Below are 114300 nucleotides of genomic sequence, written 5' to 3' on the forward strand. Positions count from 1 at the left end.
TCTTACTCGCGGCAATCCCTTGAAACTCATTTTCTTCTTCACCATTCCGCTGCTGATTGGCAATCTTTTTCAGCAGTTTTACAGCATGGCAGACACCCTGATTGTCGGCCGGACACTGGGCGTAAACGCACTGGCGGCAGTCGGCTGCACCGGCGGCATCACGTTCCTGATTCTCGGCTTCGCACAGGGCGTTACTGCCGGACTGTCCATCATCACTGCACAGCGTTTTGGTGCGGAGGATGCCGCCGGTGTGAGGCGAAGCTTCACGACCAGTATCCTGATTTCCGCTGTGACAACCGTTGTTTTAACAGCAGTCAGCGTGCCGCTGGCGCGCACCATTCTGCATTTGCTAAATACCCCCGCCGAAATTGAGGAACAGGCTTACGAATACATTATAGTGATTCTCGCCGGCATTGTAGCTTCTATGCTGTTTAATCTGCTCTCCAACATTATTCGCGCACTGGGCGACAGCCGCACCCCACTTTTCTTCCTGATTATTGCGAGCATCATCAATATTGTGCTGGACTTTGTGTTTATTCTGAATTTTCACATGGGTGTCGCCGGTGCCGGTTACGCAACGGTGCTGGCCCAACTGATTTCCTGTGCCTGCTGCTTTGCGTTTATTGCAAAAAAATTGCCGATTCTCCATTTGCACCGGCAGGACTGGAAAATTACCCGACAGGACCTTACTGCACACGCTCGTGTAGCCTTTCCAATGGGCTTCCAGAGCAGCATCATTGCCATTGGCACACTAATTCTGCAAACCGCCCTAAACGGCCTTGGTGCCACCTCTGTAGCCGCCTACACCGCTGCAAGCAAAGTGGACCAGCTGGCGATTATGGCCATGATGTCCTTTGGCATGACTATGGCAACCTATGCCGCGCAAAACTACGGTGCGGGAAAAATGGACCGCATCCGCAAGGGTGTGCGGCAGTGCCTGATGATTTCTGTCGGTCTGAGTGTTGTCATGGCATTTGTCAACATTGTGTTCGGCAAGTATTTGGTACGCCTGTTTGTGGAAGATGCCGCCGGCGTAATCGACCTTGCGCAGGTGTACCTGATAATCAACAGCAGCTGCTACTTCATTCTCGCTGTTTTGTTTGTGATTCGCTATACCCTGCAAGGGCTTGGCAAAAGTTTTGTGCCGACTTTCGCGGGCATTATGGAGCTGGTCATGCGCACCGTAGCGGCACTTGCGCTGGTGGGGCCATTTGGTTTTGCCGGTGCGTCCGCTTCCAACCCACTGGCATGGCTCGGCAGTGCTATTCCGCTGTGCATTTCGTACATTTTAACGATGAGAAGAGCAGCAGCGGCAGAAAAGCCCTAAAAGTTCTGCTGACCGACGATTTGGACTTCCACGTGGCTTTGACCAAACGGAATCCTATTCGCATTGAGAAGACAACGTGGAAATACAGTGAGAAGGACACACAGGAATTAAAAGACGCTTACCAAACCTCTGACCCTGCAAAGGCAAAAAAGATAAAAGCATATGATATTTCCGTTACCTATCGCCTAACCAAACCCGCCAGTCTGCTGGTTTCGCCCCGTATCTCTGCAGTATTGAATCAAAAGACGGTATACTGCCTGCCCACCGTCCCGCTTTTTTTGATTGTGGGCTAAAACATTTACTCCACAAAAAACAGCGAACCCATTTTTAAAAAATTGGGTTCGCTGTTTTTTGTGCAAAGTGTATTTTTATACTTTCTGCTTTAAATAATTTTCTGCTTCCACAATCTCCGCCTGCATCGCCGCATGGCCGGGCGCGCCGATGGTGTTGCGCTTTTCCACGCAGGTGTTCAGGCTGATGGCTTCGTAAATATCCTGCTCAAACACGGGGCTTACCGCCTTGAATTCTTCCAGTGTAAAATCATCCAGCGCTTTGTTGTGTTCAATGCCGTACAACACCAGCTGCCCAACAATGCCGTGTGCGTCGCGGAACGGCACGCCGTGGTTCACTAGGTAGTCTGCCGCGTCTGTTGCGTTGGTAAAACCGTGCTTGGCACTTTCCTCCATGCGTGGCTTGTTAAAACGCATGGTTTTGAGCATGCCGCTGAACAGCCTCACACAGCCCTTGACCGTATCAATTGCATCAAACGTGAATTCCTTGTCTTCCTGCATATCCTTGTCATACGCAAGCGGGATACCCTTCATGGTGGTCAGCATGGAAGTCAAAGCGCCGTATACACGGCCGGTTTTGCCGCGCACCAGCTCCGCAATGTCCGGATTTTTCTTCTGCGGCATAATGCTGCTGCCTGTGCTGTAGCCGTCATCAATCTCCACAAAGCGGTACTCGTTGGAATTCCACAAAATGACTTCTTCGCAGAAGCGGCTCAGGTGCATCATCACGAGCGACAGCGCAGAGAGCAGCTCAATGACATAATCGCGGTCGGAAACAGAATCCATGCTGTTGCGGGTCGGGCCATCAAAACCCAGCTGCTGTGCCGTATAGGCGCGGTCAAGCGGGTAAGTGGTTCCGGCAAGCGCACCGCTGCCCAGCGGGCAGAGATTCAGCCGCTTTTTCACATCTGCCAGTCTGCCGCGGTCGCGGCGGAACATTTCAAAATACGCGCCAAGGTGGTGCGCCAGTGTCGTCGGCTGTGCCTTCTGCAAATGGGTAAATCCGGGCATAAATGTGTCAATATTTGCTTTCATCTGCTGCAGCAGGTTACCCAGCAGTTCGGCAAGTTCCTCGTCAATATTTGCAATTTCGTCCCGCACGTAAAGTTTCATGTCCAGCGCAACCTGGTCATTGCGGCTGCGGCCGGTGTGCAGCTTTTTGCCGGGGTCGCCGATCCGGTCAATCAAATTGGCTTCCACGAAGCTGTGCACGTCCTCATATTTGTCGGTAATTTCGAGTTTTCCGGCTTCCACGTCAGCCAAAATGCTTTCTAGGCCCGCAAGAACCGCGTCCCGTTCTTTTTCTGTTAAAACACCCTGTTTGGCAAGCATTTTCACGTGCGCCCGACTGCCCGCAATATCCTGCGGCAGCAGCCGCTGGTCAAAAGAAATGGATGCATTAAATGCATACGCCAGCTTGTCTGTTTCCTTTGTAAATCTTCCGCCCCATAACTGTGCCATTTTTCCACCCTGCTTTCCTCAGTTTCTGCCGCTGCTGCTTTTTGCACAGCCGCCGGTCTGTTCCTGCATTTTTCTTTTTTGAGTGTATCATATTTTGGCGGTGATTGCAATTTTCCGGAATTGACCTTTGCAAAATTTGATGCTATTCTGTTTTTGATAAAGAAAATTTGTCACATTTCCTGAAAAAATTGCTCCGCTTGGCTGAAATAGAAAGGACGTGCTTTTATGCACATTCAGGAGCTTCTCAGTCCCGATGCATTTGACTCAAACGCCTGTCCCAAAACAAAGGGGGAAGCGCTGGAACAGCTAATTCAGCTCATCTGCCGCACCGGATGTATTTCAGATGCTGATCGAATAGGAAACTTCCTCCTGCAACGGGGTCGTTGCCGCCGGATTTTTAAGTGGCATTTTCCTGCTTGCTGTGGCAATCGGCAGCTTTGTGGGAATGTTCCTGCTGGTTTTCCTGAAAAAGTACAGTAAATCCTCTTTTCTTCAAAAATCAAAGATTACTGATACATAAAAAGGACGCTTTGGAAAATTTCCAAAGCGTCCTTTTTCATTTTACACGTACAGCGCTTATTTTACTGCTTTTGCAGCAGTCAGCAGTGCATCTACATCTGTACTGTTTACCAGTCCGCAGGCAACACCGTTGGCCGTAACCAGATAGCGGCGTTCACTCGCTTTATAGAACTGATATATCTGGCGGGCTTCTCCGTCAAAGCCGTTGAGGGTCAATGTGTAAGCTGGACTGCCGGAGGGCGCGTCTGTGCTGTCCTCCAGTATCTTCATACTGGTGACCTTGCTGTAAAACACCGCAAAGGTCTTTTCGTCAGAAAGCTTCTTGCCGTTAAGCTGTGTTGTGTAAGTGTAGGACGGCACATCCTCTGTGGAAGAGCTTTCGTTTTTGGTACGCGATACGACCATCTGGTAATCTGCTCCGCTGCCCTGCAGGGAAACGCCGGAAATCTGCGTCTGCGCACTGGTTACCAGAGTCATACGCTGCAGGTCAAAGGTTTTTTCTGTCAGCCAAGGCATGCCGTTGCTGCTGACCGAATAAACCATCCGGCCGCCCTTCAGCATCACATAATAGTAAGTACCGTTGTCACTTTCGCTGCTGGCAGTGCTGCTGGTATCGGCAGCTTTCAGGGAACCGACCAAAATGGTTCCCGTGCCGCTTGCCGATGTATAGGTCAGTTCAGAAGCCGGGCTGCTGAGCCCGTACTTTTTCAGCTGGTCTGCCGTCGGATCCAGTGCCTCCACACTGGAAGCGCTGATTGAGGAAAGCGCACTGGTCAGAGTTTCCACTTTGGTACTGTCGGCAGGGCGGCTGTTCACCAGCCAGTTGCTGCCGGAACGCGCCAGCCCGAAACTACCGCCTGCATTCCTAATATCGATCTTTGTAAAGGATGCTGCAGTCGCAGCAGTGCCGGACGCAGTGGACGGAGCAGAGGAAACCGTCGGAATACTGGTTACCTGCGTGGAAATATAAGAACTGATACCCTTCGTCAGGTTTTCTGCAATCGTAGCGGCGTAAATGGTTTCCTTACCCTCCAGCTTTACATAGCGTGCGGAAGTATCCAGCGGTGTTTCGTTGCCAATCAGCACGGTTACCTTGCTGCCGTCGGAAAATGTGCTGGTAAAGGTAGCCGCCGGGTCTTTCAAGCCATAGTCCGCCAGTGACTCGGCAGAGCCGATCGTTTTCAGTGCAGAAAGGCTGTAGCCGTCCTGCGCAGCAGTACCAATAGTCTCGGAATTGGTGATCAAACCGGAAAGTTCATTGATCTTAAAAACAGTTTTTGTCTGTGCAGCGGAAGAAGCAGAGCTGCTGCCGGCAGAGGAAGTCGAAGCGGCCGCTGCACTTGCGGAAGCCGCCGCCTCGGAGGCCGCCTTTGCAGTCGCCTCCTTATCCGGAACAATGGTGTAAGTTCCAGCTGCATTTTTTACAGTCATGCTGATAAGGTTGCTGTCCTTATGGCTGTAAAGAGAAGTGGTCTGCAGGTCGGATTCTGACGAACTGCTGCTTCCCCCCGTTGGGGCAAAGTGCAGACCCAGCAGGACGGCCACCAAGCCGACTACACAAATCAGCAGAGCAATGAGCGTCCGTTTTGGGTGCTTCATCAGAGCTTCCTCCTTTTTCTGTAAACCACAATTCCGATTGCAAAGCAGCAAAGCGGCAGCACAATCGTAAAGATGAGCAGGCCCACCATACTGCTGGCAGCGCTGGAAAGGGAAATATCCGCTGTGTTGGTCTGTACTGGAGTAATCGTAACCGCGCCGGTGCTGGTGGTGCCGGTCATGTACTTTGCAAGGTCGGCAGTCCACGTGCCGTTGCTGTAGGTGTTCGTGTTAATAATGCCGTCTGTAAAGAAAACAGAACTGCCGCAGACTGCCACGCTTGCTTTCGCCTTGCCGACTGTCTTTTCGCCTATTGCCGCAATAACGGAAGCTGCCTTTGTCTTGTTTGCTGCGGAAGAATCTGTATTCTCTGTTGGACTGACGGTATAGCAGGTATCGTTGGACTTCAGCAATGCGCTGGCGGTAACACCGCTGACGGAACTGGAAAGCGTCATTGCCTGTGCCAGCGGTGTCAGCAGATTGCTGTAGGAGGAACTCTTATTCAGCGTTACATCCGTGCCTGCCTGCGCCAGCAGATAACTCGGCTGCTGCATCACGTACTTGCTTGCGTCAGATTCCATGACCACCTGATTTGCCAGTGTAATGCCCCACTCTTTCAGAAAAGCGGCAAGCTTCGGCATTTTTTCGGGGTCAATGATGTGGGTCGTCAGCACCAGACCGCGGTCCTTTGTGCTGCTGGTAGAAGCAAGGAACTCATCCAGTTTCTTGATTTCAGCATCGGTGTAATCCGTTTTTGGTGCGCCAATGAACACCAACTGTGCGTTGTCCGGAATCTTATCAGTCAGCAGGCTGAAATCCTTATTTGTAAACTGGTTGCTGGTGTAAAGTTTTTTCAGTGCGGTTACCGCATCGGAAGAAAGCTGCTCACTGTGGCCGGTTTCAAACGCAATGACCGGGGTATTTTCACTGTTTGCGTTGCTGATGCCGGAAGCCAGTGCGTCACCAACCTGTGTGTAAATCTGCTGCGTACCGGTCTGGCTGTCACTTGAAACATTAAATAAATCGGTGGACTTTACCACATAGGAATTCTTTGGCGCAGTAACCACAACGTCGCCCTTTGCAAGGTTATCTTCGGAATATTTGCTGGCAAAGGTGGGGTTTTTGTCAAGGTCCATGTAAGCAACAGAGATCTTATTGTTGCGCTCCGACATCTTGCCGGCGATGATGCCCACCTGGCTGTACTTAACGCTGGAAGAAAGCAGCTGGTTGTTTTTCACCTGCTCTTCCGTACCGATAATGGTCAGTGTGGTGTTCTGCTTCACACCGTCCACAACCGCTTTAACGCTGTCGCTCAGGGAATTGACGTTGCCGGTCGTCATATCAATGTTCATGCTCGGGAACTTGCTGCCCAATGCGGAAACCACCACATTCACCAGCACAAGGATCACCAGCCCCAGCGCTGTAATGGCACTGGCAGTGGTTCCGTGGCGGAATTTCTGGGATTTCAGCTTTTCTTTCAGCGGCTTCCTGCTGTTTTTCTTTGCTTCTTTTTGGGTACGGCGGCGCTCCATTTCGGCTTCTTGTGCCGCCTTTTCCTCTTTATCCTTCACATATTCTGATTTTTTCAGTTCTGTTGTTTTCTCGGAACGCTTGTTCATTGTTTATCTTCCCTCCTCAGTGCCAGCGGCGGCTTTCCAGCCGCCGACCGGTCAGAAACAGCAGTGCCGCCGTAATGGACACAAAGAACACCACCGCAGCAATATCAAACGTGCCGGAAGTAAACTGCTGGTACCGGCTGGAGAAAGAAATCCATGTAACGACTTTGGAAAGCACAGCATTGTTCACTGCCGTTGCGATGGAATCGATCACCATCAGGAAAATGGCAATGCCAAGGCTGCCGATAGCCGCAACAATCGGGTTTTCTGTCAGGGAAGAAATAAAAATGCCGATTGCCGTCATTGCCGCGCCAAAGAACAGTGCGCCTAAGTAATCACCGAAAATCATGCCCATGTTTGGCTGTGCAACAAACATCAGCACCACCGCCGGAATTAAAGAAAGCGTCATGGCGATTGCATAAATCACGAAAGAACCAATAAATTTACCCACTACAATGGAAATCGTGCTCACCGGCGCGGTCAGCAGCGCCTGGTCAGTCTTGCTGCGGCGCTCCTCACTCAGGGTGCGCATGGTCAAGATCGGGATGATGAGCATGCACCACATAAACATATTGCTGTAAACATATGAGACATTGGAGGAACTGCCGGACATAAACACCTGTGTATAGAAATATCCGAACAGCGCCATCATCACACCAATGCAGACATATGCCACTGGCGAGTGAAAGTACTGCCTCAGTTCTTTTTTTGCAACAGCACCCATTTCAGTTCTCCTCCTTCTTCTCTGTTTCCGGCTCTGCAGCTTCTGCTGCAGGCTTTTCTGCCTTTTCGCTTTCGCGGGCAAGTTCCACATCGGTCTTCGGCACATTGTAGCCTACCGCGTTTGCCACAACACTGCGTGTTTTTTTGCCTTTGTTCTTTTTGCTGTGGTCCGCCATGCGGTCATCCACAGTACCGCTGGTCAGGCGCAGGAAGATATCTTCCAGCGTGTTCCGGCGGGCGGACATAGACAGAAGCGTCCAGTTCCGGTCGCAGCAAAGGTGAAAGACTTCGCGGCGGGCGTCATCATGCTCCTTGAGAGAGAAGCGCCAGATGCCGTCCTCAGCGCCTGCGGCTTCCTGCTCAATGCCTTCTACATGCGGCAGCGCACGCAGTGCCTGCTGTGCTTCGTCTTTGGGTGCCTCGATTTCCACAATCAGGCGCTGCGGCTCAACCTGTTTTGCCAATTCTGCCTGCGTGCCGTCGGCCACCACACGGCCGTTGTTAATAATGATGATGCGCCCGCAGGTTGCCTCGATTTCCTGCAGGATATGGGAGGAAAGAATAACGGTGTGGCTCTTTCCCAGTGTTTTAATCAAATTGCGGATTTCAATAATCTGCTTCGGGTCCAAACCAACTGTCGGTTCGTCCAGAATCAGCACCGGCGGGTCGCCCAGCAGCGCCTGCGCCAACCCAACGCGCTGGCGGTAGCCTTTGGAAAGGTTGCCGATCAGGCGTGTGTACACCTTCTCAATGCCCGTGCGGCGGCAGATCTGGCCGATATGCTCTTTTTTGGACTTCTTCACTTTTTTCAGGTCAAAAATGAAGCCGAGGTACTCCTCAACCGTCATATCCATGTACAGCGGCGGCAGCTCCGGCAGGTAGCCGATGTTGCTTTTTGCCTCATCGGCATCCTCCAGCACATCGTGTCCTTCAACTACAACCGTGCCGCTCGTTGCAGAAAGATACCCTGTAACAATGTTCATGGTTGTGGATTTACCCGCGCCGTTCGGGCCCAAAAAGCCCACAACGCCGCTTCCCTCTACAGCAAAGCTCACATCCTGCAGGGCCGTGTTCGGGCCGTATCGTTTTGTGAGGTGGCTGACTTCAATCATCCGTTTCCAACTCCTTTATTTTTCTCCCCACCTGCTTTGGTAAGGCTTATCAGGAACATTTTCTGTCCGCCGACACACCAAAAACACTTTGAGTCGGCAGTATCTGCGCAGAAATTAATTCAGTGGTTTTTATAGTATATCTTTCTAATCTGAACGTTGTGTGAAGTTCGCGTGATATCCAGTTAAAAGGTTTTATTTTTCTGCTTTAAATTTCTGTGCTTTACTTGACGGAATCTTCTCTTGCGTATACAATGATAGCATACAAAAATGAATATTTACAGCTGTCGCGCGTCATTTTCGCCGTGTGGGAACGCTGTTAAGAATTTGTCTGGAGGGGAATTTTATGGCCGTTATCAAACCGTTTCGTGCACTGCGCTATTCCGACAAAGCCGGTGACATCCAAAAGCTCACCTGCCCGCCTTATGATATCATAAGTGAGGACGAGCGTACAGCATATCTTGCCGAAAATCCATACAATGTCATTCGTCTGGAGCTGCCCCGCGGTACAGAACCCTACGCAGAAGCCGGAAAAGCACTGAAAGAATGGGAAAAATCCGGCATCCTGCAGCAGGACACCCAGCCCGGCCTGTATATTTATGAGGAAGAATTCACCGCTTACGGCCAGACAAAGCGTGTAAAAGGCTTTATCTGCCGCGTAAAGCTGGAGCCCTTTGAAAACGGCGTAATTCTGCCGCATGAAGAAACACTGAGCAAGGCAAAGCAGGATCGCTTCAACCTGATGCAGACAACTTTCTGCAATTTCAGCCAGATTTATTCCCTTTATATGGACAAGAAACACGTTACCCGCTCCCGCATTGACGCTTTGAGCAAGGACACCCCGCGCTATGAATTTTCTGACGGCGCTGTCACCCACCGCCTGTGGATTGTCAACGATCCGGTTGCCATTGAAGCAATCTGCGACGACTTTGCAAAGCGCAAGCTGTATATAGCCGACGGCCACCACCGCTACGAAACCGCTCTGAATTTCCGCAACCACTGCCGCGATGAGGGCATCATTTCCGCGGAACCGGACTACTGCATGATGATGCTGGTCGACATGGAAGACCCTGGCTTGGTGGTGTTCCCCACCCACCGTCTGGTACACGGTCTTGCCGGATTTGACCACGAAAAACTGCTTGCCGGCTGCAAAGACCACTTCACCGTTACCCGCGAGGAAAGCACCCAGACCATTCAGGAAAAACTGGATGCCTGCTATGCTGCCAGTCAGAAAGCCTTTGCCTGCTACTGCGGCGGAAATGACTGGGACCTGCTGGTGCTCAAAGACCTTTCCGTCATGGAATCCGTCCTGCCCGGAAAGTCCGCCGCAAGTCAGGGGCTGGACGTTTCCGTTCTGCACTCTCTGGTGCTGGAAAAAGTGCTGGGCATTGACAAAGAAAACATGGCACAGCAGATTAACCTTTCCTACACACGCGATTTTGCGGAAGCCATTGCCAGCGTACAGGATGGCAAGAGCCAGTGTGCGTTCCTGATGAATCCTACCCGCGTGCAGGAAATCCGCAACGTTGCCGCCGCCGGTGAAAAAATGCCGCAGAAGTCCACTTATTTCTACCCGAAACTGATTACCGGTCTTGCGATGAACCAGATGAACGTCGAAAAGTAACCGTTCTTGACCTGCGGGCGCACACAAGCAGAAAACCGGTGCTGAGCACCGGTTTCGGTGTTTTCTTCCCGCGCGGCCTGTAAAGCCAATTCGGCAAACTTTACCCAGCGGGTCAAGGGCTGCAAGCCCTTGTCTGTCTTTGGTAACTTTCTGCTGATACAGAAAGTTACTCAGGGCGTGGGGCAGAATGCCCCGCAAGATAGTGCCGCAGGGAACGCTGCATTTCGCGTATTGACGCGTTTTGTTTTTGCGCTTATAATCAATACAAATTTTAAATCTTAGAAAAGAGGGGGCGTCCATTTTGGCAAGCGGCGCTGAAATTATGGTCAAGTGTCTGGAAAACGAGGATGTTCACCTCGTTTTTGGCTATCCGGGTGCTGCCATCTGTCCGTTTTATGATTGTCTGATCCCGTCCGCAATCCAGCACATCTTGGTGCGTGAGGAGCAAAACGCTGCACACATGGCAAACGGTTATGCCCGTTCCTGCGGCAAGGTCGGTGTGTGCGTGGTGACCTCCGGCCCCGGCGCAACCAATCTGATTACCGGCATTGCCACCGCATACATGGATTCGATTCCTCTGGTGATTATTTCCGGCCAGGTAAATTCGTGGCTGCTGGGCCGCGATGTATTTCAGGAAGCGGACATTACCGGTGCGTGCGAAAGCTTTACCAAGCACAGCTATCTGGTGAAAGATGCCGCAGACCTCCCGCGTATTTTTAAGGAAGCGTTTCACATTGCCGCTACCGGCCGACCCGGACCGGTTCTGATTGACGTTCCCTGCGATGTGCAAAACCAAAAGGTAAAAAGCTGGTCTTACCCTGAAGAAGCTGACATCCGCGGCTACAAGCCCCGCACGCAGGGGCACGCGCTGCAGGTAAGAAAGGCACTGAAAGCCATTGAGGAAGCCGAGCGGCCCATTATCTGCTGCGGCGGCGGTGTGGTGCTGGCAAACGCCCGTGAGGAAATGACGGCGTTCGCCAAAAAAAGCGGGATTCCGGTCTGTGCAACGATGATGGGCATCGGCGTTACACCAATGAACAGCGATTATTATATGGGCATGATTGGCATGCACGGGCGCACCAGCGCAAACCTGACCATGCAGCAGGCTGACCTTGTGATTTTGTGCGGTGCGCGCGTGGGTGACCGCGCGGTTTCCGCACCGCAGCAAATTGCGGAAAAGGCAAAAATCATTCATATTGATGTTGACCCGGCGGAAATCGGTAAAAATATGCCGGTGGATATCCCCATCGTCGGCGATGTGCGTCAAGTACTGCAGAGCATGACCGAACAGGTGACCGACACGGTTCCAGAAGCCTGGAAGCAAAAAGTGCTGGACTACAAAAATCAGTTCCCGCCGCGCGGCGAACCGCGGGAGGATTCTGTGGAACCGCGTGTGTTCATCCGTGACCTTTCCGCCATGATGGAGGAAAACGCCATTTTGGTGGCAGACGTCGGACAAAATCAGATTTGGGCAGCACGCAACTTTAACGTAAAAGAGGGCCGCTTCCTGACCAGCGGCGGCCTTGGCACCATGGGTTACGCCATTCCCGCCGCACTCGGCGCGAAAATGGCAAAGCCGAACCGTCAGGTGGTTGCCGTGTGCGGCGACGGTTCCTTCCAGATGGCCATGTGTGAACTTGGCACGCTGATTCAAAACGATACGGATATTAAAATCATTATCATGCAGAACGGTGTACTCGGCATGGTAAAAGAGGTGCAGGATAAGCAGTACGGCAGCCGTCACATCGGCACTTCGCTGAAAGACGGCGCCCCCGACTTTGTCAAGCTGGCGGAAAGCTACGGCATCCGCGCTTCCTTGGCCTGCAGCAATGCACAGGCAAAAGAGCAGGCAAAGGAAATGCTGCAGTGCAGCGAACCATACATTCTGGTGTGCCGGGTAGACCCCGCCACACCGACCATTTAAGGGAGGCGGCAGCATGAAATATACGCTTTCCGTTCTAGTGGAAAACCAACCAGGTATTCTTTCCAAGGTGGCGGGGCTTTTCTCCCGCCGTGGCTTCAACATTGACTCCCTCGCAGTCGGTGTAACCGATGATTCCACGGTTTCCCGCATTACGATTGTGGTCAACGGCGATGAACACATGGTGGAACAGGTGGAAAAACAGCTGAACAAGCTGATTCAGGTCATCAAAGTTAAGGTACTGGAACCGGACAAATTCATTTCGCGTGAGCTTTCGCTCATTAAGGTGAACTGCCGCACGCAGGAGCGCGGCGATGTCATGAAGATTGCGGAACTGATGCAGGCCCGCATTGTGGATGTTACCACCACCAGCCTGACACTGGAGTTTTGCGACACCGACGACCGCACAGAAACCATCATTGACCTGCTGCGGCCGTTCGGCTTTAAAGAAATTGTTCGTGCCGGAACCATTGCCATTGAAAAAGGCAGCCGTTCCACCGCCGTTTTGAAACACTCCGGGAAAAATGCAGGGATTTGAAAAAATAATTTAATTTTTCGCTTTAAACTGTAAACTGGTTTACAGTTTATTTTTTTAATAGCGGCTATAATGTCTTTAATCAATGAAAGCAACCTAACTCTTTCCAGAGCTTCTTTTACGAAGAGGAGCGCCCGGCGCTGGCGGGGGCGAGTCTTGGTTGGATTGCTCCAAGAGTTCCGTATACATTAACATCTCTTGCAGTAAAGCAAGTCAAGGAGGAACACAACAATGCCAAAGATTTATTACGACGCAGACTGCGACATCAACGTACTTAAAGGAAAGACCGTAGCTGTCATTGGCTTCGGCAGCCAGGGTCATGCACACGCACTGAACCTGCGTGACAGCGGTGTCAACGTCATCGTTGGCCTGTACAAGGGCAGCAAACGTTGGGAGCATGTAGAAAAAGACATGGGCTTCAAGGTCATGACCACCGCAGAGGCAACAAAAGCAGCTGATATTATCATGGTGCTTACCCCTGATGAGAAGCAGGCCGATATTTACAAAAAGGACATTGAACCCAACCTGACCGCCGGCAAAGCACTTGCTTTCGCACATGGCTTCAACATTCATTTCGGCCAGATCAAGCCGCCGAAAGATGTTGACGTATTCATGATTGCTCCGAAGGCTCCGGGCCACACAGTCCGCAGCGAATTTGTCGAAGGCAAGGGCACCCCGGCTCTGGTCGCTGTGCAGCAGGATGCTTCCGGCCATTGCTTGGAAATTGCTCTGGCTTACGGCGCAGGCCTAGGCGCTGCCCGTGCAGCTCTGATGGAAACAACCTTCCAGATTGAAACAGAAACTGACCTGTTCGGCGAGCAGGCTGTCCTTTGCGGCGGTGTAACTGCCCTGATGAAGGCCGGCTTTGAAACACTGGTTGAGGCTGGTTATCCGCCGGAGAACGCATACTTCGAGTGCATCCATGAGATGAAGCTCATTGTTGACCTGATTTACACAGGCGGCTTCAGCTTCATGCGTTACTCCATTTCCGACACCGCTGAGTACGGCGACTACGAAACCGGCAAGCGCCTGATCACTCCGGAAACAAAGGCAGAAATGAAGCAGGTCCTGACCGAGATTCAGGACGGCACTTTTGCTTCCAAGTGGATTGCAGAAAACAAGAACGGCCGCAGCCACTTCAACGCATGCCGCCGCATGGGCGCAGAGCATCAACTGGAGAAAGTCGGTGCAGAACTGCGTAAAATGTACGCTTGGAACGAAGACAAGTACGCTGACTAATTTTTGTATAATTAAAGGGTCTGCCGCAGGAATCTGCGCAGGCCCTTTTTTCTATGTTTTTTGTTGCACTCCCAGTTTCTCCTTGCATCTTTCGCCAACTTCGTATAAAATAGAAATATCGGCAAATTTATTTCCATAAGGGAGAGATTCATTATGTATTGGCAGCGTTCTATTCTAAAAGAAAACGCAAAAGTATCCCTGCGCAACAAATATTGGCTCAGTTTTGCGGTATCCCTGGTGGCTTCTCTGCTGGCAGGCGCGATTATTTCCGTCATCACCTACGCATACTCCTATTCACTGTACCGCAGCATGTTCCTGAACTTCACCCAGCTGATGCAATATTCGGATTACCTGCCGTACTACGGTTATGACTCCTCTGCCTATGACCTCGTCTGGACTTACATGGGCCAAATGATTCTCCGCATGGCTGCTCAGCTTTCCGGGCTTTCCCTGCTGGCAATTTTGCTGCGCATTTTTGTCGGTGCGGCCATGCGTGTTGGTTCCAGCCGCTATTATGTCCACAAACGCTTTGATGACACCAATTTTTCCACTTTGTTCTCCGGCTTTCAGAACAACTGGCTCAACACCGTTGGCGCACTGTTTGTGACTGATCTTTTCTGCTCACTGTGGGCGCTCCTGTTCATTATTCCGGGCATTGTAAAGCGTTATCAATATTATTATGTCGAATTTCTGCTTTCTGACAATCCGAATCTCACCGGCACCCGCGCACGTGAAATCAGCCGCATGCTCACCAATGGTGAAAAAGGCCGCATTTTTATTTTTGACCTCTCCTTCTTCTGGTGGTATCTGTTGGTTGGCATCACTTCCTGGCTGACGCTCGGCCTGAGCCATACATTCCTTCTGCCCTATGTGCAGAGCGCCCGCGCAGAACTTTACATCTTTGCCCGTGACCGCGCAATCAACGCAGGCCAGCTGAATCCTGCCGAGCTTGGTTTGGCACAGCCCCAAACTCCGCCGGTCTGCTGAATTTTAAAAAGAAAATGCTGAACTAGGGGGCAAAAACTTGAAGCTGCTTTATCTGACTTTTCAGGAAGATTCTGTACTATATGCCGGTGTTGTAAAAAAAATCAGAGGGCAGTCTGCCGCTTTTGCCAAACTCGGTTTCAGCGTGACTTACTCTCTTTGGCAGGGAAACAATTTCCGCTTTCAGGGCAATGTCAGCCAAACCGTTCCCATCAGTGCTGAACACGGCATTATGAAACGGTTTTATGAAATTGCGGCAGAGCACCTGCAGCATCATACTTATGATGTACTGTATGTACGGTTGGACATGATTGACTTCGGCGTTGTCCAGCTGCTGCGCACCGCCCGTGCCGCCGGTGTCCAGAAAATCATTTTGGAAATTCCGAACTATCCCTACCTTGACACCTACCGAAATTCCTACCGTTTTGTTGAAAACAAGGTTCAGCGTGCTGTTTCGGCGGTGAAAGTAAACCTGCGTGCAGCGCAGGACCAGCTTGCCGGGTCTAAGCTGCGCGGCCTTTGCGATGCCGTCATTCTATTTGGCGACGATGCCCAAACTTTTTACGGCGTAAAAGCAATGAACGCAACCAACGGCATTAACTGCGATGCGCTGCCGGCCGTTCCATGGCCAAAAAGCGGCAGCACCATTCAGCTGATTGGTGTTGCCGGAACCCTCTGGTGGCAGGCATATGACCGTGTGCTGCAGGGAATGCATAATTACTACGCGAAGAACAAAAAACCGCAGTATGATTTTCGCTTTACACTGGTCGGCGGTGATGCAAAAGAAATGCCGGAGTTCCGCAAAACGGTAGAAACACTTGGGCTTGCTGACCGCGTGGAAATGCCCGGCTTTAAAACGGGAAACGACCTGCAGGTTTTTTACAACCGCGCGGATGTCGGCATTTCCACCCTGGGCTGTTTCCGCCGCGGCATTACCCGCTGCTCGTCTTTAAAGGCACGTGAATACGCCGCCGTTGGGCTGCCGTTTCTGTATGCTTATGATGACGATTCCCTGCCCGGCGACGTTGCTTGGGCACTGCGTGTCCCGAATGACGAAACGCCGGTGGACATGGAACGGCTGGCACAATTTGTGCTTAGCTGCCGCCGTGACCCGCGCACTGTCCTTGAGGAACGAAACTTTGCGGAAGAAACCTATGACTGGGTTGCGATTTTGCGTAAATTTTTGGAGTTTGCAGGATTTGATTTTCCCCCGCTTTCCAATCAGGTTTAGCAAGAGAACCAAACAAGTGTAAAATTTAAATGACGGCTCGCAAATGTGTAAAAAACACTTTGCCGTCGTCTTTTTTTCTGGCTTTCTGGCCTTAAATCCGCTATAATAGAATTTAAAACGACAAAAAGCGGCATTTCCCTGTGAAATGCGTGGCTAAGATTAGGAGGCAGCAATGAAGGGACAAAGGAAACTGCGTTTGGGCAGAACAGCTAAGCTGCTGCTCGTCACAGTTGTGGCTACCGCTGTAGCGGTTTCCGCAATTTTCGTTACCGTTGGGCGCGCCAAACGTACCGGCGGTGAAGCGCAGGTCACCAGCACCGTTGTAAAGGAAAAAATTCTGCGCATCAATGAGCTTTCCACTGTGAAATATATGTACACCAATGTCGGAAAATTTTCGCAGTCCAATGATTTTTACGGCTACGAAATTCCGTTCACCACCAAAAGTTTTCTCATTACATACGATGGCACCATCAAAGCCGGCGTAGATATGAACAATGCAGAAGTGTCCGTAACGGACAGCACTGTTACACTTACTCTTCCTGCGGCAAAAGTGCTTTCACATGAAATTGATGAGGGCAGCATAGAAGTTTATGACGAAACCAAAAACATCTTCAATCCCATCAGTGTGAAGGACTACACCAATTTCGCTGCAACAGAAAAAACAAAAATGGAACAGAAGGCAACCAGCCAGGGACTGCTGAAAGAAGCAGCCGAAAAAGCAAAAACAAATCTCTCGGAACTGCTGCAGCAGACGGCAGAGGGCCGGAAAATTGTTTTTAAAGAGCTGCCCGCTCCCTCCGCAGTTTCCTCCGGCGTTTCTTCCGCATCCTCGCAACCAGGCAGCAGTGTTTCCTGAAAGGAGCCGTTATGATAAAAGCAGTGTTTTTTGACCTTGACGGCGTCCTGACCACAGACGCAGATGATCTCACTTCCACCAGCCGCTGGGTCTGCGGTCAAACCGGCATTGACAAAGCAGTTTTTGAAACAGAATATGACAAACTGAGTGATGGCCTTTATCTTGGCACCTGCTCACACCTTGATATTTGGGAAACACTCTGCCAAAGGCTTGGCCGCCGCTTGAACTTTTCCCTGCTGGAAGAAGCTTTTCTTCACACACCGATTGACACAAAAACGGAGGCGCTTGCCGCCCAGCTCAAACAGAACGGCTATCAGACAGGCATCATTACCGTAAATGCCAATGACCGAACCGAGCTGCTTGCCACACAGCACAGTTGGAAACGCCTTTTTGATTCCATAACAGTTTCGGCCAGTGTCGGTTCCGGCAAAACATTTTCCACCATTTTTGAAAAAGCTGTTGAAAGTCTGCACGTTTCCCCGGAGGAATGTTTTTTCATTGACAACCGCGAGAAAAATCTGGTTGTTCCAAACCGGATGGGCATGCATACTTTTTACTTTGACAGCACCCTCCGCGACCACGCGGCACTGCGGCAGGCGCTCGCCGCGCTTTCTGTAAAGCTTACATAAAACGGCCGCCTGATTCAGCAACTGAATTAGGCGGCCATTCTATTTTCTTGCAAATCTGTACGCAAGGTCACTTTGCCTTGGCATCTGCTTTCTGCTGAAAGTGCTCACTGCTGACCGCTACACGGCTGTGTGTACCGGAAGCACAAACGCCTGCTTCGTCCTCAGCCATCAGTTCAAATGAAAAATTGCGGCCCTCGTGTGCGGTCATCTCTGCTGTAATGGTGACCTGCATCCCCAGCGGGGTGGGTGCGGTGTGCTCCACACTGATGGAACAGCCCACAGTGGTCTGATCTTCCGGCAAAAACTGCTGTGCCAGCTGTACCGCTGCTTTCTCAAAAAGCGCGCACACGGTTGGAGTTGCCAACACGCGCAGACTGCCGCTGCCGACGTTCACAGCCAGCATTTCTTCCGTAACGGTCTGTGTAAAAACGACTTTCTCTGTCATTGCTATTCCTCCGTAAAAATGCTATCATGATGATAAAAAAAGACTTTCTCTTCCCTATTGTAACAAAACTTTCAGAATAAACCAAGACGATGAAAGAATTATTAGGAACAGTTTTCATTAATTTTCAAAAAGTGTTTAATAAACCTTGAGGAGGAATCCCATGCAGTACCCAAAAGCAGTTCTATTTGATTACGGCATGACTTTGTGCACAGAACCACCCGCAGACATTGAAAAAGGTTTTGCCGCCATCCTGCAGTATGCGGTCAGCAATCCCCGAAAAATCACGCCGGCACAGATGGCCAATCTTTCTGAGCAGGTAGAGCGGGATTTAGGCTGGTTTAATCCGGAGCAGGACGACCCTCTGGAAACTTGGTATCTCTCTCTGCAGCGCTACCTGCTGGAAACACTGGATATTACCCTCAGCCTCAGCGATTTGCAGACAGAGCAGCTGTACTGGGATGTTTCCTCCCCCGCTTCACCGGCTCCTTACATAAAAGAGGTTCTGCGTGCGCTGCAAAAACGTGCTATCCCGTTTGGGGTCGTCAGCAACCTTTGTTTCACCGGTGCCACACTGGAACGGCGCCTGCATGCCTGCTTCCCGGATGACCCTTTCCGCTTTATTCTGGCCAGCAGCGAATATGCTTTCCGCAAACCGCATGCCCGCTATTTTAACCTTGCTCTGCACAAAATGGGAACTTCCGCCGGGGATACCTGGTTCTGCGGCGACAACCCCATCTGCGACGTCGAAGGCTCGACCGGCGTCGGGATGCGTGCTTTCTGGTACCGCTTCCAAAATGACTTTGAGCAGTGCCGCCAGCCAAAAGCTCCCTGCACCAAACTCTCTGATTGGCGTGAATTTATCTCATTGCTGCCGCCAACAGATTAATTTTGTGCTGTTTACAATTTGTATTACACTTTTTCACTGAAATATGGTAAACTTAAAATAATATTTATACGTTTTGGCTGAAAGGAGCTTCTTAAATATGGATAATAAAAAAATCTGCCCTTCCTGCGGTGCTGCCAACCCAGCAGATTCCAGCTACTGCGAGCAGTGCGGCGTTTTACTGGAAGCAGCAGTAACAACCACAGCAGCTTCCAATTCGGCTGCCGCACAACCAACTCCCGCAGTTACAGATGCGGAGCCTGCCGCTGTTAACGCGAATTCCGTGGAGCAAACTGCCGCTTCTGCTGAACCGGAGGCAAATGCCCCCGCAGGAAGCCATACAGACGCTCCGCAACAGCCCTTCCAACCGGAAGGCAGTGCACAAACATCATCCTATCAGCAGTCGGGCGCTGCTCCCTCTGGCAACCAGCCGCCTTACCAACAGCAGGGTTACGGCTTTGGCCAGCAGCCGGGTGCAGCTCCGGCCGACAATCAGCCGCCCTACCAGCAGCCGGGTTACGGTTTTGGCCAGCAGCAGGGTGAGGTTCCTTATGCAGCCCGACCCGCCGCCCCGCAGTATCCGTTTGGTCAAGTAAACCGTGTCTTTGGTCATTTTGACGGATACTTTGTCCCCGGCAGCATGACTCCTGTACGCAATCGGGTTGCCGCCGCTGTGCTTTGCCTGCTGCTCGGGCCTTTCGGTATCCACAAATTTTACACCGGGCAGTGGGGCTGGGGCATTGTTTCTCTGTTCCTGCTGATCACACTTGGCTGGACGGGTTGGATTTGGGGCATTGTTTATGCAGTTGCTCTGGTAGAGGCAATCCTGCTGTTCACCATGTCCAATGAAGACTTTCAGAATAAATATCACGTGCGTGCCTCGTGATTTTCACGCAAAAGCGCTGCTTCCGGTTTGAAACAGGAAGCAGCGCTTTTCTGCGCCATTTTTTCCCTCTGCTTTCCGGTTCCTTCTTGCGTTTCTTACGCGGGGATGGTATACTTTCATTATATAAAGACTGTTGGAAAAGAACCGCCTTTTGCGGCACCGCAAAAGCACGGTTTTTCCACTGGAAAAGAAGGAAAGAACTGCATGAAATTAGGAATCGTGGGCTTGCCGAACGTCGGCAAAAGCACCCTTTTTAACGCAATCACCAACGCAGGCGCGCAGAGCGCCAACTACCCTTTCTGCACCATTGAGCCAAACGTCGGCATCGTTGCGGTGCCGGACAAGCGTCTGGACAAGCTGGCAGAAATGTACCACCCGCAGAAGTACACCCCCGCTACCATTGAATTTGTGGATATCGCCGGCCTTGTAAAAGGCGCCAGCAAAGGTGAGGGGCTGGGCAACAAATTCCTTGCAAACATCCGCGAGGTGGATGCCATCATTCATGTTGTCCGCTGCTTTGTAAATGATGATATTGTACACGTTGACGGCAGCATTGACCCTGCCCGTGATATCGATACCATCAACGTTGAACTGATCCTTTCGGATTTGGAAGTGCTGGAACGCCGCATTGACAAAACCAAAAAGATGATTAAAGCGGACAAAAAATATCAGGAGGAGTTGGATTTCTTCCTGCGTGTAAAAGAAGCACTGGACAACGGCAAACCTGCCCGCAGTGTGGAATGCACGGAGGATGAAACCGCACTTTTGGCTACTGTAAATCTGCTGACAAACAAGCCGATTCTGTATGCCGCCAACATGAGTGAAGATGACTTTAAAAACGGCATTCATGACAACCCCTACTTGAAAGTAGTGGAGGATATTGCAAAGCAGGAGCATGCAGGTGTGCTGCCCATCTGCGCTGAAATCGAAGCGGAAATTTCCGGTCTGGAGCTGGAGGAAAAAGAACTGTTCCTTGCGGACATGGGGCTGACCGAATCCGGTCTTGACCGCCTAATTCAGGCTTCCTACTCTCTGCTGGGTCTGATCAGCTACCTGACCGCAGGCGAGCCGGAGGTTCGCGCCTGGACCATTACCAAGGGTACCAAGGCACCGCAGGCCGCCGGCAAGATTCACTCTGACTTTGAACGCGGCTTCATCCGTGCAGAAGTGGTCGCTTACAATGATTTGATTTCCTGCGGCAGCATGAACACTGCTAAGGAAAAGGGCCTTGTCCGCAGTGAGGGCAAAGACTATGTAATGCAGGATGGCGATGTTGTGCTGTTCCGTTTCAATGTTTAATTTTAATCTTTGTCCATTCCTGCAGGGATAAACTGGTTTATTCCTGTAAATCATATAATGGAGTTTTAAAGGAGGATACCGTCATGGAATTAAAAGGAAGCAAAACAGAAGCAAACCTTGCTGCCGCATTTGCCGGCGAAAGTCAGGCCCGCAATAAATACACCTACTACGCCAGCAAAGCAAAAAAAGAAGGCTACGAGCAGATTGCAGCCATTTTTGAAGAAACAGCTAACAACGAAAAAGAACACGCAAAGCTTTGGTTCAAACTTCTGCATGACAACAATGTCCCGGATACCATTACCAACCTGACAGATGCTGCCGCAGGGGAAAATTATGAATGGACTGAAATGTACAAGGAATTTGCGGATACTGCTGAAGCAGAGGGCTTTACCTCCATCGCTGCAACCATGCGTATGATTGCAACCGTCGAAAAGTCCCACGAGGAACGCTACCGCAAACTGCTTGCCAATCTGAAAGAAGACATTGTCTTTAAGTGTGAGGAAGAAACCGTTTGGGTATGCCGCAACTGCGGATACATCTATGTTGGCCGCGAAGCACCAAAAGTGTGCCCCGCGTGCAAGCATCCGCAGGCATACTTTGAACGCCGCGCGGAAAATTATTAATTTGCCTTTTTTCCCCCTTTTTATATGACAAAGGACGGCCGCTGAGATTTTTCAGCGGCCGTCCTTTTTTGTTGTTTTAAGCGACTGTGCAGGCGAACACACGGTAAGCCTGACCGCCGATGGAAATGTAAACTCCCGTATTGCCCTGTTTGAGGCAGCGGTAGCTATAGTAATACGCTGTACGGCCATCTGCCTGCCGAATACTGCCGCTGTAGCGGGTAGCCAACACTGAGCCGTTGCCAACGGTATAAATCGGTACAGCCGTGCTGCTGTCCGGTATAATACGGAACGCATAAGTCTGTCCTACACGCATTTTTACATCCACGGTCGTGTCACTGGTAAAGGGTGCCTTTGCAAGAGATACGGTGAACAAGCGCTGCGCTGCTCCATTGATATTCGCATAAACGCCGCTTGCTTCTCCATAATGACCGCAGCCGTAAACCTCAAGCTGCATTTCACCTGTTGAAGCATTCCAATCCTTCAGCACATGCAGCTGTGCAACCGCACCGTTGCCGCAGAGCATTTGCGGGCGAGTCTTGCTGGTAACGGTGAATACTCTGGTGGAACCCAGCGGCAGCACCGCCTGCCCGGTTTGTGTTGTCTTTACACTTGTGCCATTTCCAAAAGCTTTGATGATTGCGTTTCCGCTCGTACTGCCGCGCGTCAGCTGCATGCTGTCAGCCGCCTGGTCTTTCCAGCCTCCATTGTCCTCATTATAATAACTTTGGCCTGCCGTGCAGCTGACTGTAACACCGTAGCCGTCAGCTGCCAGAGTATCGCTGCTGCTTTCCAGCAGAACGCCATACCGTGTTTGTCCATCCTCCGGATAGCTTACCTTCTCCACCACAGAGAATGTGTCGCCCTTATTCAGCAGAATACTGCTGTCAAGGCTGACTGTGTAATAGCCGGCATCCGTAAATTGTTCTTTCATGGAAGCCATATGGCCGCCGCTTTCCGGATTTCCCTTTTCCGGATTGACGTAAACATCAATCTGCGCGGCCGCGTTTGCTTTAAACGCCTGCACAGAAACAGCCTGCAACTGCGTATCCTCACGTGCGGTAAACAAATTGGCAAATTTCACCGGCGTGTCAGAACTCCATGTAGAAGCACCGGCGCCTGTGCCGTCGTATTGATAAATCTGTGAGTAGGTATGCTTAGTCGCTGTTCCGGCGTACGCGGTGTTTTCCATGTCAAAGAAAGTCGGCTCCGAAAAAGAAAGATCGTAATAGGAAAGATAGAAATAACCGTCATTGCCAACGCCGCCTTCACTGCTGCTGCCGGAAGGCCATGTTTCACTGCTGCCCCAGCTGTTTTTCACCAGCCACGCACCGTTCCCCTGGGGAACATTGATGAAGTTTGCTTTTGCGTAATTGTCATCCCAACCGACCAATGTCACCTCATGGTTTGCATAATACAGTTGTTTGTCATTGCAGTAATAACCGCAAGTGCTTGGATTGTAAAAGCGGTTCTGCTCCAGTGTGTCTGCTGGTGCATGATACCCAACGCTGACCGCGCCGCGGTCACGGATGCATTCTTTCACAGCGCTGCGCGCTGATTCACTGTATGTAATTTCGCCGGGCAAACCATTTTTTTGCAGGTCATAAACCACCGGCTCCGGCAGGAAGGCTGCGTTTTCCAAGTGGGAGCGGGAAACTGTCTGCAGCGAGGAGTTCGTCACATTCTGCAGCACGCCATTGCCATCCGTTGTGTAAGGCAGGTCAGACTCTGCAGCTGCACCGTACCAGCGTGCCAGTGTTGGCACGGATATTGCACGGGAACCACCAATCGTAAATGGATTTTTTGTAGTAAACGTATCACCGCCTGCATACTGACTGTCAGCACTGCTGTTTTGCCCATGAAAAGCAAACCATACCAAGTGTTTCTCCGACAAATCAACTGCCTGGCCGGCCGCCTTTACGGAAGAAAAGGAAGTTCCTATACTTTTTAAGTAGGTCAGCAAATCGCTTTCTGCTGAACTGAGTGCACCGAAAGCCCAGCAGGTCCCGTTGGACAGCTGGTCTTTTACCGGAGTCACACGGTTTTGTGTACGCAAATCATAGCTTGCCGGAAGTGCAGCCTGCGCTTTGCGCTGTCCCGCCGTCTGTGCCGCGACCGCATCATGATTGGAAACCATGGAAAGATAACCATCGCGCTGCTGCAGGGCACCCTCCTGAATATAAGGTGAACCCTGCATAGACTCGGCTGCTCTGGCCGGAGCACTGACAGCCAAAATCAGTGCCAACGCTGTAAAGACTGCTGCTCCCTTTTGAAACTTCTTCATATGTTTTTCCCTTTCCTGTACAAAAACCGCACCTTTTCCTTACAATAAGCCCTGCAAGAAAGATTCTATTCTTCCCTATTATAATGCCCTTCGACAGCGCAGGTCAAGAGGCACAAAAAGGCTGCGGCAGAAAACTTTCTTCTGCCGCAGCCTTACATTCTTATTAAATTACTGCACGTTGCAGTAAAACACACGGTACGGAACACCGTCAAGGGTTACATAGATACCGGCTTCACCTACGGATTTGCAGGTAAACTTGTAATAGTACGCCATGGACCCATCCGCCAGACGCTTGCTGCCGGAGTAGCCGGTTGCCAGGATACTGCCGTTTCCGGAAGTATAGCTGGGTACTTTGCTGCTGTCATTCGGGATTACGCGGAAGCAGTAGGTATCCCCAACATGCTTCGTAAAATTCACAGTTGTATCACTGGTGAACGGTGGGTTGAAAAGTGTAACTGTACACAAGAGCTGGGTATTCCCATCAGCTGTCATGTAAATTTCTGCCATTTCATTAGCATGACCATGCCCATAAACTTCGACCTGCGTTACACCTGTTTGTGTGTCCCGCTTGACAAGACGAACTTTCGCGGTAGAATCATTGCTGCTTGTGAAAGTCGGCGTGGATTTGCTGGTTATGTTAAAAACATATGTAGAGCCAACTGCTAAATCCTTTGTTGCACTGACCGTGTTGATTTGTGTGTCAGCAGCTTCTGCATTTGCGCGCCCCGCTGTGAAAGCCTTGATTACTGCATTGCCAACTTTGCTGCCGTCGCCGTTAAAGCCGCTCTTCGTGCTCATGTCTGCCCAACTGCCGCCATTAACGGACATATAGCTTTGCCCGGCACTGCAGGAAACCTGCACATTCATATTGCCTAAAGTTTTGCCGGTTTCATACAGCATTGCATAGCGTGTGCTGCCATTACGCTGGAAAGAGGAAGATTCCACAACTGCAAAAGTATCACCTGCATTCAAGTCACAGGACTGGCTGCCCAATTCTACGGTGTAGTAGCCTGCATTGGTCATCTGACAAGTTACAGAAGCAACCTGCTCGCCGCTGGTGGGATTGCCGGAGGTGGGATTTTTGTAAACATCCACAGTCACCGTGCTGTTCGCGCCGATTGCGTATGCGGAAACTGCTTCAAGAGTGCTGTTCGCACGCGCTGTGAAAACATTTGCGAAGTAAGTGGGCTGATTCATGGTGTACCAGCCTGCACCCAAACCCACGCCGTCATACTGATAGATGTCGCTGTATTCATGGCTGGTATTGGAGGAACTGTAGTTAATGGATTCCATTTGGAACGAAGTTGCATCGGTGAAGGACTGGTCGTAGTAGGAAAGGTAAAAGTATCCGTCCCTGCCAACGCGGGTGGAAGAACCGGTGCCCCAGCTGTTTTTAACGATCCATGCACCGTTTTTAGCCGGACGGCAGCTGGCGTTGAAATTCGTGCGGGCATAATTGTCGTCCCAGCCAACAATACTGACTTCGTGGTTGGAAGCATAATCAAACGGGCAGCAGTAAGCACTGGTAGAAGCATTGTAGAACTGTGCGTTTTCTGCTGTGGTAGTGGGAGAATGATAGCCAACGCTGACCGCGCCGTTTTCCTGAATTGCCTGCTTAATGGCGGTAATGGCTGCCGTATCAATCACACCATTCTGCACAGGTTCCGGCAGATATTCTGCATTCTTCAGATGCGCGCGGGAAACTGTCTGCAGCGAAGAGTTGGAAACACTGATAACATTGCCATTCGAGTCTGTCTGGTAAGGCAGGTCTTTTTCATCGGCAGCGCCGTACCAGCGGGCCATTGTCGGAACGGAAATGGCGCGTGAACCGCCTGCGGTAAACGGATTGGAAACAGAGAATGTATCACTTCCGGCGTATTTGCTGGTTTCACTGCTGTTGCTGCCGTTGTAGGAGAACCACGCCAGCTGCCGCTCGGAAAGATCGACCACTGCGCTGGCCTGTGCCGCTGTGGAAAACTTAACACCGCTGCTGAGCATATTTGTCAGCAAATTGGACTCTGCGGAAGCAATCGCGCCAAAGGCCCAGCAGGTTCCGTTCACGCCCTGTGCCTTGACTGTAGTCACACGGGCCGCGCCGCTGTCACTGCGCAAGTCGAACTTTGCCGGAAGCGTAATTGCTGTACGCAAACCCTTGCCTGCCTGTGCCTGCAAATCTGCGTGGTCGGTGTCCATGGAAACATACTCGCCGTTTGCCGCCAGCTGACCAACGCTTTGAGGTACTGCGGCAGAACTTTCAGCTGCGCTAGCCGGCACAATGGCTGCAGAGGATGCAAAAAGGGCTGCCGCTACGAAAGCCGCTAAACATCTCAGGTTGATTTTCTTCATAAGGCATCCCTCCGTAATTTTAACTCATTATTTTTAAAATCTAACTTTTTTCTCTGCGATGACGCAGGTCTTTGAAAAATTGTTTCAAAACCGCCGCACATTCTTCCTGCAGCAGTCCCTGTTCAATTTGTGGGTGATGATTGTACGGCAGGCTGAACAAATTTACAACCGAACCGCATGAACCGGCTTTTGCATCGCTGGCACCAAACACCAGCCGCGGAATACGGGCATTGATGATTGCACCCGCACACATGGGGCACGGCTCCAGCGTTACGTATAATGTACACTGCCAAAGCCGCCAGCCGCCAAGTGCTTTGCATCCACCGTTGATTGCTTCCAGTTCTGCGTGGCACAAAGCATTTTTTCCGCTTTCTCTGCGGTTGCGGCCCTCTGCAATAATTTCGCTGTCTTTGGTAAGAACGGCGCCCACCGGAACCTCACCTTCTGACGCAGCCTGCTGCGCTAGTTCAAGCGCCCGGCGCATACACTGTTCATCCGTCATCTCTGCACCATCCTAGAAATGCTGCTTACCACACCGTAAACGACCATTAGAATGCTGCCAACGGAAGTAACCAGCCCGCGCATCCGTCCTGCCTGCGTGGAAGCCATGTGGCGTTCGGCTAGGTGGAAAACTTGAAAACCATCTTTTTTCTGGCGAATCAAACGCAGGAGCAGAAGTACCAGTGCCAAGGCAAAAACAACGATAAAATAAACTGTGGAAAACATTCCGGAAGTCTCACCGCCAAAGTTCTGGTTCAGCAAGGCCGCCACAGCTGCCAGGCCATTGTTCAGCATGTGCAGCAGCATTGAGGGAAGAATATTTCCTGTGCGAACCCGCAGATAACCGAAAACCAGCCCGACCAATGTTGCAAAAACAAATTGTCCAACATTTCCGTGGTACAGCCCAAACAAAATGGAGGAAGCTGCAATCGCAAATCCATCGCCCCATCTGCGCAGACATCCAAGCACCGCACCGCGAAACAGGATTTCTTCCACCAGCGGCGGAATCACAGTACCATACACCAAGTAAAACACCTGTGTGCCCGCCGATTGGTTAAGCGGCATATCCGGAACGGTTCCGGAAAGGCCAACCATCTGCAGCAGGTGCTGCACCAACGCGGTCGGCCAGTTGGCCGCCAGCGTAAGCATCATTCCCACGGAACACAGCAGCAGTACGTCGATGCCGCCAAGTCCCACCTGCTTCGGTTTGCCAAACGGCAGAAATTCCTCCGCAGGATACTCATTGCTTACAATAAAGGCCATTGGAATCAGTGCCAGAAACAAATAACCGATACAAGAAACCAGATATTCCAACAGGGTGCTGTTGTCTCCGTCCAGTGCACCGGCGAAGTCCAATAGCAGATACAGCGCCTGCTGAACAACGATCATCAGTGCCATGGAACCAAGCACCAGCCAGCCGGAAAGTCCGGCCGCCCTGCGTGCGCCCCGGCGTTCTTCCTTCGCACACATTTGCAGATGCAGATATTCGGGATTTTGTTGGTTAGAAATAATCATTTTCTTCCCCTTTTTATTCCATCTGCTATCTTTATGCTCACATTATACCGCACAGTATGTCAAATTGCAATAGACAGCAGACGAAAAAGTTAAATTTATTTCATTTTCTTTAATTATCTTAATTTTATATGACCGTAAATTTCTTTACAAACAGAATTTCACGATATTATCCGCTTTTTCACGAATTTTCTTCGCGTATTTCTGTTTTAGAATGATAATGACATCATAAAACAATTTTTAATTTTTGGATGTTTTTGTTTAATTTTCATCTTTATTTTTATAAATATTGTTAATAGATTTATACATAATAATTATATATCTAAGTTTCCTTCCGACTGCATTTGTTCCTCACCCTCTTTTATTTTTCCGGTTTTATCCAGTATAGCATACTTCTTTTTATTTGTAAGCACTGCTCTTTTACATCTTCTTTGGTTTTATTTGATTCTGCTTTATGCATACATCCAATTTTTTGACTTCTCATGCATTGGCTATGCAAAGAACCGCAAAATCTGTTACAAACGCTGGATTTTTCGTATTTTGTTTTTCTAACTGAATTTTTATGATTTTGCATCATCTTGTTATTTAAAATATTATGTTCAATGAATCAACTCGTTTTTATCGCTGATTTACATTTTACCCGTTTTCTTTGCCGATAAAACCGCTACGCAAAAGCAAAAGGAACCGCTCCAAGTCATCAGAGCAGTTCCTTTTGCTTTATTCTTCCACTATTATTTTAGTTCTGCAATGGTCACGCCGCTTTCGCCCTCACCATATGTTCCCAGACGATAGCTTCTTACACTTGCATGGTGCTTCAGGTGCTCCTGTACCGCTTTTCGCAGTACACCGGTACCTTTGCCGTGAATAATCGTCACCTGTGTCAAGCTGCTGCGAACCGCATTGTCAATAAACAAATCAACATTCGCCAGCGCTTCATCTGCTGTTTGACCGCGCAGGTCAAGTTCGGCATGTGCCGGCGCATTGGCAAACTGCTTGGTCACTGTGCGGGTGCGGCGGCGCTCTTCTTTGCGCTTTTCGGCATTCGTCACCAGCTGCAGGTTGGACACCTCCACCCGCGTTTTAATGACCCCTGCCTGCACCAGTGCGTGCTTGGCGTCTTTGTCAAGTTCCAATACAGTGGCTTGTTTGTCCAAATCAACCAGGCAGACTGTATCTCCTGCACGCAGTGCCCGCGGCAGCCGGTAGTTGTCGTTGCGGCGGCGCTTGCTAACAGGATCCGCCGTACTCTCCATTTGCCGCAGACCGGCGTTCAGCTTGGCTTTTTGCTCGGCTGTCAGCTGTTTGTTCCTCTGCTTTTTCAGTTCTTCCAACTCATTCAGCAGCGCATCCGCCTGCCCGCGCGTGCGGGAAACCAGCATGCTTGCCTGTTCCCGTGCGCGGTCCATTTCTTTCTGCACGTTTCGCTGGATTTCCTCCTGCTGTGCACGTGCGGTTTCCAGCGCTTTGCGTGCCTCTTCCAAATTGCGGCGGGCTTCTTCCCGCTCATCCTCTAGCGCGCGGCGGCTTTCTTCCAGCTGCCCGACAACACTTTCAAAGCGCGTGCTTTCATTGGAAACCAATTTCTGCGCGTGTTCCACAACGGACTCCTGCATACCGAGCCTGCGGGAAATTGCAAAAGCATTGCTTCGGCCGGGTACGCCAATCAGCAGCCGGTAAGTTGGCTGCAGCGTTGCCACGTCAAATTCGCAGGAGCCGTTTTCCACACCGGGTGTATCCAACGCATAAGCCTTCAGTTCCGCATAATGCGTGGTAGCGGCAATCCGTGCGCCCTGCTGCCGCAGCTGCTCCAAAATGGAATTGGCCAGTGCCGCACCCTCGACCGGGTCTGTGCCGGCACCGAGCTCATCCAGCAACACCAGGCTTTCACCGTCCGCCTGCTTTAAAATACGAATAATGTTGGTCATATGCGCGGAAAAAGTGGACAAACTCTGTTCAATCGACTGCTCATCGCCAATGTCCGCCAGCACATAGCGAAATACGGAAAGGCGGCTGTTTTCGGAAACCGGAACCAGCATGCCGCATTCCGCCATCAATGTCAGCAGACCAATTGTTTTCAGCGTGACCGTTTTACCGCCGGTGTTCGGGCCTGTAATCACCAGTGTGTCAAAATCCGTCCCCAGCCGCACATCGGTAGCCACCACTTTATTTTTATTGATCAGCGGATGCCGCGCACGTTTCAGGTCAATTACACCCCGATCATTCAGTTGAGGCAAAGTCGCCTTCATTTTGTAGCCAAGGCTTGCCTTTGCAAAAATCAAGTCCAGCTGTGCCGCAATCGTGCAGCCGGTAATAATACTGGATGCAAAAGAGCCCGCCTCCGCGGAAAGCTCCTGCAGAATGCGGTCAATCTCATTTTTCTCGTCGTTCTGCAGTACACGAACTTCGTTGTTTGCCTCCACAACCGCCATCGGTTCAATGAAGACCGTCGCGCCGCTGCCGGAAGAATCATGCACCAATCCGGGAACTTCACTGCGGAATTCCGCCTTGACCGGCACCACAAAACGTCCGTCACGCTGGGTTACGATTGCGTCCTGCAAAAATTTCTGATAATACGCAGAATGCACCATTCCATCAAGCTTTTCACGGGCGCGCGCGGAAGCCGCACGGATTTTCCGGCGAATCGCCGCCAGTGCCGGGGAAGCATTGTCATTCATTTCTTCCTCGGAGTCGATGGAACTGTAAATCTTTTCTTCCAGGTACTTATTGGTTACAATTCGGTCAAAGCGGTCATCCAGCACGGTCTTGATACCTGCGCTCTTACTGCGCCAGTCACAAACCGCACGCAGGCACCGCAAAACACCTGCGACCCGCAAAAGTTCCGCCATATTCAGGACGCCGCCGGATTCTGCACGGCGCAGCGGGTTGGAAACTTCATGCAGTCCACCAAAAGACGGCGAACCAAACTTCGCCATCAAGCCATAGGCATCCCATGTTTCATTCAAAAGATGCTGTGCATCCTCAAGATCACTTGCTGGGCGCAGTTCGCGCGCCATTTCGACGGCCGCGTCGCTTGCAGTTTCCTGCGCCAGCAGTTCTAAAATTTTATCCAGCTCCAATGCATGGAGATGGTGTTCTGTCTGATTATTCATATCTCCCTCACAAGCGGGAAAATCCCGCCGACAGTGTGCACAAAAGCACACCTGTGTTTTTATGTACCAAAGCTTCTGCGGCTCACGTCTTTTGGTTCGCCTCCGAAGCTTCTTCCTGTGGAATCGAATGGTAAAAGTCCAATGTTTTAAAGCTGCGGTCCAGCTGTGCCAGCAGATACCGTTCCCCTGCCTGCGAAAGTTCACGCTGCCCGTCTGCGCCAAGCGCAAACGAAAACAGCTTCGGCAGTTCGGCATAAATCGTATGCCGCAAAGCGGTCAGCGCACCCATGTGCAGCACGGTGCCGCCGTGCTGTCCGGTTTTTTCACAGCAGGCAGGACACAGCAGATTCCCCTGTACCGGAAAGAAACGCATTGTTTCATCTTCATATTTGCGGCACTCCGCACAGCCAATTAAATCCGGCATATAGCCGGCAAGGCTGAGCATCCGCATTTCCACAGCTGCTTTTACCAGCGGCAGAGGACGTCCGCCCCGGCACAGCCGCCGGAACGCTGCCAGCAGCAGACGCAGAAATTCCGCCGCACGCTCGCCGTCCTCCTGCGGGGCAAGCACACCGGCCAGTTCACAGAAATATTGTGCCAAAGCCAGGCGGGCTATGTCCTGCCGCAGCTCGAAAAAAACTTCCAGCGGCTGTGCTTCATCTATCATGTACTTATCTTTCCCGCAAAACAGCAGGATGCGCGTGTAGCAAAACAGCTGCGTAGCCGAAACCAACCTGCTTTTTGCCGCACGGCTTTTGCGCGCAAAAGCCCGCACCACGCCGCGGTCGCGGGTCAGCACAGTAACTAAGCGGTCACTCTCCCCAACCGCCGCCACCCGGATGACAATCCCCTCTGTCTGTATCTGCATCCGGTTTCTCCTCCTGACCGACGGAACCCGCCTTGCACTGGGTATAGCGCAGATAGTCCTGCACACTGCCCGACTGCACAAAGCATGACCAAGCTGTTTTCTCATCCATAACGGCTCGCCCCTTCCTGTGCGCTCTGGTTCAAAACTCACATCTGTGAATTTCAGGTTCATTACCAGTATGCGCACAAGCAGAAACCGATATGAGTGGCAAATAAAAGAATTTTCGACCTTTTTCAGCGTACTTTTCGCCGCTTTTGTGGTAGGAGAGCCGGTTTTTCAGCCAAAATTCACTCCAGTAAATCTTTTGTATCAAAGCCAAAGCTGCACAGTGCGGCTTCTTTATTGCGCCAATTCGGCTTCACCATGACCTGCAGCTGCAGGTTCACTTTCACTCCGTAAAAGCGTTCCAGTTCTTTGCGCGCGTCTGTGCCGATTCTTTTCAGCATGGCGCCGCCTTTGCCAATGATAATACCCTTGTGGCTGTCCCGTTCGCAGTAAATTTCCGCTTCTATGTCAATGCAGGAACCGTCCGTGCGCTCTTTCAGGCGGCGTACTACCACCGCAACACCATGCGGCACCTCTTTATTGAGCAGGCGCAGCATTTTTTCACGCACAAATTCCCCAGCCAAAACACGTTCCGGCTGGTCAGTCAGAGTGTCATCCGGAAACATATGGCCGCCCGGCTGACTCAGTTTCTTCAGTTCCGCTTTCAGCTCGTCAATTCCATCGCCGCTGCGTGCGCTGACCGGCACCACAGCCGCAAAATTATATTTTTCATTCAGCGCTGCAATCTGCGGCATCAGCCGTGATTTATCTTCCAGCAAATCGATTTTATTGACGCACAAAACCGCAGGGAGCTGCAGGCTTTGGAACTTTGCAATCAGATCCATATCTGCCGGAGAAATCTCGGTTCCAGCCTCCACCACCAGCAGGGCAGCATCCACACCTGCAACAGAGGAAGTCACGCTTTTGACCATATACTCCCCCAGACGATCACGCGGTTTCAGCAGACCGGGGGTGTCCAGAAACACCAACTGATTTTCGCTTTCTGTCAGTACGCCCATAATGCGTGTGCGGGTCGTCTGCGGCTTGCTGCTGACAATGGCAACTTTCTGCCCAAGCATCCGGTTCATCAGGGAGCTTTTGCCCACATTCGGCCGGCCGACGATTGCAACAAACGCAGATTTTTCTTCAACATTCATGTTTTGCATAGGGAGTACCTCATTTATTTAAAATTTCAGGACAGCCGCTGCAGAAAAGCCGTCTTTTCGTTCCGGCTGTAGCCGGCTTTTTCGTAGTAATGCAGTGTTTCCGGTTCGCGGGAACCGGTCATCAGCATGATTTTGTAGCAGTTGTACCGCACAGCAATGCGCTTTGCTTCACGCAGACAGGCAGAGCCAAAGCCCTGATTGCGAAAAGAGCAATCGGTCACCATGTTTTCCACCAGCGCATACGGCCGCTGGCCGTGTGTCAGGTTCGGCACAACTACCAGCACACAGGAAGAAACAATTCTGCCGTACACTTCATTGACAACCACATGGCAGCAGGGGTTGTCCACGATTTGCTGCCAAACATTTTCCGCATTGCCCGACGACTGCGGCAATGGGTTATCGTGCAGCTGTGTGTACAAAAGCAGCAGGCTATTTAAATCTGTTTTTTTCGCTTCTCTTACCATTTCCTGATTAACCTCTTTAATCGCGGTCGCTTCGACCGATTTTCCCAATTTTCGCGTAACAATATGTAAAAGGCCATACAAAAGTCAATAAGATTTTCTGCATCGGAATGCCCGCAGGCGGTCCCGCATTGCCGGAGGCCCAAGCAGTACATAAACAATGGCAGCTACTACCGACCCTGCCAGCAGCACCAAAAGCAATGGCCTGTCCGTCAGCCACTGCCAGCCGGCAGCAATACAGGCAGGCTTTGCAAAAAGGCATACCCCGACTCCTGCGGCAAACACTGCCCGCAGCAGTACGCCGCCCGCGGCCAGATCTTTTACGCTGCGCACGCCGCCGCTGAAAGTGGAACTGACCAGGTCACACTGTGTTTCCGTAACGGTGTTGAACACCTCCGCAGACATCACCGAACCGATCGTTAAAAACAGCACTGCGTACCCCAGTGCGCCAAGGTGAAAAAACGGAGAAAACAGAAGCGTATAAAACGCGGCCACCGTGTGGAAGCGCATATTTCGCTCTGTATTGATACAGTACAGAATACCCCGCAGGGCATAGCGCAGACTTTTCATAAAACGCATGAATGATACGTCCTCAGCATTTCTACGGTTTATTCGTCATCTTCCATAACGTAGCTGCTGCTGCTCGGCAGGCCAAGCTCCGCCATGACTTGCTCTTCTTTTTCGCGCATCCGTACCCGCTGAATTCCGCCGTCTTCATGGTCGTAGCCCAGCAGATGCAGCATGCTGTGTGCAGTCAGGTAGCCAACCTCACGTTCTAAACTGTGGCCGTAGCGATCCGCCTGCTCGGTTGCTTTTTCCATGGAAATAACAATATCGCCCAAAATCTTGGCACCCGTCGTATGGTCAACGTCGTACACGCCGTTTTCGCCCATCGGGAAGCTAAGCACATCCGTCGGCATATCTTTGTCGCGGTACTGTTTGTTCAGCTGATGAATCTGCTCATTGTCCACAAATGTCACGCTGATTTCTGCGGAGCTGTCAAAGTTCTCCATGCGCAGCACTGCGTTGCAGCAGCGGCGCACCAGCATACGCAGTCCGGTCGGTATTTTGACCGCTTTCTGCTTATTCTCTATCATAACTCTAATTTTTTCCATAATCAGTGTTTTACCTCCTCATATTTTTCATATGCTTTAATAATTTCCTGCACCAGTTTGTGCCGAACCACATCCCGGCCGGTAAACTCAACCTGTGCAATATCTTCTACGCCGCGCAGTATGCGCGTAATCTGCTTGAGCCCGCTGTGTCTGCCGTCCGGCAGGTCAATCTGGGTAATGTCGCCGGTAATGACCATGCGGCTGTTAAAGCCCAAGCGGGTCAGGAACATTTTCATCTGCTCCTGTGTGGTGTTTTGCGCCTCATCCAGAATAATGAAGCTGTCGTCCAGCGTGCGCCCGCGCATGTACGCCAGCGGCGCCACTTCGATGTTTCCCCGCTCCACGTACCGCTGGTAGGTTTCCGCACCAAGCATGTCGAACAGTGCATCATACAGCGGACGCAGGTAAGGGTCAACTTTCTGCTGCAAATCGCCGGGCAGGAAGCCCAGCTTTTCTCCGGCCTCTACAGCAGGGCGGGTCAGGATGATGCGTTCCACCTGCTGTGCGCGGAATGCGGTGACCGCCATGGCAACTGCCAAATAAGTTTTTCCGGTACCCGCCGGGCCAATTCCAATCGTGATGGTATTGTCCCGAATCGCCGCACAATATTTTTTCTGCCCCAGTGTTTTCGGCTTAATCGGCTTGCCTTTGCTGGTTATGCAGATGCAGTCCCCGGCAAGCGCCTGCACCTTATCTTCCGCCCCTTCATTGACAAGGCTCAGGCAGTAGCGTACATTCTGCTCTGTCAGCGTTTCCCCCCGGTTCACCAAGGCCAGCAGACTGTTCAGCGCACGAACTGCACGCTCCACGTTTTCCGGCTCACCCGTCACCTTAATCTCGCTGTCACGCGTCACTGCGGCAACCTGATACTCTTTTTCAATCAGACGGATGTTTTCATCCAAATTCCCGAAGAGCGCCGCGGCCTGTTCTGTTCGGTCAATGCTGACTCTTTGTTCAAACAAATGCTTCACCTTACACTGTTTAAAAATTCAAAAACCTTCTTCCCACGGAAACATTCCCCTTTGGGTTCATTTTCGGTAATATTTCTGCGGAAGTTGTGCTATGTTCGCTTTTTTATCATACCACAGAAGACAAATATAGTCACTAGGTTTTTCCCAAGTTTATTGTGTTCATTTTTACAGAAAATTAACGCGATTTTCTGACATTCCGTGATTTTGGGGCTTTTTTCTTCTTTATAAGCAGCAACCGGAGCAAAACCAGCCGTTTACTGTGAAATTTTTACTTCTTTCGCAATATTTTCGCGGCATACGAGCTGGCGGGTAACGGTCACACCGTTTTTATCGGCCTTTATGGTGTCAGTCCGCTTTGTTACGCTGGCACTGGAAAGTTCTGTCTTTTCCTTGCTGTCCAAAAGCTGTTTTGCCTCTTTTTCGACCTCCGCCCTGCTTCTTTGCCTGGTCACCAGCCGCACCGGCGTCAGCTCTTCCTGCAAAAATGAAAGTGGAAGTTCCTTTCCGCACAAACGCACGGCGGTCTGCTGGCCGGTACGCATCAACTGCCCGCTTGGCGGCAGCTCAACAGAAAGCGGAATCTGTACCCCAAACACGAGCAGAGAGCGGCGTTCGGCGGGCTGCCCGCATGTCTGCCACTGCGAAAGTCCAAACGGCACCTGCACCTGCAGCGTGTGCTTGGTTTCCGCGATGACCGTACCCGCCGCATGGTACAGCCGCATGAATTTCTGCTCTTTGTCTTCCACCACTGCTGAGACCAAAAGCTGGTTCTTGATAACGCCGTCGCCCACTTTCACAACCGGGCTCCCGGCTGAAACATGCATTTCCACCACAATTCCATTTTCAGACGCACGCAGATGATACCAGCCGTTCTGGTCCGCAACCGGCGGCTGCTCATCCTTTTCCGTCAGCTGCACATCCACATCCGCACCATGGTTATTCACGCTGATCCAGCTGATCTGCGGGAACTTCTCCATCATTTTGGTCTGCACTTCTTTTGCGGAAAAGCCGCTCTTTTTCACACCCGGCGCCACCCCCTGCTCCGCCAGTGCCTGCCGCAGTTCATTTTCCGGAATGTTTTTGCAGCCGGTGACCTCTACCGTCCAGAAACACTGCCCCAACGCCAGCAGTGCCACCCAAAACAGCACAAATCCGGCAATTAAGCCGGGACGGTGCCGCAGATGGGCAATTTTCAGCGGCAGTCCGCCTTTCCGCTGTATCTGCAAACGTACCTTTGCCTGCCGTGCAGGACGGCGCAGCGCAGCATACTGCCCTGCACGTACACAGGCGGTTATCCCTTTGCTGCCCGGGCGTACCCGCCAGATGTAAATTTTTGCCCTTGTACAGCAGTTTAGGAACCGTTCCCCGCCTTTCGGTGTAACCACTCGAAAGCGCACCCAGCCGGTCAGCCAGTGTGTTAAACCCATTACGGTTCCTCCTTTTCTGTTTCTCGCTGGGGCAGCATTTCTCCGCGCGCAGCGTAATCGATTTCCGTAATATAACCGGTCACGACCAAAGTGCGAACAGCCAGGCTGTGCAGTGTCAGCCCCCTGCCAAGGAAGCGCAGCACACCGCGGCCGTACCGGATGCGCACAACATCCTCTGTATATTCCAGCACACCTCCGCAGCCGTCCACAGTGGCCTCCCGGTTACCCGCAAGCTCCAGCTTTTCTCCTGCCTGTGCAAGCAGAGCCGGTTTTTCCGGCAGTTTCATTGCGCACACACTCCCTTTTCCACAGGCTTCTCTAAAATTGTTGAAAACACAACAGTTTTACAAAAGCATACTTTGTTCTGCTGAAAAAATATTCTGCGAAACTTCTGCATATGCATTGTGGACGAGAGGAGGTTTATCCATGTCAAAAAAAATTACGGGAGCAGCGGCGATTTTTATGGCTGCCGCCCTGCTGTTTTTTCCGCGTCAGGCGGCAGACGGCGCTTCTGCCGGCATTTCCACCTGCTTAGGGGTGCTTGTGCCTTCCCTGTTCCCGTTTTTGGTCATCACAGTATTTTTAGTCAAAAGCGGACTGTCATCCTCTATTGGCCGGTGTATCGGCAAACCCTTTGCAAAGCTGTTTGCCCTGCCGCCCGCCGCCGCGCCGGCTATTCTAATGGGAATGCTGGGCGGCTACCCCACCGGTTCGCGCGGCGCACAGGCGCTTTACGAAAGCGGAGAACTGAACGCTGAACAGGCAGAACGTCTGCTGCTGTTTTCGGTAAACGGCGGACCCGCATTTATTTGTACCGCGGTTGGTCTTGGCTTTCTCGGCAGCGTGCAGGCCGGCCGGTTCCTTTTGATTGTTCACCTGCTTTCCGGGCTGGCAGTGGGCATTCTGCTGGGAATTTCACATCACAAGGACATTGCACAGCCACCGCACCAAATTTCTTGGCCCTCACCGGCGAAGGCACTTCTGGCCGCTGTGCGCAGCAGTGCCTCCTCCATGCTGCTGATGTGCTGCTTTGTTGTGCTTTTCAGCACTTTCCTTTGCATATTGCAGCAGTTCTTTTCCGGAACGTCGCTTGCCGTATTCGCCGGTTTCTGTGAAGTAACACTTGGCTGCCGCTCTGCCGCAAACGTCAATGCTCCGCTGTGGTGTATTTCGCTGATCCTTGGCTGGGGCGGCCTGTGTGTGCATTTACAGGTTTTGCAGGGACTTTCCTTTCGTGTACGCCCCGGCCGTTTTTTTCTGTGCCGTGCCCTGCAGGGAGGGCTGGCGGCCCTTTGCACCTTGCCGTTTCAAAACGAATTTACGCCAAAACCGCCGCTTCCACCTGTTGTGGATGTTTTTGGCAGCTTTGCACAAAGCCGGCCGGAACTTTCCGGCGGTATCGCCGCAGGCGCTGCTCTGATTATTCTTTGCGCTGCACTGTTAATTGACAGTAGCGGTCAACATAATTCTGTGGTATAATAGTTCCCGGATAGACCATACTGCAAACTGTGTGGTGATTTCAGGCAGTTCTTTTTGGCTGCTTTTCAAGGGGGCTTTCCATGAAGATGCAGAGCGGCGGTTTTTTCAGCAGCACAATCGAACCCCGCTGCGACTACTGTGCACACGCGGTCGGTGCACAGAACAATCCTTCCTGCCTGCTTGGCCGGCAATTCCCGCAGTCCGGTTCCTGCCGGCGTTTCCGGTATGACCCACTGCGCCGCGTACCGCTGGTGCGTCCGCCTGTTCCCAAACCGGATGCAGATGAATTTAAACTGTAATTTTTGCCAAAAGAAATGGCACCTAAGCACGGCATACTGCCGACTTAGGTGCCATTTTATCCTGTTTTCAGTTTGACGCGGTGCCTTCCCCGCTGATTACATAAACCGGGTTTTGCGCCTGCATCAGCTTGTGGCCGCCCGCAGGGCGGGATTTTGCCACGCTGATCTGGGCAATGTCCACATCCGCCAATGCAAAACGCTCCATGCATTGAATCGCCTGCGTAACGGTTTCCAGCGAAATCGCGTTCAGCACAATGCGTGCCTTGGGGTTCTTCTGCAACACTTCTTCCAGGATTTCCGGCAAATTTCCGGTGCTGCCGCCGATAAATACACAGTCCGGCGCCGGCAGACCCTTGAGTACCTCCGGTGCTTCGCCCTCTACAGCTTTTACGTTGTATACACCGAATTTCTGGCGGTTCTGTGCCGTCAGCTTCAGTGCCGCGCGGTTTTTATCAATCGCGTAAACAATACCTGCTTTTGCCTGCAGTGCACATTCCACGCTGACCGAACCGGTGCCGCAGCCAATATCGTAAACTACACTGCCGCTGTGCAGACAAAGTTTGCCCACACTGACCGCGCGCACTTCACATTTTGTCATGGGTACCCCGCTGTGAAAGAACTCATCGTCGGGAATACAGGTACGCACTTCTTTCTGCATTGGCTCTGCATTCTCAATGTACAGCACACACAGCTGGCTAAACTTTTGAATAGACAGTTCTTCTGCGCTGCCGCACAGAATCCGTTCACGGTCAGTTCCCAAATGTTCGCCGACAACAATCTGCAGCCTGCCAAGGCCGCCGCTGCACAGCCGCGCACAGACATCCTGCACCCGGCAGCGGCGGGAGGCCAGCAAAAATGTGCGTTTGTTGATCCTCACCGCACTGCCTACCTGCGCCGGCAGAGTATCTGTCGGCAGCAGCTTTGCATCCGCCCAGCCACAGCCCACGCGCGCACAAAAATACGCAATGGAACTGACACCGGCAATTCCCTGTACTGTGTAGGAATCTTCCAGTGCCGCCCGCAGGCGTGCAGCGTCCCCGTGAAGGCCGGGATCACCATAAAAAACTGCCGCTGCCTCCCCGATTTCGGGATGACTGTCCAGATAAGCCCGGATTTTTTCCGGTGCAGTCTGCTCCAGCTTCCGGCAGCCTGCGGGCAGGATTTCCAGTAATTGTTTTTCGCCAAACACACCGCCGCAGCGCGCCAAGACCTCCGCTGCTTCGGCGGTCAGTCCCTGCGTACCGCCCACACCGGCACCAACCAGATAAACTTTCCTCTTCATGTTAAAAACTCCGTCATTTTAGGTTCACAGATTCGGGGGCCTGCCGCAAAATCGCGGCAAATCAACCGTACAAAATATTGTACTACAAAGTGAAGAAAATAGGAAGTCCAAATGTAAAATTAACAAAATCAGGCTTGATGCCCTGCTTTCGTTTTGCTATACTTATTAAACAATGCGATTTTTCGCAGGAAAGCAGGTTTTCTCATTGACACCTCGTGAACGCAGAGCCGCTGTGCTGCGGGATTTGGAGCATGCAGACGCACCCCTGAGTGCCTCCGCCCTTGCGCGAAAGTACACGGTCAGCCGCCAGATCATCGTTGGGGACATCGCTCTGCTGCGTGCCGCACAGGCACTTATTACCGCTACTCCGCGGGGATACATTTTGGAGCGCACCAAACCGGCGGGACTGACCCGCACCATCGCCTGCTGTCACACTGGGCTTTTGCCCCTGCAGCAGGAGCTGTACACCATAACCGACAACGGCTGTGCAGTGCTGGATGTGATTGTTTCCCACAGTGTATACGGCCAGCTCAGCGGAAAGCTGCACATCTTCTCACGGTATGACGCAGACGCGTTTATTAAAAAAGTGAAAAAGAACAATGCCGCGCCCCTTTCCACGCTGACCGACGGCGTACATCTGCACACGCTGCTCTGCCCGGACGAAGCCGCCTGCAGTCGGGTGACGGAGCAGCTCAAACAGCTGGGCATTCTGTACCGGGACGATCCTGCGGAGGAATAGCTTTACCATTAGCTTTACCATTAGCTGTCAAGACACGCGTTTTGACAGCCAAGATACAACTTTTCCTTTCATTGCCTTCTTTCGCCCGCGTGCCTACTGTTCATATGAAAACGCAGCGCTTCCTTTTCACTCGGAAGCGCTGCGTTTTTGTCTGTTGTGTTTAAATGCTTTCGTGGAATGTGCGGGCAATAACCTCTTCCTGCTGTTCACGGGAAAGGCGGTTAAAGTTGACAGCGTAACCGGAAACGCGGATGGTCAGAGTCGGGTATTTTTCCGGGTGATCCATCGCATCAATCAATGTTTCACGGTTCATCACGTTGACGTTCAGGTGATGCGCGCCCTGACTGAAGTAGCCGTCCAAAAGCGCTGTCAAATTGCTTTCACGCTGATTTTCATCCTTGCCGAGTGCAGTCGGCACAATGGAAAACGTGTTGGAAACGCCGTCTTGGCACACACTACGGTACGGAATCTTTGCAACGCTATTTAAGGATGCCAGCGCACCGGATTTGTCGCGGCCATGCATCGGGTTTGCACCCGGCGCCAGCGGCTCGCCCTTTTTGCGTCCGTCCGGAGTCGTGCCGGTCTTTTTACCGTACATCACGTTGCTGGTGATGGTCAGTGCGGAAAGGGTGTGCTTTGCGCCGCGGTACAGCGGATGCTTTTTCAGCTCGCTGCTGAAACGCTCCACAATATCGACTGCCAAGTCGTCCGCACGGTCATCGTCGTTGCCGTACTTCGGAAAATCCCCTGCTGTTTCAAAGTCGACCGCTACGCCCTGTTCATTGCGAATCGGGCGCACCTGCGCGTACTTGATTGCGGAAAGGGAATCCGCCGCAACGGAAAGGCCTGCCACACCAAACGCCATCAGGCGTTCCACATTTGTGTCATGCAGAGCCATCTGGCTGGCCTCATAGGCGTACTTGTCATGCATATAGTGGATAATGTTGTTTGCATCTACATACAGTTGTGCAACGTATGCCATTACCTTTTTATAGTTTTCCCATACTTCTGCATAGTTAAGTACATCTCCGGTCAGCGGTGCAATGTCCGGCACAACCTGAATGCCCTTTAACTCATCCACGCCGCCGTTAATTGCCAGCATCAGACTCTTTGCAAGGTTGCAGCGGGCACCGAAGAACTGCATTTGTTTGCCGACCTTCATTGCGGAAACGCAGCATGCAATCGCGTAATCATCCCCGTAAATCGGACGCATCACATCATCATTTTCGTACTGAATGGAGTCCGTTGCAATGGAAATCTTGGTGCAGTAACGCTTGAATGTTTCCGGCAGATGTTCGCTCCACAGTACCGTCAGGTTCGGCTCCGGTGCAGTGCCCAAATTAATCAGCGTATGCAGATAGCGGAACGAGTTTTTTGTAACCAGCGAACGGCCGTTCACGCCAACACCGCCGATCGATTCCGTTACCCAAGTGGGGTCGCCGCCGAAAAGTTCGTCATATTCCGGCGTGCGCAGGTGGCGCACCAGCCGCAGCTTGATAATAAACTGGTCAACCAGTTCCTGTGCGCCCTCTTCGGTCAGTGTACCGTTTTCCAGGTCGCGCTGCAGGTAAATGTCCAGGAACGTGGAAGTACGGCCGAGGCTGGTTGCCGCGCCGTTGTTTTCCTTGACTCCGGCGAGGTAACCCATGTACACTGCCTGCACCGCTTCACGTGCGTTCTGCGCCGGTTTGGAAATATCCACACCGTAGGAGGCCGCCATCTGCGTAATAGCTTTCAGCGCGCGAATCTGTTCGCTGACATTCTCAGAAAGGCGGATGCGCTCTTCATTCATGGGGCCGTCCAGCTCGTCATGGTCTTTCTTCTTCTGTTCAATCAGGTAGTCCGTGCCGTACAGCGCGATGCGGCGATAGTCGCCGATAATGCGTCCACGGCCGTAAGCGTCCGGCAAACCGGTTAAAAGTCCAACGTGGCGGGCTGTGCGCACACGTTTCGGGTAAGCATCAAACACACCCTGATTGTGCGTTTTGCGGTACTCACCGAAGTGCCGCTCAATTTCCGGGTCAAGCTTGTAGCCGTACTGCTCCAAACTCTGCTGTGCCATGCGCATGCCGCCGTACAAGTTCACCATGCGTTTCAGCGGCGCATCCGTCTGCAGACCGACAATCATTTCGTTTTCGCGGTCAATGTAGCCGGGCTCGAAATTGTTGATGCCGGAAATGCGTTTGGTTTCCACATCCAGCACACCGCCCTTTTTCAGCTCCTGCTGCAGTAAATCGCTGCACTTGCTCCAAACAGCTTTGGTTTTTTCCGTAGGGCCGGCAAGGAAACTGTCGTCACCCTCGTACAGTGTATAGTTCTTCTGAATGAAATTGCGTACATCAATTTCACGCTGCCAGCGGCCCTCGTGAAAACCATTCCATGCGTTATTCATCAGGAAATTCCTCCATGTTTTAAATTAAAAATATAAGTCCATACAAAATTCGTAGAAATCTTCTGCTCCCAAAAATACACCTGTGTTATTTTACCGCAGTCTGCAGGAAAGTGTGAGCGGTTCACGGGAGCTTCCGTGCATCATCTGCGGGTTTCCCCCACTGCAAAGTATTTTTTCTGCCACTGTTCCACTTTTCCGATGTCCATTGCCGGCACACCCGTCAGCGGATATTTTAGCCCCATTACTTCGTATTTGTGTACCCCAAGCAGATGGTACGGCAGCAATTCTACTTTCTGCACGTTTGGAACATGTGCGTGTACAAACGACTGCAGTGCCGCCATATGCGCTTCGCCGTCCGTCAGCCCCGGCACCACCACATGGCGCACCCACACCGGCGTTCCTGCGCGGCGCACGGCCTGCAGAAATTTGCCGGTTTCCGTCCAATCACGTCCGGTCATCTGGCGATAGCTTTCTTCTGTAATCTGCTTTACGTCGTACAGCACCAAGTCGGTATATTGCAGGATTTCGTCATACATTCCCCGACCGCACCCCGCGGTGTCCAAACAGGTGTGAATCCTCGCTTCCCGGCACAGTTTCAGCGTTTCCAGCACAAATTCCGGCTGCAAAAGCGGTTCGCCGCCGGAAAACGTGACCCCGCCGCTGCTGCGTGTAAAGTATGGGCGGTAACGGACAATTTTTTGAAGCAGTTCCTGCGGGGACATTTCCTCCCCGCCCTCTGTGGCCCAAGTGTCCGGATTGTGGCAGAACTGACACCGCAGGGCACAGCCCTGCAGGAAAACCACGACCCGAATTCCCGGCCCGTCCACCAGTCCCATCGTTTCCAGTGAATGGATCTTTCCGAGCATCAAGCAGTTTCCTCCTTTTCTCCGGATGGCTGTTTGTTTTTGCGTAAGAAAATAAAAAATGCCGCACCATCCGGGTTTTCGCCCAGACGGTCGGCATTTCCTTCGCCATACTTCATGTGGTTTACTCCACTTCCGTCAGTTGTATGGCTGCTATGGCTACAGCATACCTGAATTTATTAAAATTGTCAAGCACTGTTTTCTTTGAAATTCAGCTTTTTACAAAAACCAATTACATTTACTTGGCTGCCCCGAATGCTTCTTTCATCGTTTTTATCCACAAGTCAAAGGAGGATGTTTGAATTTGGTAATAGCCAACAGGACCGTTCCACGTACAGCCAGGGCGCTTGGAGAAATTTCCGCTGCCGCCGTCCGCATAGACGTAAGCCGCGCTACCATCTGCTGGGTAAAAGGAAATTGCATACTCGCCACCCGATATATTGGGGTTCTGTGGCAGTCTTTTTAGTTTTACTTGCCCTATCCCTTGCAATAATTTTTGCATTTCTGACTGCGTTTTTATAGTCTTAGTGATTCCTGCGTGGTACACTTCCACTTTAGAAAATTTGGAAGCATCTGTTCCAACAGCCTGTGCCATTGCAGTTGTAGAATTTACTTTGACCTTAAACAAACAAATCGTTTTGCCGTGGTGGGTAATGTACACGCCGGTTTCGCCCTCGCCAACACAGCGGAAACCGTACAGTGCTGTCATCTGGTCCATTTTTTTGCCGTCAGCTCTGCCTAGTGCTGTAGAAACAGCCTCTTTCGTAAAGGTTTCCAGTACTTTTCCGTTGCCAACGGTGTAGGTATCGTCGTCGGCAAGACCACTTGCCTTAAAGATATAACTCTCCCCATACTGCCTTTGCAAATCCTGTGTAGTATCCGAGTAAATATCTCCTACGTTGCCGCCGGCAAAGGCCGGAATGGCATAAATTGAGCCAACAAGGCACACGGCTAATCCTGTTGCTAACATTCTTTTCCTTTTCATCACTACAAGTTCTCCTTTCGTGACAAAGTTTACCAGCGTGTATAAAGTGCTCTTTCTATAAATCTTGTATTCTGGTAATCATAATTGAAATCATAAGTTGCCAAAGATGTGTTGAACCCATCCGCAATCCTTAATTTTGGAGCAGATGAATTCTTTGTATAACCGAAACACACAACTGCATGCCCTTGATTATAGCCATTGTATTGAGTCAAACATAAAATAAGTGGAATTCCATGATGGATATTGTTGGCAATAAATTCTAAGTCTACCGAATTTTAAATCCTTTCTTTCCATATTTTTATTGTATAAAATTTTATGTACTTCCAAGATTTATTATAATATTATACAATATTTATTGCAACAGACTTTCTAACTTATTTACCAAAAATATCCGTTTATGAATTTGCGGTTCTGTCCCGCTTCACTCCCGGCGCGTTTTCGTAGTACTGCTTCATAGTGGCATACCATTTGCCATAGGAACTGCTTTGCAGCGGATAAAAGCCCTCCGGCCCGTTAAAAGTACAGCCTTTTTCTTTGTGAAAACCGCCGCTGCCGCCGTCACTGTACTGATAAGCACCGCTGCCGTCAGCCGGGTACAATTTCAGGCCATATTCCCACCCAACCATGTGCGGATCTTCTTGAATGTGCCGCAGCTGCACGGTTAAAATTTTCTGCAGCAGTGCGGCAATCTGCTGTTGGTCAGTAATCGTTTTGTCGTACTGCATATGGGAAATTACAATTTTTGAAAATTTGGAAGCATCCGTACCCAGCACGCTGCCCATCCCGACTGTTGAGCTTACTTTCACCTTAAACAGCAGCATGCGTTCCCCCTTGTTCGGCTGCAAATAAACGCCGGTTTCCCCTGCGGAAAGGCAGCGAAACGCATAATAAAAAGTAGTGGTGCTGTCCCTGCGGTTTACCGAAAAAGATGGCTGCGGCTCATAATTTTCCAGAATTTTACCGTTACCAACGGAATAGGTCGGCGAAATTGGCATGGTACTGTGGCCGCTGCTGGCAGCCGTGTTATTATGCAGAGTAACCGCAAAAGTGTAAGTGTCCCCCACCCAGCGTTCCATGTTCTGTGTGGTATCAGACCAAAACCACGTGTCACCCGTTCCAAACGAACTGTCCGGCACACGCGCAGCTTTTGCCTTGCCGGCAAAAAATCCCACGAAAAACACCGCACAGGCCAGCAGTACGCCGACCACTGTAAAAAGAACCTTTTTCTGCGTTTTCATAAATAACTCCAGTAGACAGTGCAAAGGCACATATGTTTATACTGCTTAAGCAGATTATTTTATTTTGTTAGAATGTGTATCCGTTTGTTGGCTGTAATAGCTAAAGGTCTGGCTTCGCAGGATAGGATCTATCCCAGCCATCCACTTTTCGTACTTTTCCTGCAGCTGGGCGGCAGTGCCGGTCAGTTTTTTGCCGGTTTCCAAGTCTATAAAGCCGCCGTCCTTCGGCAGTATAAAGTTAAATGCGCCCGCATTTACGACTTTATCTGCCGCTGTGATTTCACGGTGAAAACGCTGCTGCATCATTACGTTGACCACACCTCTGCCGGTAAGACAGTAAGATTCCGCCGAAACAGCACCCGCCCTAGCAGTTTCCATGATATATCCGTCTTTTTTACCATTGGTTTTAAGCAGAAACAGATAGGAGTTTTCTGTTCCGGCAAAATCGCACATTGGCACTACTTCATCAATCACGGTGGTTTTGTCCCATTTCTCCGGAACGGGGTCAGGGTGTTCCACTGTCCGCTGAATGACTTTCTGTGCATTTGCTGTTGCAGCTTTCAAGCGGGAACCGGCTTCGACTTTCACTTTAAAAAGCCGCATTGTTTTGCCATGGTGGGTAATATACACGCCGGTTTCGCCCTCGCCAACACAGCGGAACCCGTACAGGTAGGTGAAAACATTTGGGTTTGGCTGGCCTTTCTCAAAGCCAAGATCAGTAGTCGCGCTTTCCTGCGTAAAGGTTGCAAGCACTTTTCCATTTCCAACGGTGTAGGTATCCCCTTCAAAAAGGCCGTTCACTCGAAAAACATAACTCTCTCCATACTGCCGCTGCAAATCCTGTGTGGTATCTGAGTAAATATCCCCTACTTTGCCGCCGGCAAAGGCCGGAACAGCACTGCACACCGTAACAGCAGCTGCCAAAACAATGGCTGCCACTTTCTTCTTCTCCATAGACTTTCGCTCCTTCCCATACCATTATTTGATATTTTTATTATACGCCTTGTAACCGGTGCGCAGTGTAGAATTTTTTGGTAATTATTTAGTGAATATGCTTGTCTTGCTCATGCGCTGTGCAGCTTCCTGCAAAGCTTCCTCGTCCTGTACCAGCGCCATGCGCACATGCCCTTTTCCACTGGGGCCGAAAGCACTGCCGGGTGTTACCAGCACGCCGGCCTTTTCCACCAACTCGCGTGAAAAGTGCCTGTCATCATCGCCGTATTTTGCCGGAATCTGCGCCCAGGCAAACATGGTTGCGGCGGGCTTTTCAAAATGCCAGCCCAGTTTGTCAAATGCTTCGCAGAGGATGTCGCGGCGCTTTTCATAGGCCGCCCGCGTGCGTACCACACAGGACTGGTCACCGGTAATTGCTTCTGCCGCCGCTTTCTGAATTGGCAGGAACATCCCGTAGTCCATATTGGATTTGAGCTGCTTCAGCATGGAAACCACTTGCTCATTGCCAACGCAGAAGCCCACGCGTGCGCCTGCCATTCCATAAGTTTTGCTTAATGAATTAAACTCCACGCCGACTTCCGCCGCGCCAGGAAAACGCAGAAAGCTGCCGCAGATTTTGCCGTCAAACACCAATTCGCTGTAAGCATTGTCGTGCAGTACGATAATGTCATACTTTTTGGCGAATGCAATCAGTTTTTCATAAAACCAATCCGGTGCGACTGACGCCGTGGGATTGTTCGGATAGGAAACGACCATCAGCTTCGCGGCTTTTGCGTCCTCCTCCGGAATCGTGTCAAAGTCAATGAGATAGTCGTTTTCTTTTTTCAGCGGCATCCATGCAAGCCGCGCACCGGCCATCATCGGGCCGCAGCTGAATGCCGGATAGCACGGGTCAGGCACCAGTACCGTATCCCCTGGGTCAGCAATGGACAGCGCAATGTGGGTAAGTCCCTCCTGCGAACCGAGCAGGGAAACCACCTGTGTTTCCGGATTCAGCGTTACGCCGTAGCGGCGGCTGTACCACTGCGCCACTGCCTGCTGTAATTCACTGGTGTCGCTGATGGCGTAAATATACTGGCGGGGGTCCTCTGCCGCCTCTGCCAGTGTGCGGCGAATATTTTCAACCGGCGGAATGTTTGGCGTTCCGACGCTCAGGTCAATTACCTGCACGCCCTGTGCTTCTTTTTCGCGCTTTAATGTAAGCAGTTCCGAGAACACGCCTTCCCCAAACTGTTCCATACGTTTTGCAAACTGCATACTAAATTCCCTCTTATTCCTAAATTGCTTTTCTAAAGTGCTTTCTTAAATTGTACGCTGCCCACCCGCTTTCGTCAACTTTCTTTATACACTGCAAAAAATCTGGCGTTTGGTAACAAAGCAAAGAAATACTAATAAAAGTACAGTCAATGCAGAACTGTAAAAAATATTTCAAGGAATATATTGACAATTGTTTTTTTAAATGGTATACTTTGGAAAAATATTAATTATCGAAAGGAGAGTTTATAAGGAAAGGTTCTGTAAAAAGGTTCGTTGCTGTCTTTGCGTCATTGGCTTTGACATTTTTTTCTGCCACCCCTGCCTTTGCCGCAACCAATGTTCCTGAGTCCATCAATTCGCACTCACCATCTTCCACCGCCGCGACGTTAAGTCCATCCACAATTCAAAAGCTAACCCCTTACATCTCTACTAAGTCTGATGGTTCCCTGTACATACAGAAAAGTGCTAATCAAGTCGGGGTGACCGCCACTGAATATGAACAAGCGCAAAAAAGTCTTCTTTCTTCCAATCTGATGATTAAAAAAGGCTTTTTAACTGCTGATCATTCCGGTAATATTTCAATTACACCAAAATATACACAAACAGTCAATGCTAATATTAACAAAGCTTCTATAGCTCAGAAGAATAATTTGTCTTTGTACACAGTCAAGCAATCACCTCTCAAATCGCATTGCATAATTCAAAATAATACTTTAACACTCAGAACGGCCTATTCTGGTGTAAACAAAGTTGTTTGGACATGGTATGGCTGCGACTTATACCTTAATAACGAAACTGCATCTAAAGTATCTTCAGGAATAAATATTGCGGGTACTTTATCCGTACTAATTCCAGAACCTGTTGTATCCAAAGTGCTTGCAATTGCGCTATCAGCTGCAGGCAACATAATTGCTTTCAATAATACCAATGGCCGCGGCGTTATTATCAAAATTTTGATTGCTCCTCCTCTTTACGGCAGCAGTCTCCCAACCGTTAGCCCTATTTGGATTTCTTCACAATGAGAGAGACTAACTTATGAAATTCACTGTTTCTATGACCCTTTTATTTGCAAATTGCGTCTTTCTTCTGATTGCTCTGATTTTCCAAAAGAAAATCAGTAAAAAAGGAGATATTGCCATTCGTATTATTGCTTTCAGCGTAGGTATGATTGCTGTAATTCTCGGCTTCCTGAAAATTTAACAACAAGCCCCTGCCTTGGGTGTTACACCATGGCAGGGGCTTGTTTGCGCCCAAAACTTATGCGTTAAAAACAGAGGTGAGAATCTGTAAGGGGGCCGCTACGGAAACCGCCGCGCCGCACAGGATGGCCACCGCTAGCAAGACTTTTCGCTTTGCGGCCTGTGCTCGTTTCGCCGCTGCGTACAGCGGAAACTGCAAAATATCCACCGCAAGCATGGCAAGTGAAATTGTCGCAGTAGGTGTCATTTTCCACACATCCGGCACACTCCACATACCGGCAGAAAAACGGACCGTGTTCCCAATCATCGCCCAGAGCACAAAATGCACCGCCGCACCAGCACTGAAAACAATCCATAAAATCCGCAGGATTCGGCACAGCTGACGCCTTTTGTCCCAGAAATGTGAAAAGAGGGATGCTGGAAACACACCGAACGCAGAACAAACCGGTACCGCCGCCAAAGCAGTGAAAACTTCGCCCATCACGCTCACCTCTTTGCAAGTTTTACATACAGAATATACAAAATTTACAAATCTGTCAAGCAGAGGCGCGAAGCGCCCCGTGCGGCGGCAAAGCCGCCGTCTTTGCGTAAACCGAAACATTTTCGCGTGTAAGCCTATGCCGGCAAACAAGTAAATTGAGAATTGTCTTGGCGCAAACAAACTGTCCCCCGCGCGGATGTGGCCGCAAAGGTGAAATGCCGCGCGAAGCGCGAGTAATTTCAGCTTTTCTGCTACTCTAGCGCGGCGCGCCCTGTAAAAATCAATTCGGCCATCTTGCTTTGCAGGTCAAGGGCGCAGCCCTTGTCTGTCTTTGGTAACTTTCTGCTGATACAGAAAGTTGCCGAGGGCGTGGGGCGAGCAGCCCCACAGCTTCACTGAAAAAGAAACATGAATTCAGGACAAGAAACGCTGCCAAAAGCAAAGCCGCACTTAAATTGTCTTTAATGCGTCTTTCATGCTCTTTACATATTCATACACCGGTTTCCCGGCATCTTCGCCGTACTTCGCGATGATTTTCACAATGGCGCTGCCCACAATGACACCGTCTGCAACGGCACCGATTTTCTCTGCCTGCTGCGGGGTATTGATGCCAAAGCCGACTGCGGCCGGGGTTTTCGTGCTTTCCCGCACAATCTCCATAATGGAAGCAAGGTCCGTCTTGATGTCACTGCGTACGCCGGTCACACCCAGCGAGGAAACCACGTACAAAAAGCCCTCGGACTCGGCGGCGATTCTGCGAATACGCTCATGCGAAGTCGGTGCAACCATAGAAATCACTTTTACGCCGTTTTTTGCGGCAAGTTCGGTAATTTCGCCTTTTTCTTCAAATGGCAAATCCGGAACAATGATGCCGTCCACGCCTGCTTCTGCGCAGCGCTTAAAAAAGCGCTCGTTGCCGTAGCTGAACACGGGGTTGTAATATGTCATAAACACCAGCGGCGCGTCGGTCTTCCTGCGCAGGTCTGCCGCCATATCGAACACACCGTCCGTAGTGGTGCCTGCAGAGAGGGAGCGCAGGTCAGCCTCCTGTATTACCACGCCCTCCGCAATCGGATCGGAAAACGGAATACCGATTTCCACCAGGTCACAGCCTCCGCGGAGCATTCCCAGAATGAACTCCTCTGTTTTTGCCAAGGACGGGTCGCCCGCTGTGACGAAACCGATGAACGCCTTACCGTTTTGAAATGCTTTTTCTATTCTGTTCATTCTGTAATGTTCCTCCCCCTGTAACGCGCGATTGCCGCCACGTCTTTATCTCCTCTGCCGGAAAGGCAGATAATCATACTTTGGTCTTTGCGCATGGTGGGCGCAAGCTGCATGGCATAAGCCACGGCGTGGGCGCTCTCGATTGCACAGATAATGCCCTCCGTGCGGGCAATGTACTCGAATGCGTTGACCGCTTCGTCATCCGTTACCGGCACGTACTGTGCGCGGCCGATGTCGTAAAGATGCGCGTGCTCCGGCCCGATTCCGGGGTAATCCAAACCGGCAGAAATGGAATACACCGGCGCAATCTGGCCATATTCATTTTGGCAGAAATAAGACTTCATGCCGTGAAACACGCCGGGCTTGCCGGTGGCAATGGTTGCGGCGGTTTGGGCTGTGTTCACCCCGCGTCCCGCGGCCTCGCAGCCAATCAGCTTTACTTCTTTGTCCGGTATAAAATTATAAAACATTCCCATGGCGTTGCTGCCGCCACCCACACAGGCAAGCACCGCGTCCGGCAGCTTTCCCTCTGCCTCCAGAATCTGTTCCCGCGCTTCCTTGCTGATAACGCTTTGAAAGTCGCGCACCATCATGGGGTACGGATGCGGCCCCATGACTGAACCAAGACAGTAGGCGGTATCATCCACGCGGCTGACCCATTCGCGCATGGCTTCGTTGACGGCATCTTTCAGCGTACCGGTACCGGACTCGACCGGATGCACCTTTGCACCCAGCAGTTCCATACGGTACACATTCAGTGCCTGCCGTTCGGTGTCTTTCACACCCATGAAAACTTCGCATTCCATGCCCAGCAGAGCAGCGCCGGTCGCCGCCGCCACACCGTGCTGCCCCGCACCGGTTTCCGCGATAATCCGCGTTTTGCCCATACGCTTTGCCAGCAGCACCTGCCCCAGCACGTTATTGATTTTGTGGGAACCGGTGTGGTTTAAATCCTCGCGCTTCAGGTAGATTTTTGCGCCGCCCAAGTCTTTGGTCATTTTCTCCGCGTAATACAAAAGCGACGGGCGACCGGTGTACTGCCGGTTCAGTTGGGCCAGTTCTTTTACAAAATCCGGGTCATTTTTATAGTGCTCATACGCCTTTTCCAGGCAGTCAAGCTCATTCATCAGCGTTTCCGGCACATACTGCCCGCCGTGTACGCCGTATCTTCCTTTAGACATTTCGTATCCTCCTTATAATCGCTTCTATCTTTGCTAAATCTTTTTTTCCGTCCGTTTCCGCGCCGCTTGAAACATCCATGCCCCACGGGTGCAGTGTTTTTGCGGCCTCCACCACATTTTCGGGCGAAAGCCCGCCTGCCAGAAACCACGGGCGGTCAATTTTCGGCAACAAACTCCAGTCAAAGACCTGCCCAGTCCCGCCGCTGCCGCTGTCCAGCAGCAGGAAATCCGCCGGACTTTGCAGCGCCCGCGCCGTATCTGCCGCGTTCTGCACACGAAACGCGCGAATTACTGGAAAACCCGCACGCTGAATCTGCCGAATGTCCGCATCCGACTCCTGCCCGTGCAGCTGTGCAATCGAGATGGTACCGACGCGCAGCAGCCGCAGGATTTCTGCCACCGGCTGGTTTACAAACACACCCACCGGCACAATTCCCGGTGAAAGCGCGGCGCGCAGTTCCGCCGCCTGCTCCGGCACAACTCTGCGGCGGCTTTCTGCAAACACAAAGCCGATATAATCCGGTTTGGCGGCGTTAACCGCCGCAATATCTGCCATACGGGTCAGCCCGCAGATTTTAATTTTTGTCATTTTTCGTTCACTCCTGCCGCAGCGCCCGCAGTGCCGCTTTGCGGTCCGGCACACGCATCAGCGCCTCCCCGACCAGCACCGCATCCGCACCCATCTGCCGCACGGCGGCGATTTCCGCCGCACCCTTTACCCCGCTTTCAGAAACAAACAGCACCTCCGGCGGAATTAACTTGCGCAGGCGCTCGCCCGCGTGGACATCCACGGTAAAGTCCTTCAAATTGCGGTTGTTCACGCCGATAATTTTTGCGCCGCTTGCCAGCGCGCGGTGTGCTTCCTCCTCGGTGTGTGCTTCCACCAGTGCGGAAAGGCCGAAACTTTCCGCCAGCTCACGGTAGCTTCGCAGTTCCCTGTCGCTTAAAATCGCACAGATAAGCAGCACCGCACTTGCGCCCAGCAGCTTCGCTTCACAAATCATATACGGGTCAACGGTGAAATCCTTGCGCAGAACCGGAATATGCACTTCCCGCGCAACTTCCTGCAAATACTGGTCTCTGCCCAAAAACCACTTTGGCTCGGTCAGTACGGAAACTGCCGCCGCGCCCGCTTCCTCGTAGTCCTTTGCAATCTGTAAATACGGAAAGTCCGGCGCAATCAGTCCCTTGCTCGGTGATGCTTTTTTGACCTCGCAAATAAAGGAAAGTCCCGGCTGCTTTAGTGCGCGTTCAAACGGGAACTCCTGGTTTTCTGGCAGCGCCCGCGCCTGTTCCAATAATTTTTCGTATGGGATTTTTTGCTTCCGCTGTACCACGCGTTCCCGTGCGGCGGCGGCAAGTTCGTCTAAAATCATGCGGTTTCCTCGTTGGTAAGACGAATAAACTGCTCAAGCTGTGCTTTTGCCGCGCCGCTGTCAATCGTTTCGGCGGCAAGTGCTATTCCAGCTTTTAAGTCGCTCACTTTTCCGGCAATCTTCAAAGCCGCGGCAGAGTTGAGCAGCACCGCGTCACGCTTCGGCCCCTTTTCACCCGCAAGAATCGCACGGGTAATCTCCGCATTTTCCTGCGGCGTTCCGCCGACCAAGTCCGCCTTTTGGCAGCGGGTAAGCCCCAGCTCCTCCGGCGTAATCACATAGGAGGTGTAGCTGCCGTCCTTTACTTCACAGACGGTGGTTGGTGCGGAAAGGGAAATTTCATCCAGCATATCCTGGCCGTAAACCACCATACCGCGTTTTACACCCAAATTTGACAGCACGCGCGCCAGCGGATCCACCAGTGCTTCGTCATAAACACCCATCAGCTCCATATTGGCGCCTGCCGGATTGGAAAGCGGCCCCAGGATGTTAAACACCGTGCGGATGCCAAGTTCTTTGCGCACCGGCGCAACGTACTTCATGGCGATATGATAATTCTGTGCAAACAGGAAGCAGAGGTTTATCTTTTTCAGCAGCTGTGTACTTTTTTCCGGCGGCAGAACAATGTTGACGCCAAGCGCTTCCAGCACATCCGCAGCCCCGCATTTGCTGGAAGCCGCACGGTTGCCGTGCTTTGCAACCGGCACACCCGCCGCGGAAATCACGATGGCGGAAGTGGTGGAAATGTTAAAGGAATTAGCGTTGTCCCCACCGGTGCCCACAATCTCCAACACGTCCATGTCGTGCAGCAGCTTCACGCAGTGTGCCCGCATCCCCGCCGCGGAAGCGGTGATTTCATCAATGGTTTCGCCCTTCATGCGCAGCGCCGTCAGGTAAGAACCCATCTGTGCCTGTGTGGTTTTGCCGCTCATGATTTCATCCATCACTATGTTTGCGGTTTCGTAAGTAAGGTCTTTCCCTTCGGTAAGCTGTGCGATTGCTTCTTTAATCATACCAAGTCACTCCTTTGTGTAATGCAAAATTTCTATAATCGTAAAAATTATAAAGTTAAACTGAAAGAACTTACTTTTTATCTCTGGGCTGCAAGCCCGGTGGCTTCGCAGTTTTGTACCGCCCCAACCTGCAGGAAATTTTCTAAGATTACTTTTCCCTGCGGGGTCAAAATCGACTCTGGGTGAAACTGCAGGCCATACACCGGATATTGTTTGTGCTGCACCGCCATTACTTCGCCGTCATCCAGGCTGCGTGCGCTAACTGCGAGTTCCGGCGGCAGGGTGCTTTCCTCCAGCGACAGCGAATGGTAGCGCGCTGCGCCGATTACTTCCGGCAGTCCGCGAAACAGCGGGCATTCCGCTGAAAGCCGCACCTGTGACTGCTTACCGTGCATCAGCTTTTTTGCGTAGCCGATCGTGCCGCCAAACGTTTCGCAGATGGCCTGGTGCCCCAGACACACCCCCAAAAGCGGCACTTTGCCGGTAAAATACCGCACCGCTTCCTCGCAGATGCCCGCATCCGCCGGCCGGCCGGGGCCGGGACTTAGGATGACCGCGCGCGGGTGCATTTCCGCAATTTGCTGTACCGTTACGTCATTATTACGCACCACCCGGATTTGATGGTCAATCGAACCGACCAGCTGATACAGGTTGTAAGAAAAGCTGTCATAATTATCAATCAGTACAATCACGGTCAAGTCCCTCCTGTGCTTCTTCCAAGGCGGTCACCACCGCTTTTGCTTTGTTAATGCACTCCTGATATTCGGTTTCGGGTACGCTGTCCGCAACAATACCCGCGCCGGAGCGGACGAACACCTTGCCGTTTTTCTTAAATGCAATGCGGATCGCGATGCAGGTATCCAGATTGCCGGTAAAGTCCATGTAGCCGATGGCACCGCCGTAAATACCGCGCTTGTTGTTTTCCAGCTCATTGATAATCTGGCAGGCGCGGAACTTCGGCGCACCGGAAAGCGTTCCTGCCGGCAGCACGGAACCAATCGCGTCCACTGCGGTGCAGTCCTCCCGCATCTGCCCCGCCACCGTGGAACCAAGATGCATAATGTGCGAAAACCGCAGCACCTGCAAATGTTTTTCCACCTTGACGGTACCGAATTTACTGATGCGGCCCAAGTCATTGCGCCCTAAATCTACCAGCATATTGTGCTCCGCAAGCTCCTTCGGGTCCTGTAGCAGTTCCGCTTCCAAAGCGTTGTCCTCTGCCTCCGTTTTCCCGCGCGGGCGGGAACCCGCCAGCGGAAAGGTATGCAGTACGCCGTTCTGCAGCTTTACCAGTGTTTCCGGCGAGGCGCCGGCGATTTCAATATCATCACTGGAAAAGTAAAACATATACGGTGAGGGATTCAGCGTGCGCAGCACCCGGTAAGTGTCCAGCAGGCTGCCCGCAAAGTCAGCTTCCAGCCGATTGCTGAGCACCACTTGAAAAATGTCGCCCTCGCGGATGTACTGCTTTGCGCGCTCCACCATAGCACAGTACTGCTCCTTGCTGAACAAATGCCGCACCGGTGAAGTCAGGCGGCCGGGTTCGCGCTCGGCGGGGGTGCCGGTGCGAATCAGCTGCACCAATTCCTCCAGTTCTTTTTGTGCCGTTGTGTACGCTGCTTCCACATCCCCGGCAAGCGAAATGTTGACAATCAAAATAATTTTCTGGCGGAAGTTGTCAAACGCAATAACCTTATCAAACAGCATCAAATCGACGTCATTAAAGTGTTCCTGGTCTTCCGCGTCCAGCTTCAGGTGCGGCTCGCTGTACTTGATGTAATCATAGGAAAAGTACCCCACCAGCCCGCCTGTGAAGGGCGGCATCCCCTCAAGGCGCGGGCTTTTGTTTTCCTCCACAATTTTTTTGAGCACCGCGCCGGGGTCTTTGGTGTGAAAGCGCTGCTCGGTTTCCCCTTTGATGCACATATTGCCGTCCACACAGGTAATTTCCTGCTTCGGGTCAAAACCCAGGAACGTGAAGCGTCCCCACTGCTGGGTGTCCTCCACACTTTCCAGCAAAAAGCAGTGACGGCTTTTCCCCTGCAGAATGCGCAGCACCTCAATCGGTGTTTTAATGTCCGCGTAAATTTCGCGGCTGACCGGCAGCACCCGGCAGGTTCTCTCCGCCGCATAGCGTTTTGCCTCGGTCAGTGACGGCTTTGCCATATTCATACCTCCCAAAAGATTTCCACGGGCAGGTATAAAAAAGACCCGCCCAAGGCAAACAGAATCTGTCTGCCAAGGACGGGTCTGAAAATTCAAACTCGCGGTGCCACCTTGTTTTGCGGTTCAGCTGAACCGCACCCTTTGCGGGGTACGAACATACCCCCGGCCAGTTACGCAGGCCTTACGTCACGGAATACTTGGCAAAATGCCTTTGACCGTGCCCTCAGTGGTCCATTTAACGAACTGCTCGCGGCCCGGCTCTCATCTGCCCGGGCTCTCTGTACACGCTGGCTTCGTTTTTATCTCCACTTCATCGGTTTAACAGGAAACAATATAAAATTATTTGCTTATTATTATACGCATCTGTTTTTGTTTGTCAACTGCTTTTTTGTAATTTTTTGAGAAACGCTCAAATTTTCTGTCAGCGGCAGCTTGGTCGTGATTCACAAAAATTTATTTTAAAATTTGTAGGAATCACGTTTGTTTTTCTCTTGCGTTTTATGTTAAACGTATTTATACTAGAGCTATTGAAGTTATATAATTGTCATTTTATACAAAGGCGGTGCTTTTTATGCAGCAAACTCCCTGGTGGAAAAAGAGCGTAGTTTACCAAATTTACCCCCGCAGCTTTATGGATGCAAACGGTGACGGCGTGGGTGACCTTGCCGGCATTACCAGCCGGCTCGATTACCTGCAGGAGCTTGGCGTGGATGTGCTGTGGCTCAGCCCGGTGTACAAAAGTCCAAATGACGACAACGGCTACGATATCAGTGATTACCGCGCCATTATGGCAGAATTCGGCACCATGGCGGATTTTGACACTATGCTTGTACAGGCTCACCGACGCGGCCTGAAAATCGTGATGGATTTGGTCGTGAACCATACCAGTGACGAACACGCATGGTTTGTGGAAAGCCGCAAGGCAAGGGACAATCCGTACCGCGACTACTATATCTGGCACGACCCGGTGGAAGGGCACGCCCCCACCCCAGTGCAAAGCTGCTTCTCCGGCTCGGCATGGCAGTACAGCCCGGAAACCGGTCAGTATTACCTGCATATGTTCAGCAAAAAACAGCCTGACCTCAACTGGGATAACCCAAAAGTGCGCAGCGAAGTTTTTGATATGATGAACTGGTGGTGCCAAAAAGGAATTGACGGCTTCCGAATGGATGTAATCAGTATGATTTCCAAACCATCTGCGTTTTTCCTTCCGGAAAACGGTCAGTATGACACCACCAATGGCCCGCATGTACACGAATATCTGCAGCAGATGAACCGCGAAGTGCTTTCCAAGTATGACCTGATGACCGTGGGCGAAACCCCCGGTGTCACCGTGGAGGAAGCACAGAAATACGCCGGAAACGACACCCGTGAGCTGAACATGGTGTTCCAGTTTGAACTGATGGATGTTGACGCCGGCAAGTACGGAAAGTGGGGCGACGGTACTTTCCGTCTTTCCGATGTAAAGCGCATCTTCAGCAAGTGGCAGGACGGCCTGCATGGCACTGCATGGAACAGCCTGTTCTGGGACAATCACGACCAGCCCCGCTGTGTTTCCCGCTTTGGCTGCACCGACACGCCCGCGCTGCGCGTTCGTTCCGCGAAGATGCTGGCAACCTGCCTGCACTTTCAGCAGGGTACTCCCTATATCTATCAGGGTGAAGAACTGGGCATGACCAACTATCCCTTTACCTCCCTTACAGAGTGCCGCGACATCGAAGCAATCAACGCCTACCACGAACTGGTGGATGAAAAGGGTGAGATTGCACCGGAAGATATGATGCGGTATATCCGCCGCTCAAGCCGGGACAATGCCCGCACCCCAATGCAGTGGAACAGCAGCAAAAACGCAGGCTTTTCCACCGGAGAGCCGTGGATTCCCGTGAACCCGAACTACACAGAAATCAACGCGGAGGCAGCGCTTGCCGACCCCGATTCTGTTTTCCATTATTATCAGCAGCTTATCCGCCTGCGCCACGAACTGCCGGTCATTACAAACGGCACCTACACCCTGCTCGGCCCAGAAAACGAGCAGCTTTACTGCTACATCCGCGAGGATAAAACGCAGGCACTGCTCGTGCTGTGCAGTTTCTCCAAAGGAACCACAGAATTTGCCGTACCGGAGCGCTTCGGCGGCAGCAGCCTGCTGCTGAGCAACTGCGAAGAACCGGAGCTGCTCGGTGCCACAGTGACCCTGCAGCCATTTGAAGCACGCGTGTACAGTTTGCAAAAGTGATTTTCTGGACAATGCCTGGTCGTGATGTTACAATGTAAGGAATTATTTTCCTGAAAGGAGCATCATCATGAACCAGCTTTCGCAAGATTTTAAAGGACATCTGCTGCAAGCCGGCGCAGATCTGGTTGGGTTTGCTGACCTTTCCTGTCTGCCGAAACTGCCGGATGCGCCCGGCTGCCACATTGGGGTTTCTGTTTGTGTTTCCATTCCCGCCCAAATCATTCGTTCTATTGCGGATGGACCAAATCTCGCATATTTTCAAGCATATCATACATTAAACGCCAAATTGGACGCACTGGTCTGCGAGGCTGCCGACTGGCTGCAGCAGCAGGGATACCGCGCATGGGCGCAGTCCGAAGAGCATGTACACGAAACCGAGGACTACCGTACACCGCTACCGCACAAAACAGTCGCTGTGCTGGCCGGTCTGGGTTGGATTGGGAAAAGTGCGCTGTTTGTTTCAAAAGAATACGGTTCTGCTGTGCGCCTGTCCTCATTGGTAACAGATGCCCCGCTTTCCTGCGGAGAACCGGTTCGCAGTTCCCGCTGCGGAAGTTGTATGGTTTGCCGTGACGCCTGCCCTGGCAAGGCAATTTCCGGTAATCTGTGGCAGCCAGACCTTTTTCGGGATAAATTTTTCAATCCTTATGCCTGCCGCAAAGCTGCACGCCAGCGTGCAGCGCAGTACATTCACAAAGAAATTACACTGTGCGGAAAATGCATACAGGTATGTCCCTACACACAGGCTTATTTAAATCGTGCAGAATAAAAAACGGACTGCTGTGAGATTTCACAACAGTCCGTTTTCATTTTATTATTTCTTTAAAATATAATCGACAAAGCCCTGCCAAATCCACTTGCCTTCAAAAATTCTTTCCGGCACGCGGTCTTCCTTGTAAAGCATCGTCATATCTGCAAAATACGCTTCCGGTTCCTTTTGGGCAAAATACGAATGAATCACCGGTACGCCGTCATCCAACTGTTTATACTGGTTCTCTCCAACCGCTTCACCGGTGCCGCACCGAAAATCCTTTGCAGTCAGGAAATTGACAAAAAGCAGACCGCCGGGCTGCAGCACCCGCTTCATTTCCTGAATGGACTGTGCCACCTCTGCTTTTGTCATATGAAATACGGAATTGTAGGAGTACACGATCGGAAAAGAACCGTCCGCAAACGGCAGATGGCGCATATCTCCCTGCTCAATCTGCAAAGCCTGACCATGCTGTTTTGCTGCCTGCCGCGCCAACTCACACTGCTCGGCGGAAAATTCGATTCCGTGGGTTTCATACCCATATTCCGCGAAAAGCAGCAGCGGCGGGCAATCGCCGCCCGCACCGCAGTCCAGCACTTTCTTTTCCAGTCCGGACTCATTGCAGAACTTTAAAAAGCGATACAACGGAACCTGCCGGATCATTCCCATCTGTTTTTCCTCCAAAGGCCATGCTTGGGGCAAGGTTAAGTGTCACACTGCGGTCGCTTGCTGAGAATACCCCTTCGGGGCACACAAACGACAGCAAACAACTTGCCGGTGCTCTCACATTCTCTGGTATTTTTCCAGTAAACGCGCTGCAAGGCGGCCGTCCACATGAACGAAGTCATCGCCCTGGCCGCCGCCGCACTGTCCGCTGATTTCCAGTGCTTTCTGATAGGTGGCAAACCGGGTCGCCTTTTTCAGCGGTTCTTCCTCACCTTCCATGAAGAACAGGAAGCCCATGCGGTCAGTACCCTGATTGGCAAAGCAGAAGCAGCCAGCCTCCACCGCTTTATTCTGCTTTTCCTCGACAATCGCCGCCAAACCGGCTTTTACCAGCTCAACCCCAACGTCATCCAGACCGGCTTCATAAATAAGCACCTTTTCTTTCAATTCCATTGGGGAGGTCACCGCGCGCTTGCGCACACCGGCAAGCTGCGGGAACCGCGTGTCTACCTCAACTTTTTTCAAGTCCTGCTCACTGCCCTCCGGCACAAGGTATATCATGAATTTCTGTTCCTTGTCATGGTACAGGCAGGGATAAACCAGCTCCGCCTGATACCCGCAGTGCGGGCACTGCCAGTCGAAAAGTGTTTCATCCAGAATTTTCTGCCGCAAAGCAGGCTCCGTATCCGCACTGATACCGGTCCACATTTTTGTGCGCACTGGTTTGCCGCACTGCGGGCAGCAGACATCTTTATTCACCTGAGTAGACATAAAGTAAAAACACCCCCGTGTCTTGTTGCTGATTGTATAGTTTTTTATTATAGCACAAATCCTGCGAAATGCCTACCGCAAAACCTGCCGCCCCAGCAATTTTTTAGCAATGTACAGAAAATATCGCGTTCCTCCGAAATAGCACTGTTAAATTTTCAGTCAATGCGGTATAATAAAAGCAAAATCATGCGCAAACTTTTCCGCACCTGTCGGTGCGGCACGGAGGAACTTAAAATGGGAATATTTGATTCTTTTGGAAAGCAGCTTTCCGACACGTTTGACAGCCTGCGTGAAAAAAACCATCGCTCTGCTGTCATCAACCGCCTGCACATCGTCATTAAAAACGAGCGGGAAAACAGTGCCCGCGCTTATGTTGCACTGGGGAAATATTACTATGAGCATCTGCGGGAGCAGGGCAACGCCGAAACTGAAGCCCTGTGTGCTTCCATTGATGACAGCGACCGACGCATGAAACGTGCCTTTGCACACATGGACGAAATCCGTGAGAAAAACATCGCCAATGTACAGGATACGGAATGTGCCAACTGCGACGATGACTGCAGTGTTTGCAAATTCCATGAGGACTGCGACTCGGAAGCCGCCGCCTACGACCCTTACGACACCACCCCATCCTCCATTGCACAGGATCCCGACAATGTGGAAACGGATGAATTCCAGCAAACCGCGGTGGCCGCACCGCATACGGAAACATCCGCTCCAACCGCACCAGCACAGCCGGAACCCGCTGTGACTCCCGCAGACGAGGAAGCTGCACCGGAGGAACCGCAGGCGTGAAAGGAAAAGTTTTAGTAGGCATGAGCGGCGGCGTAGACAGCAGCGTTGCCGCTCTTTTACTGCAGCGAAGCGGCTGGGATGTAGTCGGCTGTACACTGCGTCTTCACCTGGATGACCCCGCTTTTCCCACAAGGGAAGGCGGCTGCTGCTCGTTTCAGGATGTGCAGGATGCGCGCCGGGTATGCTATGCCCTTGGCGTTGACCATTTTGTATTCAACTTTACAGAGCTGTTTGAAGAACGCGTTATTAATAATTTTGTTTCCGAATATGCCGCCGGACATACACCGAATCCCTGCATTCGGTGCAACCGCTGGCTGAAGTTCGGTGCCATGCTGCAGCGCGCAAAGGAACTTGGCTGTGATGCAATCGCAACCGGGCACTACGCCATTGTAAAACAGGCCGCAAACGGCCGCTGGCAGCTGCATGCTTCCTCCACTGGAAAAGACCAGAGCTATGTGCTGTACAGCCTGTCACAGGAGCAGCTTTCCCACACGATTCTGCCGCTTGCATCCCTGCCAAAGCCGGAAGTTCGCGCGCTGGCGGAGGAAGCCGGCCTGCCGGTGGCACATAAACCGGACAGTCAGGAAATCTGCTTTGTACCGGACAACGACTACGCCGGATTTCTCTGCCGCCGAAATGGCTGTGACAGTGCTCCCGGTGACTTTGTGGACACACAGGGACATGTGCTTGGCCGCCATCGCGGGCTGACCCACTATACGGTCGGTCAGCGCAAGGGGCTTGGCATCGCGTTTGGTGAACCGATGTATGTGACTCATCTGGACGCAGAGCACAACAAAATTGTGCTTGGCCCGGAGGGCAGTCAGTACAGCCGAGCGCTGCTTGCGAAGGAACTGAACTGGGTTTCCATCCCCGCGCCGCGCGAACCGCTGCGTGTACAGGCGAAAATCCGTTATCAGGCACGCCCCGCACCTGCCACAGCTGTGCTGCAGCCGGACGGCACGCTGCTGCTTGACTTTGATGAAGCGCAGCGTGCCGTTGCCCCTGGGCAGGCCGTTGTTTTATATGATGACGACCTGCTGCTTGGCGGCGGTGTGATTGTACGTGGTATTTCGTAATAAAACAAATGCCCGAATGCTTTCGTAAAAAAAGCATTCGGGCATTTTTATGGAATCTATTGCTTACTGCACAGGCTTTCCCTTCAACCGCGCCAGCGTTTCCTGTAATTTTTGAAGTGCTTCTTCCTCATTCTGCACTTCCAGCACGCTCTGCTCCATGGGGCACATTCCGTCCTGTGTGCGATTTTTAATGTACGGCACCAACTGCCCATAGGTGACCGGCACATTTCGGCTCTCCAGCAGCTCCTTTGCCGGCTCACTGAGCAGCTGTGCATACAATTCACGTACACCGCCTTTTAGAAACAAATATGCCGCCGCTTTTCCGATTACTTTATCAGCGGCCGCCGCGCCCCGCAGAATTTCCGGATTCTTCAAAAAATCCAGCAGGGGTGCAATTCCGTTTTTATCGGATGTATAAATTTTACCGTTGTTTTCAACGGCTATAGTATATTCTCCCTGCGTCAGGGTGTCCTTAACCCGCTCTAAATGCTTATCCACTGCATTTCCCTTTCCTGTAAACAAATTCTGCTTTGCATTGTACCACAGATAGCGGACAGGAGCAACTTGTTTAACTGTCTGTCGGCACAAAGCAGCTGTACTGCAGTGCATGCCGCAGCCGCCGGGCTCCCCGCTGCAGATGTTTGCTGACTGTTGGCGGTGCAACGCCCAGCTCCGCTGCAATTTCCTTTACCTGTTCGCCGGCAAGGCGCTTTTCCATGCACTCTCGCTGCCGCTGTGTCAGTTCACGCTGCATTGCCAGACGCAATGCCCGCCGCATAGCCGCATAACGGTAATCCGGCTGGTCCGGACCGGGACCGTTCAGCTCCTGCGGCAACAGGTCATAACTTAATATCCGATGTTTCATTGACAGCACCCCCTCAGGTAAGTGCCGGTTGCACGGCACTCCAAGTACATTTGGTACAGCATAGTTGCCCGTGCGGAAAGGCTGCGGCTTTCTTCCACGCCAAGTCCTTTTTGCTTCAGCTGTTTTTGCACTGGAACAAGATGCGCCTTTAGCGCCTCGGCCTCTCTCAAATACTCTTCTCCCCATTTCTGAAAATCCATAATTTTACCACTCACTTTCTGTTGTGCAGCGGAATCCCTCTAATTTCCATAATACAAAACGTGTGTTCTTTATTCAAGACTATTTACGAATATTTGTTCTTCAAATTTGAGCAGTGTCCCAAAAATGGGACACTGCTCGCTTGTGTTCACACTTTTTGCATGGTAAAATGGATTTGTATTGTTAAGGAGTGAACAAATTTGCAAAAAACAAAATTAAAACATAAAGCAGAGCACTGGCAAAAACGGCTGCTCACTTTTTTGAAATGGGTCCTGCTCAGCATTGGTATTGGAGTACTGATTGGCGGCGGAGTCGGCACCCTGTTTTACTACCTTCTGCAGTGGACAACACAAACACGCACAAACAGCCCCTGGCTTCTGTTCCTGCTTCCGGCGGGCGGTCTGTTCATTGTCTGGCTGTACCGCGCATGCGGCGTAAAACAGAGCCGCGGTACCGACTTGGTTTTGTTGGCTGTGCGCTCTCCTCAGCCGCTGCCCGCACGCATGGCACCGCTGATTTTCATTGCGACTGCTGTTACCCATCTATTTGGCGGCTCTGCCGGACGCGAAGGTGCTGCACTGCAAATTGGCGGCAGTCTTGGTTACGGTGCGGGCCGCCTTTTTAAGTTAGACGAAAAAGCCCTGCACGTTGTGACCATGTGCGGCATGGGCGCTGTTTTTTCCGCACTTTTTGGAACACCGGTTGCCGCAGCTGTTTTTGCTATGGAGGTTGTCAGCGTAGGGCAGATGTATTACTCCGCACTGGTTCCGGTCACAATTTCCAGCCTGCTGGCTTCCGGCATCGCCAGCCGCCTTGGCGCGGTGCCAACTCACTACATACTCGCTGAAGTCGGCAGCGGCCTGCATTTACTGCCAGCACTGCAGATTGCCCTGCTGGCCGCGCTTTGCGCTGCAGTCGCCATTTTGTTTTGCCAAACCCTGCACATCGCCGGTCGGCTGTACCGTCAATTTCTGCCGAACCCCTATTTACGGGTACTGATGGGCAGTGCGCTGGTTATCGTTCTCATGCTCTTAACCGGCACTTCTGATTACGAAGGCGCCGGCACAAATGTAATTGCACGCGCAATCGGCGGTCACGCCCGCCCGGAAGCATTTGTTTTGAAAATTCTGCTGACTGCCCTTACCCTTGGCGCGGGTTTTAAGGGCGGCGAAATTGTTCCTAGCTTTTTCATCGGCGCGACTTTCGGCTGTTGGATGGGCGGCCTGCTTGGGCTTGACCCCGGGCTGGGTGCTGCGGTTGGAATGCTGTGCGTTTTCTGCGGCGTTGTCAACTGCCCGCTGACGGCACTGCTGCTCGGCTGTTCTCTGTTTGGTTACAGCGGGGCACCGTACTTTTTCCTTGCCTGTGCCATTTCCTACGCGCTTTCCGGCTACACCGGGCTTTACGCCGAACAAACCATTCTTTACAGCAAATTTCGCCCGCAGTTCATCAATAAAAGAACAGAATGAATCTAAAAAAGCCGGAAGCGTTTTCCACACCACTCCCGGCTTTTGTTGAATATTTTTTAAATTTTCTTTCGCGGCTGCGGATGCTCCGGCAGCTGCAGCTGTTTCACCAAAACAGCAAGGTCACACCATTTGTTTCGTTTGTACCCAATGTGCGGATACAGACACAAGTCCTCGTAACCGCATGCGTGATGAAAACCAATGCTTTCCGGATTTGGCACGGCAATCTGCGCGTAAAGCTGCGCCACACCCATTTCCTTCAGCAGCTTTTCCAGTTGTGCATACAGTGCATGGCCAGCGCCATGTCCGCGGTAGTTCCAGTCCAGATAAACACTGACCTCTGCAGACCACTGAAAAGCCGCACGCGCCTGCATCTGATGTGCGTAAGCGTACCCCAGCACTTTTCCGTTTTCCTCGTAAACCAGCCACGGAAAATCTTTTTGTGTCTCCACAACTCGGTGTGCCATTTCCTGAGCACTCGGTGCTTCTTCCTCAAAAGTAATGACTGTTTGGCATACATAGGGTTCGTAGATTTCTGCCAGACGCGCACCATCGGATGTTTTTGCCGCGCGGATTTCAAACGTCTTCTCCATTTTTATCCCCTTTTCCCCAAATTTTCTCGCTCATTATAGAAGATTGCGTAATAAAATTCAACTGCACCGCACTAAAGTGTTGCTGAACAAGAAAAGGAGCAGCTGCAAAACCTGCAGCTGCTCCTGAATTATACAGTTCCTACTCGCTCATGCAGAGCGATATGCGTTAGACGCATGGCGCTGATTCAAATATATCGCGCGGGCCTCGATTGCCCGAACCTGTACTGTAATTATAGTATACACATAATCTTCTAAAATGTCAACAGTATTTTCAAATTTTTTGGTTAATTAAATAAATTTTTTTCCTAAAAATTCTTTATAAGGAATTGCAACCGCCAATTTTCTACAAAAAACCGCTTTATTTGCCCAACAGTGCTTTGCCGCCTTCGGCAAGTTTGTCAATCAGCCGGATGCTTTCCGCCTCATCTTTGCCCTTGGCAGAAAGGTATACTTTAATTTTCGGTTCGGTACCGGAAGGACGCACAATGACCTTGCTGCCGTTTTCCAAACGATACTCAAGAACATTTGACTTCGGCAGGTCAATGGTGCTCTCTTTCCCTGCGTCACTGCGAACACTGCGCTCGTAGTCGCTCCAACCCGAAACATGGAAGCCGGCAACTTCAGCAGGCGCATTTTTGCGCAGGCCGTCCATAATCTGCTGCATCTGCAGCATACCGTCCTCGCCCTCAAAGCCAAAGTTCAGCAGGCCATTGCGGTAGTAACCGTACTTTTTGTACAGCTCCTCAATCGCGTCCGCAAGGGACAGTCCCTTCTCTTTATACCAGCTTGCCATCTCGCAAATCAGCATGGTGGCATCCACCGCGTCCTTATCGCGCACATAGCCGCCGGAAAGGTAACCGTAGCTTTCCTCAAAACCGAGCAGGAAGCGGTCCTCCTCTCCCTTTTCCTCCAACAGCGCAATCTGGTCGCCAATATACTTAAAGCCAGTCAGCACGCGGTGCATTTCGATACCGTAGGTCTCTGCCACAGCATCCGCCATATCCGTGCTGACAATGGTCGTAACGCCCACCGGCACTTTCGGCAGACGGCCCTGCTCCTTTTTGGCACTGGCAATAAAGTTCAGCAGCAGCACACCCACTTCGTTGCCGGACATTAAGCGGAACGTATCGCCGTTTTTCACAGCAATGCCGCAGCGGTCACAGTCCGGGTCGGTGGCAATCAGCAGGTCATCCCCAGTTTTTTCGCACAGTTCCAGACCTTTTTGCAAAGCTTCCTTAATTTCCGGGTTCGGGAACGGGCAGGTTGGGAAGTTGCCGTCCGGCCACTCCTGCTCCGGCACAACGTCCACTTTCTGCACACCCAAACGCTCCATGATGCGGGTGCAGCAGACACGGCCGGTGCCGTTGAGCGGAGAATAAACAACTTTCAGGTTGTCACAAGGTTTCTGCAGGATGCGTTCTGCAAATACGGCATCCAAAAATGCGTCCTGCACAGCGTCCGGAATGGTTACAATCAGCCCCTGCTTTACGCCTTCCTCGTAATCTATGCGGCGGATGTCGCTGAACAAATCCGTGTGGTCGATTTCGCTCTGCACATCGGTCGCCATCTGTGCGGTAATCTGGCATCCATCATTGCCGTAAACCTTGTAGCCATTGTACTTGGCTGGGTTATGGCTTGCAGTCACGTTAATACCTGCGTCGCAGTGCAGATACCGCACCGCAAAGGACAGCGTCGGTGTTGGAGAAAGCCACGGATAAATATGTGCGATAATGCCGTTTGCAGCCAGTACAGCAGCGCTTTCCTTTGCAAACACATCCGACTTAATGCGGCTGTCATAGGCAATCGCAACGCTGGGGCGGTTCCCCGCTGCATGTTTGTTTAAGTAGTTGGCAAGGCCCTGCGTTGCCTGCCCAACAGTGTAAATATTCATGCGGTTTGTGCCAGCACCGATTACGCCGCGCAGTCCCGCTGTGCCAAAGGACAAACTGCGGTAGAAACGGTCATTGATTTCTTCCGGCTTATCCTGAATATGCTTCAGTTCCTCTGATAAGTCCGCGTCATTCAGAACTTGAGAACGCCATCTTTCGTATTCCGTCATGTTTCCTGTCCTCCCAAATGTTTGAATTTCTTACCTCATAATTAAGCAGCACTATTTCCTTTACCGCGGCAAACATCCGCGGCTGTCTTTAGCGTATCATTACAACTTAAAAAAGTCAATCACTGTCAACGCAAACGCACAATATTTGTAACCACACCTGCCGGTGTAATATCAACAAAACCGTAAGTTCCCTCCCCGCCGTGCAGCGAACCTGGATTCATAATATACAGTCCATCCACATAGTCTGTCAATGCTTCATGCGTATGTCCAAACAGCAAAATATCTGCACCGCGTTCCTGTGCTGCGCGAATCACCTCATCGACACCGGCTTTTACATTTTCCGCATAGCCGTGTGTTAAAAACAGCTTTTTCCCGGCAAGTTCAACCATCATGTGTGCGTGGAGCCCACTTCCCCAATCGCAGTTTCCGCGCACCATGTAAAATTGTTTTTCCGGAAAAGAGCGCTTGGCCTCCAGTGCCTCCTGCTCACCATCACCCAAATGAACAACTACTTCCGCTTTGGGCTGCGCCAGAATCGCTTTTTGCAGCGCCCAACGGTCGCGGTGCGTGTCAGACACAACTAATACTCGCATTTTGAGAACCTCCATATGAATTTACTCATATCGTAAGAACAGCACGCATACTTTTTACTGAAGGAGTGGGTAAACTTGCAAAATCGGAAATCAAATGGTTTTGGAAATGTACCAATGCCTCAAAATCCGCAGAATGTCACACCCGAGCAGGTTCAGCAGCTGCTGAACAGCCTGCCGCAGGCTGACAAAGCGCGGATTGAATCCGTCCTGCAAAACAAGGAAGCAACTCAGAAGCTGCTTTCCACGCCGCAGGCACAGGCCCTGATGAAAAAATTCGGCGGAGGAAAATAACCTATGGATGACCTTGCCCAAAAGCTTTCTGCAATGCTGAATGACCCGAGCACCATGGCACAGGTACAGTCCATCATGGGTGCACTGGGCAGCGGGAACTCTGTCGGGCAGACAGCACCCGCACCACCACCGACACAGCCTGTCGTCCAACAACAGCCTGTACCCGCGGCAGCCCCTGCTGCGGCAAATCCCTTAGGTGCACTGGCGGGTCTGACCAGTTCCGGGCTGAATGCAGAAACACTTGGGCTGGTCACACGGCTTGCGCCAATGCTTTCCTCCATCCAACAGGAGGATGACAGCACCCGTCTGCTGCACGCGCTGCGCCCGCTTTTGGGTGCCACACGGCAAAAAAAACTGGATGAGGCAATTCGGCTGCTGCAGATGATGCGCATGCTGCCGCTTCTTCGGCAGTCGGGAATTCTGGGGCAGCTGCTCTAAAAAAACAAGAAGGAAGGAGGCGGCAGCAGTGGCAGGTTCGGAATCGAATGATGTACAGCAGATGCGGCAGGACGCAATCCGCCGCTCACAGGAAATGTACCGCCGTGCGCAGGCGCCGCCCGGCTACACCGGCAGTGCCTTTTCAGAACCGCAGCCGTCTGCACCGCCCCCGCCGCCTCAGCAGGAGTCAGCAGAACCAGAATCGGAACCGCCGGAATCTAACAGTGCCGCGCCGACCGCAGATCAGAATCCGCCAAGCTTTTTTCAGGCGCTGTTTTCAGACAGTGAACGCAACTTGGTGCTGGGCATTCTGCTTCTGCTCATGGAAGAAAAGGATTCTGACCCGGCGCTGATTTTTGCGATGCTTTATTTACTGCTGTAAGGGCAGACCTAGAGAGAACCTCCCTTACAGGCTCCCAAACCTGCGAGCGCTTCTTAGGATAAGGCCGTGGGTGCTGTCCACGCCTGCCGCCCTTGAAAGGACGGGCGGAACTTTTACTGTACGGGCACTTTTAACGCACTTGCCCGTTCCCCATCACTAAAAATTTACTGCTGGTCAGCTGGTTCACACCCATTGGGCCGCGAGCGTGCAGTTTTTGGGTGCTGATACCGATTTCTGCACCCAAACCAAACTCGCCGCCGTCCGTAAAGCGCGTGGATGCATTCACATACACTGCCGCGCTGTCCACTTCCTGCTGGAAGCGGCGTGCATTCGTGTAGCTGCTGGTTACAATGCATTCGCTGTGGCCGGTGCTGTACTTCGCAATGTGCTGCAGTGCATCGTCCATGCTGTCCACTACTTTTACCGCCAAAATGTAATCGTCGTACTCGGTTGCCCAGTCCTCTTCTGTCGCAGGCTTCACCTGTTCACCCAATATTTCCCGGGTGATAGGGCAGCCGCGCAGCTCCACATTCTTTTCCGCCAGCCTTGCCCCGATAACGGGCAGGGCTTTTTTTGCAATATTTTTATGGATCAAAATGGTTTCAATTGCATTGCAGACACTTGGGCGGCTGGTTTTGGCGTTATAAATAATGTTTGCCGCCATTTCAATATCCGCGCTGTCGTCCACATAGACATGGCAGTTTCCCGCGCCGGTCTGGATCACCGGCACGCGCGCGTTTTTCACCACACTTTGAATCAAACCATGGCCACCGCGGGGAATCAGCACATCCAAATAGCCGGTCATTTCCATCATACCGGTTGCGGAAGCGCGGCTGGTGTCCTCTACCAGCTGAATACTGTCACGAGGCAGCCCTGCTGACTCCACCGCTGTGCGCATCAGTTCCACACAGGCATGATTGCTGTGAATTGCTTCTTTGCCACCGCGCAGGATGACCGCATTTCCCGCTTTCAGGCAAAGTGCCGCCGCATCCGCCGCCACGTTTGGGCGAGCCTCAAAAATAATGCCAATGACACCCAGAGGCACACGAACCCGGCGAATCTCCAGTCCGTTTGGACGCACGCCGCCCTCAATAACCTGACCGATGGGGTCCTCCTGTGCGGCTACTTCGCGGGCGCCCTGTGCCATACCGGCAATACGGTCGTGGTTCAGTGCAAGCCTGTCCAACAGCGCCGGACGCATGTCATTCTGCTTTGCATCCGCCAAATCGACTGCATTTGCAGCCAGAAGCGTTTTTTCATTTTGCTCCAGTATCTCCGCAATTGTCCGCAGAGCCTTGTCCTTTTTGGCACCAGCCTGCGCCAGCACCGCTGCCGCCTGCTTCGCGGCCTGTCCCATTTCTGTAAGAGTCATATCTACCGAATCCCCCTCCGCTGCCTCATGTTTCATTGCCAGTATAACACCTGTTTTTTAAAAAAGATAATGAATTTCGTAACTTCAGTCAGTTCTCCGCGCCCAGCGGCAAGAACGTAGTGCCCAGCACCACGCCGTCAAACAAATCATAAAGGTCACGCGGATTTGCTCCCGACATCACCACACAGGGGATTCCTGCGTCATTGGCAATGCAGGCCGCGGTAACTTTCGTTGCCATGCCGCCGGTACCGCGGTCACTGCCGGCACCGCCTGCCAGCGCACGAATTTCGTCCGTAATTCCGTATACATACGGAATCCGCTGTGCCTTGGGGTCTTTGCGCGGGTCGCTGCTGTACAAGCCGTCAATATCCGTCAGAATCACCAGAAGGTCGGCCTCCGTCAGCGTTGCGACCGTTGCGGAAAGCGTATCGTTATCGCCGAAATTTTTTCCTGCCAGCTCATCTGTTGCAACGGAATCGTTTTCGTTGACAACTGGGATAATTCCCCGCTGCAGCAGCGTTTGAAAGGTGTTTTCCACATTGCGTTTCGTGACCGTATCCTGCACAACGTCCTTGGTCAGCAGCACCTGCGCAACTGTGTGATTGTATTCACCGAAAAATTTGTCATACATAAACATCAGTTCGCACTGGCCCACCGCAGCAATCGCCTGCCGCTGCTCTATTTCCTCCGGATGTTTGTGCAGACCGAGTTTTCCCATGCCGACTCCCACCGCGCCGCTGGTCACCAGAACCACCTCGCGGCCCTCGTTCTGCAGGCCGCACAGTACTTTGCAGAGTTCCTCCACCCGGCGCAGATTCAGCCGCCCGGTTTCATAGGTAAGCGTGCTGGTACCAACCTTAACGACCACACGCTTTGCCTGTGTAATATGTGACATTTTCATTTCCTCCGTCCCGCGGCAGCATCCGCCCTGCCGTTCCTCAGTTTTATAAGCATTATACCATAAATCACAGCACAGAAAAAGACGAAGGTTTCTACTTCCGGGGGTTCTCTTTTGGCTGGCCGCCCTATTTGTTTCGGTCCGGCCATTTACTGATGATATGTACAACTGCATCATCTGCAACCGAAGCAACAAACGCCATAAGGATATCCAAATGTTTCAACCATTTCCCCTATGGGGTATCTGAAGGACAGCATTAATATGATACCGCATATTAATATATTGCTTGTTTAATTTACTTTTTACTTCAAAATCAAATATTTTTATTAAATGTGCAAATACTACCTCTGCAAAGGAGGAGTTTTCCTATGTTTGATAAAATCGCATTGCTTCTTTCAATTATCGGCGGCATAAACTGGGGTTTGGTTGGACTTTTCCAATTTGACCTGGTTGCGTGGATTTGCGGCGGTGCCCAAACATGGCCTGCCCGTGTCATTTACGTAATTATCGCCATTGCGGCACTGTGGTGCATTTCCATTCTCTTTAAGCACATTTCCATTGACCCCGATGGTCACATCGACTGAAGTTCGGCATCAAGGCCGCAAATGGGCTGCTGTGTCAACAACAGACACAGGCAGCCCATTTTTCATGTTTGTGGCTGATTAACCGCAGCCATTTCCTCTGGTGTCAGCCGCTCCTGCTCGATTTGTGCCGCTTTGCGGGAAAGATTCAGCCTCCCGCGGTTGTCTATTTCCAGCACTTTCACAGTGACAGCATCGCCCACCTGCACAGCATCCGAAACTTTTTCAACATGTTTTACGTCAAGCTGCGAAATGTGCACCAGTCCTTCTTTTCCCGGAACAATTTCAACGAATGCGCCAAAATCCATCAATCTCGTCACTTTTCCGTGATAAAAGGCGCCGGGTTTCGGACCCTCGGCAATCGTTTTTACAATTTCCAGTGCACGTTCAACGCCTTCCGCGTCCATACCGGAAATATAAACATGGCCGTCCTCTGCCACATCCATTTTAACACCGCATTCATCGCAAATCTGATGAATGACCTTGCCGCCAGAACCAATCACTTCACGAATCTTTTCCACCGGCACCCGCGCAACCTGCAGTTTTGGCGCCCATGGCGACAGGACTTTGCGCGGTGCGGGAATTGCTTTGAGCAAAACATCGTCAATAATACTATTGCGTGCCTTGTGCGTTTTATACAGCGCCTCTTTTACCATTGCGGGCGTCAGGCCTTCCATTTTCAAATCCATTTGGATTGCCGTTATGCCCTCTTTGGTGCCGGCTACTTTAAAATCCATATCCCCAAAGAAATCCTCCAACCCCTGAATGTCCACCATGGTCATCCAGCGGTCACCCTCGGTAATCAGTCCGCAGGAAATGCCCGCAACCGGTGCCGCAATCGGCACTCCCGCCGCCATCAGTGCCAGTGTGCTGCCGCAGATGCTCGCCTGTGAGGTGGAACCGTTGGAGGACAGCACTTCACTGACCAAGCGCATGGCATACGGGAAATCGTCCACACTGGGGATAACCGGCAGCAGCGCGCGTTCTGCCAAAGCACCGTGGCCGATTTCGCGGCGGTTCGGCCCACGGCTCGGTTTCGTATCCCCCACGCTGTAGCTTGGAAAGTTGTACTGGTGCATGTACCGTTTTTCGGTCTGTCCGCCCAAATCGTCCAACTGCTGCGCTTCACTGACCGGGCCGAGTGTCACGGTGGTGAGGACCTGCGTCTGTCCGCGGGTAAACATACCGGAACCATGCACGCGCGGCAGCACATCTACCTCTGCCGCCAACGGCCTCATTTCATCCATGCCGCGGCCGTCCACACGTTTTTTGTCATCCAGCAGCCAGCGGCGTACAATGTATTTTTGCGTTTTGTAAAGGCACTCATCCAGCTGCTTTTGGCTGTCGGGATACACTTTTGCAAAATGTTCAAACACATCCGTATATATCTCCTGCAGGCGCGCATCCCGCACATTTTTGTCGTTGGTATCCAGTGCGTCCCGCACCGCGTCGATCGCGTAATCCATAATATCCCGCTGCATTTCGTCACTGGCGTGCTCCGCTGTATACGTAAATTTCGGCTTGCCGATTTCCTCCTGAATCTGCCGGATAAAGGCGAGCATCTCCAGATTCGCCCTGTGACCAATAAGAATACCCTCGTACATTTCCTCATCGGAAACAATCTGTGCACCCGCTTCTATCATTACCATGCGTTCGCCCGCGGACGCGACTGTGACCGCCATGCGGCTTTGCGGACACTGCCCCTCCGTAGGATTCACCACATATTCCCCGTCAAGCAAGCCCACATGAACCGCAGCAACCGGCCCACCCCACGGAATATTGGAAATGGAAAGCGCTGTGCTGGCACCCAGCAGCGCCGCTATGACCGGCGAGCAGTCCGCGTCCAGGCTCATGACTGTACAGACAACGCTGACATCATTGCGCATATCTTTCGGGAACAGCGGCCGAATAGAGCGGTCAATCAGCCGCCCGGCAAGAATCGCTTCTTCCGGCGGTTTGCCTTCGCGCTTTAAATACGAACCGGGAATGCGCCCTGCTGCATACAGTTTTTCGTCATAATCAACGGACAGTGGAAAGAAATCCACACCCTCCCGCGGCTGCACACTCGCCGTGGCTGTGCACAGCACGACCGTTTCGCCGTACCTGACTAAGCACGCACCGTTTGCCAGCTGTGCCATTTTTCCGGTTTCTACACGCAGACTGCGTCCTGCAAGCGTAGTTTCAAAGGTTCTGCTGTGCTCAAACATGGTGGTTCCTCCTTTGCGCATTCCCCTGCGCTCTGCAAAAAATTCATTTATTTTGCATAAAGTATAGCACACATGTTTAAAGATTTATAGTATATATTCAATTATTTTTTAGAATATAAAAAATTCCCACCAAAAGCACGTTTGTGCCTCCGGCAGGAAATTCTCTTTGTAAAAATTACTTACGGATGTTGAGCTTTGCAATGATGGAACGATAGCGCTCAATGTCCACCTTTGTCAGATAGTTCAGCAGGCTGCGGCGGGTGCCAATCATCTTGAACAGACCGCGGCGGCTGTGATGATCCTTCTGATGGGTGCGCAGATGATCAGTCAGGTCATTAATGCGCTTTGTCAGAACAGCAATCTGCACTTCCGGGGAGCCTGTGTCTCCCTCATGGGTAGCATACTGCTTCATGATTTCAGTTTTCTCAGCTTTTGTCATGGATAAAACCACCTTTTTAAAAATTACCGCAAACGCAGAGGAGGGTCATTGTGGAGTCCCGCAAACGGGCAGTCGCCGGCCTCCGCGAAGTGGGCATATTGTTTAGTATAACACAAGACATAAAATTATGCAAACAGTTCCTTGGCATTGCGGCGCAAAAAGTCCTTTGCCCGCTCGCCGTCCGTTTGAATCTGCTTTCCAAGCGCCTCCACGCTGGGAAATTTCTGCTCCGGGCGCAGAAAATGGAGCAAATCGGTACGCACCGTTTCGCCGTAAAATTCCGGACCGCTGTAATCCGGCAGCCACGTTTCCGCAGTCACATGGTGGCCGTCCACCGTTGGGCGCAGGCCAACATTTGTAACACCGCAGTAGGCGCTGCCAAGCAGGTAAACACGGCTGGCGTAAACACCGAAGCGCGGCAAGACAAATGTTTTCGGAATTTCCTGATTCAGCGTTGGGGTACCCAACTGGCGGCCAAGCTGCTGGCCGTGCCGCACCTCTGCAAGGTAGCCGTAAGGCCGACCCAAAAGCTCAGCCGCACCGCCCATATGTCCCTGCGCCACCAGCGCCCGAATACGGGTACTGCTGACCGGTTCGCCGTCCGCAAGCACTGCCGGCGCGACCGCTGTGCGCAGCCCCTGTGCAGCACACAGTTGCTGCAGTTCCTTGCTGCCTGCTCGGCCGCCCGCGCCAAAAGTGAAATTAAACCCACAGCAAACTTTTTTCGCGTGCAGGACGTTCATCAGTACATCTTTGACAAACTGCTCTGCTGTAAAATTCATGATGGTGGAAAAGCGAAGCAGATACAGCTGCCTAACACCGAATTCTTCCAGTACCTGCACCTTCTGCTCCCGCGTCATCAGCTCTCCGCCGGTACTTCCGCCAAGGTCACAAAGCGGATTGTCGGCGAAAGTCAGCACGGTTGGAGTCAGCCCCGGCTCCCCAAGCGTTTGGGAAATCACCGCGCGGTGCCCCAAGTGCAGACCATCAAAGGAACCAAGCGCTACTGCGGTTTCACCCTCACAAGGTGTCAGTTCTTCGTAGATTTTCATATGTTCAGTCCTCCTGTGCAAAAAGGCGCGCTACCGCAAGCTCCCCCTTTTCGGCATCCACAGTACCCAAGCCGAGGAACCGCCCCTGCGCGTCTTTCACCCGGCAGTTTCCGGCAAACGGTGTTTGCGGATGCAGACGCTCCAGCGCAAGTCCGCCGCCGTTACTGAAACGCTTTGCCTGCGGCAGTGTTACGGCAACTTCCGGCAAATCCAGAAAAAGGCTCTCTACCGGCCGCACCTGTGCAAGCAGCTCCTGCTGGTCCATTGCTTTTGCTGTATCCAGTGTAACGGCATCCGCAAGGGAAAAACCAGCAGCGGCGGTGCGCCGCAGTGCTGTCATCATGCCATGGGAGCCAAGTGCCCGCCCAAGGTCGTCGCACAAGGTGCGCACATAGGTGCCGCCGGAGCAGGTCATGACCAGCCGGCCGGTTCGCGCGGCTTCATCGTACTCCAAAAGTTCCAGAGAATCAATCGTCACCCTGCGTGCCTGCCGTTCCACTGTTTTTCCCTGCCGGGCAAGGTCGTAAAGCCGCACGCCGTCTTTGCGCAGTGCACTGTACATAGGCGGCACCTGCTCAATTTCTCCGGTAAATTGGGGAAGTATATTCAGTAAATGCTCCCGGGAAATCGGTGTGCCGTCCTCCGCCTGCACCTTGCCGGTGCGGTCAAGAGTATCCGTCTGCACACCAAACGCAAAAGAAGCCTCATATGTTTTATGCCTGTCCGCTAAAAACGGGAGTGCGCGGGTCGCGCGGCCCAGCAGCATAGGCAGCACACCGGTTGCCATTGGGTCCAGCGTGCCGGTGTGCCCGATTTTCCGCTCGCCGGTCAGCCTGCGCAGTACAGCCACTGCGTCAAAGGAAGTAAAGCCCTCCGGTTTGTCCAGTATCAGTACACCGGTCATATTTCCTCCAGATACTGACTGATGGCGGCAACCAGTTGTTTTTTTGCCTCTTTAACGCCGCAGTGAATGGCGCAGCCGGCAGCACCCGGATGCCCGCCGCCGCCAAATTTCGCACAGATTTCCGAAGCATTGTACGGCTGCGGTGCACGCAGAGAAACCTTCACCAAATCGTCTGCTTTTTCTTTAATAGTCACACCGACATGCACGCCCTCAATACAGCGCGGAATGGATGCAATGCCGTCTGTATCCTCATCTGCCGCGCCGGATTCTTTCACCATTTTTCGGGTCAGCGTTATCACAGCAATTTCTCCATTGCGGAAGTATTCCACAGTGTTCAGCGCTTCGCGCTCCAGCTGCAGACGCTCGCGGCTCTTGGTTGCAAACATAGCGTGGTTTATTTTCGGCGCGGGCACACCCAGTTCCAAAAGCTCCGCTGCAATGCGAAAGGTGCGCGGTGTCACATTGATATACTGAAAGCAGCCGGTGTCCGTTGCAATCCCAGTGTACAAATCCGAAGCAATGGCAATGTCTATTTTCACGCCCAACAGCGGAATCAGGCTGTACATCACCTCACAGGCAGCACTCGCTTGCGGATTGACAAACCATCGCTCTGCATAATGCGTATTGCTGGGATGGTGATCGATACACAGCTGTATTTTTCCGCCGTAAACCGGCTGTAAGGACCCCAGCAGCTGCTCATCTGCCACATCCACCGCAACAATGGCTTTCGGCTCAAACTGCTGCTCCTCCAGCCCTTCAAACAAAAAAGCAAAGCGCTTGCCAATTGGGTCGCTGCACAGCACCTGCGCGCGCTTGCCCAAACTGCGCAGCGCCCGGCAGAGCGCACTGCCGCTGCCCAGTGTATCTCCGTCGGGGGACTGATGGCAGAGAATCCCGATATCCTGCTGCTGCAAGAGCCACGTGGCAGCCTCAATCAGACTTACTTCCATCATCGTCCTCCTTCAGGTCGCTCAGCATACGCGAAATATTTGCGCTGTACTCAATCGAATCCGTTGCCTTAAAGGTCAACGCAGGAACGTGCCGCAGGGAAAGGCGCTGCCCCAGTTCGTGCCGGATGTATCCGGCCGCAGATTTCAGGCCCTCTGCAGCCCGCTGCGCGCGCTGCAGTCCTTCCATATCACTGACATAAACCGTACAGAATGAAAGGTCGCGGCTGACCTCCACCCGCACAATGCTCAGCAGCGTGTTGTTGACACGCGGATCCTTCAGCTCGCGGAAAATCGCCGTCAGTTCCCGGCGAATATCTTCTGTGGTACGGCCCAACTTATGGCTTGGCATACAAACCCCTCCTGTCTGAAAATGCAGAGCGCACCGCACCCTGCATTTTAATAATTGACCTATTATAAAATTGTAAATTTAAAAACGCGTAAACCTGCGGCACCGCCGGCTTTATTCAGGGCGGTACTCTTCCATGGTGTAGGCTTCCAAAATATCCCCAACCTTAATGTCTGCAAACTTCTCCAGGCAGACACCGCAGTCATAGCCTTCCAATACTTCCTTTGCGTCATCCTTGAATCGGCGCAGAGATGCAACTTTGTCGTCCGCAATGACAATGCCGTCACGCACAACACGCACATCAGCGCCGCGGGTGATTTTACCGGAAACAACGTGTGCACCAATAACCGTGCCGACACTGCTGATTTTGTAGGTTTCACGGCACTCTACACGGCCAAGCTGCACTTCGCGGAACTTCGGCGCAAGCATGCCCTTCATAGCGGAATCAATTTCCTGAATGCAGTCATAAATGACGCGGTACAGGCGCAGATCCACACCGTCACGTTTTGCGTTTTCTTCCGCTACCGGATCAGGACGCACATTAAAGCCAACAATAATGGCGTTGCTGGCTGATGCCAGCATAACGTCGCTTTCGCTGATGGCACCAACGCCGCCGTGAATCACATTGACGCGCACTTCTTCATTGGAAAGCTTTTCAAGGGACTGACGTACAGCTTCAACAGAGCCCTGCACATCCGCTTTCACGATAATCTGCAGTTCCTTCATGTCGCCAATCTGCATCTGCTCAAACAAATTATCCAAAGTGACCTTAGTGCGGGAGTTGAACAGCTCCTCTTTCTGCGCGGTGCGGCGCTGCTCCACCAGCTGGCGGGCAAGGCGTTCATCCGAAACCGCGTTAAAGGTATCGCCGCCGGTCGGCACGCTGTCCAAACCGGTAATCTCCACCGGCACGCTGGGCGCGGCTGCTTCGATTTCTTTTCCACTCGCACTTGCCATGGCACGCACGCGGCCGACACTGGTACCCGCAACAATAATATCCCCGATATGCAGCGTACCATTCTGCACCAGCATGGTGGCAATCGGGCCGCGGCCCTTGTCCAAGCGTGCTTCAATAACAACACCCTTGGCTGCGCGGTTCGGGTTGGCCTTGAGTTCCTTCATGTCTGCGACCAGCAGAATCATTTCCAGCAAATCTTTGATGCCGGTTTTCTGTTTTGCGGAAACACGGATGCACGGCACGTCGCCGCCCCATTCTTCTGGAACCAGCTCGTACTTGGTCAGTTCTTCCATAACATGTTCCGGGTTCGCGCCGGGCTTGTCGATTTTGTTGATTGCAACAATAATATTGACCTTAGCAGCCTTTGCGTGGTGGATGGCCTCAACGGTCTGCGGCATGACACCGTCATCCGCAGCAACAACCAGCACGGCAATATCCGTTGCCATCGCACCGCGGGCACGCATGGTGGTGAACGCTTCATGGCCGGGGGTGTCCAGGAATGTGACCATGCGGCCGTCCAGATTGACCTGATAAGCACCGATGTGCTGCGTAATGCCGCCGGCTTCGCTTTCTGTTACATTGGTGTGGCGGATTGCATCCAGCAGGCTGGTTTTGCCGTGGTCAACGTGTCCCATGACAACCACGACAGGTGCACGGGTTTCCAAATCTGCATCGGTATCTTCGCTGTCGTCAATAATCTGCTCCTCGATGGTGACTTCAACTTCTTTTTCCACTTTTGCGTGGAATTCCATTGCTACCACAGAGGCAGTGTCAAAGTCGACTTCATCATTGATAGAAGCAAACACGCCGTTTGCCATCAGTTTCTTAATGACTTCCGCGGCAGTCGCTTTTAGGCGCAGAGCCAGTTCGCCAACAGTGATAGACTCCGGAATCTGTACGGTAATCGGCTTTGCCTTACGCTCTGCTGCAATGCGGCGCAGACGCTCGGATTCGGTTTCACGCTTCGGGCGGCGGCCGCGGCGGTACTGCGCACTTTTTTGGTTCAGCTTCTGCTTGTGAACCACATTGTCCGTTTTCACCTTTTCATTGGCAAGACGGTCGTATTTCTCGTTGTATTTATCCAGTTCAACATTGTGTGAACGGGTATCCACAATACGTTCTGCCGGGCGGCGGATGGTATTGTCGGAAGTAGAGGTCACATTAATGTGACCAAGCACTTTTGCCTGCTGCCGAATCGGCGGCTGTGCTTGTTTCGGTGCTTTTGCGCGGGGTGCAGCCGGATTCTGTTTTTTCTGCTGGTTCTGCTGATGCTGCTGATTCTGCTGTGGATTCTTTTTCGGCTGCTTGGGCACAGAATTCTCCACTTTCTTTTCAGTGGCTTCTTTCAGCGGAACTGCTTTCTGTGAGCCCTCGGTACTGACGGTAACCGCCTTTTCTTCCCGCTGTGCATAATATGTGTTCAGGTCCTTCATCGCCTTTTCCTGTGTGAAAGCCTCAAACACAATATCCAGTTCGTTCTCTGTCAGGGCAGTCATGTGTTTTTTCGTTTCACCTGTATATTTTTCGAGTATATCAATGACGTCCTTGTTTGGGACATTGAGATCTTTTGCAACTTCGTGTACCCGGTATTTAATCATCATATAAAACATTCCTCCTCATCTGTCCGCGCAGTACGTCTTGAGTTTCTTTGCAAAGCCGGCATCCTCCACTGCAACAGCACCGGCGCGCTTTCCAAGTGCAGCGCCCATATCATCCACCGTCTGGTGCAGTGTATAAATCGGAACATCCTCCTGCTGAGCAGCATAAAGAATTCCTTTGGATGTATGTGGGGAAAGGTCGGCGGCTAACAGCACCAGCCGTGCGCGGCCGCAGCGAAGGCTTTCCAGCACCGGGTCGTGCCCCAGCTGCACTTTTCCAGCGCGGCGGGCAAGCCCCAGCAAGGAAAGCAGTCTGTCATTTGGCATCCTGTTCCATCTCCTTTTCCATACGGTCGTAAACGTCCTCCGGAATCTGGCAGGAAAAGGCCTTTTCGAAGCGGCGTGCTTTTCTGGCGCGTTTCAGGCATTCGGTGCTGCGGCACACATAAGCGCCCCGCCCGGGTTTTCGGCCGGTCAGGTCCAGCGTGATTTCCCCCTCTGGGGAACGTACCACGCGGACCAGTTCTTTTTTCGGTTTCATTTCACCGCAGCCGGTACACATCCGCAGCGGAACTTTTTTCTGGTGCAATTACAGGCCTCCTGCGGGAGGGGCCTGATGAGGGGTCCTCTCCCCGATTCATGTTCGCAGTTCACTTCGTGTTTTCTGCCGGAAAGTCATGCCTCCGGTTCTTCTGCAGCCGGTTCCTGCGCCGCTGCAGCACCTTCCTCACCGAAAAATCCGCTTTCCGGCTTGATGTCGATCTTCCAACCGGTCAGCTTCGCGGCCAAACGGGCATTCTGGCCCTTGTTGCCAATGGCCAGAGAAAGCTGGCTGTCCGGCACGGTTACACGGCAGGCATGGCTGCCGTCCTCGGCAAGCTCCACAGAAACAACATTTGCCGGTGAAAGTGCACTGGCAATGAATTTCTTCGGGTCGTCGCTGTACTCAACAATGTCGATCTTTTCGCCGCCGAGCTCATCGACAATCGTTCCGACACGGCCGCCGCGGGCACCAATGCAGGCACCCACTGCGTCCACCGCCGGATCATTGGAAAGAACCGCAAGCTTGGTGCGGGAACCGGCTTCGCGCGAAACCGCCTTGATTTCCACAGTGCCGTCGTAAATTTCAGGCACTTCAGTTTCAAACAGGCGTTTGACCAAATCGGGATGCGTGCGGCTGATGATGGCGTGCGGACCTTTGTCGGTCTCATGTACATCGACGACGTACACCTTAATGTGGTCGCCCTCGTGGAACACTTCCTCACCGACCATCTCACTGCGCGGCAGCATCGCTTCGCTCTTACCAATCATCAGCGTTGCGGCACCGGAGCGCGGATCCACCCGTTCCACCACTGCGCTGACCAGTTCCTGATGCTTCGACTCAAACTCCCGCATCATCAGGCCGCGTTCACCCGCGCGGATGCCCTGACGAATAACGCCGCGCGCCTGATGTGCTGCAATGCGCCCGAACTCTTTGGTGTGCAGCTGCACACTGACTTTGTCGCCCACCACACAGGTCGGGTCAATGCGGCGTGCCTTTTCCAGCAGGATCTCGCAGTTCGGAACCGCAACATCGTCTACAACTTCCTTGCGCAGGAACACCTCAAATTCGTTTTTCTCCTCATTCAGGTGCACACTGGCTTCATCGTTGTCGTAGCTGTTCTTGCAGGCAGTAGTGATCGCCTTGCAGATTTGATCTATCATATAATCCTTCGGAATTCCGCGTTCTTTTTCCAGCAGGTCCAGGGCATCAATGATGCTGATGTCTTCCTCACTCATCTTCGTTTCCTCCCAAATCGTCATTATCGTAAAGCTTTACCCATGCTGCGTCAGCAAGAGCAAAAGACATTGTTTCTTTTTCTGCGCTTTCCAGTGTCACGGTGTCATTTTCAAACGAACGAAGCGTACCGATTACCTCTCGGCTGCCGTCCGCAAAAGGACGGATAAAGCGCACCCACACCTGCTGACCCTTGCAGGCGGCAAAGTGTTCCGGGCGGGTCAGTTCCCGGTTAATGCCTGGGGAGCTGACCTCCAGCGTGTAGGCACCCTGCACCAAGTCCTGCGCATCCAGCGGCTCATTTACCGCGTGTGTCATATCCACACAGTCATCAATAGAAACTCCGCCCTCTTTGTCAATAAAGATGCGCAGATACCAATCGGCACCCTCTTTTACAAAGCGTACATCCCACAAAGTCAGGCCAAGTGCATCCGCAAGCGGCTGTGCAAGTTCCCGCACAGCTTCGGCGGTGTTTCTCCCCTTCTTCTTTGCTGCCATCGTTTCACCTCATAAAGCATATAATGCAAACAAAAGAGTGGGTCGCCCCACTCTTTCATCATTCCAGTCTATTCTTTGTTAAGTGTACCACATATGCCGGATAATTGCAAGCTGTTTCGCAAAAAAGCGGCTTTGCACGGCGGTCCTTCAGCCTTCCAGCTGCTTTGCCAAGAAACCAGCTGCAACCTGCGCCATATGCTCGGCGTCCTGCGACACTTCTTCGCCGTTGCTGAGCAGCACCACCGCACCGGTCACGTCACTCTGCGCCAAGATGGGACACACCACCGCCGCCGTGCAGTCAACTCCCTCCACCGGGTGCAGGCTTTTTCCAGATGATTTCACAAAGTCCTGCCGGGAGGAAATGCACTCCTCCAGCTCCTGACTGACTCTGCGTTCCAGATACTCCCGCTTGGAAACGCCCGCTGCAGCCACGATATGGTCGCGGTCACAGATGAGTGCCGGCAGCCCTGCGGAATTGTTGAGCACGTCTGCCATCTGCGTGGAAAACAGTGCCATTTCGCCGACAGGCGAATATTTTTTAAAGATGACACCGCCTTGATTGTCTGTAAAAATCTCCAGTGCATCGCCTTCGCGGATTCGCAGTGTGCGGCGGATTTCCTTTGGTATGACCACCCGCCCAAGGTCATCTATCCTTCTTACGATACCGGTTGCTTTCAATACCAACATCCCCTTATCAGAAATCATTGCGCTTTTTGTCAGGTAATGGATAGTATTTGCAGGATTTTCAAAAATACGCCTGCCGCACGCATTTGTATCATAAAAAGATGCAGATTTTTTATTTTTTTGAAAGCGATACCGTTTTCATATTTGTTTTTCGGCATTTATTTCATTTTAAAATTTCCCCGCCTGCAAAGATTTAATCTTTTACGGGAAGTTTTTAAAAATTTCTGCTATATAAAAAAGCGCGGGTAACCACCGTAACTTGCGGTATTAGCCCACACTGTATTTTTCATTGTCTTCCCTGCTGTGCCGCACTGCGCAGTGCAGACACTGCCGCAGTGTAATTCGGCTGCCCAACAATGGCGCTGCCGGCCACACAAATATCCACACCGGCGTGTGCGATTTCCGCAATGTTTCCGGCATTGACACCGCCGTCGATTTCAATGAGAAGCTCCGGCAGCTTCTGTTTAAGTACCCGTACCTTCTGCAGGGTATCCATATTGAACTTCTGCCCGCCGAAGCCCGGCTCCACGCCCATAATCAGCACCATATCCACCATCTGGAGGAATGGAAAAAGCTCCTCTACCGGTGTACCCGGGCGCACGGAAATGCCCGCTTTGGCACCAAGGCCGTGAATCATGGAAATCGTCTGGGCGGGGTTGCCCTCCGCTTCCAGGTGAAACGTAATGTAATCCGAGCCGGCCTTTACAAACGGCTGTAAAAAGCGCTGAGGCTCGGTTATCATCAGATGTACGTCCAGCGGCTGCTTCGTCATGGGACGCAGCGATTTTACCATATTAGGGCCAAAGGTGATGTTCGGCACGAAATGCCCATCCATCACATCCACATGAATCCAGTCGGAACCGGCCTGATTGATCTGTTCCACTTCTTCGCCCAGCCTTGCAAAGTCCGCGCCCAAAATTGAAACCGATATGCGCATGGTGCTCCTCCTAATGCCTTCGTTTCCCGTTTTCCGTGCTATTGAATTTATTATTTGATTAATTATACCATAAAAATCCGCTGTAGAAAAGTCCGGAATATGCGAAAAGGAGCGACAAGCAGCACACTGCCCGTCACTCCTCATCTATAATAAAGCGGTTAAAAAGCTTTGCCCCGCACTCACATTCTATGCAGATGTCAGTTGTTTGTGCGGTTTTCTGCTTCATAATTCTTTTTTCCTTTTTGTTTTTCTTCGTCTTCGTACTCATGTGTAACGCAATCCACACCGGTCATATCCTCCGGCGGTTCCTGCCGGGGCTGGCTGCGCTCCCTGCGGTATTTCTTTACAAAAGGCGGAACCAAAATCAGCAGGAACACTGCCGCCACACCCCGCAAAATCCAGCCCCATGTACCGTGAAACAAGTTCAGCTTTGTAAACGCCGCCGTACCCCACCACCCGGCAAGGAACAAAAAGAAAGCACCCGCCGCATAAAAGACTTTATCCTCTTTGCGGCCAAGTTGAAAAATGAGCAGCAGGCCAACCACCAGCCACATCAATGTGTACACATACTGCAAAGGCTGCTTCCCCCTTTCCAAGCAGTTCTCAGGCGGCGCGGCGCTCCTCCTGCACATAGACAGGCTGTTCGGACACACGGCGGGCAGAAGAACGGTGCTGCGCACGCCTTTTTGCTGCTTTCGCGGCGCGGCGCGCGTGAACCTCGGCAAGCAGGACGCCCGTTGTGCATAGGGTCATCACGGCACCGAGCAGCATCTGCGCTGTCAGCAGAAACACACCGTCCTCCTGAAAGGAGATTGTCATGGCGCCCATGAGTGCCAACAGCAGACACAGAAGCTTGCCCTTTCGCTCCTGCGGACGAAAAACCGCAACCAAAACGCACGCCGCAAACACCAACATCAGTCCCATGTATAAACAGCTGTCCATCCCGTGTCCCTCCGTTTTTCCATCGTCCAGGTTTACAAACTTAACATAATCCTGAGTCCATTTGCCAAATCATTGTTACATGATACCATAATGCTCTCAATACCGCAAGCCTTTTGTTACATTTTTTTAATTTTTACAGCGTATTAGTTACAAAATGAATACAAAAAGCCCGCCTGCTGCACTGCCCTGCGGGCTGCACAGAAAGCGGGACGTTTTTCTCAGTTCAATCAGTTCAAAATATAAATATTCATTGTCTGCCGGCCGAAGTTTTCACATTCCGCCTCGGTGTCCATGTATAAATCCACCATGGTAGAGCTGCTGTAAACAAATCCACCGGTGTCCGCCGCAACAGCATAACCATAAACATAGCTGCCGTCCGGAGAAGCGATATAAAGACGTGTGCCGTAGGGAATTTCATTTGGGTTCACTGCTACACGTCCGACTGCTGCCGGCAGGCCGGTTGCAGTCGTACCGCCGCCGGTGTAAGCGGTGCACTTTCCAGTCAGCACACGGCTGTAGGAAAGTCCGTTTACCTGCTGGCCTGCGCTAGAGCTAGCGCTGCTGATTTGTGCACTGCTGGTTTCTTCTTCCTGCGGCTGTTCCTTTGTGCCGTTCAGCACAACCTTGTTCACCGCATCCTTCACCACACTGGTGGAAACAACGGAGGTTTCCCCGGCCACACCGTTTATGTACTTAGTACGGCGAACAATTTTCTTCTGACCGCTGCTGCCCTCTGTTTTGACCTTGCTTTCACCGACAAACATGGAACTGTCGTCCTCTGTCACAGTGTCAAACGGAATGTCCTCCGTAAGGACTTCATCCTTGTACGTTACGCGGTTTACTGCAACGTACTGCTCCTGGGTCAGCGGCTGATCGGCTTCTGCAGTCAGTTCATCATGCTTGCCGAGCGAAACGCCGGCTTTCTGAACTGCCTGCTTTGCAGTGGTGTCGGTGGAAGTGACCACCTGCGTTGAAATACCGTCAGCCTTCACGGTAACGATATGATTGCGCCGAACGGAAATCTTTGTGTTCTCTTCAACCAACTGGTCAATCGGAACATTCACGGTATCCACCGGGCCCAATGTAATGGCTGCTTCCTGCAGAACATCACGGGCAGTATCGCCAAAGTGGGCGGTAACCTGCTTCTCCGTGCCGTCTGCAATGACTTTTACAGGGTACGCTGTGCGCACGTTGACTTCAATGTTTCCCTGCGCGTTGGTAGAGCGCAAAACCAAATCTCCGTGGCTGGTGCGAACACCAGCTGTCTTCAGGATGTCATTCGTGTCATCGCTCGTCAGCATATAAAGCTTTTTGGTTTCACCGTTCTTGGTAACAACCGCGTTCTGTGTAGTTGCTATCACCGTACCAGCTGTACCCAGCCCCACTGTAAAAACAGCGCCCAGTACGAGTAACGTTTTGCCTGCCTTATGCATCTGGTTCACCTGACTCTCTATGTGCATTCTGTGTTTGTGTTACGCAATTTCCGCGTACAACTGCGGCGGTTTCCCGTCAACGCTTGCATCATACCTGTTCAACCTGCTTATGTCAAATCTTTTGAAAGTAAAATTTTGTTTATATTGCACAATCGCTGTTGAAAAAAACGTGCCGAAAAAGAGAATCACGCCCTCTTTTTCAGGGGGGCTTAGGTGGACAGTACAGCAGTTTTCTGTGCATTATGTAAAAACTTTAACTATTACAAAGCTGTTACAAAGATTACATAATAGTTGCTTCCCACTTTTCGGCTTAATATTTCCTTTTTTATGTGAAATAGTGGTGAAAAATCATGAATTTTTTGTTCGCTGTGGTGAGTGGTAAGATTTATCTGTTTAGGGAAAAGTTTGTCCATTTTTTGAGTCTATATTTATTCACTATTTTTGCAAGAATATGAATTATTTGTGCGCTTTCTACTGTGCACCCCAGTAATTTCATTAAAACCCCTTTTTGTGCTGCAGAATATCCTGCTTTTTCGGCTGCATTTTTTGCCGGAAAGTGTTGTGAAAAATTCCTTTTCGGCAAAGTGGTACTTGTTCATAATGCTTCTATTTTAATTTGTTTTTATCAATTAGTTGGTCATAATATAAAAAATTAGTCTGCAGTTTTCAACTGCAGACTGTTGAGAGATGTTAATAACTTTATTTTTTACAAATGGGGATCCACACTTCACAGTAAAGGCTGCTGTTTGCTTCGTGCGGGTGCAGTGCAAAGGGATACAGCTCAAAATCCGTATCATCCACCATATTGTACCCGGAACCGGGCAGCCACTCTTTATAAAATCTGTCCCATATATCGCGGATACACGTTTCATTTTCCCCATAGCAGAGAAAAACTGCCCATAGAATTGGCTTTACCTGCCACAGTTTGTACCCATCCGGCACTTTGGTCCCGCTGTAACGTACACCAATACCATATTGAAAGCAGCCGCTTTCCTGGGATGAGGGTGTACACATACCATACACGTCCGCATCCTCCCCATATTTTTCAAAAACTTTGGGCGCATCTGATGCCATAGTTCGGTTCCAAAACTCCGGAATCTCGCGATTTCCCTTTTCCGCCGTTATTTCATTACGAAACCTTTCCACCTTACATAAAGTCTGAAACGGTGCTTTTTCTACGATTTTGTAATCCATAATACTGCCGCCTTCCACAGATACTTTTATTATGAGACGGTTATAAAGCTTTAACTGCACACCGGATTTTTTGGCAGTCATTGGCGATACACCATGAAAACGGGTAAAAGCCTTGGTAAAGCTTTCCGGCGAATCATATCCATAACGGTATGCCAAATCAATCACTTTGCTGTCCGACCGCGCAATTTCCTGCCCAGCCATGGAAAGACGGCGGCTGCGAAGATACTCATTAACAGTCGTGCCGGTCAGCATACTGAATGCCCGATGAAAATGATAACCAGACATAAACACCTGCTTTGCCACATCTTCATAACCAACCGGCTCCAGCAGATGTTCTTCCAAATAGTCCAATGCTTTTTGTATGCTTGTTATGCAGTCCACTTTGCTCACCTCATGTTTCTATTATATATAGAAAGCGTTATCGTTTCCTGACCTGCCTTGCTCAATTTTGTCAGAAGTCAGCTGTGCAATTTTCCTACTATATAATATAGTAAGGTTTTTGCTTAGAAAGCAACACTAATATATAAGAAAAGACCCCGGAAAAACTTCCGGGGTCTGAAAAATCTTTTTGTAAAGCGGAGATTAACGCTTTGAGAACTGCGGTGCACGACGTGCAGCTTTGAGGCCGTACTTCTTGCGTTCCTTCATTCTTGGGTCACGGGTCAGGAAGCCAGCCTTTTTCAGGGCCGGACGCAGACCTTCGCTGTCGAGCTGCAGCAGGGCGCGTGCAATGCCGTGACGGATAGCACCGGCCTGGCCGGTAACACCGCCGCCAGCAACGCGGCACACAACGTCGAACTTGCCGGCGTTTCCGGTCAGTTCCAACGGCTGACGAACGATGAGCTTCAGTGTTTCCAGGCCGAAGTAATCGTCGATGCTGCGGTCATTGATGGTGACCTTGCCGGTGCCCTGATACAGACGTACACGGGCTACCGAGCTTTTTCTTCTGCCGGTACCATAGTAGTAAGGTGTTTTATCATACATAATGCTTGTCCTCCTCCCTTAAAGTTCCCAAGCAGTCGGCTGCTGGGCGGCGTGATTATGCTCTGCGCCTTCAACGGTGCGAAGGCGGGTAAGCGCATTGCGGCCGAGGGTATTATCGGGCAGCATACCTTTAATCGCCTTTTTCATTGCGGCACAGGGGTCTTCGCGCATCAGGGTGTCGTAGCGGACATCCTTCAAGTGGCCGATGTAGCCGGTGTGGTGGTACCAATGCTTCTTCTCCAGCTTTTTGCCGGTCAAAACAGTCTTGGCACAGTTGATAATGATGACATTGTCACCACAGTCAACATGGGGGGTGTAGGTGGTCTTTTCTTTGCCGCGCAGAAGAACGGCAGCCTGGGCAGCCACGCGGCCGAGGGGCTTGCCTTCGGCGTCGATGACATACCACTTGCGGGTGACTTCTTGAGCCTTCGCCATATAAGTGGACATGAGCGCAACCTCCAAAAATAAATATTACAATGCCCCGCCCCGGGCGGGGCTGCCTTTTTTAAGCGGTGCGGTGCAGAAAACCTGTACCACAGAGGAATTGCATTTATGATACTACCACAAGTTCCTCTCTGTGTCAAGAGTAAAAGTCCCGTTTTTTAAATTTAACGGCTCTTAGCTTTCATTTTCGTGCCCAAATGGCCTTATTCTGGCTGTAGCTTCCCCGTCATTTCAGTTTTTATGGCTTTTGAGCCGCAATCAGCAAAAAACTGGGCTTGTCGTATTCCTTTACCATTCTGGGGTTTTTCTGCACTGTTTGTTCATCTGGTACTGGTTCACGCAGTTCCCGAATGACGAATCCGGCACCTAGCAATGCATTCAAAACCTGGGAAAACGTACGGTGATACTTGTGCACGCTGCACTCCAGCCACTCCTCCGTGCGCGGGCCGGGGCAGCTGTAGCTGCTGAGCGGATAAAAGCGCTTGTGTGTTTCCTCGTCATAGACCCAGTTTGGCCCCTCTTTCGGTGCAGTAGTCAGCGGATGTTCCTGCGAAAAGACAAAAGAGCCTCCCTTTTTTAGAATTGCGTAAACAGAACGCGCTAATGCGTCAAAATCTTCTATATAATGTACAGCAAGCGAACTAGCAACCACATCATAGTTTTCTCCCAAACTTGCAATCTGCGTCATATCCATACAGAAATACGCTGTGCGTTCATTTGCATTGCGTTTTTTTGCTTCGTTTATCATATTCTGTGACAAGTCCACACCGGTCACATGTGCCGCACCAAGACGCAGATAACCTGCACAGCCCTCGCCAAACCCACAGCCGAGGTCCAGCACGTGCTTTCCGGCAAGCGGCGGCAGCATCGCCTGCAGTGCCGGCTGCTCCAGCAAGGTATTGTAGCTTACCGGATTTTCGCGCAGTTCCATGTAATTTTTAAAGAATACCTGATCATCATATAAATTTTCCTGCATTTTCGTTCCACCTTTCATGGAAAAATTAAAAGTTATGTTTACCTGCCCTTACAGTAAAGGTTTCGCCCGCCTTTTCAAAGGCGGTGGGTATGGGTGAAACCCACGGTTTTATCTCTTGACCGTAACGCCCTTGTGTATCAAAATGGAATACAAGCAGCATTCCCTGCGGCGGCGCAGCCACGCCGTATGAAAACAGCCTTGAAAGCTCTTTTTGACAACTACTATAGGAGTCCAATAAATTGCTGAAAAATCGGGGTAGCCTGCTACTCATGCTGCTAAGGGCAAGGTCGTGGGGCTGCGCGCCCCACACTGCGGTTGCTTTCTAAGAAAGCAACTTTAATACAGCGAAAAACAAAGACTGCTGCAGCGCTTCATCACTGCAAAACAGTCTTAGCCATTTTCTTTTTAAGAATTATTTTGTTCTTCAATCGCGGCACACAGGCTGTACCACTGGCAATCCCCGCATACCTCACGCAGGTGTACTTGGGAAAGGGCTACCATCTTTTCGCGCAAATCGGCCCAACGCAGCGTCTGTTCCGCCTTTAGCCCGCTGTGCTGCAAAACTCCGGTATCATATCGAGCAGGCTTTGCACTTTCACAGGTGCTGCCGGTTCGGTGCGGACAATGCGCACACAAGCTGTCAGCACCAATGCACAAGCGCACCAATGTTTCCGGATTCTCACGCAGCCGCGCTGCGGCAGCCGCCATATTCGCGGTAAATGCGTCACTGTACCCTTCCCCTACAAAATGCAGCAGGCACAGCCCATGGTGCGGCCGAAGAACAAGTTCCTCTGTCCCATCCATCTTAAACAGCCTGTGCACGGTGGTTCAGCCGATTCAGAACACGTTCCAGCTGCGGTGCCAGCACCGTGACAACTGCAATCTTGACCGCATCCCCCAGCAGGAACGGTACCACGCAGGCCAGCAGCGCTGCGGCAAGCGGTGTATGTGTTACAGTAATGAACCAAATAGTACCCATTGTGTACAGCGCCGCTGTACCAACGACCATAGAAACGATGAGTACACCGGATTTTTTCAGCAGTTTTTGTTTCTCACTGCTAAGCAGGCGGTACAGCAGGCCTTCCACCGCTGCCAGTACCAAGTAACCGAGCAGATAACCGCCGGTCGGGCCAACAATGCAGCCAACGCCTGCACTGAACCCAGCAAACACCGGCACGCCGATGCAGCCCAGCAGCAAATAAACCACTTGGCTGAGCACACCCCACTTTGGCCCCAGCAGTGCGGCGCTCAGCATCACCGCAAAGGTCGCCAAACTGATAGGCACCTGTCCCACCGGGATGGAAATCGGTGCAAGAACGCAGGTCAACGCGGCACACATCGCACAGAGTACTAAATTTTTTGTAGATGTTTTCAAGTTCATTCCCTCTTTCAATAATAAATACCAATAAGCAAGAAAGTTTTCAACAGACCGTACACATTCGGTTGAAACTCTGCAAACTAATCAAAAGCACATAAAGAAATGCTGAAGCCTGCTGTAAACTTCAGCACATTTTTACGACAATCCGCCGTCAGTTTCCAATCAAGAAATCCAATATGTTCATTCCCGCGTCCGTCTGTGCTTTATACAGTTCCGTATACCCACACTGCGTGCAGGATACCGTTATGAACCGCTTGTTCTGTACATCAAAAATCTTTGAAAAATTTCCGCCGGTTGCCTGAAATTGGTCTGTTTCATACTGGCTACATCCGCATTTGGGACATACGTACTGTTTTGGCTGCATACTGTTCGCTCCATTCTGTTATAATTTCTTTTCTTTAACAATAAATGATATGAACAAAAATTGCAATGCTTAAACTAAAAAAAGCGAGGAAGCGGCAATTTGGCAGCCGCTTCCTCGCTCCTATTTTCAACATCTGCAGTTCAGAATGTGGAAAAGTCCGCTTACAGACTGCGGTCAACTGCTGCTGCAACCTTTTTTAGCTTTCCCATAAATTCCTGAAAATCTGGAATCGTCAGCTGCTGTGCGGCATCACTCATCGCGACCTTCGGGTCTGGGTGTACCTCAACAATAATGCCATCTGCACCTGCTGCAATTCCGGCCATGGCAAGCGGCGTAACCAAACTGCGTTTGCCCGCAGCATGGGAGGGATCAACAATAATTGGTAGGCTGCTGCGCTCTTTGACAACCGGAACTGCAGAAACATCCAAGGTGTTGCGTGTAGCAGTTTCAAAGGTGCGGATGCCGCGCTCACACAGCACCACATTCTGGTTGCCCTCACTTAAAATATACTCTGCCGCATCCAGCCACTCTTCAATGGTGCAGGCAATTCCGTTTTTTAAAAGCACCGGCAGGCCGGAACGTCCGATTGCGCGCAGAAGACGGAAATTCTGCATATTACGCGCACCAACCTGAATCATATCACAGTATTTTCCTGCGGCATCCAAATCCTGTGCATCCACTACTTCGCTGACGCAGAGCAAACCGGCAGCATCTGCGGCTTTCCGCAGAAGACGGTATCCTTCATCTTCCAAACCCTGGAATGCATATGGGCTGGTGCGCGGCTTGTAAGCACCGCCGCGCAGCATTTGTGCACCGGCGGCTTTCACGCCCAGCGCCGCTTTTGTTACCTGCTCTTCCGATTCGACTGCGCAGGGACCGGCAATCATAACCAGCTTATCACCGCCGAAGGTAACATTTTTTACTGTTACCTTGCGTCCCTCCGGCACCATTTCGCGACTCGCGAGCTTGTAGGAATGCATGATTGGCACGCATTTTTCAACGCCGTCCATAACTTCAATATTTTCCGTATTCAGCTTAGATTTATCTCCCAAAACGCCAATAACAGTTGCTTCGCTGCCAACAGAAAGGTTTGCACCCAGTCCCTTATCCTTTAGAGCAGCAATTACGTGGTCAATCTGGCCTTTTGTGCAGTTATTTTTCATTAAAATAATCATGCGGATTCCTCCTCCAAACTATTGCTTTTCTGATTTAAAGCTTTTATGCTTTTATTTGCTAAAGCTAATTTTGTAAAAAACAACCACCCTATTGGGTGGCAGCTTTTGATGTTGGCACCTACCTAATTTCCCGGGCCGTTACCAGCCAAGTATTTTCGGCACGAGTGAGCTTAACTTCTGTGTTCGGAATGGGAACAGGTGGACCCTCACCGTCATCAGCACCAACTATTTGTTTTTGTTTTGCCGTCGTTCCTGACGACTTATATATAATACCACAACATTTTTAATAATGCAAGCTTTTTTTCAAAGTTTTTTAAAAAAATTAGGTGCTGCAAAAAGCGGCACCTAATTGCAATTAAAACGGAAAATTCAGCATCCACGCAGGTGCCGAATTGACATCAAACAGATTGCTGCTTATATTCGCAAGATAATTGTAAATCATCAGAAAAGCAACAAACACAATGCAGGAAATCACAAGCAGCCGCAGCAGCTTCCGCACATTCGGCCGCGGTGCCATAACTGCTTTCACAGTATGACTGCAGTCCGCACAGGCCATTTTCTGGACATAAACTTTTTTTCGCAGAATCAAGTACACAACACCCGGTACCAACCCGAGCACACCAATCAGCGCCGCCCACATTGGTGCCCGCTTTGGGCAGCCGGTTTTCGCGTCCTGATAAGCCGTGACTACAAACAAAATCCGTTCTGCGAGAAAGAGCAGCAGCATCATACCCCACAAAAACAGCATAGCGTGAATTAACGGCACTTCCGTGCCAGTTGCATCCTGCGGGTGAGCATTTATGATTAAGAATGGATGCCACTCCCGCAAAGCAGGAATGCCGGAATAATATAAAGCATCAATGTACCATAAGGTTGGACCAAGCGAACCGAACATAGCGTATACCTCTTTTATCGTTTTGGGCTATTATTAAAATGGAAAATTACGTATCCATGCGGGAATGGCCTGTATGGCATAAAGCCCGAAAGTGTAAGAAGCAGTGTAATTATATAAAATAAAAGCCAAAACTGATGCCACCGCCCCAAGGACCGCCCACAGACGCAAATGTGCTGCATGTGGATAAGGAACTGCAACGGAGGTAACGCTTCCACAAGTATCACAAACTGCTTTTTTCGTATACAACATTCGACGTACTGCAAAGAAAACCACCACTGGCAACCAGCCAAGTACCCCTGTTGCGGCTGTCCAATATGTTAACTTTTTCATACTGCTAGCCTTACCTGCTCGGTAAACTGCTGTGGCCATGAAAATCCGCTCAGCTACCAAATCTGCAATAACCAATACCCACAGTAAAAGCAAAGCGTGTGCCATATGGATTGTCTGCGCATCCATTCCCTCTGGACTAAACAATGCTGATAAATTGGAATGTGAAATATAAAACTTCTTTAAAACATTATCAAATCCGATATAGTAGAATTGAAGACCGTTCATTTGCTAGTCACTCCCTTTTAAAGGCGATTACCATATATATCGCATCCAATTGTTACCCTTCCAAAATCTGTCCCGTTAAAAACTGTTCCATTTCCACTTAAAGTATAATCTACGTGAACGTAAGCATAGGAGTGATACTGTTTATATTCAACAGAACGCTTACAGGTATATGATTTTACTGACGAACTTTTTGAAGTTACACTAGAACCGTAGGTATCATGTACAGTAATCGCACCAGTCACGCCTGGAGAATATTAAAAATTTCCTACACTACGCACATAAGCCAATAATGTGCTACCAGAATATACATTGCGATCCGTCTCAAGCCTAACTTGATGATTGTATGAATTAGTAGTTGCAAGTGTAGTTTCAACTACTTTATTATTTTTTTCAACTGACATTCTTTCATCAATCATTGTGTCAACCACACGAATACCAGTACTGTATGATGTCGTAACTTGATACTTTTTAATATTGGGATTATCGGAAGGTAAGGGAATTTTTGCTGACTGACTTATAATGGTAGGTGTAGCAGTCTTTTGATTATTAACTGGATCTGCCTCTTCCGCATGTACCGCTACTGAACTAATTGAAAACATCATGCATACAGCCAAAAAGGAGCTAACAAACTTTTTCACAATTTACTCCTTCTTTCATTATAGTGGTAAGGAATTCCTTTACTTACTTTATACACTTTTGTATCCAGCTTGTCAATGCCATTTTACAATATAACAAAGCATTTATTGATTTTTATAACCATTTTTAAAAATTATGCTGTATTTTACAAACATAGCAACATTTTGAACAACAAAAAAACCGACTCACAAGAGTCGGCTTAACGTTTTTGTACACTGAAAACTGAATAAAGATTAGAATGCGAATTTGGATATTGGACGAGACCATGAACTATGGTCAAGCCCTCGACCTATTAGTACTGCCAAGCTGAACACATTACTGTGCTTACACATGCAGCCTATCAACCTTGTAGTCTTCAAGGGGTCTTACTTGCTTACGCAATGGGATATCTTATCTTGGAGTCGGCTTCACGCTTAGATGCTTTCAGCGTTTATCCGATCCGCACATAGTTGCCCAGCTGTGCCATTGGCATGACAACTGGTGCGCCAGCGGTGCGTCCATCCCGGTCCTCTCGTACTAAGGACAGCTCTCCTCAAATATCCTGCGCCCACGACAGATAGGGACCGAACTGTCTCACGACGTTCTGAACCCAGCTCGCGTACCACTTTAATCGGCGAACAGCCGAACCCTTGGGACCGAATACAGCCCCAGGATGTGATGAGCCGACATCGAGGTGCCAAACCTCCCCGTCGATGTGGACTCTTGGGGGAGATCAGCCTGTTATCCCCAGGGTAGCTTTTATCCGTTGAGCGACGGCAATTCCACTCTCATACCGCCGGATCACTAACTCCAACTTTCGTTACTGCTCGGACTGTCATCCTCGCAGTTAGGCTAGCTTATGCGTTTACACTCAGTAGCACGGTTTCCATCCGTGCTGAGCTAACCTTTGAGCGCCTCCGTTACCTTTTAGGAGGCGACCGCCCCAGTCAAACTGCCCGTCTAACAATGTCCCCCGGCCGGTTTCACGGCCGCAGGTTAGAATTTCAGCAACTTAAGGGTGGTATCCCAAGGTCGACTCCGCCAGCGCTGGCGCACCGGTTTCCATGTCTCCCACCTATCCTGTACATAAATTACCGAAACCCAATATTAAACTGCAGTAAAGCTCCATGGGGTCTTTCCGTCTTGTCGCGGGTAACCGGCATCTTCACCGGTACTACAATTTCGCCGGGCGGGTAATTGAGACAGTGCTCAGATCGTTACACCATTCGTGCGGGTCGGAACTTACCCGACAAGGAATTTCGCTACCTTAGGACCGTTATAGTTACGGCCGCCGTTTACTGGGGCTTCAATTCAATGCTTGCACATCTCCTCTTAACCTTCCAGCACCGGGCAGGTGTCAGCTCCTATACGTCATCTTTCGATTTGGCAGAAACCTGTGTTTTTGATAAACAGTCGCCTGAGCCTTTTCACTGTGGCCTCCCTTGCAGGAGGCGCCCCTTATTCCGAAGTTACGGGGCCAATTTGCCGAGTTCCTTAACTACCCTTCTCCCGTTGACCTTAGAATTCTCTTCCTGTCTACCTGTGTCGGTTTGCGGTACGGGCGCCTCAGATATACATTAAGCTTTTCTTGCCCTGCTCTACAAATACTTCCCTACTCTAATTTCGGTCCCTTACGCCCGGGGCAACCATCGCCCGGGTTATTCGCTTTGCAGGTGTCTCTTAACTTAAATCTTTTGGCGGCTACGGAATTTCCACCGTATGTGCATCGACTACGCCTTTCGGCCTCGCCTTAGCTCCCGGCTTACTTGGAGCGGACGAACCTTCCTCCAAAAACCTTAGACTTTCGGTCAATATGATTCTCACACATTTCGCGCTACTCATTCCGGCATTCTCACTTCTGTATAGTCCACCAACGCTTCCGCTTTGATTTCACCCCATACAGAACGCTCTCCTACCATCCTTTCGGATCCCAAGCTTCGGTACACGATTTAGCCCCGTTAAATTTTCGGCGCAGGGTCACTCGACCAGTGAGCTATTACGCACTCTTTTAATGTATGGCTGCTTCTGAGCCAACATCCTGGTTGTCTGTGCAACCCCACATCCTTTTCCACTTAACCGTGTTTGGGGACCTTAGCTGTGGGTCTGGGCTGTTTCCCTTTTGACAACGAAACTTATCTCACGCTGTCTGACTCCCGTACATCAATTATCCGGCATTCTGAGTTTGATAGGTCTTGGTAGCCTCTCGGCCCCTTAACCATTCAGTGCTTTACCTCCGGTAATCTAATACGAGGCTAGCCCTAAAGCTATTTCGGAGAGAACCAGCTATCTCCGGGTTCGATTGGAATTTCTCCGCTACCCACACCTCATCCGCTACCATTTCAACGGGAGTCGGTTCGGTCCTCCATGAGGTTTTACCCTCACTTCAACCTGGACATGGGTAGGTCACCCGGTTTCGGGTCGAATACAACTGACTTTATGCGCCCTATTAAGACTCGCTCTCGCTGCGGCTCCGGACCTTAAGTCCTTAACCTCGCCAGTTACATTCACTCGCCGGACCATTCTACAAAAGGTACCCGATCACCCATTGACGGGCTCTCGGTGCTTGTAAGCACAAGGTTTCAGGTTCTATTTCACTCCCCTCCCGGGGTGCTTTTCACCTTTCCTTCACAGTACTGTTCTCTATCGGTCACTGGGTAGTATTTAGGCTTGGAGGGTGGTCCCCCCGTCTTCCCACCGGGTTTCACGTGTCCGGCGGTACTCTGGATACAGCTCGCTGCTTCGCCTTTTCGTTTACGTGGCTCTCACACTCTTTGACCGGCCTTTCCATACCGTTCAACTAAAGCTTAGCATGCTAAATGCTGTCCGAACCCCGAAGGTATTGCTACCCTCGGTTTGGCCTCTTCCGCGTTCGCTCGCCACTACTAGCAGAATCTCATTTGATGTCTCTTCCTCGCCCTACTTAGATGTTTCAGTTCAGGCGGTTCCCCTCGTAAACCTATGAATTCAGTTTACGATGACTGGACATGACTCCAGCCGGATTGCTCCATTCGGAAATCTATGGATCAATGCCCACTTACGGCTCCCCATAGCTTATCGCAGTTAGTTGCGTCCTTCTTCGGCTCCCAGTGCCAAGGCATTCCCCTTGCGCTCTTTGTAGCTTGACCATGTGTTCTTTTGGTTCTCATTCTTCGTATAATTATACGAACTCGTAAATTGCAAAATTGTAGTAATTTTTTAACTTTACTTAATATCGTTTTCGCAATCTTTCTTTATTCAGTTTTCAATGTACAAGCGGGGAAGCCCCCGCAGGCTATGTGCTGAAGGTTACGTCCACTTTCGTGTTCTTCCCTACTTCACTTTTACCCAGCGTTTGCTTTCCTATTGAATTTGCAGCAAAGAGTTCCGCCCTTTCGGCCGTTTCTCTTTGCTTACTTTCTCTTCTCGCAAAGAGAAAGTAAGTGGTGGGCTTAGGTGGACTCGAACCACCGACCTCACGCTTATCAGGCGTGCGCTCTAACCGGCTGAGCTATAAGCCCATTTCCCGGCTTCCCGGTTCTTACACCGTCAGCCCTTGGTGGAGATAAACGGGATCGAACCGTTGACCTCCTGCTTGCAAAGCAGGCGCTCTCCCAGCTGAGCTATACCCCCATACTGGTGGCTGTTTTCCCCATCCACCTTCGAGAATCTTTTGCAAGACCCTCAAAATTAAACAACGATTAACTCTTCGAACGGACCCGACCGACCTTGGATATTAGAACAGCTTGTTTCATCTGTTCAGTTCTCCATAGAAAGGAGGTGATCCAGCCGCACCTTCTGATACGGCTACCTTGTTACGACTTCACCCCAGTCGCCAATCCTACCTTCGGCAGCGCCCTCCTTGCGGTTAGGCAACTGACTTCGGGTATTACCGGCTCCCATGGTGTGACGGGCGGTGTGTACAAGGCCCGGGAACGTATTCACCGCGGCATTATGATCCGCGATTACTAGCAATTCCAACTTCATGCAGGCGGGTTTCAGCCTACAATCCGAACTGAGACCGTTTTTATAGGTTTGCTCCACCTCGCGGTTTCGCTTCTCTTTGTTAACGGCCATTGTAGTACGTGTGTAGCCCAGGTCATAAGGGGCATGATGATTTGACGTCGTCCCCACCTTCCTCCGTTTTGTCAACGGCAGTCTTGCTAGAGTGCTCTTGCGTAGCAACTAACAATAAGGGTTGCGCTCGTTGCGGGACTTAACCCAACATCTCACGACACGAGCTGACGACAACCATGCACCACCTGTCTCTACTTTCCCCGAAGGGCACCTAATGCATCTCTGCTTCGTTAGTAGGATGTCAAGACCTGGTAAGGTTCTTCGCGTTGCTTCGAATTAAACCACATACTCCACTGCTTGTGCGGGCCCCCGTCAATTCCTTTGAGTTTCAACCTTGCGGTCGTACTCCCCAGGTGGATTACTTATTGTGTTAACTCCGGCACGGAGGGGGTCAGACCCCCCACACCTAGTAATCATCGTTTACGGCATGGACTACCAGGGTATCTAATCCTGTTTGCTACCCATGCTTTCGTGCCTCAGCGTCAGTTAAAGCCCAGTAGGTCGCCTTCGCCACTGGTGTTCCTCCCGATCTCTACGCATTTCACCGCTACACCGGGAATTCCACCTACCTCTACTTCACTCAAGCCACGCAGTTTCAATTGCAGGCTATGGGTTGAGCCCATAGTTTTCACAACTGACTTGCATAGCCGCCTACGCACCCTTTACACCCAGTAAATCCGGACAACGCTTGCTCCCTACGTATTACCGCGGCTGCTGGCACGTAGTTAGCCGGAGCTTGCTGCTTGGGTACCGTCATTATCGTCCCCAAGTACAAAAGTTTACAATCCGAAGACCTTCATCCTTCACGCGGCGTTGCTGCATCAGAGTTTCCTCCATTGTGCAATATCCCCCACTGCTGCCTCCCGTAGGAGTCTGGGCCGTGTCTCAGTCCCAATGTGGCCGTTCAACCTCTCAGTCCGGCTACCGATCGTCGCCATGGTGGGCTGTTATCTCACCATCTAGCTAATCGGACGCGAGTCCATCTTACAGCGGATTGCTCCTTTGATTTCTCTACCATGTGATAAAGAAATGTCATGCGGTATTAGCGTCCGTTTCCAGACGTTATCCCCCTCTGTAAGGCAGGTTACTCACGCGTTACTCACCCGTCCGCCACTAAGCTCTCAACCGAAATCAAAAGCTTCGTTCGACTTGCATGTGTTAGGCACGCCGCCAGCGTTCGTCCTGAGCCAGGATCAAACTCTCTAAAATATTGTATCTAAACATCTTTCGACGCTCAAATCTATTTCAGAGCTTTTGTAAGCTCAATCTTGATACGCTTGCGTATCGCTTTTGCTGTTTTTATACGAGTCAGCTTCTCGTCATTCCTCTCGGAATTTTCGGGTCCGTTCTATTGTCATCGTTGTTTAATTTTCAAGGTCCTGTCGTCGTCATGCTTGACAAACATCTTTCAACTTTCCGCCCCGCTTTGCAGCAGCTTGTTCAGTTTTGTGTGCCTGTCTTGCGGCGACTCATATATAATACCACGCTACTTCCCTTATGTCAACACCTTTTTTGAACTTTTTTCGCTTTTTTTTGAAAAGTGCCAAATACCCGCATGAAAGCGCCTTTTTCGGGGACAATTCATGTAAAAGGAGGATATATATGAAGAAGATAGGCGTTACAGCATGGAGAGTGCTGGTAGTTGTTCTTGTCAGCTGCGTTGCCTTTGGCCTGCTTGCAAACGTGGGGCGCAGCACACAGACTCTCTCCAAGGTTGGTTCACAGGGTACGGAGGTCACAAAGATTCAGACCAAGCTGCAGAACTTGGGGATTTACTCCGGGAAAATAGACGGCGTCTATGGCAATGCCACAAAGAAAGCAGTGGTATCCTTTCAGAAGCAGCAGGGAATCACTGCGGACGGCATTGCCGGTACACAGACGCTGAAAGCCCTTGGTGTCTCCGGCAGTTCCGGCGGCACCAGCGGAATCGGCAAATACTCCAGCAACGACATTAAACTGCTGGCCACGATTGTTTCGGCTGAAGCGCGCGGGGAACCCTACGAGGGGCAGGTGGCTGTTGCCGCCGTCATTCTGAATCGAATTGAACACCCCTCCTTTCCAAACACGCTTTCCGGTGTTGTTTATCAGCCGGGTGCGTTCAGCTGTCTGACAGACGGCGGTGTCAATGCCGCTGTGTCAGATTCCGCCTACAAGGCTGCACGCGACGCAATAAACGGTTGGGATCCCTCAGGCGGTGCTATCTATTATTATAACCCCGCTAAAAGCACAAACAAGTGGATTTTTTCACGCCCAATTATTACCGTTATCGGCAAGCATCGCTTTTGCTCCTGAAATGCGTGAAAAAATAAAGCACCTGGCAGTTTTCTGTCAGGTGCTTTTTCTTACATATATATATGTATAACAACTAAAAGATTATTCCAGACAGGTTCTGCTCCTGCTTCTTCCCCACAGTAAAAACAGAATCAAGCCCGCTGTGCAGAAAGCAGTCCCCAATGCCATTGCGTAAGACAACTTCATCTCTGCCAGTTTACCAAACACGATATTTGTCACAATCGCTACGCCATCCATCAGCAGCGCATTAACACTCAGGGCTGTTGCACGATTGGCAGAAGCCACCTGCCGATTCTGTAAGTCCACCTGGAGTGGCTGAAACAGGCAGTAACAAATGTGCAGGCACACAATGGACAGCACTGAGGAAACCGCACTGTCGGTCACTGTGAGTGTTCCACACGCAAGGATACAGGCTAAAAACAATACAGTTCCAAACCGAGCCATACCAAATCGGTTTGTCAGCCGCGCGGAAAGACCGCCAAAAAGCCCTAGCACTGACACGATAATATAGATGTATCCCATCGCACCGGTGGAAATTCCGCACTTTTCATACTGCAGCTGGTTGAGATACGTAGTTATGGTCTGGTGTGTTTCATTCAGCAGTGCTACCGCAAGCAGGAGCAACACAAGGGTTTTATTTTTGGAAATGTGATGAATGACATTTTTAAATTCTGAAAAAAGATTTTGCCTTTCTCTCCTTTTGGGTTTGACTTCCGTAAGCCCAAAGACAAGCACTGCTGCAATTCCATAACTGACAACCGTGAGCAGACCCGCCAAACGATAATTATCCTTAATAAAGAGAGAAAAGACCGCTGCGGCGCTCAGTAAGCCAATCGTGCCGAGGTTGTCATACACCCCAAAAACGCCTTGTGCGCTGTCCTCGCGGCTGGAAAGGTACAGTACACTGGTATCCACACCGGAAAGTCCGGCAAAGATGATTCCTAACAAGATACGTTCCAGCAAAAATGCACCAAACCCATTTGCCTGCCAAAAAATAATCTTTGAAAGAAAGTAAAGCAGGCAGCAGAAAATCATGGTGCTGCGGTATCCAATTCGATCTGCAAGAATTCCCCACGGCAGCTCCATGGCCACGCACACTGCCAGTGAAATGCTTTCAATAATTGTAATCTGGAATATCGAAACGCCTGCAGCTTGCCGGTAAAGCGTTGCGACCGGCGCGTAAAACACCATTCCCTGCAGCAAGGCAATGGCATACATAATGAAAATATTCTTTTTTATTCGCACGAAAAATTTCGCCCTTTCCAATTTGAGTACAGCAAAGTAAGGGTACAACTTTCGTTATAACCCTGTGCCGAAAATTCGGTTTTGCTGTTCTCAATGCAGACGAATCATTTTTCGTGTCTTCTTTTTATAATAAGATGCGCGTTTATTCTAGTCTATCCGAATATCATCTGTCAACCGTAACCACAGCTGACGACACGCCATTCTCCAGCGCTGTTGCGTACCAGCCACCATTCATAATTCTTATAGGTATTATTTTTATTGAAACCCTCCGGTGCCATTGAACCAGTTTTATAGTTTGAAAGCAGCATTAGTACATCTTTCCCCTTAGTGCCCTTGGGAATAAACCCATTGTTGTTCGTTTCAACATAATTCACGGGATAAGTGTCCATTGTGGCATCGTACCAAATATCTGTCAGCTTACAATCACGAAATTTGAAAAAGTATTGTTTTACGCATTCTCCCGCAGCTGTAAGATCTGCTTTGCTGAACTTCACGGTGTCCTGAAAGTTCATACGTGCGCCATTACTTTTCCCATACCACGGAACAGCAACAACAGCCACACCTACCAGCATCGCTGCGGCAACCCCAGCAAAAATCTTTTTAAACCGTTTTCGCACTTCTACTCCCCCAATCCTGCTTTTCCGTTTATTTACTTTTTAGTATAAAATGAAATCAAGAATCTGTCAACGGGCAAGAGAGTACAAAAAAGCTCCCCTTGTTAGGGAAGCCTGTCGCTAAAATTTCAAGCCTTATACGCTTTGAACTTCGTTGTGACTTCTTTTTGCGGGATTCTATTGCTTCACCGGAAGCAGAGTCCTTTTTTATTAAACGATCATACCCTGTTTTTCCCGTTTTTTTCCGCGCAGTTGCAGTATGACACCAACAATCGTTACCAACGCACTCGCTATAAATCCAAGTGCAAAGACCAACAAGTTGACATTTAAGTATTCCTGTTGAAAAAGTCTTCCCCACTGAAAATAATCCGCCAGTATTCGCAGACCGTTAGTATCCTGGTTAATCATCAGTGCATTTAGACTCAATTCCATAAACGGAATGGAAAAATCACTAAGGAAGCAAATCAATCCGCCCTTTAAGCAGCGGTGCAGTGGGACATAAACAGCAATCGCAAAAATACCCCAGACCGGCAGATAGCTAATACCGGTAATTAAAAGTGCTCGGAATAAATTTCCTCCACTTGTTACCGCAACGCAAAGTATCACAAGCAATACATTCCATCCGGTAATAGCTGCCAGCACAATCGCAGGAAATCCACGGTGCCTAGGGCAAAAGCGTCCCAGCAGATACAGCCCCCAGGGCAATGCCAGGCAGACCGCTGAAACAGCAATGCCAAAACCCAGCCAAGCACCTCGTGTGTAACCCCAGCAAGCCAGCAGCAGCAAAAACAGACTGCCCGTTGCGCAGCCCAGTGTCACCACACCTGTTTCTTTTTCTGCCATCAGCGGTACGTTCGTAAAACTGAAAGCTAACAGCAACGCTGTCAGCACAATCCAAAACCAACTCAGCGTATGATAGACTGCAAGATTACAGAGAAAACAAATGATTAATGTAACGACATAACAGAAGGTAAATATTTGCTGCACTCTGCGGTGAAGAACGCGGTATACCTTAGCATCTTTCTTTTCCCTGCCGGCCGCCACATCGTCACAGGCTGTAAAAAATTCATGCTCAGAAATGGAAAGTTCCCGACAGATATCGGTTACCAGCGCAATGTCCGGGTAAGAAAGCCCCCGTTCCCATTTGGAAACCGTTGTATTGGTTACAAACAGCCGCTTCGCTAATTCTTCCTGTGTCAGCCCCGCCTGTCTGTGTTTTTGCACAAAGTATGCTCCAAAGCTTTGCTTATTCAGATTTTGGTCTTTTTCCATGTAATTATCTCCTTTTGCAGTTTTCAGCCTTATTATAGGTCTGCTTTTCTTTCTGCGTCAAGGAAATTGTCGGCTTTGGCGGCTCGACCGCTGCGCCACCTACAAATAACACGAAAAGACTCTTTGAAATACGTTTTTTCTCTTTCGCAGGTACAGTTTTTGCTGATGGAGCCGCTTTATTTTTCTACAAAGAAAAATCACCTGCTGCATTTTTCGCAGCAGGTGATTTTAAGATTTACGCTTTGTAAGTCTTGAACTTTTCAAGGACTGCCTTTTTGCGGGTTTCGTTTGCTTCGCCGGAAGCGGAGTCCTTGTAAATCATCAGGTACTTTCCGCTGTCACTCACAACAGCAGGAATGTTTTTTTCAAACAAAGTAAAGCTACCCTTCTGCTTCACTTCATCCAGCACCTTTTTTGCGGTGTCATTCAGGTTGGCAGGGTCGTACTCATAAAACTCTGCAGTAACTGTCTGCTTCTTATCCACGGAACCGGAGTAGCGATAACCGCTCTTAGCGCCAATCAGCTCACTGCGCATGGCATCGCCGTTCCCCTCAATGTATCCGCACGCACCGAGGTAGGTAGCCAGCCCTTTCAGGCTGTCGTCATACTTGGTGGGGTCCACGCTGCTGGCAGGTGCAGCTTCGCTGCTGCTTGCCTGTGAAGAAACCGCAGAAGCTGCTGAGGAAACCGCAGGTTCCGTTCCGGAAACTGCTACATCCCCCACACCGCAGCCTGTGCAGGCCACCGCCAGTGCGGCGGCAGCGGCAATAATCAATGCTTTCTTCATGAGTAACCTCCCGGCAAATTTTTCTGAATAGAAGAAAAACCGCTGCAAAGAGCGGTTTTTCTGCTTTTGCGGTCCCAAAAAGCGCCGCTTCAGTTTTTGGTGGACACGAGGGGACTCGAACCCATGACCTCTCGCGTGTGAGGCGAGCGCTCTAACCAGCTGAGCTACGCGTCCACAGCTCCAGACAAGGATGACAAAAAAGTGGTGACCCAGACGGGATTCGAACCCATGAACCCGCCGTGAAAGGGCGGTGTCTTAACCGCTTGACGACTGGGCCAGATGGTAGCGGCAATAGGATTTGAACCTATGACACTTCGGGTATGAACCGAATGCTCTAGCCAGCTGAGCTATGCCGCCATCTGCGCTTCGCACACTGCGAAGCGCTTATTATTATAACGGAACTTGTCCTGCTTTGTCAAGCCTTTTTTCAAATCTTTTTGAAAAAGCCTGAAGCTTTCCTCTGCGAAGCTTATTTTACCTGGTTGCTGCTGTCCTTCAAGACAACATCATGTGCGCCGCCCTCAACGATGCTGGTGCTGGAAACCAGCGTCAGCTTGGCTTTTTTCTGCAGTTCCGGAATCGTCAGCGCACCGCAGTTGCACATTGTAGAGCGAACTTTACTCAGGGTTGTGCTGACGTTGTCCTTCAAAGCACCCGCATACGGCACATAAGAGTCCACGCCCTCTTCAAAGGAAAGTTTCTTTGCGCCGCCCATGTCATAGCGCTGCCAGTTGCGGGCACGGTTGCTGCCCTCTCCCCAATACTCTTTCATATACTGGCCATTAATGGTGACTTTATTCGTCGGGGATTCGTCAAAACGGGAGAAGTAGCGGCCGAGCATGACAAAATCTGCGCCCATTGCCAGTGCAAGGGTCAGGTGGTGGTCGTACACAATACCGCCGTCAGAGCAAATCGGCACATAAATGCCGGTCTCTTTGTAGTATTCATCGCGTGCTTTGGCAACTTCAATAACCGCTGTGGCCTGACCGCGGCCAATACCTTTTGTTTCTCGGGTAATGCAGATGGAACCGCCGCCAATTCCGATTTTTACAAAGTCCGCACCGGCCTCGGCCAAAAAGCGGAAGCCGTCACCGTCGATCACGTTGCCTGCGCCGATTTTCACCTTGTCGCCGTACTTGCCGCGTACCCATGCAATGGTGCGTCTCTGCCACTCTGTGTAACCTTCGGAAGAATCAATGCAGAAAATGTCCGCACCAGCCTCCAGCAGCGCCGGAATACGCTCTGCGTAGTCGCGGGTATTGACACCGGCACCGACCATATAGCGCTTCTGCGCGTCCAGCAGTTCGCTTGTATTCTCTTTATGCTCGGAATAATCCTTGCGGAAAACAAAGTAGCAAAGTTTGCCGTCATTGTCCACGACCGGCAGAGAGTTCAGCTTGTTCGCCCAAATAATATCGTTGCACTCGGAAAGGGTTGCGCCTTTGGGTGCGGAGATGACCTTTTCAATAGGAGTCATAAAGGAATAAACCGGGGTTTCCACCGCCATACGGCTTACACGGTAATCACGGCTGGTAACAACGCCCAGCAGCTTGCCGATGCCGGTGCCGTCATCTGTTACAGCCACAGTGGAATGGCCGGTTTCTTCTTTAAGCTTCAGGATGTCTGCAAGTGTCTGGTCTGGCTTAATGTTGGAGTCACTGGTTACAAAGCCCGCTTTGTAGGCTTTTACCTTGGCAATCATGGCTGCTTCCTGCTCAATGGTCTGTGAACCGTAAATGAAGGAAACGCCGCCTTCCTTCGCGAGAGCAACCGCCAGTGTATCATTGGAAACAGACTGCATAACCGCCGAAGTCATTGGGATATTCAGGGTAATGGCAGGCTCTTCCCCTTTTTTGAACTTGGTAATCGGGGTTTTCAGGCTTACGTTATCCGGTATGCATTCTGCCGAAGAGTATCCGGGCACCAACAGATACTCATTAAAGGTATGACAAGGTTCATCGTAGTAAAAAGCCATTTTGCAGCATCCTCCGTCTTTTCTTTAAGATTGATTCTACTCGTTTTGCTTTTTCGCCGTGTAAAAAGGAAGCTGTTTTAAACAGCTAAAGCGGTTTCAAACAGCAGGGTATAATATTTTTACATTATAGCACCCCTCAAAATCGATTTCAATACAAGGAATGCCGCTTTTGGTCTGATTTTGTTGTTGCCAAAAAATTTCTGCATTTTGTTAAAAAATCATGACCAAATAATGAATAAACCATGTAATTTGACTTTATCTTTCAACGAAAGCCGCAAAGCTAAGGTCACCCGCGCGGCTTCCCGACATCAAAAAGCCATTTTGCTGCTGCGAACCACTGATTTCCAAGACATCGCCCAAAACACTTTCAGAGAGGTAACTAATATGGATTTTCTTCCAATCATGGTATACTTCAGGAATAAAATCCTCTACAATATCGCCGTAAATTGTATTTGTCAGGTGCCGGTTCATATCCAAATCACTGTAGCGAATCGGGCGATTTCCCAGCACCGGCTGTGTGGTCTTAATACGAAGCTTGTTTACCCGTTCCTCTGGCGGGACCACCTGCTGCTTAAAAACATGATACTGATACAGTGCGTCCGGACGCAGAGGACGGTGTGTTTCGCAGTTGACACAGACACTGACTTGGCGGATGTGCAGAACTTCTTCTTCCCCGCTTAAAAAGTGAAAATCACGGTATACGTGTACCCCCGCGGCGCCAAGCGGCAGTGTGTGAATATGCAGACGCTCATTGCGCTTTGGAAAACGCCGTACCTGCACCTGATTTTCTGTAATCAGTAGTGCAATGCCGTCTTTCAGCATTTTTTCGTAGCCAAGTCCGACTGCATCCATATGTTCGTCTGCGGTTTCCTGCTCCATACGCAGAATCGCGGAAAGCCGGATACGGCCGTTTGCACCAATTTGCGGGCTTTCAACGCGTGCAGTTCTTTCAAAGCTTTCCGGTGAAACAATGGGCTGTTGTGCCGGTGAATTCATGTTTTCCCTTTCCTTTCTTTCAAAACAGGGCTGTTGCGCCTGCAACAGCCCTGAACTTAGTGTGTGAATCTGTGTTTGTTTTTATTCCAATATTTTCATTTGATACGTGCAGAATTAGTCCTGCGGCTTAATAACATCAACACCCATGTACTTGCGCAGCACTTCCGGCACCGTTACACTGCCGTCCGCATTCTGGTACTGCTCTACAATAGCAGGCAGCACTCGGGAAGTTGCCAGACCGGAAGCGTTCAGTGTATGCACAAACTGCAGTTTCTTATTTTCGTCACGGAATTTTACATTGCCGCGGCGTGCCTGGTAAGAACGCGCATTGGAAGCAGAAGAAACTTCCTTGTAAATGCCCATAGACGGAATCCATACTTCAATATCATAGGTACGTGCCATGGAGAAAGAGCAGTCACCTGCGGCCAAACGGCTCAGACGATAGTGCAGGCCAAGCTCCTGAACCAGACGTTCCGCCTTGCCAACCAGCTCCTTAAAAGCCGCGTCGCTGTCTTCCGGCTTTGTGTACTGAACCATTTCCACCTTATTAAACTGATGTCCGCGAATCATGCCACGCTCCTCGCTGCGGTAGGAACCGGCTTCACGACGGTAGCACGGGGTGTATGCAATGTACTTCTTCGGCAGTTCATCAGCAGTCAGAATTTCATCTCGGTGCAGGTTGACCAATGCAGTTTCAGCCGTAGGCAGCATAAATTTTTTATCGGTGCTGGTCGGGTTTTGAATCCAGTAAACTTCATCACCGAATTTCGGGAACTGACCAGCAACATAACCGCATTCATAGTTCAGCATGTGCGGCGGCAGAATCAGTTCATAGCCGTCAGCCAGATGCTCATTAATAAAGAAATTAAGAATGGCCCACTCCATGCGTGCGCCCCAGCCGCGGTAAATCCATGCGCCATTGCCGGCAATCTTCGCGCCGCGCTGATAATCGATCATACCCAAGCTTTCGCAAAGGTCCACATGATTTTTCGGCTCAAAATCAAAAACAGGCTTTTCCTTAAAGTAATGGTCCGGAATGTTCTGCTCTTTGCCGCCAGCCTGCACATCTTCGTCAGGCAGATTTGGCAGACACAGCATCAGTTCCTGCTGCTTATCATTGATTTCAGAAAGCTTTGCGTCCGCTTCCTTAATTTCTTCGGACAGCTTCTTCATCTTTGCCAGGACTTCGGAAGCATCCCCGCCAGCCTTCTTAATTTTCGGAATTTCCTTGCTGACAGCATTCTGCTCGGCCTTTTTACTTTCCACAGCACCGGTTGCTTCACGGCGTTCCTTATCTACTGCAAGGATTTCATCCACAACGCTATCCAAATCCATTTCGCGTTTTTTAATTGCCGCTTTTACATAGTCCGGATTGTCCCGGATCAGCTTAATGTCTACCATTTTAATTTTCTCCTTTGTCTTATATCTCAAATAATAATTAAAATTTTCTTTGTACCCCAAGAATCAAAGTTTTCGCAAGCCCTGTTCACAAGGCTGCAGGGTTTGGAAACCTGCAAGAGAAAGGTCCCAAGGTCTTGTCCTTTGCGGCGTGCCTTCGCCGCCGCAGATTTGCCATGGCTGTAAAACCTTTTTCATAAATAAGGGTTTTACAGGCAAGAGATCAGACCGTGGGCTTCGCCCACACATACCGCCTTGCAAAGGCGGGCGAAACCTTTACTGTTTTTACTCAAACAGTTTCAGCAGTGCTTTCAGGTCTTCTTCCCCGCTGAACTCAATCTGCAATACACCCTTTTTGCGGCTGCCGGTCACTTTGACCCGCCTGCCCAACTGTTCATGCAGGGAAAGCGCAGCTTCATCGTAAAATGGAATTTCTTTTTGAATACTTGCTTCTTTAGGATTGGTACTGAACTGCTTTGCCAGCTTTTCAAGCTGACGGACAGTCAGTCCCTCCTGCACACAGCGAAAAGCCATTGGGACCTGATGCTCCGGCGGGAACGCCAGAAGCGTCCGCCCCTGCCCAGAGGTCAGCTTTCCCTCAGACAGCAGCTTCTGCACTTCTGCCGGAAGACGGGTCAGGCGCAGTGCATTCGCAATGGACGGACGTGATTTGCCCACACTGTCCGCCACTTCCTCCTGCGTCATTGCGTACTCGTCCATCAGAGCCTGAAACCCCTGCGCTTCTTCCAATGGATTCAAATCCGCACGCTGCAGGTTTTCAATAAGCGCCAGCTCCATTACCTGCTGATCTGAAAGCTCACGCACCAATGCAGGTATTTCCTGCAAACCCGCCATGCGGGCCGCACGCCAGCGGCGCTCCCCTGCTACGATTTGGTAGCCGCCCTCATCGTGAAGCGGACGAACCAGTAGCGGTTGTAAAATTCCGTGCTTTGCAATAGAGTCCGCCAGCTCCGCCATTTCCGTTTCGTCAAACTCGCGGCGCGGCTGACTTCGGTTCGGTTCAATTTCATTAATGTTTAGGGTAACAGAAACATTGCCGTCTTCAGCATCGTTTTCCGCAAAAATAATGTCCAATCCTTTGCCAAGACCTCTTTGTTTGGAGGACAATCCGTTTCACCTCAGCTTTCATTATTATGTATCAGTTCGGCAGCAAGGGCATTATACGCTTCCGCGCCCTTGCAGTTTCGGTCAAAGTATTGAATCGGCTGCCCAAAGCTGGGCGCTTCACTCAGCCGCACTGTGCGGGGAATCACCGTTCCAAATACCTTCCCTTTAAAATATTTCTTAACTTCATCGACTACCTGTTGTGTCAGGTTCAGCCGGCCGTCATACATCGTCAGCAGCACACCCTCAATATCCAGCGCACTGTTATACTGACGCTTTACACGGCGAACACTGTTCATCAGCTGACTCAACCCCTCCAATGCATAAAACTCACACTGAATCGGGATCAAAACACTATCTGCAGCATTCAGTGCATTGGTTGTAATAAAGCCGAGCGACGGTGGGCAGTCAATGATAATATACGCATATTGTTCCTTTACCTGCACCAAAGCACGTTTTAAAACACTCTCGCGGTGCGGTTTGTCTACCAGTTCAATTTCAGCACCCGCCAAATCCAGAGAACTGGGCAGCAGGTCCAAATGATTGAACTCTGTTGAATGAATTGCTTTTTTAATATCTGCGTCACGAATCAGCACATCGTAAACCGATTCATTCAGTTTTCTGCGGTCCACACCAACTCCGCTGGAGGAGTTTCCCTGTGGGTCAGTATCCACCAGCAGAGTTTTTCTTCCGGCAGCGCCAAGCGCGGCCGCCAGATTGACAGCCGTGGTAGTCTTCCCCACACCGCCTTTTTGGTTTGAGATTGCAATAATGCGGCACATAAGGCTCCTCCCTCTCTATTTTTACAGTATGCCCTATTATACCACGAATAAAGCCGCAAATAAAGTGGTCCCACTCTGTTTCTGTGAAGAATTCCACTTATTCCTCTTAAAACAATGTGAAAGGCCTTTGTTTCACGTGAAACACTTTAAAAGACAAGTAGTTTCTAAGACAAGTGGTAAAACAAAAAGGGAGCTTACATTTCTGCAAGCTCCCTTTTTGTAAATGATTGTGGGAAAATGATAAGAAAATGGGTTTCTTATAATCTAATAACTGCACAGTTAGGCGGGTTTCCTCCCTGCGCCCTCTGCTTTCGGTATACGCACGACCCACTCCAGGTAATCGTCAGTTTCCGTATGGAATGTTTCGGCTGGAACCCCGGTGCTGCGCAAAGTGGTGACTGCGTGTTCGATCGTGTTCCCAAAAATACGCACATCTTTAATGATTGGCAGCTGATGCTGTTTGTGTTTCGGTTCAGATTCCAACAGTTTACTGACCAGTGCATCGGTCTGCTGCACATTTAGCTGGCTGTGCAGCACCATTTCCAAGACCTGCTTTTGCATTTCAGCATTTGGCAGCCGAAGCAGTGCGCGCGCGTGCCGTTCCGTCAGGTGATTCTCAAGAATAATTTCCCGTGCGCTGCCGGACAGTTTCAGCAAACGCAGTTTATTTGCCACAGCAGACTGACTTCTGCCCAAACGTGCAGCACATTCCTCCTGCGTTATGTTCCATTCTTCAATTAAACGCCGCAGGCCGTCAGCCTCCTCAAACATATTGAGGTCTTCCCGCTGTAAATTTTCTGTCAACGCAAAAATTGCACTTTCGCGGTCAGTACAGGCTGTAATCAGCACCGGGACTTCACGCATGCCAATAAACTTACAGGCACGCAGCCGCCGTTCGCCGGCAACCAGTTCGTAACCACCCTGTACACGCCTTACCACCAGCGGCTGCAGCAAACCATTCGATGCAATACTGTCCGCCAGCTCTCGCAGTTCCTCCGCCGCAAATGTGCGCCGCGGCTGCGCGGGATTCGGCCGAATACTGTCAATGTCCAGTTTCAGGATATGCTGCTGTCCAAGCATTCTCTCACCTCCTGCTTGTCCCTATCGTAACACAGCCAGGCTGTACAAATTTGTAGAATGGTGAGAAAATAATCAATTTTCTTTTGCATAATTTTTTGCTGCATTATGCAAAGGCA

Annotated in this window: 112 protein-coding genes, 5 tRNA genes, 3 rRNA genes and 1 riboswitch (1 of these 121 running past the window's edge); of the genes, 30 read left to right on the forward strand and 90 right to left on the reverse strand. The window is 51.0% G+C overall.

Translation table 11 applies throughout. The annotated features are described in order from the left end of the window. Positions 1-1327: the 3' portion of an MATE family efflux transporter gene (locus H6X83_RS13870; protein WP_212507041.1), read on the forward strand. The gene continues 11 nt to the left of window position 1, outside the view; only the last 1327 of its 1338 coding nucleotides appear in the window; its start codon lies beyond the left edge, outside the window; the stop codon is at positions 1325-1327. Then, positions 1273-1620, forward strand: a complete 348-nt coding sequence (locus H6X83_RS13875; protein ID WP_212507042.1) for a hypothetical protein — start codon at positions 1273-1275, stop codon at positions 1618-1620. The genes H6X83_RS13870 and H6X83_RS13875 overlap by 55 nt, the downstream gene beginning before the upstream one ends. Positions 1621-1695: 75 nt before the next feature. On the opposite strand, the gene argH is transcribed toward H6X83_RS13875, so the two are convergent. Next, positions 1696-3078 carry an argininosuccinate lyase gene (gene argH, locus H6X83_RS13880; RefSeq protein WP_212507043.1) on the reverse strand — a complete coding sequence of 461 codons (1383 nt, stop codon included), beginning with the start codon at positions 3076-3078 and terminating at the stop codon, positions 1696-1698. Between the two features lie 225 nt (positions 3079-3303). On the opposite strand from argH, the gene H6X83_RS13885 reads away from it, so the two are divergent. Next, positions 3304-3558 (forward strand): hypothetical protein, encoded by a 255-nt coding sequence (locus H6X83_RS13885; RefSeq protein WP_212507044.1) that lies wholly within the window; start codon positions 3304-3306, stop codon positions 3556-3558. Between the two features lie 96 nt (positions 3559-3654). On the opposite strand, the gene H6X83_RS13890 is transcribed toward H6X83_RS13885, so the two are convergent. Genes H6X83_RS13890 through H6X83_RS13905 form a run of 4 tightly spaced genes read right to left on the reverse strand, consistent with a single transcriptional unit; the run spans position 3655 to position 8644 of the window. Further along, positions 3655-5196 carry a DUF4340 domain-containing protein gene (locus H6X83_RS13890; RefSeq protein ID WP_212507045.1) on the reverse strand — a complete coding sequence of 514 codons (1542 nt, stop codon included), beginning with the start codon at positions 5194-5196 and terminating at the stop codon, positions 3655-3657. Then, positions 5196-6812 carry a motility-associated ABC transporter substrate-binding family protein gene (locus H6X83_RS13895; protein WP_212507046.1) on the reverse strand — a complete coding sequence of 539 codons (1617 nt, stop codon included), beginning with the start codon at positions 6810-6812 and terminating at the stop codon, positions 5196-5198. Before H6X83_RS13895 ends, H6X83_RS13890 begins: the two co-directional genes overlap by 1 nt. Before the next feature lie 16 nt (positions 6813-6828). Then, positions 6829-7533 (reverse strand): ABC transporter permease, encoded by a 705-nt coding sequence (locus tag H6X83_RS13900; RefSeq protein WP_212507047.1) that lies wholly within the window; start codon positions 7531-7533, stop codon positions 6829-6831. A gap of 1 nt (position 7534) precedes the next feature. Then, positions 7535-8644, reverse strand: a complete 1110-nt coding sequence (locus tag H6X83_RS13905; RefSeq protein WP_212507048.1) for an ATP-binding cassette domain-containing protein — start codon at positions 8642-8644, stop codon at positions 7535-7537. Positions 8645-8987: 343 nt separating this feature from the next. Between H6X83_RS13905 and H6X83_RS13910 the strand changes: the two genes are divergently transcribed. The 8 genes from H6X83_RS13910 (at position 8988) to H6X83_RS13945 (ending at position 17660) form a co-directional block, all read left to right on the forward strand. Continuing rightward, complete coding sequence (locus H6X83_RS13910) at positions 8988-10265, forward strand: DUF1015 domain-containing protein (protein ID WP_212507049.1); 1278 nt, start codon at positions 8988-8990, stop codon at positions 10263-10265. A gap of 301 nt (positions 10266-10566) precedes the next feature. Further along, positions 10567-12189, forward strand: a complete 1623-nt coding sequence (gene ilvB, locus H6X83_RS13915) for a biosynthetic-type acetolactate synthase large subunit (protein ID WP_212507050.1) — start codon at positions 10567-10569, stop codon at positions 12187-12189. A gap of 13 nt (positions 12190-12202) precedes the next feature. Further along, positions 12203-12724 (forward strand): acetolactate synthase small subunit, encoded by a 522-nt coding sequence (gene ilvN, locus H6X83_RS13920; protein WP_212507051.1) that lies wholly within the window; start codon positions 12203-12205, stop codon positions 12722-12724. A 228-nt stretch (positions 12725-12952) separates the two neighbouring features. Further along, positions 12953-13960, forward strand: coding sequence for a ketol-acid reductoisomerase (gene ilvC, locus H6X83_RS13925; protein WP_212507052.1), 1008 nt, complete (start codon positions 12953-12955; stop codon positions 13958-13960). A 153-nt stretch (positions 13961-14113) separates the two neighbouring features. Beyond that, on the forward strand, positions 14114-14947 hold the full coding sequence (locus H6X83_RS13930) for a DUF975 family protein (protein ID WP_212507053.1): 834 nt from the start codon (positions 14114-14116) through the stop codon (positions 14945-14947). A gap of 37 nt (positions 14948-14984) precedes the next feature. Continuing rightward, complete coding sequence (locus H6X83_RS13935) at positions 14985-16175, forward strand: glycosyltransferase (protein WP_212507054.1); 1191 nt, start codon at positions 14985-14987, stop codon at positions 16173-16175. Positions 16176-16347: 172 nt separating this feature from the next. Then, positions 16348-17031, forward strand: a complete 684-nt coding sequence (locus H6X83_RS13940) for a DUF4230 domain-containing protein (protein ID WP_212507055.1) — start codon at positions 16348-16350, stop codon at positions 17029-17031. A gap of 11 nt (positions 17032-17042) precedes the next feature. After that, positions 17043-17660, forward strand: a complete 618-nt coding sequence (locus tag H6X83_RS13945) for an HAD family hydrolase (protein WP_212507056.1) — start codon at positions 17043-17045, stop codon at positions 17658-17660. Positions 17661-17727: 67 nt separating this feature from the next. Here H6X83_RS13945 and H6X83_RS13950 read toward each other — a convergent pair whose 3' ends face one another. Then, positions 17728-18105: a thioesterase family protein gene (locus tag H6X83_RS13950; protein ID WP_212507057.1), complete on the reverse strand. Its 378-nt coding sequence runs from the start codon at positions 18103-18105 to the stop codon at positions 17728-17730. A gap of 160 nt (positions 18106-18265) precedes the next feature. On the opposite strand from H6X83_RS13950, the gene H6X83_RS13955 reads away from it, so the two are divergent. The 4 genes from H6X83_RS13955 (at position 18266) to rbr (ending at position 21796) form a co-directional block, all read left to right on the forward strand. Further along, on the forward strand, positions 18266-18991 hold the full coding sequence (locus tag H6X83_RS13955) for an HAD family hydrolase (protein ID WP_212507058.1): 726 nt from the start codon (positions 18266-18268) through the stop codon (positions 18989-18991). Between the two features lie 97 nt (positions 18992-19088). Next, on the forward strand, positions 19089-19874 hold the full coding sequence (locus tag H6X83_RS13960) for an NINE protein (RefSeq protein ID WP_212507059.1): 786 nt from the start codon (positions 19089-19091) through the stop codon (positions 19872-19874). A gap of 204 nt (positions 19875-20078) precedes the next feature. Then, positions 20079-21173, forward strand: a complete 1095-nt coding sequence (gene ychF, locus H6X83_RS13965) for a redox-regulated ATPase YchF (protein ID WP_212507060.1) — start codon at positions 20079-20081, stop codon at positions 21171-21173. A gap of 83 nt (positions 21174-21256) precedes the next feature. Further along, positions 21257-21796, forward strand: a complete 540-nt coding sequence (gene rbr, locus H6X83_RS13970; RefSeq protein ID WP_212507061.1) for a rubrerythrin — start codon at positions 21257-21259, stop codon at positions 21794-21796. Between the two features lie 76 nt (positions 21797-21872). Here the strand turns inward: rbr and H6X83_RS13975 are convergent, their stop codons facing one another. The 14 genes from H6X83_RS13975 to H6X83_RS14040 form a co-directional block, all read right to left on the reverse strand. Beyond that, positions 21873-24077: a C1 family peptidase gene (locus H6X83_RS13975; RefSeq protein WP_212507062.1), complete on the reverse strand. Its 2205-nt coding sequence runs from the start codon at positions 24075-24077 to the stop codon at positions 21873-21875. Between the two features lie 168 nt (positions 24078-24245). Next, on the reverse strand, positions 24246-26423 hold the full coding sequence (locus H6X83_RS13980) for a C1 family peptidase (protein WP_212507063.1): 2178 nt from the start codon (positions 26421-26423) through the stop codon (positions 24246-24248). Between the two features lie 40 nt (positions 26424-26463). Beyond that, entirely contained in the window at positions 26464-26925 is a 462-nt protein-coding gene (gene tadA / locus H6X83_RS13985) for a tRNA adenosine(34) deaminase TadA (protein ID WP_212507064.1), read from the reverse strand. Further along, positions 26922-27938, reverse strand: coding sequence for a CPBP family intramembrane glutamic endopeptidase (locus tag H6X83_RS13990; RefSeq protein WP_212507065.1), 1017 nt, complete (start codon positions 27936-27938; stop codon positions 26922-26924). Before H6X83_RS13990 ends, tadA begins: the two co-directional genes overlap by 4 nt. A gap of 728 nt (positions 27939-28666) precedes the next feature. Beyond that, positions 28667-31045, reverse strand: a complete 2379-nt coding sequence (locus tag H6X83_RS13995; protein ID WP_212507066.1) for an endonuclease MutS2 — start codon at positions 31043-31045, stop codon at positions 28667-28669. An 82-nt stretch (positions 31046-31127) separates the two neighbouring features. Then, positions 31128-31913 carry a DNA repair protein RecO gene (recO, locus tag H6X83_RS14000; RefSeq protein WP_212507067.1) on the reverse strand — a complete coding sequence of 262 codons (786 nt, stop codon included), beginning with the start codon at positions 31911-31913 and terminating at the stop codon, positions 31128-31130. Then, positions 31858-32022: a hypothetical protein gene (locus H6X83_RS14005; protein ID WP_212507068.1), complete on the reverse strand. Its 165-nt coding sequence runs from the start codon at positions 32020-32022 to the stop codon at positions 31858-31860. Before H6X83_RS14005 ends, recO begins: the two co-directional genes overlap by 56 nt. 178 nt (positions 32023-32200) lie before the next feature. After that, positions 32201-33124, reverse strand: coding sequence for a GTPase Era (gene era, locus H6X83_RS14010; RefSeq protein ID WP_212507069.1), 924 nt, complete (start codon positions 33122-33124; stop codon positions 32201-32203). 26 nt (positions 33125-33150) lie between these two features. Continuing rightward, a complete protein-coding gene (locus H6X83_RS14015; RefSeq protein WP_212507070.1) occupies positions 33151-33588 on the reverse strand; it encodes a GNAT family N-acetyltransferase in 438 nt (145 codons plus the stop codon). Positions 33589-33672: 84 nt separating this feature from the next. Continuing rightward, on the reverse strand, positions 33673-34164 hold the full coding sequence (locus H6X83_RS14020) for a diacylglycerol kinase family protein (RefSeq protein WP_212507071.1): 492 nt from the start codon (positions 34162-34164) through the stop codon (positions 33673-33675). A 29-nt stretch (positions 34165-34193) separates the two neighbouring features. Beyond that, positions 34194-34700 carry an rRNA maturation RNase YbeY gene (gene ybeY, locus H6X83_RS14025; RefSeq protein ID WP_212507072.1) on the reverse strand — a complete coding sequence of 169 codons (507 nt, stop codon included), beginning with the start codon at positions 34698-34700 and terminating at the stop codon, positions 34194-34196. A gap of 2 nt (positions 34701-34702) precedes the next feature. Then, a complete protein-coding gene (locus H6X83_RS14030; protein ID WP_212507073.1) occupies positions 34703-35662 on the reverse strand; it encodes a PhoH family protein in 960 nt (319 codons plus the stop codon). Between the two features lie 263 nt (positions 35663-35925). Further along, a complete protein-coding gene (locus tag H6X83_RS14035; protein WP_212507074.1) occupies positions 35926-37098 on the reverse strand; it encodes a sporulation protein YqfD in 1173 nt (390 codons plus the stop codon). Further along, positions 37098-37385: a YabP/YqfC family sporulation protein gene (locus tag H6X83_RS14040; RefSeq protein ID WP_212507075.1), complete on the reverse strand. Its 288-nt coding sequence runs from the start codon at positions 37383-37385 to the stop codon at positions 37098-37100. The genes H6X83_RS14035 and H6X83_RS14040 overlap by 1 nt, the downstream gene beginning before the upstream one ends. A 139-nt stretch (positions 37386-37524) precedes the next feature. Here H6X83_RS14040 and H6X83_RS14045 point away from each other — a divergent pair, with 139 nt between their 5' ends. After that, a complete protein-coding gene (locus H6X83_RS14045; protein WP_212507076.1) occupies positions 37525-38577 on the forward strand; it encodes a hypothetical protein in 1053 nt (350 codons plus the stop codon). A gap of 80 nt (positions 38578-38657) precedes the next feature. After that, a complete protein-coding gene (locus H6X83_RS14050) occupies positions 38658-38876 on the forward strand; it encodes a hypothetical protein (protein WP_212507077.1) in 219 nt (72 codons plus the stop codon). Positions 38877-38943: 67 nt separating this feature from the next. On the opposite strand, the gene cbiT is transcribed toward H6X83_RS14050, so the two are convergent. Further along, complete coding sequence (gene cbiT / locus H6X83_RS14055; RefSeq protein ID WP_212507078.1) at positions 38944-40158, reverse strand: precorrin-6Y C5,15-methyltransferase (decarboxylating) subunit CbiT; 1215 nt, start codon at positions 40156-40158, stop codon at positions 38944-38946. Positions 40159-40363: 205 nt separating this feature from the next. On the opposite strand from cbiT, the gene H6X83_RS14060 reads away from it, so the two are divergent. Continuing rightward, on the forward strand, positions 40364-40897 hold the full coding sequence (locus tag H6X83_RS14060; RefSeq protein WP_246419313.1) for a transcription repressor NadR: 534 nt from the start codon (positions 40364-40366) through the stop codon (positions 40895-40897). 160 nt (positions 40898-41057) lie between these two features. On the opposite strand, the gene pflB is transcribed toward H6X83_RS14060, so the two are convergent. The 6 genes from pflB to H6X83_RS14090 form a co-directional block, all read right to left on the reverse strand. After that, entirely contained in the window at positions 41058-43289 is a 2232-nt protein-coding gene (gene pflB / locus H6X83_RS14065) for a formate C-acetyltransferase (protein WP_212507080.1), read from the reverse strand. Positions 43290-43429: 140 nt separating this feature from the next. Beyond that, positions 43430-44158 carry a pyruvate formate-lyase-activating protein gene (gene pflA / locus H6X83_RS14070; protein WP_212507081.1) on the reverse strand — a complete coding sequence of 243 codons (729 nt, stop codon included), beginning with the start codon at positions 44156-44158 and terminating at the stop codon, positions 43430-43432. A 70-nt stretch (positions 44159-44228) separates the two neighbouring features. Beyond that, positions 44229-44308, reverse strand: a riboswitch (ZMP/ZTP riboswitch). Positions 44309-44390: 82 nt separating this feature from the next. Then, complete coding sequence (locus tag H6X83_RS14075; protein ID WP_212507082.1) at positions 44391-45122, reverse strand: hypothetical protein; 732 nt, start codon at positions 45120-45122, stop codon at positions 44391-44393. Between the two features lie 410 nt (positions 45123-45532). Next, positions 45533-46375: a hypothetical protein gene (locus H6X83_RS14080; protein WP_212507083.1), complete on the reverse strand. Its 843-nt coding sequence runs from the start codon at positions 46373-46375 to the stop codon at positions 45533-45535. A 54-nt stretch (positions 46376-46429) separates the two neighbouring features. Beyond that, on the reverse strand, positions 46430-47329 hold the full coding sequence (locus tag H6X83_RS14085; RefSeq protein WP_212507084.1) for a hypothetical protein: 900 nt from the start codon (positions 47327-47329) through the stop codon (positions 46430-46432). An 84-nt stretch (positions 47330-47413) separates the two neighbouring features. Next, complete coding sequence (locus tag H6X83_RS14090) at positions 47414-48586, reverse strand: aminotransferase class I/II-fold pyridoxal phosphate-dependent enzyme (RefSeq protein ID WP_212507085.1); 1173 nt, start codon at positions 48584-48586, stop codon at positions 47414-47416. Between the two features lie 290 nt (positions 48587-48876). On the opposite strand from H6X83_RS14090, the gene H6X83_RS14095 reads away from it, so the two are divergent. Then, a complete protein-coding gene (locus tag H6X83_RS14095; RefSeq protein WP_212507086.1) occupies positions 48877-49608 on the forward strand; it encodes a hypothetical protein in 732 nt (243 codons plus the stop codon). A 13-nt stretch (positions 49609-49621) separates the two neighbouring features. Continuing rightward, the gene (locus H6X83_RS14100) at positions 49622-49786 is read left to right on the forward strand and encodes a hypothetical protein (protein ID WP_212507087.1); all 165 of its coding nucleotides are present in this window, start codon (positions 49622-49624) and stop codon (positions 49784-49786) included. A gap of 57 nt (positions 49787-49843) precedes the next feature. Here H6X83_RS14100 and H6X83_RS14105 read toward each other — a convergent pair whose 3' ends face one another. The 8 genes from H6X83_RS14105 to trpE form a co-directional block, all read right to left on the reverse strand. Then, positions 49844-50266 (reverse strand): hypothetical protein, encoded by a 423-nt coding sequence (locus H6X83_RS14105; RefSeq protein WP_212507088.1) that lies wholly within the window; start codon positions 50264-50266, stop codon positions 49844-49846. A gap of 450 nt (positions 50267-50716) precedes the next feature. Further along, the gene (gene trpA / locus H6X83_RS14110; protein ID WP_212507089.1) at positions 50717-51493 is read right to left on the reverse strand and encodes a tryptophan synthase subunit alpha; all 777 of its coding nucleotides are present in this window, start codon (positions 51491-51493) and stop codon (positions 50717-50719) included. Beyond that, positions 51490-52674: a tryptophan synthase subunit beta gene (trpB, locus tag H6X83_RS14115; RefSeq protein WP_212507090.1), complete on the reverse strand. Its 1185-nt coding sequence runs from the start codon at positions 52672-52674 to the stop codon at positions 51490-51492. The genes trpA and trpB overlap by 4 nt, the downstream gene beginning before the upstream one ends. Next, positions 52667-53263 (reverse strand): phosphoribosylanthranilate isomerase, encoded by a 597-nt coding sequence (locus tag H6X83_RS14120; RefSeq protein ID WP_212507091.1) that lies wholly within the window; start codon positions 53261-53263, stop codon positions 52667-52669. The genes trpB and H6X83_RS14120 overlap by 8 nt, the downstream gene beginning before the upstream one ends. 7 nt (positions 53264-53270) lie before the next feature. Next, a complete protein-coding gene (trpC, locus tag H6X83_RS14125; protein ID WP_212507092.1) occupies positions 53271-54050 on the reverse strand; it encodes an indole-3-glycerol phosphate synthase TrpC in 780 nt (259 codons plus the stop codon). Continuing rightward, on the reverse strand, positions 54047-55063 hold the full coding sequence (gene trpD / locus H6X83_RS14130) for an anthranilate phosphoribosyltransferase (protein ID WP_212507093.1): 1017 nt from the start codon (positions 55061-55063) through the stop codon (positions 54047-54049). The genes trpC and trpD overlap by 4 nt, the downstream gene beginning before the upstream one ends. Before the next feature lie 77 nt (positions 55064-55140). Beyond that, positions 55141-55755, reverse strand: a complete 615-nt coding sequence (locus tag H6X83_RS14135; RefSeq protein ID WP_212507094.1) for an anthranilate synthase component II — start codon at positions 55753-55755, stop codon at positions 55141-55143. Further along, positions 55739-57229: an anthranilate synthase component I gene (gene trpE / locus H6X83_RS14140; protein ID WP_212507095.1), complete on the reverse strand. Its 1491-nt coding sequence runs from the start codon at positions 57227-57229 to the stop codon at positions 55739-55741. Before trpE ends, H6X83_RS14135 begins: the two co-directional genes overlap by 17 nt. A gap of 571 nt (positions 57230-57800) precedes the next feature. Here trpE and H6X83_RS14145 point away from each other — a divergent pair. Both H6X83_RS14145 and H6X83_RS14150 read left to right on the forward strand, forming a co-directional pair. After that, positions 57801-59465: a glycoside hydrolase family 13 protein gene (locus tag H6X83_RS14145; protein WP_212507096.1), complete on the forward strand. Its 1665-nt coding sequence runs from the start codon at positions 57801-57803 to the stop codon at positions 59463-59465. Positions 59466-59532: 67 nt separating this feature from the next. After that, positions 59533-60234, forward strand: a complete 702-nt coding sequence (locus H6X83_RS14150; protein ID WP_212507097.1) for a 4Fe-4S double cluster binding domain-containing protein — start codon at positions 59533-59535, stop codon at positions 60232-60234. A gap of 45 nt (positions 60235-60279) precedes the next feature. Here H6X83_RS14150 and H6X83_RS14155 read toward each other — a convergent pair whose 3' ends face one another. Together H6X83_RS14155 and H6X83_RS14160 are read right to left on the reverse strand one after the other, a co-directional pair. Beyond that, positions 60280-60885, reverse strand: a complete 606-nt coding sequence (locus H6X83_RS14155; RefSeq protein WP_212507098.1) for a class I SAM-dependent methyltransferase — start codon at positions 60883-60885, stop codon at positions 60280-60282. Positions 60886-60999: 114 nt separating this feature from the next. Then, complete coding sequence (locus tag H6X83_RS14160; protein WP_212507099.1) at positions 61000-61653, reverse strand: CpXC domain-containing protein; 654 nt, start codon at positions 61651-61653, stop codon at positions 61000-61002. 234 nt (positions 61654-61887) lie between these two features. Here H6X83_RS14160 and H6X83_RS14165 point away from each other — a divergent pair, with 234 nt between their 5' ends. Next, a complete protein-coding gene (locus H6X83_RS14165) occupies positions 61888-62448 on the forward strand; it encodes a hypothetical protein (protein WP_212507100.1) in 561 nt (186 codons plus the stop codon). Then, the gene (gene mnmA / locus H6X83_RS14170) at positions 62445-63524 is read left to right on the forward strand and encodes a tRNA 2-thiouridine(34) synthase MnmA (protein ID WP_212507101.1); all 1080 of its coding nucleotides are present in this window, start codon (positions 62445-62447) and stop codon (positions 63522-63524) included. Before H6X83_RS14165 ends, mnmA begins: the two co-directional genes overlap by 4 nt. Before the next feature lie 63 nt (positions 63525-63587). Here the strand turns inward: mnmA and H6X83_RS14175 are convergent, their stop codons facing one another. Genes H6X83_RS14175 through H6X83_RS14185 form a run of 3 tightly spaced genes read right to left on the reverse strand, consistent with a single transcriptional unit; the run spans position 63588 to position 64589 of the window. Beyond that, positions 63588-64133, reverse strand: coding sequence for a DUF1893 domain-containing protein (locus H6X83_RS14175; RefSeq protein ID WP_212507102.1), 546 nt, complete (start codon positions 64131-64133; stop codon positions 63588-63590). Further along, positions 64093-64389: a LuxR C-terminal-related transcriptional regulator gene (locus tag H6X83_RS14180; RefSeq protein ID WP_212507103.1), complete on the reverse strand. Its 297-nt coding sequence runs from the start codon at positions 64387-64389 to the stop codon at positions 64093-64095. Before H6X83_RS14180 ends, H6X83_RS14175 begins: the two co-directional genes overlap by 41 nt. Then, positions 64386-64589 carry a hypothetical protein gene (locus H6X83_RS14185; protein WP_212507104.1) on the reverse strand — a complete coding sequence of 68 codons (204 nt, stop codon included), beginning with the start codon at positions 64587-64589 and terminating at the stop codon, positions 64386-64388. The genes H6X83_RS14180 and H6X83_RS14185 overlap by 4 nt, the downstream gene beginning before the upstream one ends. 198 nt (positions 64590-64787) lie before the next feature. Here H6X83_RS14185 and H6X83_RS14190 point away from each other — a divergent pair, with 198 nt between their 5' ends. Next, the gene (locus H6X83_RS14190) at positions 64788-66056 is read left to right on the forward strand and encodes a chloride channel protein (protein ID WP_212507105.1); all 1269 of its coding nucleotides are present in this window, start codon (positions 64788-64790) and stop codon (positions 66054-66056) included. A gap of 56 nt (positions 66057-66112) precedes the next feature. Here H6X83_RS14190 and H6X83_RS14195 read toward each other — a convergent pair whose 3' ends face one another. From H6X83_RS14195 to H6X83_RS14205, 3 genes are all read right to left on the reverse strand, one after another. Next, complete coding sequence (locus H6X83_RS14195; protein WP_212507106.1) at positions 66113-66646, reverse strand: GNAT family N-acetyltransferase; 534 nt, start codon at positions 66644-66646, stop codon at positions 66113-66115. 358 nt (positions 66647-67004) lie between these two features. After that, positions 67005-68705, reverse strand: a complete 1701-nt coding sequence (locus tag H6X83_RS14200; protein WP_212507107.1) for a phospho-sugar mutase — start codon at positions 68703-68705, stop codon at positions 67005-67007. A gap of 125 nt (positions 68706-68830) precedes the next feature. Next, positions 68831-69298, reverse strand: coding sequence for a YfcE family phosphodiesterase (locus H6X83_RS14205; RefSeq protein WP_212507108.1), 468 nt, complete (start codon positions 69296-69298; stop codon positions 68831-68833). Positions 69299-69373: 75 nt separating this feature from the next. Between H6X83_RS14205 and H6X83_RS14210 the strand changes: the two genes are divergently transcribed. From H6X83_RS14210 to H6X83_RS14220, 3 genes are read left to right on the forward strand one after another with little or no spacing between them, the layout of a single operon-like run. Next, positions 69374-69589, forward strand: coding sequence for a hypothetical protein (locus tag H6X83_RS14210; protein ID WP_212507109.1), 216 nt, complete (start codon positions 69374-69376; stop codon positions 69587-69589). A 3-nt stretch (positions 69590-69592) separates the two neighbouring features. Further along, on the forward strand, positions 69593-70027 hold the full coding sequence (locus H6X83_RS14215) for a hypothetical protein (RefSeq protein WP_212507110.1): 435 nt from the start codon (positions 69593-69595) through the stop codon (positions 70025-70027). 28 nt (positions 70028-70055) lie between these two features. Beyond that, positions 70056-70409 (forward strand): hypothetical protein, encoded by a 354-nt coding sequence (locus tag H6X83_RS14220; protein WP_212507111.1) that lies wholly within the window; start codon positions 70056-70058, stop codon positions 70407-70409. Between the two features lie 130 nt (positions 70410-70539). Here H6X83_RS14220 and H6X83_RS14225 read toward each other — a convergent pair whose 3' ends face one another. Continuing rightward, on the reverse strand, positions 70540-71781 hold the full coding sequence (locus H6X83_RS14225; RefSeq protein WP_212508603.1) for a glutamate-5-semialdehyde dehydrogenase: 1242 nt from the start codon (positions 71779-71781) through the stop codon (positions 70540-70542). Between the two features lie 88 nt (positions 71782-71869). Beyond that, positions 71870-72676 carry a glutamate 5-kinase gene (gene proB, locus H6X83_RS14230; RefSeq protein WP_212507112.1) on the reverse strand — a complete coding sequence of 269 codons (807 nt, stop codon included), beginning with the start codon at positions 72674-72676 and terminating at the stop codon, positions 71870-71872. A 371-nt stretch (positions 72677-73047) separates the two neighbouring features. Between proB and H6X83_RS14235 the strand changes: the two genes are divergently transcribed. After that, positions 73048-73263, forward strand: a complete 216-nt coding sequence (locus H6X83_RS14235) for a DUF378 domain-containing protein (protein WP_212507113.1) — start codon at positions 73048-73050, stop codon at positions 73261-73263. A gap of 62 nt (positions 73264-73325) precedes the next feature. On the opposite strand, the gene H6X83_RS14240 is transcribed toward H6X83_RS14235, so the two are convergent. The 32 genes from H6X83_RS14240 to H6X83_RS14395 form a co-directional block, all read right to left on the reverse strand. Next, positions 73326-75467, reverse strand: coding sequence for a polyribonucleotide nucleotidyltransferase (locus tag H6X83_RS14240; RefSeq protein ID WP_212507114.1), 2142 nt, complete (start codon positions 75465-75467; stop codon positions 73326-73328). 175 nt (positions 75468-75642) lie between these two features. After that, the gene (gene rpsO / locus H6X83_RS14245) at positions 75643-75906 is read right to left on the reverse strand and encodes a 30S ribosomal protein S15 (protein ID WP_212507115.1); all 264 of its coding nucleotides are present in this window, start codon (positions 75904-75906) and stop codon (positions 75643-75645) included. Positions 75907-76031: 125 nt separating this feature from the next. Then, positions 76032-76958, reverse strand: a complete 927-nt coding sequence (gene ribF, locus H6X83_RS14250; RefSeq protein ID WP_212507116.1) for a riboflavin biosynthesis protein RibF — start codon at positions 76956-76958, stop codon at positions 76032-76034. Between the two features lie 4 nt (positions 76959-76962). Further along, entirely contained in the window at positions 76963-77862 is a 900-nt protein-coding gene (truB, locus tag H6X83_RS14255; RefSeq protein WP_212507117.1) for a tRNA pseudouridine(55) synthase TruB, read from the reverse strand. Beyond that, positions 77859-78815: a DHH family phosphoesterase gene (locus tag H6X83_RS14260; RefSeq protein WP_212507118.1), complete on the reverse strand. Its 957-nt coding sequence runs from the start codon at positions 78813-78815 to the stop codon at positions 77859-77861. The genes truB and H6X83_RS14260 overlap by 4 nt, the downstream gene beginning before the upstream one ends. Continuing rightward, positions 78793-79161, reverse strand: coding sequence for a 30S ribosome-binding factor RbfA (gene rbfA, locus H6X83_RS14265; RefSeq protein ID WP_212507119.1), 369 nt, complete (start codon positions 79159-79161; stop codon positions 78793-78795). The genes H6X83_RS14260 and rbfA overlap by 23 nt, the downstream gene beginning before the upstream one ends. A gap of 111 nt (positions 79162-79272) precedes the next feature. Continuing rightward, on the reverse strand, positions 79273-81717 hold the full coding sequence (infB, locus tag H6X83_RS14270; RefSeq protein WP_212507120.1) for a translation initiation factor IF-2: 2445 nt from the start codon (positions 81715-81717) through the stop codon (positions 79273-79275). A gap of 15 nt (positions 81718-81732) precedes the next feature. Next, entirely contained in the window at positions 81733-82041 is a 309-nt protein-coding gene (locus H6X83_RS14275) for a L7Ae/L30e/S12e/Gadd45 family ribosomal protein (RefSeq protein ID WP_212507121.1), read from the reverse strand. Further along, positions 82031-82303, reverse strand: coding sequence for an RNase P modulator RnpM (gene rnpM, locus H6X83_RS14280; RefSeq protein WP_212507122.1), 273 nt, complete (start codon positions 82301-82303; stop codon positions 82031-82033). Before rnpM ends, H6X83_RS14275 begins: the two co-directional genes overlap by 11 nt. Before the next feature lie 86 nt (positions 82304-82389). Next, the gene (gene nusA / locus H6X83_RS14285) at positions 82390-83493 is read right to left on the reverse strand and encodes a transcription termination factor NusA (protein WP_212507123.1); all 1104 of its coding nucleotides are present in this window, start codon (positions 83491-83493) and stop codon (positions 82390-82392) included. Further along, complete coding sequence (locus H6X83_RS14290; protein ID WP_212507124.1) at positions 83486-83989, reverse strand: ribosome maturation factor RimP; 504 nt, start codon at positions 83987-83989, stop codon at positions 83486-83488. Before H6X83_RS14290 ends, nusA begins: the two co-directional genes overlap by 8 nt. Before the next feature lie 147 nt (positions 83990-84136). Beyond that, on the reverse strand, positions 84137-84667 hold the full coding sequence (locus tag H6X83_RS14295) for a stage V sporulation T C-terminal domain-containing protein (protein ID WP_246419322.1): 531 nt from the start codon (positions 84665-84667) through the stop codon (positions 84137-84139). Between the two features lie 292 nt (positions 84668-84959). Further along, on the reverse strand, positions 84960-85610 hold the full coding sequence (gene rpe / locus H6X83_RS14300; protein ID WP_212507125.1) for a ribulose-phosphate 3-epimerase: 651 nt from the start codon (positions 85608-85610) through the stop codon (positions 84960-84962). 197 nt (positions 85611-85807) lie between these two features. Then, the gene (locus H6X83_RS14305; RefSeq protein ID WP_212507126.1) at positions 85808-86185 is read right to left on the reverse strand and encodes a hypothetical protein; all 378 of its coding nucleotides are present in this window, start codon (positions 86183-86185) and stop codon (positions 85808-85810) included. Between the two features lie 28 nt (positions 86186-86213). Continuing rightward, positions 86214-86552: a hypothetical protein gene (locus tag H6X83_RS14310; protein WP_212507127.1), complete on the reverse strand. Its 339-nt coding sequence runs from the start codon at positions 86550-86552 to the stop codon at positions 86214-86216. A gap of 227 nt (positions 86553-86779) precedes the next feature. Beyond that, a complete protein-coding gene (locus tag H6X83_RS14315) occupies positions 86780-87985 on the reverse strand; it encodes a resuscitation-promoting factor (protein WP_246419681.1) in 1206 nt (401 codons plus the stop codon). Between the two features lie 699 nt (positions 87986-88684). Beyond that, complete coding sequence (locus H6X83_RS14320; RefSeq protein WP_212507129.1) at positions 88685-89560, reverse strand: AraC family transcriptional regulator; 876 nt, start codon at positions 89558-89560, stop codon at positions 88685-88687. 201 nt (positions 89561-89761) lie between these two features. After that, the gene (gene rpsI / locus H6X83_RS14325; RefSeq protein ID WP_212507130.1) at positions 89762-90163 is read right to left on the reverse strand and encodes a 30S ribosomal protein S9; all 402 of its coding nucleotides are present in this window, start codon (positions 90161-90163) and stop codon (positions 89762-89764) included. 18 nt (positions 90164-90181) lie between these two features. Then, the gene (gene rplM / locus H6X83_RS14330) at positions 90182-90610 is read right to left on the reverse strand and encodes a 50S ribosomal protein L13 (RefSeq protein WP_212507131.1); all 429 of its coding nucleotides are present in this window, start codon (positions 90608-90610) and stop codon (positions 90182-90184) included. 235 nt (positions 90611-90845) lie between these two features. Continuing rightward, on the reverse strand, positions 90846-91583 hold the full coding sequence (locus tag H6X83_RS14335) for a class I SAM-dependent DNA methyltransferase (protein WP_212507132.1): 738 nt from the start codon (positions 91581-91583) through the stop codon (positions 90846-90848). Between the two features lie 405 nt (positions 91584-91988). Beyond that, positions 91989-92387: a DUF1284 domain-containing protein gene (locus tag H6X83_RS14340; RefSeq protein WP_212507133.1), complete on the reverse strand. Its 399-nt coding sequence runs from the start codon at positions 92385-92387 to the stop codon at positions 91989-91991. A gap of 1 nt (position 92388) precedes the next feature. Next, entirely contained in the window at positions 92389-92964 is a 576-nt protein-coding gene (locus tag H6X83_RS14345; protein WP_212507134.1) for a biotin transporter BioY, read from the reverse strand. A gap of 148 nt (positions 92965-93112) precedes the next feature. Further along, positions 93113-93325, reverse strand: coding sequence for a zinc ribbon domain-containing protein (locus H6X83_RS14350; RefSeq protein WP_212507135.1), 213 nt, complete (start codon positions 93323-93325; stop codon positions 93113-93115). A 161-nt stretch (positions 93326-93486) separates the two neighbouring features. Continuing rightward, entirely contained in the window at positions 93487-94500 is a 1014-nt protein-coding gene (aroF, locus tag H6X83_RS14355) for a 3-deoxy-7-phosphoheptulonate synthase (protein WP_212507136.1), read from the reverse strand. A 109-nt stretch (positions 94501-94609) separates the two neighbouring features. Further along, a 5S ribosomal RNA gene (gene rrf, locus H6X83_RS14360) occupies positions 94610-94726 on the reverse strand. A gap of 129 nt (positions 94727-94855) precedes the next feature. Further along, positions 94856-95395 carry a hypothetical protein gene (locus H6X83_RS14365; RefSeq protein ID WP_212507137.1) on the reverse strand — a complete coding sequence of 180 codons (540 nt, stop codon included), beginning with the start codon at positions 95393-95395 and terminating at the stop codon, positions 94856-94858. Between the two features lie 33 nt (positions 95396-95428). Then, positions 95429-95950: a hypothetical protein gene (locus H6X83_RS14370; RefSeq protein ID WP_212507138.1), complete on the reverse strand. Its 522-nt coding sequence runs from the start codon at positions 95948-95950 to the stop codon at positions 95429-95431. 254 nt (positions 95951-96204) lie between these two features. Then, the gene (locus tag H6X83_RS14375) at positions 96205-96588 is read right to left on the reverse strand and encodes a hypothetical protein (RefSeq protein ID WP_212507139.1); all 384 of its coding nucleotides are present in this window, start codon (positions 96586-96588) and stop codon (positions 96205-96207) included. Between the two features lie 270 nt (positions 96589-96858). Beyond that, positions 96859-99690 (reverse strand): 23S ribosomal RNA (locus tag H6X83_RS14380). A 295-nt stretch (positions 99691-99985) separates the two neighbouring features. Continuing rightward, positions 99986-100062, reverse strand: a tRNA-Ile gene (locus H6X83_RS14385). 36 nt (positions 100063-100098) lie between these two features. Beyond that, positions 100099-100174 (reverse strand) — tRNA-Ala (locus tag H6X83_RS14390). Positions 100175-100314: 140 nt separating this feature from the next. After that, a 16S ribosomal RNA gene (locus H6X83_RS14395) occupies positions 100315-101827 on the reverse strand. Together the 16S and 23S rRNA genes with 2 tRNA genes alongside form the textbook arrangement of a ribosomal RNA operon. 393 nt (positions 101828-102220) lie before the next feature. On the opposite strand from H6X83_RS14395, the gene sleB reads away from it, so the two are divergent. Then, a complete protein-coding gene (gene sleB / locus H6X83_RS14400; protein ID WP_212507140.1) occupies positions 102221-102910 on the forward strand; it encodes a spore cortex-lytic enzyme in 690 nt (229 codons plus the stop codon). Positions 102911-102991: 81 nt separating this feature from the next. Here the strand turns inward: sleB and H6X83_RS14405 are convergent, their stop codons facing one another. The 13 genes from H6X83_RS14405 to H6X83_RS14465 form a co-directional block, all read right to left on the reverse strand. Then, positions 102992-104155: an MFS transporter gene (locus H6X83_RS14405; protein WP_212507141.1), complete on the reverse strand. Its 1164-nt coding sequence runs from the start codon at positions 104153-104155 to the stop codon at positions 102992-102994. Positions 104156-104325: 170 nt separating this feature from the next. Next, positions 104326-104772, reverse strand: coding sequence for a hypothetical protein (locus H6X83_RS14410; protein ID WP_212507142.1), 447 nt, complete (start codon positions 104770-104772; stop codon positions 104326-104328). 207 nt (positions 104773-104979) lie between these two features. Next, a complete protein-coding gene (locus H6X83_RS14415; RefSeq protein WP_212507143.1) occupies positions 104980-106041 on the reverse strand; it encodes a helix-turn-helix domain-containing protein in 1062 nt (353 codons plus the stop codon). 235 nt (positions 106042-106276) lie between these two features. Next, positions 106277-106828 carry an immunoglobulin domain-containing protein gene (locus H6X83_RS14420; protein WP_212507144.1) on the reverse strand — a complete coding sequence of 184 codons (552 nt, stop codon included), beginning with the start codon at positions 106826-106828 and terminating at the stop codon, positions 106277-106279. 97 nt (positions 106829-106925) lie between these two features. Then, a tRNA-Val gene (locus H6X83_RS14425) sits at positions 106926-107002 on the reverse strand. Positions 107003-107030: 28 nt separating this feature from the next. Beyond that, positions 107031-107105, reverse strand: a tRNA-Glu gene (locus tag H6X83_RS14430). Positions 107106-107108: 3 nt separating this feature from the next. After that, positions 107109-107185, reverse strand: a tRNA-Met gene (locus tag H6X83_RS14435). Positions 107186-107297: 112 nt separating this feature from the next. Further along, complete coding sequence (locus H6X83_RS14440) at positions 107298-108803, reverse strand: IMP dehydrogenase (protein ID WP_212507145.1); 1506 nt, start codon at positions 108801-108803, stop codon at positions 107298-107300. 255 nt (positions 108804-109058) lie between these two features. After that, the gene (locus H6X83_RS14445; protein ID WP_212507146.1) at positions 109059-109799 is read right to left on the reverse strand and encodes an acyl-[acyl-carrier-protein] thioesterase; all 741 of its coding nucleotides are present in this window, start codon (positions 109797-109799) and stop codon (positions 109059-109061) included. Between the two features lie 114 nt (positions 109800-109913). Next, on the reverse strand, positions 109914-111200 hold the full coding sequence (gene serS / locus H6X83_RS14450) for a serine--tRNA ligase (protein WP_212507147.1): 1287 nt from the start codon (positions 111198-111200) through the stop codon (positions 109914-109916). Positions 111201-111482: 282 nt separating this feature from the next. Beyond that, positions 111483-112292, reverse strand: a complete 810-nt coding sequence (locus H6X83_RS14455) for a ParB/RepB/Spo0J family partition protein (protein WP_246419326.1) — start codon at positions 112290-112292, stop codon at positions 111483-111485. 44 nt (positions 112293-112336) lie between these two features. Beyond that, positions 112337-113104, reverse strand: coding sequence for a ParA family protein (locus tag H6X83_RS14460; protein ID WP_212507149.1), 768 nt, complete (start codon positions 113102-113104; stop codon positions 112337-112339). Between the two features lie 279 nt (positions 113105-113383). After that, a complete protein-coding gene (locus H6X83_RS14465; protein WP_212507150.1) occupies positions 113384-114184 on the reverse strand; it encodes a ParB/RepB/Spo0J family partition protein in 801 nt (266 codons plus the stop codon). Positions 114185-114300 lie beyond the last annotated feature (116 nt).

The organism is Caproicibacterium amylolyticum (assembly GCF_014467055.1).
In the GTDB taxonomy this organism is placed as follows: domain Bacteria; phylum Bacillota; class Clostridia; order Oscillospirales; family Acutalibacteraceae; genus Caproicibacterium; species Caproicibacterium amylolyticum.

What these genes read in the sequence shown, in the direction of transcription:
- H6X83_RS14275 (WP_212507121.1), bottom strand. Translation starts at nt 82,041, where the DNA reads ATGCCAAATGACAGACTGCTTTCCTTGCTGGGGCTTGCCCGCCGCGCT.
- H6X83_RS14445 (WP_212507146.1), bottom strand. Translation starts at nt 109,799, where the DNA reads ATGAATTCACCGGCACAACAGCCCATTGTTTCACCGGAAAGCTTTGAA.
- H6X83_RS13890 (WP_212507045.1), bottom strand. Translation starts at nt 5,196, where the DNA reads ATGAAGCACCCAAAACGGACGCTCATTGCTCTGCTGATTTGTGTAGTC.
- H6X83_RS14315 (WP_246419681.1), bottom strand. Translation starts at nt 87,985, where the DNA reads ATGCATAAGGCAGGCAAAACGTTACTCGTACTGGGCGCTGTTTTTACA.
- ybeY (WP_212507072.1), bottom strand. Translation starts at nt 34,700, where the DNA reads ATGGAAAAAATTAGAGTTATGATAGAGAATAAGCAGAAAGCGGTCAAA.
- H6X83_RS13910 (WP_212507049.1), top strand. Translation starts at nt 8,988, where the DNA reads ATGGCCGTTATCAAACCGTTTCGTGCACTGCGCTATTCCGACAAAGCC.
- H6X83_RS13895 (WP_212507046.1), bottom strand. Translation starts at nt 6,812, where the DNA reads ATGAACAAGCGTTCCGAGAAAACAACAGAACTGAAAAAATCAGAATAT.
- argH (WP_212507043.1), bottom strand. Translation starts at nt 3,078, where the DNA reads ATGGCACAGTTATGGGGCGGAAGATTTACAAAGGAAACAGACAAGCTG.
- H6X83_RS14235 (WP_212507113.1), top strand. Translation starts at nt 73,048, where the DNA reads ATGTTTGATAAAATCGCATTGCTTCTTTCAATTATCGGCGGCATAAAC.
- serS (WP_212507147.1), bottom strand. Translation starts at nt 111,200, where the DNA reads ATGGTAGACATTAAGCTGATCCGGGACAATCCGGACTATGTAAAAGCG.
- H6X83_RS14180 (WP_212507103.1), bottom strand. Translation starts at nt 64,389, where the DNA reads ATGAAACATCGGATATTAAGTTATGACCTGTTGCCGCAGGAGCTGAAC.
- ilvC (WP_212507052.1), top strand. Translation starts at nt 12,953, where the DNA reads ATGCCAAAGATTTATTACGACGCAGACTGCGACATCAACGTACTTAAA.
- H6X83_RS14035 (WP_212507074.1), bottom strand. Translation starts at nt 37,098, where the DNA reads ATGGGTTTAACACACTGGCTGACCGGCTGGGTGCGCTTTCGAGTGGTT.
- H6X83_RS14075 (WP_212507082.1), bottom strand. Translation starts at nt 45,122, where the DNA reads ATGTTAGCAACAGGATTAGCCGTGTGCCTTGTTGGCTCAATTTATGCC.
- H6X83_RS14415 (WP_212507143.1), bottom strand. Translation starts at nt 106,041, where the DNA reads ATGGAAAAAGACCAAAATCTGAATAAGCAAAGCTTTGGAGCATACTTT.
- cbiT (WP_212507078.1), bottom strand. Translation starts at nt 40,158, where the DNA reads ATGAAGAGGAAAGTTTATCTGGTTGGTGCCGGTGTGGGCGGTACGCAG.
- aroF (WP_212507136.1), bottom strand. Translation starts at nt 94,500, where the DNA reads ATGATTATTTTAATGAAAAATAACTGCACAAAAGGCCAGATTGACCAC.
- H6X83_RS14460 (WP_212507149.1), bottom strand. Translation starts at nt 113,104, where the DNA reads ATGTGCCGCATTATTGCAATCTCAAACCAAAAAGGCGGTGTGGGGAAG.
- H6X83_RS14440 (WP_212507145.1), bottom strand. Translation starts at nt 108,803, where the DNA reads ATGGCTTTTTACTACGATGAACCTTGTCATACCTTTAATGAGTATCTG.
- H6X83_RS14345 (WP_212507134.1), bottom strand. Translation starts at nt 92,964, where the DNA reads ATGAACTTGAAAACATCTACAAAAAATTTAGTACTCTGTGCGATGTGT.
- H6X83_RS13940 (WP_212507055.1), top strand. Translation starts at nt 16,348, where the DNA reads ATGAAGGGACAAAGGAAACTGCGTTTGGGCAGAACAGCTAAGCTGCTG.
- H6X83_RS14045 (WP_212507076.1), top strand. Translation starts at nt 37,525, where the DNA reads ATGTCAAAAAAAATTACGGGAGCAGCGGCGATTTTTATGGCTGCCGCC.
- rbfA (WP_212507119.1), bottom strand. Translation starts at nt 79,161, where the DNA reads ATGCCAAGCCATAAGTTGGGCCGTACCACAGAAGATATTCGCCGGGAA.
- ychF (WP_212507060.1), top strand. Translation starts at nt 20,079, where the DNA reads ATGAAATTAGGAATCGTGGGCTTGCCGAACGTCGGCAAAAGCACCCTT.
- H6X83_RS14335 (WP_212507132.1), bottom strand. Translation starts at nt 91,583, where the DNA reads ATGCAGGAAAATTTATATGATGATCAGGTATTCTTTAAAAATTACATG.
- H6X83_RS14090 (WP_212507085.1), bottom strand. Translation starts at nt 48,586, where the DNA reads ATGCAGTTTGCAAAACGTATGGAACAGTTTGGGGAAGGCGTGTTCTCG.
- H6X83_RS14175 (WP_212507102.1), bottom strand. Translation starts at nt 64,133, where the DNA reads ATGCACTGCAGTACAGCTGCTTTGTGCCGACAGACAGTTAAACAAGTT.
- H6X83_RS14185 (WP_212507104.1), bottom strand. Translation starts at nt 64,589, where the DNA reads ATGGATTTTCAGAAATGGGGAGAAGAGTATTTGAGAGAGGCCGAGGCG.
- H6X83_RS14370 (WP_212507138.1), bottom strand. Translation starts at nt 95,950, where the DNA reads ATGAACGGTCTTCAATTCTACTATATCGGATTTGATAATGTTTTAAAG.
- trpD (WP_212507093.1), bottom strand. Translation starts at nt 55,063, where the DNA reads ATGATTAAAGAAGCAATCGCACAGCTTACCGAAGGGAAAGACCTTACT.
- sleB (WP_212507140.1), top strand. Translation starts at nt 102,221, where the DNA reads ATGAAGAAGATAGGCGTTACAGCATGGAGAGTGCTGGTAGTTGTTCTT.
- infB (WP_212507120.1), bottom strand. Translation starts at nt 81,717, where the DNA reads ATGATGATTAAATACCGGGTACACGAAGTTGCAAAAGATCTCAATGTC.
- rpsO (WP_212507115.1), bottom strand. Translation starts at nt 75,906, where the DNA reads ATGACAAAAGCTGAGAAAACTGAAATCATGAAGCAGTATGCTACCCAT.
- H6X83_RS14160 (WP_212507099.1), bottom strand. Translation starts at nt 61,653, where the DNA reads ATGTCTACTCAGGTGAATAAAGATGTCTGCTGCCCGCAGTGCGGCAAA.
- H6X83_RS14340 (WP_212507133.1), bottom strand. Translation starts at nt 92,387, where the DNA reads ATGGATGGGACAGAGGAACTTGTTCTTCGGCCGCACCATGGGCTGTGC.
- H6X83_RS13885 (WP_212507044.1), top strand. Translation starts at nt 3,304, where the DNA reads ATGCACATTCAGGAGCTTCTCAGTCCCGATGCATTTGACTCAAACGCC.
- H6X83_RS14040 (WP_212507075.1), bottom strand. Translation starts at nt 37,385, where the DNA reads ATGAAACTGCCGGAAAAACCGGCTCTGCTTGCACAGGCAGGAGAAAAG.
- H6X83_RS14205 (WP_212507108.1), bottom strand. Translation starts at nt 69,298, where the DNA reads ATGCGAGTATTAGTTGTGTCTGACACGCACCGCGACCGTTGGGCGCTG.
- H6X83_RS14120 (WP_212507091.1), bottom strand. Translation starts at nt 53,263, where the DNA reads ATGACAAAAATTAAAATCTGCGGGCTGACCCGTATGGCAGATATTGCG.
- H6X83_RS13900 (WP_212507047.1), bottom strand. Translation starts at nt 7,533, where the DNA reads ATGGGTGCTGTTGCAAAAAAAGAACTGAGGCAGTACTTTCACTCGCCA.
- H6X83_RS14105 (WP_212507088.1), bottom strand. Translation starts at nt 50,266, where the DNA reads ATGGGCGAAGTTTTCACTGCTTTGGCGGCGGTACCGGTTTGTTCTGCG.
- H6X83_RS14165 (WP_212507100.1), top strand. Translation starts at nt 61,888, where the DNA reads ATGGGAATATTTGATTCTTTTGGAAAGCAGCTTTCCGACACGTTTGAC.
- ilvN (WP_212507051.1), top strand. Translation starts at nt 12,203, where the DNA reads ATGAAATATACGCTTTCCGTTCTAGTGGAAAACCAACCAGGTATTCTT.
- H6X83_RS14100 (WP_212507087.1), top strand. Translation starts at nt 49,622, where the DNA reads ATGAAATTCACTGTTTCTATGACCCTTTTATTTGCAAATTGCGTCTTT.
- H6X83_RS13995 (WP_212507066.1), bottom strand. Translation starts at nt 31,045, where the DNA reads ATGAATAATCAGACAGAACACCATCTCCATGCATTGGAGCTGGATAAA.
- H6X83_RS14350 (WP_212507135.1), bottom strand. Translation starts at nt 93,325, where the DNA reads ATGCAGCCAAAACAGTACGTATGTCCCAAATGCGGATGTAGCCAGTAT.
- era (WP_212507069.1), bottom strand. Translation starts at nt 33,124, where the DNA reads ATGCAAAACATGAATGTTGAAGAAAAATCTGCGTTTGTTGCAATCGTC.
- H6X83_RS13990 (WP_212507065.1), bottom strand. Translation starts at nt 27,938, where the DNA reads ATGATTATTTCTAACCAACAAAATCCCGAATATCTGCATCTGCAAATG.
- H6X83_RS14145 (WP_212507096.1), top strand. Translation starts at nt 57,801, where the DNA reads ATGCAGCAAACTCCCTGGTGGAAAAAGAGCGTAGTTTACCAAATTTAC.
- H6X83_RS13960 (WP_212507059.1), top strand. Translation starts at nt 19,089, where the DNA reads ATGGATAATAAAAAAATCTGCCCTTCCTGCGGTGCTGCCAACCCAGCA.
- H6X83_RS14260 (WP_212507118.1), bottom strand. Translation starts at nt 78,815, where the DNA reads ATGATGGAAGTAAGTCTGATTGAGGCTGCCACGTGGCTCTTGCAGCAG.
- H6X83_RS14310 (WP_212507127.1), bottom strand. Translation starts at nt 86,552, where the DNA reads ATGGACAGCTGTTTATACATGGGACTGATGTTGGTGTTTGCGGCGTGC.
- trpC (WP_212507092.1), bottom strand. Translation starts at nt 54,050, where the DNA reads ATGATTTTAGACGAACTTGCCGCCGCCGCACGGGAACGCGTGGTACAG.
- recO (WP_212507067.1), bottom strand. Translation starts at nt 31,913, where the DNA reads ATGCAGATACAGACAGAGGGGATTGTCATCCGGGTGGCGGCGGTTGGG.
- rpsI (WP_212507130.1), bottom strand. Translation starts at nt 90,163, where the DNA reads ATGTATGATAAAACACCTTACTACTATGGTACCGGCAGAAGAAAAAGC.
- rbr (WP_212507061.1), top strand. Translation starts at nt 21,257, where the DNA reads ATGGAATTAAAAGGAAGCAAAACAGAAGCAAACCTTGCTGCCGCATTT.
- rpe (WP_212507125.1), bottom strand. Translation starts at nt 85,610, where the DNA reads ATGCGCATATCGGTTTCAATTTTGGGCGCGGACTTTGCAAGGCTGGGC.
- H6X83_RS13955 (WP_212507058.1), top strand. Translation starts at nt 18,266, where the DNA reads ATGCAGTACCCAAAAGCAGTTCTATTTGATTACGGCATGACTTTGTGC.
- H6X83_RS14290 (WP_212507124.1), bottom strand. Translation starts at nt 83,989, where the DNA reads ATGGCAGCAAAGAAGAAGGGGAGAAACACCGCCGAAGCTGTGCGGGAA.
- H6X83_RS14215 (WP_212507110.1), top strand. Translation starts at nt 69,593, where the DNA reads ATGGATGACCTTGCCCAAAAGCTTTCTGCAATGCTGAATGACCCGAGC.
- H6X83_RS14240 (WP_212507114.1), bottom strand. Translation starts at nt 75,467, where the DNA reads ATGTTTGAGCACAGCAGAACCTTTGAAACTACGCTTGCAGGACGCAGT.
- trpE (WP_212507095.1), bottom strand. Translation starts at nt 57,229, where the DNA reads ATGGCAAAGCCGTCACTGACCGAGGCAAAACGCTATGCGGCGGAGAGA.
- pflB (WP_212507080.1), bottom strand. Translation starts at nt 43,289, where the DNA reads ATGAATAACGCATGGAATGGTTTTCACGAGGGCCGCTGGCAGCGTGAA.
- H6X83_RS14195 (WP_212507106.1), bottom strand. Translation starts at nt 66,646, where the DNA reads ATGGAGAAGACGTTTGAAATCCGCGCGGCAAAAACATCCGATGGTGCG.
- H6X83_RS14005 (WP_212507068.1), bottom strand. Translation starts at nt 32,022, where the DNA reads ATGGATGAGAAAACAGCTTGGTCATGCTTTGTGCAGTCGGGCAGTGTG.
- proB (WP_212507112.1), bottom strand. Translation starts at nt 72,676, where the DNA reads ATGTCACATATTACACAGGCAAAGCGTGTGGTCGTTAAGGTTGGTACC.
- H6X83_RS14085 (WP_212507084.1), bottom strand. Translation starts at nt 47,329, where the DNA reads ATGGAGAAGAAGAAAGTGGCAGCCATTGTTTTGGCAGCTGCTGTTACG.
- H6X83_RS14365 (WP_212507137.1), bottom strand. Translation starts at nt 95,395, where the DNA reads ATGTTCGGTTCGCTTGGTCCAACCTTATGGTACATTGATGCTTTATAT.
- H6X83_RS14150 (WP_212507097.1), top strand. Translation starts at nt 59,533, where the DNA reads ATGAACCAGCTTTCGCAAGATTTTAAAGGACATCTGCTGCAAGCCGGC.
- H6X83_RS13945 (WP_212507056.1), top strand. Translation starts at nt 17,043, where the DNA reads ATGATAAAAGCAGTGTTTTTTGACCTTGACGGCGTCCTGACCACAGAC.
- H6X83_RS14015 (WP_212507070.1), bottom strand. Translation starts at nt 33,588, where the DNA reads ATGGTAAGAGAAGCGAAAAAAACAGATTTAAATAGCCTGCTGCTTTTG.
- H6X83_RS14200 (WP_212507107.1), bottom strand. Translation starts at nt 68,705, where the DNA reads ATGACGGAATACGAAAGATGGCGTTCTCAAGTTCTGAATGACGCGGAC.
- trpA (WP_212507089.1), bottom strand. Translation starts at nt 51,493, where the DNA reads ATGAACAGAATAGAAAAAGCATTTCAAAACGGTAAGGCGTTCATCGGT.
- H6X83_RS13905 (WP_212507048.1), bottom strand. Translation starts at nt 8,644, where the DNA reads ATGATTGAAGTCAGCCACCTCACAAAACGATACGGCCCGAACACGGCC.
- H6X83_RS14420 (WP_212507144.1), bottom strand. Translation starts at nt 106,828, where the DNA reads ATGAAGAAAGCATTGATTATTGCCGCTGCCGCCGCACTGGCGGTGGCC.
- H6X83_RS14465 (WP_212507150.1), bottom strand. Translation starts at nt 114,184, where the DNA reads ATGCTTGGACAGCAGCATATCCTGAAACTGGACATTGACAGTATTCGG.
- H6X83_RS14155 (WP_212507098.1), bottom strand. Translation starts at nt 60,885, where the DNA reads ATGGGAATGATCCGGCAGGTTCCGTTGTATCGCTTTTTAAAGTTCTGC.
- H6X83_RS14080 (WP_212507083.1), bottom strand. Translation starts at nt 46,375, where the DNA reads ATGAAAACGCAGAAAAAGGTTCTTTTTACAGTGGTCGGCGTACTGCTG.
- trpB (WP_212507090.1), bottom strand. Translation starts at nt 52,674, where the DNA reads ATGTCTAAAGGAAGATACGGCGTACACGGCGGGCAGTATGTGCCGGAA.
- H6X83_RS13980 (WP_212507063.1), bottom strand. Translation starts at nt 26,423, where the DNA reads ATGAAGAAAATCAACCTGAGATGTTTAGCGGCTTTCGTAGCGGCAGCC.
- H6X83_RS13975 (WP_212507062.1), bottom strand. Translation starts at nt 24,077, where the DNA reads ATGAAGAAGTTTCAAAAGGGAGCAGCAGTCTTTACAGCGTTGGCACTG.
- H6X83_RS13950 (WP_212507057.1), bottom strand. Translation starts at nt 18,105, where the DNA reads ATGACAGAGAAAGTCGTTTTTACACAGACCGTTACGGAAGAAATGCTG.
- H6X83_RS14225 (WP_212508603.1), bottom strand. Translation starts at nt 71,781, where the DNA reads ATGACTCTTACAGAAATGGGACAGGCCGCGAAGCAGGCGGCAGCGGTG.
- truB (WP_212507117.1), bottom strand. Translation starts at nt 77,862, where the DNA reads ATGACCGGTGTACTGATACTGGACAAACCGGAGGGCTTTACTTCCTTT.
- rplM (WP_212507131.1), bottom strand. Translation starts at nt 90,610, where the DNA reads ATGTCCACTTATATGGCGAAGGCTCAAGAAGTCACCCGCAAGTGGTAT.
- ribF (WP_212507116.1), bottom strand. Translation starts at nt 76,958, where the DNA reads ATGAAAATCTACGAAGAACTGACACCTTGTGAGGGTGAAACCGCAGTA.
- H6X83_RS14050 (WP_212507077.1), top strand. Translation starts at nt 38,658, where the DNA reads ATGAAGATGCAGAGCGGCGGTTTTTTCAGCAGCACAATCGAACCCCGC.
- H6X83_RS14020 (WP_212507071.1), bottom strand. Translation starts at nt 34,164, where the DNA reads ATGCGTTTTATGAAAAGTCTGCGCTATGCCCTGCGGGGTATTCTGTAC.
- nusA (WP_212507123.1), bottom strand. Translation starts at nt 83,493, where the DNA reads ATGAGTGAGGAAGACATCAGCATCATTGATGCCCTGGACCTGCTGGAA.
- H6X83_RS13930 (WP_212507053.1), top strand. Translation starts at nt 14,114, where the DNA reads ATGTATTGGCAGCGTTCTATTCTAAAAGAAAACGCAAAAGTATCCCTG.
- tadA (WP_212507064.1), bottom strand. Translation starts at nt 26,925, where the DNA reads ATGACGGATGAACAGTGTATGCGCCGGGCGCTTGAACTAGCGCAGCAG.